The 115,076-nt window shown below is 58.4% G+C and carries 96 protein-coding genes and 7 pseudogenes (1 of these 103 running past the window's edge); 48 read left to right on the top strand and 55 right to left on the bottom strand.

Features of this window, described 5'->3' with window-relative positions; all coding sequences use genetic code 11:
* On the bottom strand, positions 1-1,113 hold a 1,113-nt coding region (locus tag ACNFBT_RS23430; RefSeq protein WP_416753133.1), incomplete at its 3' end, for an acyl-CoA dehydrogenase family protein.
* A 630-nt stretch (positions 1,114-1,743) separates the two neighbouring features.
* On the opposite strand from ACNFBT_RS23430, the gene ACNFBT_RS23435 reads away from it, so the two are divergent.
* Positions 1,744-2,052 (top strand): antibiotic biosynthesis monooxygenase family protein, encoded by a 309-nt coding sequence (locus ACNFBT_RS23435; protein ID WP_331320028.1) that lies wholly within the window; start codon positions 1,744-1,746, stop codon positions 2,050-2,052.
* Complete coding sequence (locus ACNFBT_RS23440; RefSeq protein WP_331320029.1) at positions 2,042-2,356, top strand: LysR family transcriptional regulator; 315 nt, start codon at positions 2,042-2,044, stop codon at positions 2,354-2,356. The genes ACNFBT_RS23435 and ACNFBT_RS23440 overlap by 11 nt, the downstream gene beginning before the upstream one ends.
* Before the next feature lie 71 nt (positions 2,357-2,427).
* On the opposite strand, the gene ACNFBT_RS23445 is transcribed toward ACNFBT_RS23440, so the two are convergent.
* Positions 2,428-3,474 carry an AraC family transcriptional regulator gene (locus ACNFBT_RS23445; RefSeq protein WP_331320030.1) on the bottom strand — a complete coding sequence of 349 codons (1,047 nt, stop codon included), beginning with the start codon at positions 3,472-3,474 and terminating at the stop codon, positions 2,428-2,430.
* Positions 3,471-4,541, bottom strand: coding sequence for an AraC family transcriptional regulator (locus ACNFBT_RS23450; RefSeq protein WP_370600885.1), 1,071 nt, complete (start codon positions 4,539-4,541; stop codon positions 3,471-3,473). The genes ACNFBT_RS23445 and ACNFBT_RS23450 overlap by 4 nt, the downstream gene beginning before the upstream one ends.
* Positions 4,542-4,724: 183 nt before the next feature.
* Between ACNFBT_RS23450 and ACNFBT_RS23455 the strand changes: the two genes are divergently transcribed.
* The 4 genes from ACNFBT_RS23455 to ACNFBT_RS23470 all read left to right on the top strand — a co-directional run bounded on the left by ACNFBT_RS23455 (position 4,725) and on the right by ACNFBT_RS23470 (position 9,165).
* Positions 4,725-4,871 (top strand): hypothetical protein, encoded by a 147-nt coding sequence (locus ACNFBT_RS23455; protein ID WP_331320032.1) that lies wholly within the window; start codon positions 4,725-4,727, stop codon positions 4,869-4,871.
* 130 nt (positions 4,872-5,001) lie between these two features.
* Positions 5,002-7,113, top strand: coding sequence for a 3-hydroxyacyl-CoA dehydrogenase NAD-binding domain-containing protein (locus ACNFBT_RS23460; RefSeq protein ID WP_416753134.1), 2,112 nt, complete (start codon positions 5,002-5,004; stop codon positions 7,111-7,113).
* A gap of 164 nt (positions 7,114-7,277) precedes the next feature.
* The gene (locus ACNFBT_RS23465; RefSeq protein ID WP_331320034.1) at positions 7,278-8,060 is read left to right on the top strand and encodes an SDR family NAD(P)-dependent oxidoreductase; all 783 of its coding nucleotides are present in this window, start codon (positions 7,278-7,280) and stop codon (positions 8,058-8,060) included.
* A 34-nt stretch (positions 8,061-8,094) separates the two neighbouring features.
* Positions 8,095-9,165, top strand: coding sequence for a phosphotransferase family protein (locus ACNFBT_RS23470; RefSeq protein ID WP_416753135.1), 1,071 nt, complete (start codon positions 8,095-8,097; stop codon positions 9,163-9,165).
* Between the two features lie 80 nt (positions 9,166-9,245).
* Here ACNFBT_RS23470 and ACNFBT_RS23475 read toward each other — a convergent pair whose 3' ends face one another.
* Positions 9,246-9,863, bottom strand: a complete 618-nt coding sequence (locus tag ACNFBT_RS23475; RefSeq protein WP_331320036.1) for a TetR/AcrR family transcriptional regulator — start codon at positions 9,861-9,863, stop codon at positions 9,246-9,248.
* Between the two features lie 451 nt (positions 9,864-10,314).
* On the opposite strand from ACNFBT_RS23475, the gene ACNFBT_RS23480 reads away from it, so the two are divergent.
* The 6 genes and pseudogenes from ACNFBT_RS23480 to ACNFBT_RS23505 all read left to right on the top strand — a co-directional run.
* The gene (locus ACNFBT_RS23480; RefSeq protein ID WP_331320037.1) at positions 10,315-11,739 is read left to right on the top strand and encodes a DUF1329 domain-containing protein; all 1,425 of its coding nucleotides are present in this window, start codon (positions 10,315-10,317) and stop codon (positions 11,737-11,739) included.
* Positions 11,740-11,768: 29 nt separating this feature from the next.
* On the top strand, positions 11,769-13,412 hold the full coding sequence (locus tag ACNFBT_RS23485) for a DUF1302 domain-containing protein (protein ID WP_416753136.1): 1,644 nt from the start codon (positions 11,769-11,771) through the stop codon (positions 13,410-13,412).
* Between the two features lie 50 nt (positions 13,413-13,462).
* Positions 13,463-15,829, top strand: a complete 2,367-nt coding sequence (locus ACNFBT_RS23490) for an efflux RND transporter permease subunit (RefSeq protein WP_331320039.1) — start codon at positions 13,463-13,465, stop codon at positions 15,827-15,829.
* A gap of 10 nt (positions 15,830-15,839) precedes the next feature.
* A complete protein-coding gene (locus ACNFBT_RS23495) occupies positions 15,840-16,799 on the top strand; it encodes a WD40/YVTN/BNR-like repeat-containing protein (RefSeq protein ID WP_331320040.1) in 960 nt (319 codons plus the stop codon).
* Between the two features lie 544 nt (positions 16,800-17,343).
* Positions 17,344-17,667: pseudogene (locus ACNFBT_RS23500) on the top strand (PAS domain-containing protein); the annotation flags it as partial.
* Positions 17,668-17,700: 33 nt separating this feature from the next.
* A pseudogene (locus ACNFBT_RS23505) lies at positions 17,701-17,913 on the top strand (methyl-accepting chemotaxis protein); the annotation flags it as partial.
* A 43-nt stretch (positions 17,914-17,956) separates the two neighbouring features.
* On the opposite strand, the gene ACNFBT_RS23510 reads toward ACNFBT_RS23505, so the two are convergent.
* Both ACNFBT_RS23510 and ACNFBT_RS23515 read right to left on the bottom strand, forming a co-directional pair.
* Entirely contained in the window at positions 17,957-18,547 is a 591-nt protein-coding gene (locus tag ACNFBT_RS23510; RefSeq protein WP_331320042.1) for a TetR/AcrR family transcriptional regulator, read from the bottom strand.
* An 81-nt stretch (positions 18,548-18,628) separates the two neighbouring features.
* On the bottom strand, positions 18,629-19,813 hold the full coding sequence (locus tag ACNFBT_RS23515) for an acetyl-CoA C-acyltransferase family protein (protein WP_015478669.1): 1,185 nt from the start codon (positions 19,811-19,813) through the stop codon (positions 18,629-18,631).
* A 101-nt stretch (positions 19,814-19,914) separates the two neighbouring features.
* Here ACNFBT_RS23515 and ACNFBT_RS23520 point away from each other — a divergent pair, with 101 nt between their 5' ends.
* The 10 genes from ACNFBT_RS23520 (at position 19,915) to ACNFBT_RS23565 (ending at position 32,313) form a co-directional block, all read left to right on the top strand.
* Positions 19,915-20,964, top strand: coding sequence for an AraC family transcriptional regulator (locus tag ACNFBT_RS23520; protein WP_015478668.1), 1,050 nt, complete (start codon positions 19,915-19,917; stop codon positions 20,962-20,964).
* A gap of 251 nt (positions 20,965-21,215) precedes the next feature.
* Entirely contained in the window at positions 21,216-22,076 is an 861-nt protein-coding gene (locus tag ACNFBT_RS23525; protein WP_015478667.1) for a phytanoyl-CoA dioxygenase family protein, read from the top strand.
* Between the two features lie 402 nt (positions 22,077-22,478).
* On the top strand, positions 22,479-23,762 hold the full coding sequence (locus tag ACNFBT_RS23530) for an acyl-CoA dehydrogenase family protein (protein ID WP_416753137.1): 1,284 nt from the start codon (positions 22,479-22,481) through the stop codon (positions 23,760-23,762).
* A gap of 60 nt (positions 23,763-23,822) precedes the next feature.
* Positions 23,823-24,953, top strand: a complete 1,131-nt coding sequence (locus ACNFBT_RS23535) for a saccharopine dehydrogenase family protein (protein ID WP_015478665.1) — start codon at positions 23,823-23,825, stop codon at positions 24,951-24,953.
* A gap of 10 nt (positions 24,954-24,963) precedes the next feature.
* The gene (locus tag ACNFBT_RS23540) at positions 24,964-26,523 is read left to right on the top strand and encodes an AMP-binding protein (RefSeq protein ID WP_015478664.1); all 1,560 of its coding nucleotides are present in this window, start codon (positions 24,964-24,966) and stop codon (positions 26,521-26,523) included.
* Between the two features lie 17 nt (positions 26,524-26,540).
* Positions 26,541-27,779, top strand: a complete 1,239-nt coding sequence (locus tag ACNFBT_RS23545; RefSeq protein ID WP_015478663.1) for a thiolase family protein — start codon at positions 26,541-26,543, stop codon at positions 27,777-27,779.
* A gap of 11 nt (positions 27,780-27,790) precedes the next feature.
* Positions 27,791-29,167, top strand: a complete 1,377-nt coding sequence (locus tag ACNFBT_RS23550; RefSeq protein WP_015478662.1) for an NAD(P)/FAD-dependent oxidoreductase — start codon at positions 27,791-27,793, stop codon at positions 29,165-29,167.
* A gap of 289 nt (positions 29,168-29,456) precedes the next feature.
* Positions 29,457-30,956, top strand: coding sequence for a flavin monoamine oxidase family protein (locus ACNFBT_RS23555; RefSeq protein ID WP_015478661.1), 1,500 nt, complete (start codon positions 29,457-29,459; stop codon positions 30,954-30,956).
* 9 nt (positions 30,957-30,965) lie between these two features.
* The gene (locus ACNFBT_RS23560) at positions 30,966-31,622 is read left to right on the top strand and encodes a c-type cytochrome (RefSeq protein WP_015478660.1); all 657 of its coding nucleotides are present in this window, start codon (positions 30,966-30,968) and stop codon (positions 31,620-31,622) included.
* 28 nt (positions 31,623-31,650) lie between these two features.
* Complete coding sequence (locus ACNFBT_RS23565; RefSeq protein ID WP_015478659.1) at positions 31,651-32,313, top strand: hypothetical protein; 663 nt, start codon at positions 31,651-31,653, stop codon at positions 32,311-32,313.
* A gap of 252 nt (positions 32,314-32,565) precedes the next feature.
* Here the strand turns inward: ACNFBT_RS23565 and ACNFBT_RS23570 are convergent, their stop codons facing one another.
* The 8 genes from ACNFBT_RS23570 to ACNFBT_RS23605 all read right to left on the bottom strand — a co-directional run bounded on the left by ACNFBT_RS23570 (position 32,566) and on the right by ACNFBT_RS23605 (position 39,481).
* A complete protein-coding gene (locus ACNFBT_RS23570) occupies positions 32,566-33,231 on the bottom strand; it encodes a c-type cytochrome (RefSeq protein ID WP_041712715.1) in 666 nt (221 codons plus the stop codon).
* Positions 33,231-34,724: a flavin monoamine oxidase family protein gene (locus ACNFBT_RS23575; RefSeq protein ID WP_370600894.1), complete on the bottom strand. Its 1,494-nt coding sequence runs from the start codon at positions 34,722-34,724 to the stop codon at positions 33,231-33,233. Before ACNFBT_RS23575 ends, ACNFBT_RS23570 begins: the two co-directional genes overlap by 1 nt.
* 228 nt (positions 34,725-34,952) lie before the next feature.
* Positions 34,953-35,657, bottom strand: coding sequence for a TetR/AcrR family transcriptional regulator (locus ACNFBT_RS23580; RefSeq protein WP_041712714.1), 705 nt, complete (start codon positions 35,655-35,657; stop codon positions 34,953-34,955).
* 151 nt (positions 35,658-35,808) lie between these two features.
* Positions 35,809-36,105, bottom strand: a complete 297-nt coding sequence (locus ACNFBT_RS23585; RefSeq protein WP_015478655.1) for an EthD family reductase — start codon at positions 36,103-36,105, stop codon at positions 35,809-35,811.
* Positions 36,106-36,173: 68 nt separating this feature from the next.
* Positions 36,174-36,590: a RidA family protein gene (locus ACNFBT_RS23590; RefSeq protein WP_015478654.1), complete on the bottom strand. Its 417-nt coding sequence runs from the start codon at positions 36,588-36,590 to the stop codon at positions 36,174-36,176.
* Between the two features lie 17 nt (positions 36,591-36,607).
* Positions 36,608-37,441 (bottom strand): phytanoyl-CoA dioxygenase family protein, encoded by an 834-nt coding sequence (locus tag ACNFBT_RS23595; RefSeq protein WP_416753138.1) that lies wholly within the window; start codon positions 37,439-37,441, stop codon positions 36,608-36,610.
* A gap of 410 nt (positions 37,442-37,851) precedes the next feature.
* On the bottom strand, positions 37,852-38,841 hold the full coding sequence (locus ACNFBT_RS23600; RefSeq protein WP_416753139.1) for an extracellular solute-binding protein: 990 nt from the start codon (positions 38,839-38,841) through the stop codon (positions 37,852-37,854).
* A 469-nt stretch (positions 38,842-39,310) separates the two neighbouring features.
* Entirely contained in the window at positions 39,311-39,481 is a 171-nt protein-coding gene (locus ACNFBT_RS23605; RefSeq protein ID WP_416753140.1) for a hypothetical protein, read from the bottom strand.
* 23 nt (positions 39,482-39,504) lie between these two features.
* On the opposite strand from ACNFBT_RS23605, the pseudogene ACNFBT_RS23610 reads away from it, so the two are divergent.
* The 3 genes and pseudogenes from ACNFBT_RS23610 to ACNFBT_RS23620 form a co-directional block, all read left to right on the top strand.
* A pseudogene (locus ACNFBT_RS23610) lies at positions 39,505-40,221 on the top strand (transposase); the annotation flags it as partial.
* Positions 40,222-40,442: 221 nt separating this feature from the next.
* Positions 40,443-41,246, top strand: a complete 804-nt coding sequence (locus ACNFBT_RS23615) for an inositol monophosphatase family protein (RefSeq protein WP_416753141.1) — start codon at positions 40,443-40,445, stop codon at positions 41,244-41,246.
* Between the two features lie 285 nt (positions 41,247-41,531).
* A complete protein-coding gene (locus tag ACNFBT_RS23620) occupies positions 41,532-41,903 on the top strand; it encodes a histone-like nucleoid-structuring protein, MvaT/MvaU family (protein WP_416753142.1) in 372 nt (123 codons plus the stop codon).
* Positions 41,904-41,953: 50 nt separating this feature from the next.
* Here the strand turns inward: ACNFBT_RS23620 and ACNFBT_RS23625 are convergent, their stop codons facing one another.
* From ACNFBT_RS23625 to ACNFBT_RS23635, 3 genes are all read right to left on the bottom strand, one after another.
* Positions 41,954-42,328 (bottom strand): molecular chaperone DnaJ, encoded by a 375-nt coding sequence (locus tag ACNFBT_RS23625; protein WP_416753143.1) that lies wholly within the window; start codon positions 42,326-42,328, stop codon positions 41,954-41,956.
* Between the two features lie 63 nt (positions 42,329-42,391).
* The gene (locus tag ACNFBT_RS23630) at positions 42,392-45,052 is read right to left on the bottom strand and encodes a DEAD/DEAH box helicase (RefSeq protein WP_416753144.1); all 2,661 of its coding nucleotides are present in this window, start codon (positions 45,050-45,052) and stop codon (positions 42,392-42,394) included.
* A gap of 1 nt (position 45,053) precedes the next feature.
* The gene (locus tag ACNFBT_RS23635; protein WP_416753145.1) at positions 45,054-46,082 is read right to left on the bottom strand and encodes a DUF1837 domain-containing protein; all 1,029 of its coding nucleotides are present in this window, start codon (positions 46,080-46,082) and stop codon (positions 45,054-45,056) included.
* A 678-nt stretch (positions 46,083-46,760) separates the two neighbouring features.
* Between ACNFBT_RS23635 and ACNFBT_RS23640 the strand changes: the two genes are divergently transcribed.
* From ACNFBT_RS23640 to ACNFBT_RS23655, 4 genes are all read left to right on the top strand, one after another.
* Complete coding sequence (locus tag ACNFBT_RS23640) at positions 46,761-48,683, top strand: ABC-F family ATP-binding cassette domain-containing protein (RefSeq protein WP_416753146.1); 1,923 nt, start codon at positions 46,761-46,763, stop codon at positions 48,681-48,683.
* Positions 48,684-49,063: 380 nt separating this feature from the next.
* Positions 49,064-50,530 (top strand): APC family permease, encoded by a 1,467-nt coding sequence (locus ACNFBT_RS23645; protein ID WP_416753148.1) that lies wholly within the window; start codon positions 49,064-49,066, stop codon positions 50,528-50,530.
* A 72-nt stretch (positions 50,531-50,602) separates the two neighbouring features.
* Entirely contained in the window at positions 50,603-51,457 is an 855-nt protein-coding gene (locus tag ACNFBT_RS23650; protein WP_416753149.1) for an NAD(P)-dependent oxidoreductase, read from the top strand.
* Between the two features lie 85 nt (positions 51,458-51,542).
* Positions 51,543-53,030 (top strand): MFS transporter, encoded by a 1,488-nt coding sequence (locus tag ACNFBT_RS23655; RefSeq protein ID WP_416753150.1) that lies wholly within the window; start codon positions 51,543-51,545, stop codon positions 53,028-53,030.
* Between the two features lie 59 nt (positions 53,031-53,089).
* On the opposite strand, the gene ACNFBT_RS23660 is transcribed toward ACNFBT_RS23655, so the two are convergent.
* Both ACNFBT_RS23660 and ACNFBT_RS23665 read right to left on the bottom strand, forming a co-directional pair.
* On the bottom strand, positions 53,090-54,520 hold the full coding sequence (locus ACNFBT_RS23660; protein WP_416753151.1) for an aldehyde dehydrogenase family protein: 1,431 nt from the start codon (positions 54,518-54,520) through the stop codon (positions 53,090-53,092).
* Positions 54,521-54,588: 68 nt separating this feature from the next.
* The gene (locus ACNFBT_RS23665; protein WP_416753152.1) at positions 54,589-56,271 is read right to left on the bottom strand and encodes a choline dehydrogenase; all 1,683 of its coding nucleotides are present in this window, start codon (positions 56,269-56,271) and stop codon (positions 54,589-54,591) included.
* An 831-nt stretch (positions 56,272-57,102) separates the two neighbouring features.
* On the opposite strand from ACNFBT_RS23665, the gene ACNFBT_RS23670 reads away from it, so the two are divergent.
* On the top strand, positions 57,103-57,930 hold the full coding sequence (locus tag ACNFBT_RS23670) for a substrate-binding periplasmic protein (protein WP_416753153.1): 828 nt from the start codon (positions 57,103-57,105) through the stop codon (positions 57,928-57,930).
* Between the two features lie 52 nt (positions 57,931-57,982).
* On the opposite strand, the gene ACNFBT_RS23675 is transcribed toward ACNFBT_RS23670, so the two are convergent.
* The 7 genes from ACNFBT_RS23675 to ACNFBT_RS23705 form a co-directional block, all read right to left on the bottom strand.
* Positions 57,983-58,771 (bottom strand): aspartate/glutamate racemase family protein, encoded by a 789-nt coding sequence (locus tag ACNFBT_RS23675; RefSeq protein WP_416753154.1) that lies wholly within the window; start codon positions 58,769-58,771, stop codon positions 57,983-57,985.
* Positions 58,772-58,807: 36 nt separating this feature from the next.
* Positions 58,808-59,737, bottom strand: coding sequence for an electron transfer flavoprotein subunit alpha/FixB family protein (locus ACNFBT_RS23680; protein WP_416753155.1), 930 nt, complete (start codon positions 59,735-59,737; stop codon positions 58,808-58,810).
* 19 nt (positions 59,738-59,756) lie between these two features.
* Positions 59,757-60,506, bottom strand: coding sequence for an electron transfer flavoprotein subunit beta/FixA family protein (locus tag ACNFBT_RS23685; protein WP_416753156.1), 750 nt, complete (start codon positions 60,504-60,506; stop codon positions 59,757-59,759).
* A gap of 208 nt (positions 60,507-60,714) precedes the next feature.
* Entirely contained in the window at positions 60,715-61,875 is a 1,161-nt protein-coding gene (locus ACNFBT_RS23690; RefSeq protein ID WP_416753157.1) for an NAD(P)/FAD-dependent oxidoreductase, read from the bottom strand.
* A 25-nt stretch (positions 61,876-61,900) separates the two neighbouring features.
* Positions 61,901-63,409, bottom strand: coding sequence for an FAD-dependent oxidoreductase (locus ACNFBT_RS23695; RefSeq protein WP_416753158.1), 1,509 nt, complete (start codon positions 63,407-63,409; stop codon positions 61,901-61,903).
* 9 nt (positions 63,410-63,418) lie between these two features.
* Positions 63,419-64,393, bottom strand: a complete 975-nt coding sequence (locus tag ACNFBT_RS23700; RefSeq protein WP_416753159.1) for an electron transfer flavoprotein subunit alpha/FixB family protein — start codon at positions 64,391-64,393, stop codon at positions 63,419-63,421.
* On the bottom strand, positions 64,393-65,187 hold the full coding sequence (locus ACNFBT_RS23705) for an electron transfer flavoprotein subunit beta/FixA family protein (RefSeq protein WP_416753160.1): 795 nt from the start codon (positions 65,185-65,187) through the stop codon (positions 64,393-64,395). The genes ACNFBT_RS23700 and ACNFBT_RS23705 overlap by 1 nt, the downstream gene beginning before the upstream one ends.
* A 317-nt stretch (positions 65,188-65,504) precedes the next feature.
* Between ACNFBT_RS23705 and ACNFBT_RS23710 the strand changes: the two genes are divergently transcribed.
* Positions 65,505-66,617 (top strand): NAD(P)H-dependent flavin oxidoreductase, encoded by a 1,113-nt coding sequence (locus ACNFBT_RS23710; protein ID WP_416753161.1) that lies wholly within the window; start codon positions 65,505-65,507, stop codon positions 66,615-66,617.
* A 257-nt stretch (positions 66,618-66,874) separates the two neighbouring features.
* On the opposite strand, the gene ACNFBT_RS23715 is transcribed toward ACNFBT_RS23710, so the two are convergent.
* The 3 genes from ACNFBT_RS23715 to ACNFBT_RS23725 all read right to left on the bottom strand — a co-directional run bounded on the left by ACNFBT_RS23715 (position 66,875) and on the right by ACNFBT_RS23725 (position 69,303).
* Positions 66,875-67,669: an SDR family NAD(P)-dependent oxidoreductase gene (locus tag ACNFBT_RS23715; protein WP_416753162.1), complete on the bottom strand. Its 795-nt coding sequence runs from the start codon at positions 67,667-67,669 to the stop codon at positions 66,875-66,877.
* 189 nt (positions 67,670-67,858) lie between these two features.
* Positions 67,859-68,509: a TetR/AcrR family transcriptional regulator gene (locus ACNFBT_RS23720; RefSeq protein ID WP_416753163.1), complete on the bottom strand. Its 651-nt coding sequence runs from the start codon at positions 68,507-68,509 to the stop codon at positions 67,859-67,861.
* A gap of 44 nt (positions 68,510-68,553) precedes the next feature.
* The gene (locus ACNFBT_RS23725) at positions 68,554-69,303 is read right to left on the bottom strand and encodes an NAD(P)/FAD-dependent oxidoreductase (RefSeq protein WP_416753164.1); all 750 of its coding nucleotides are present in this window, start codon (positions 69,301-69,303) and stop codon (positions 68,554-68,556) included.
* 841 nt (positions 69,304-70,144) lie between these two features.
* Between ACNFBT_RS23725 and ACNFBT_RS23730 the strand changes: the two are divergent.
* Both ACNFBT_RS23730 and ACNFBT_RS23735 read left to right on the top strand, forming a co-directional pair.
* Positions 70,145-70,906, top strand: a pseudogene (locus tag ACNFBT_RS23730) (HAMP domain-containing protein); the annotation flags it as partial.
* Between the two features lie 261 nt (positions 70,907-71,167).
* A pseudogene (locus ACNFBT_RS23735) lies at positions 71,168-71,764 on the top strand (methyl-accepting chemotaxis protein); the annotation flags it as partial.
* 560 nt (positions 71,765-72,324) lie between these two features.
* Here ACNFBT_RS23735 and ACNFBT_RS23740 read toward each other — a convergent pair.
* From ACNFBT_RS23740 to ACNFBT_RS23770, 7 genes are all read right to left on the bottom strand, one after another.
* On the bottom strand, positions 72,325-72,987 hold the full coding sequence (locus ACNFBT_RS23740) for an amino acid ABC transporter permease (protein ID WP_416753165.1): 663 nt from the start codon (positions 72,985-72,987) through the stop codon (positions 72,325-72,327).
* Entirely contained in the window at positions 72,984-73,631 is a 648-nt protein-coding gene (locus ACNFBT_RS23745) for an amino acid ABC transporter permease (protein ID WP_416753166.1), read from the bottom strand. The genes ACNFBT_RS23740 and ACNFBT_RS23745 overlap by 4 nt, the downstream gene beginning before the upstream one ends.
* Entirely contained in the window at positions 73,631-74,437 is an 807-nt protein-coding gene (locus tag ACNFBT_RS23750) for an amino acid ABC transporter ATP-binding protein (RefSeq protein ID WP_416753167.1), read from the bottom strand. Before ACNFBT_RS23750 ends, ACNFBT_RS23745 begins: the two co-directional genes overlap by 1 nt.
* Before the next feature lie 168 nt (positions 74,438-74,605).
* Positions 74,606-75,496 carry a nitrilase-related carbon-nitrogen hydrolase gene (locus tag ACNFBT_RS23755; RefSeq protein ID WP_416753168.1) on the bottom strand — a complete coding sequence of 297 codons (891 nt, stop codon included), beginning with the start codon at positions 75,494-75,496 and terminating at the stop codon, positions 74,606-74,608.
* Positions 75,493-76,983 (bottom strand): class I adenylate-forming enzyme family protein, encoded by a 1,491-nt coding sequence (locus ACNFBT_RS23760; protein WP_416753169.1) that lies wholly within the window; start codon positions 76,981-76,983, stop codon positions 75,493-75,495. Before ACNFBT_RS23760 ends, ACNFBT_RS23755 begins: the two co-directional genes overlap by 4 nt.
* A gap of 45 nt (positions 76,984-77,028) precedes the next feature.
* A complete protein-coding gene (locus ACNFBT_RS23765) occupies positions 77,029-77,520 on the bottom strand; it encodes a MaoC/PaaZ C-terminal domain-containing protein (RefSeq protein ID WP_416753170.1) in 492 nt (163 codons plus the stop codon).
* Positions 77,521-77,534: 14 nt separating this feature from the next.
* A complete protein-coding gene (locus ACNFBT_RS23770; protein WP_416753171.1) occupies positions 77,535-78,350 on the bottom strand; it encodes a polysaccharide deacetylase family protein in 816 nt (271 codons plus the stop codon).
* Positions 78,351-78,763: 413 nt separating this feature from the next.
* On the opposite strand from ACNFBT_RS23770, the gene ACNFBT_RS23775 reads away from it, so the two are divergent.
* The 3 genes from ACNFBT_RS23775 (at position 78,764) to ACNFBT_RS23785 (ending at position 80,412) form a co-directional block, all read left to right on the top strand.
* Entirely contained in the window at positions 78,764-79,156 is a 393-nt protein-coding gene (locus tag ACNFBT_RS23775) for a RidA family protein (RefSeq protein ID WP_416753172.1), read from the top strand.
* A gap of 205 nt (positions 79,157-79,361) precedes the next feature.
* Positions 79,362-79,781 carry an acyl-CoA thioesterase gene (locus ACNFBT_RS23780; protein ID WP_416753173.1) on the top strand — a complete coding sequence of 140 codons (420 nt, stop codon included), beginning with the start codon at positions 79,362-79,364 and terminating at the stop codon, positions 79,779-79,781.
* 22 nt (positions 79,782-79,803) lie between these two features.
* Positions 79,804-80,412 (top strand): TetR/AcrR family transcriptional regulator, encoded by a 609-nt coding sequence (locus tag ACNFBT_RS23785; protein WP_416753174.1) that lies wholly within the window; start codon positions 79,804-79,806, stop codon positions 80,410-80,412.
* 52 nt (positions 80,413-80,464) lie between these two features.
* On the opposite strand, the gene ACNFBT_RS23790 is transcribed toward ACNFBT_RS23785, so the two are convergent.
* The 4 genes and pseudogenes from ACNFBT_RS23790 to ACNFBT_RS23805 all read right to left on the bottom strand — a co-directional run bounded on the left by ACNFBT_RS23790 (position 80,465) and on the right by ACNFBT_RS23805 (position 84,789).
* Entirely contained in the window at positions 80,465-81,277 is an 813-nt protein-coding gene (locus tag ACNFBT_RS23790) for a citryl-CoA lyase (RefSeq protein WP_416753175.1), read from the bottom strand.
* 179 nt (positions 81,278-81,456) lie between these two features.
* Positions 81,457-81,846: pseudogene (locus ACNFBT_RS23795) on the bottom strand (IS21 family transposase); the annotation flags it as partial.
* A 913-nt stretch (positions 81,847-82,759) separates the two neighbouring features.
* Positions 82,760-83,635, bottom strand: coding sequence for a succinate--CoA ligase subunit alpha (locus tag ACNFBT_RS23800; RefSeq protein ID WP_416753176.1), 876 nt, complete (start codon positions 83,633-83,635; stop codon positions 82,760-82,762).
* Positions 83,632-84,789, bottom strand: coding sequence for an ATP-grasp domain-containing protein (locus tag ACNFBT_RS23805; protein ID WP_416753177.1), 1,158 nt, complete (start codon positions 84,787-84,789; stop codon positions 83,632-83,634). Before ACNFBT_RS23805 ends, ACNFBT_RS23800 begins: the two co-directional genes overlap by 4 nt.
* Before the next feature lie 246 nt (positions 84,790-85,035).
* Here ACNFBT_RS23805 and ACNFBT_RS23810 point away from each other — a divergent pair, with 246 nt between their 5' ends.
* The 3 genes from ACNFBT_RS23810 to ACNFBT_RS23820 all read left to right on the top strand — a co-directional run bounded on the left by ACNFBT_RS23810 (position 85,036) and on the right by ACNFBT_RS23820 (position 89,046).
* Positions 85,036-86,652, top strand: a complete 1,617-nt coding sequence (locus ACNFBT_RS23810) for a GMC family oxidoreductase (protein WP_416753178.1) — start codon at positions 85,036-85,038, stop codon at positions 86,650-86,652.
* 111 nt (positions 86,653-86,763) lie between these two features.
* Positions 86,764-87,594, top strand: a complete 831-nt coding sequence (locus ACNFBT_RS23815; protein WP_416753238.1) for a hypothetical protein — start codon at positions 86,764-86,766, stop codon at positions 87,592-87,594.
* Positions 87,595-87,747: 153 nt separating this feature from the next.
* Positions 87,748-89,046, top strand: coding sequence for an aldehyde dehydrogenase family protein (locus ACNFBT_RS23820; protein ID WP_416753179.1), 1,299 nt, complete (start codon positions 87,748-87,750; stop codon positions 89,044-89,046).
* 833 nt (positions 89,047-89,879) lie between these two features.
* On the opposite strand, the gene ACNFBT_RS23825 is transcribed toward ACNFBT_RS23820, so the two are convergent.
* The 5 genes from ACNFBT_RS23825 to ACNFBT_RS23845 form a co-directional block, all read right to left on the bottom strand.
* Complete coding sequence (locus tag ACNFBT_RS23825; protein ID WP_416753180.1) at positions 89,880-90,746, bottom strand: IS3 family transposase; 867 nt, start codon at positions 90,744-90,746, stop codon at positions 89,880-89,882.
* Positions 90,743-91,036 carry a transposase gene (locus ACNFBT_RS23830; RefSeq protein WP_416753181.1) on the bottom strand — a complete coding sequence of 98 codons (294 nt, stop codon included), beginning with the start codon at positions 91,034-91,036 and terminating at the stop codon, positions 90,743-90,745. Before ACNFBT_RS23830 ends, ACNFBT_RS23825 begins: the two co-directional genes overlap by 4 nt.
* Positions 91,037-91,169: 133 nt before the next feature.
* Entirely contained in the window at positions 91,170-91,952 is a 783-nt protein-coding gene (locus ACNFBT_RS23835) for an amino acid ABC transporter ATP-binding protein (RefSeq protein WP_416753183.1), read from the bottom strand.
* Positions 91,945-92,856: an amino acid ABC transporter permease gene (locus tag ACNFBT_RS23840; protein WP_416753184.1), complete on the bottom strand. Its 912-nt coding sequence runs from the start codon at positions 92,854-92,856 to the stop codon at positions 91,945-91,947. Before ACNFBT_RS23840 ends, ACNFBT_RS23835 begins: the two co-directional genes overlap by 8 nt.
* Positions 92,857-92,942: 86 nt before the next feature.
* Entirely contained in the window at positions 92,943-93,821 is an 879-nt protein-coding gene (locus ACNFBT_RS23845; RefSeq protein WP_416753185.1) for a transporter substrate-binding domain-containing protein, read from the bottom strand.
* 478 nt (positions 93,822-94,299) lie between these two features.
* Here ACNFBT_RS23845 and ACNFBT_RS23850 point away from each other — a divergent pair, with 478 nt between their 5' ends.
* Positions 94,300-94,689, top strand: coding sequence for a hypothetical protein (locus ACNFBT_RS23850; RefSeq protein ID WP_416753242.1), 390 nt, complete (start codon positions 94,300-94,302; stop codon positions 94,687-94,689).
* Here the strand turns inward: ACNFBT_RS23850 and ACNFBT_RS23855 are convergent.
* The 3 genes and pseudogenes from ACNFBT_RS23855 to ACNFBT_RS23865 all read right to left on the bottom strand — a co-directional run.
* Positions 94,621-94,983, bottom strand: a pseudogene (locus ACNFBT_RS23855) (transposase); the annotation flags it as partial. The gene ACNFBT_RS23850 and the pseudogene ACNFBT_RS23855 overlap by 69 nt on opposite strands.
* 811 nt (positions 94,984-95,794) lie before the next feature.
* Positions 95,795-97,042 carry a ribonucleotide-diphosphate reductase subunit beta gene (locus ACNFBT_RS23860; protein WP_416753186.1) on the bottom strand — a complete coding sequence of 416 codons (1,248 nt, stop codon included), beginning with the start codon at positions 97,040-97,042 and terminating at the stop codon, positions 95,795-95,797.
* 243 nt (positions 97,043-97,285) lie between these two features.
* Entirely contained in the window at positions 97,286-100,177 is a 2,892-nt protein-coding gene (locus ACNFBT_RS23865; protein WP_416753187.1) for a ribonucleoside-diphosphate reductase subunit alpha, read from the bottom strand.
* A gap of 763 nt (positions 100,178-100,940) precedes the next feature.
* Between ACNFBT_RS23865 and ACNFBT_RS23870 the strand changes: the two genes are divergently transcribed.
* From ACNFBT_RS23870 to modC, 6 genes are all read left to right on the top strand, one after another.
* Positions 100,941-101,645 (top strand): response regulator, encoded by a 705-nt coding sequence (locus ACNFBT_RS23870; protein WP_416753188.1) that lies wholly within the window; start codon positions 100,941-100,943, stop codon positions 101,643-101,645.
* A gap of 3 nt (positions 101,646-101,648) precedes the next feature.
* Positions 101,649-102,209, top strand: a complete 561-nt coding sequence (locus ACNFBT_RS23875; protein WP_416753189.1) for a GNAT family N-acetyltransferase — start codon at positions 101,649-101,651, stop codon at positions 102,207-102,209.
* Positions 102,206-103,822 (top strand): ATP-binding protein, encoded by a 1,617-nt coding sequence (locus ACNFBT_RS23880; RefSeq protein ID WP_416753190.1) that lies wholly within the window; start codon positions 102,206-102,208, stop codon positions 103,820-103,822. Before ACNFBT_RS23875 ends, ACNFBT_RS23880 begins: the two co-directional genes overlap by 4 nt.
* Positions 103,823-104,104: 282 nt before the next feature.
* Entirely contained in the window at positions 104,105-104,860 is a 756-nt protein-coding gene (gene modA / locus ACNFBT_RS23885) for a molybdate ABC transporter substrate-binding protein (protein ID WP_416753191.1), read from the top strand.
* Between the two features lie 24 nt (positions 104,861-104,884).
* Positions 104,885-105,565 (top strand): molybdate ABC transporter permease subunit, encoded by a 681-nt coding sequence (gene modB / locus ACNFBT_RS23890; protein WP_416753192.1) that lies wholly within the window; start codon positions 104,885-104,887, stop codon positions 105,563-105,565.
* A 7-nt stretch (positions 105,566-105,572) separates the two neighbouring features.
* Positions 105,573-106,676 (top strand): molybdenum ABC transporter ATP-binding protein, encoded by a 1,104-nt coding sequence (gene modC, locus ACNFBT_RS23895; protein WP_416753193.1) that lies wholly within the window; start codon positions 105,573-105,575, stop codon positions 106,674-106,676.
* 43 nt (positions 106,677-106,719) lie between these two features.
* Here modC and ACNFBT_RS23900 read toward each other — a convergent pair whose 3' ends face one another.
* Entirely contained in the window at positions 106,720-107,433 is a 714-nt protein-coding gene (locus ACNFBT_RS23900; protein WP_416753194.1) for a 4'-phosphopantetheinyl transferase family protein, read from the bottom strand.
* A gap of 257 nt (positions 107,434-107,690) precedes the next feature.
* Entirely contained in the window at positions 107,691-108,482 is a 792-nt protein-coding gene (locus ACNFBT_RS23905; protein ID WP_416753195.1) for a dienelactone hydrolase family protein, read from the bottom strand.
* A gap of 169 nt (positions 108,483-108,651) precedes the next feature.
* Between ACNFBT_RS23905 and ACNFBT_RS23910 the strand changes: the two genes are divergently transcribed.
* The gene (locus tag ACNFBT_RS23910; RefSeq protein ID WP_416753196.1) at positions 108,652-109,326 is read left to right on the top strand and encodes a polysaccharide lyase family 7 protein; all 675 of its coding nucleotides are present in this window, start codon (positions 108,652-108,654) and stop codon (positions 109,324-109,326) included.
* Between the two features lie 11 nt (positions 109,327-109,337).
* Positions 109,338-110,531, top strand: coding sequence for a lytic murein transglycosylase (locus ACNFBT_RS23915; protein WP_416753197.1), 1,194 nt, complete (start codon positions 109,338-109,340; stop codon positions 110,529-110,531).
* Between the two features lie 362 nt (positions 110,532-110,893).
* Here ACNFBT_RS23915 and ACNFBT_RS23920 read toward each other — a convergent pair whose 3' ends face one another.
* The 5 genes in view from ACNFBT_RS23920 to napF are tightly spaced (at most 10 nt apart) and all read right to left on the bottom strand, a layout consistent with a single transcriptional unit that may run on beyond the window.
* Positions 110,894-111,493, bottom strand: a complete 600-nt coding sequence (locus tag ACNFBT_RS23920; RefSeq protein ID WP_207887001.1) for a cytochrome c3 family protein — start codon at positions 111,491-111,493, stop codon at positions 110,894-110,896.
* A gap of 9 nt (positions 111,494-111,502) precedes the next feature.
* Positions 111,503-111,988: a nitrate reductase cytochrome c-type subunit gene (locus ACNFBT_RS23925; protein WP_416753198.1), complete on the bottom strand. Its 486-nt coding sequence runs from the start codon at positions 111,986-111,988 to the stop codon at positions 111,503-111,505.
* A 10-nt stretch (positions 111,989-111,998) separates the two neighbouring features.
* Positions 111,999-114,503, bottom strand: a complete 2,505-nt coding sequence (gene napA / locus ACNFBT_RS23930) for a nitrate reductase catalytic subunit NapA (protein ID WP_416753199.1) — start codon at positions 114,501-114,503, stop codon at positions 111,999-112,001.
* Positions 114,500-114,802 carry a chaperone NapD gene (locus tag ACNFBT_RS23935; RefSeq protein WP_416753239.1) on the bottom strand — a complete coding sequence of 101 codons (303 nt, stop codon included), beginning with the start codon at positions 114,800-114,802 and terminating at the stop codon, positions 114,500-114,502. The genes napA and ACNFBT_RS23935 overlap by 4 nt, the downstream gene beginning before the upstream one ends.
* A gap of 7 nt (positions 114,803-114,809) precedes the next feature.
* A protein-coding gene (gene napF / locus ACNFBT_RS23940; protein ID WP_416753200.1) for a ferredoxin-type protein NapF crosses the window boundary here: on the bottom strand, positions 114,810-115,076 show its 3' portion. Its footprint extends 210 nt past the window's final position; the window shows 267 of its 477 coding nt (coding positions 211-477); the start codon falls outside the window, past its right edge; the stop codon is at positions 114,810-114,812.

A 115,076-nucleotide genomic window follows, 5' to 3' on the forward strand; every position in this document is an offset into this window, starting at 1 on the left:
TTGCATGGCGACGTAGCTGGAGAAGGCGCGACCGCCTTCGTTCAGCGCCTTCATGGTCAGCAGCATGCGACGCACGTCCGGGTGCACGATGATCGGGTCGGCGGCCTTGTCTTGCGCCACCGGGCCGGTCGGCGCGCGGCTCTGGATACGCTCGCGGGCGTATTCCACGGCGCTCTGGTAGGAGCGCTCGCCGGTGGCCAGGCCCTGGATGCCCACGCCCAGGCGCTCGTAGTTCATCATGGTGAACATGGCGGCCAGGCCCTTGTTCGGCGCATCGACGATCCAGCCGGTGGCGCCGTCGAAGTTCATCACGCAGGTGGCCGACGCCTTGATGCCCATCTTGTGCTCGATGGAGCCACAGGACACGGCATTGCGCTCGCCCAGGGAGCCGTCCGCGTTGACCATCACCTTCGGCACCAGGAACAGCGAGATGCCCTTGGAGCCGGCTGGCGCGTCGGGCAGCTTGGCCAGCACCAGGTGGATGATGTTCTCGGTCAGGTCGTGCTCGCCGCCGGTGATGAAGATCTTGGTGCCGGAAATCTTGAAGATGCCGTCGGCCTGCGGTTCGGCCTTGGTGCGGATCATGCCCAGGTCGGTACCGGCGTGCGGCTCGGTCAGGCACATGGAGCCCGCCCAGGTGCCGGCGTACATGTTCGGCAGGAACTTGGCTTTCAGTTCTTCGCTGGCGTGGTTGAGCAGCGACAGGCAGGCGCCAGCGGTCAGCATCGGGTACAGGCCGAAGGACAGGTTGGCCGAGTTGACCATTTCCTCGACCTGGGCGCCGATCACCTTGGGCATGCCCATGCCGCCGAATTCCGGCGCGCCGCCCACGCCCACCCAGCCGCCTTCGGCGTAGGTGCGGTAGGCCTCGGGGAAGCCAGCCGGGGTCTTCACGCCTTCGGCGCTCCAGCTGCAGCCTTCCTCGTCGCCGCTGCGGTTCAGCGGGGCGATCACGCCGCCGGTGACCTTGCCCGCCTCTTCGAGGATCGCGCTGGCGGTCTCGGCATCGACGGTCTCGGCCAGCGCCGGCAGTTCTGCCCAGAGCTTGGCAACGTCGAAGACCTCATTGAGGACGAATTGCATGTCACGCAGGGGAGCTTTGTAGTCAGACATTGTTATCCACTCGTACAGAAGGGACGCGAAAAGCGCCCCGCGTTATTCACTGAATCTCGCGCCTACGGATCGCGTACACGCGCAGATCGCTGTGAAGCCTTGCGCGCTTGGGTGAAGTCAAGTCTAGGGAGGTGGCAGCTGGAGGCCTATGCCGAAAATGCCTCAATCGAATGTCATTTTTTGCAACTCAGGACCGGAAGCCCAGAGCGCGTGCCGCAACATCGGTGTGGGCAGCCGGGGCCGCTTAGGCATCACCCTTTCGCAACAGATAAATGTTCCGCCAGTCCATTCAGCACCAGCGATTTACAGCCTTGGCTTGAGCCAGCCCGTCGAGCTTGTCGCCTCAGTGAGACAGTTTCAGCGGGGTTGCCGCTGGTCGGTCCTTAATGGTCTTTTATGAGACACTATTGACTCATATGAATCTTAAATGGATCATTATCTCACCGGGTCCGGTAATCCGAAATGCCGGTGAGATCCTGATCGACACGCCTGCGTCGCAAACGATACGAGTGCCGTTCGGATAGCTCTGCCCTGGTTCCGCCAGCATGAGGCTGGCTCTAGGAATCCGCGTAAAGGATGCGTTTCAACAGTGTCGGGGCTCTTTGAAGTCGCACGTTCGAGGCTGAGATCATGTTGCAGAAGAAAGTGGTCGGTACCCTGGAAGTCCAAATTTCATCGATTAAGGATCTACCTCTGGAAAGCAGCATTCGTCCGCGCCTGAGTCGACTGCGCGCCGCAAGAGGGTGCCTTGAGTATCGCTTTACTCGAAGCCATGAGCGGCCCGACCTCTGGATACTGCAGAGCCAGTGGTCCAGTGAGGAAGACATGGAGAATCATTTGGGCTGTCGTGATTTGAACGATCTGATTCAGCTGCTCGCCAAATCCAGCAGAGCCCTGCAGTTTTCCACCCGCAATGGAGATGGGACTAATGCGCTTTGATGAGCAGGTCTTGCGTGAGGTCGATCTGAATTCGCTGGTGACCTTTATGGTCGTGTACCGGGAGAAGAGCGTTTCTCGCGCCGCACAAATGCTGAGCGTCACTCAGCCCGCGATCAGCAATTCGCTTCGAAAGCTGCGGTGCAAATTTTCTGACCCGCTATTTTTGCCACGCTGTCGGTACCTGGAGGCAACGCCGTTGGCGACGCGGATGGCAGAACTGCTGGAGCCTGCGATGCATAGGCTGCAGGGCGTACTGACGCCTGAGTATCTGCGCTCAAGCAGCCCCGATTCAGGCAGGGCATGAATCAGTTAGCTGTGCCAGCTCTCGCGGGCTCCAATCGGTTGGTTTGAAAGAGCCCTGCGCAGAAGATTCCGCTAACTCTTTCTGCGCTTTTGCAGCAGAAGCGGCTGACGTTTTGTGCAGTGCTGCCGCTGCCATTCAAGCGGTGTCGTCCCGAACCAGCGGTGGAAGGCCCGGGAAAAAGCGCTGGAATCTGCGTACCCGAGTAGCTCTGCGATCTGCGCCACGCTCAGGATAGGGTTCTCCAGATAGCTGCGTGCCATTGTCTGACGTGTATCGTCGAGTATCTGCTGGAACGTGATTCCTTCCTGGGCCAGGCGACGTTGTAGCGTTCGTGGAGTGAGGATCATGCAGTCGGCAACCTTCTCAACAGTGGCCTGCCCACCAGGTAGTAAATCTCGCAGTAGCTGCCGGATGTAATTGGGTAGTTCACCGGTAGCCAGACGTTCCATTCGGCGGATGTGTTCTGCGAGCAGGTGATGGAGGTGCTCGTTGGCTGCATTCAGTGCGACGGAAAGCACTGAAGTATCAAACTGAATGCCAGCGACGTTGCTATCGAAGGTTGGCGCAATATCAAGCTGCCGCAGATAGCTGGAAAGGTCGCCGAGAGGGCAGTGCCGGAGCAGCACCGCTCGTGGTTGCCAGTCCTTGCCCACCAACGCGCGCATGAGCTCAAGCGCGACCCCGCAGGCCAACTCTTCAGCCTGATCCAGGCCAGGCATGTGGCGTTCCTTGACGTGATGGTCGAGGGTTACGAGGTCGCCATCCACTCTCAGCACAATTTCCGCTGCTCCGTTGTACAGCGCGAAGTAATTGCCCAGTTCGTAAAGCGCATCGCCTACCGTCTCGCAGTTGCGGATCAGGAAGAGCAGTTCACCGAATACGTTTATGCCCTGATGCAGCCCAAATTCCAGGCCGAACAGAGGGTTCCCCGAACGTTGCCGGCATAGTTCGAGAAGGGCGCAGTAGCGGCGGTAGGACAGGATTCCTTCCGGGCGACTCAGGAGGCTTTCCGGGAGCGATACGTCGCGCAGCAATCCCTTCGCGCTGATGCCCTGGGCGTTAGCAAACTCTTCGAAGCCAGTAAGGCCGATAGCGCGAATGAATGGGTTGGGGTTCATGACTGGATGCCCGGCGATTTAGGCTGGCGAGCGGTGGCAGGGGAGTAGTCCGCGCCGAGATCCATTGGCTGCCGGCCCTGTCGATACAGTTGTCGCCATTGCTGTGGGCCGACGCCATACCAACGGTCAAATGCTCGGGAAAATGCACTCAGGTCTGCATAGCCAAGCAGCTCTGCAAGCCGAGTCAGGTTGACGGATGAGTCGCAGAGATAGCGCGTCGCCATGGATTTGCGGGTCTTATCGAGTAGCTCCTGGAAACCTGTACCTTCAGCCCGCAGATAGCGTTGTAGCGTACGCGGGCTGATCAGCATGTGCTCGGCGATCCGCTCCAGGGTCAGTTGGCCTGTAGGCAGCTGGTTTCGCAGAAGCTTCTGCACATAGGCCGGAACTTCCGCCAAGGTGATCCGCGACAGTTCATCGATGTGCTGTTGCATCAATTGATGGAAGCGCTCGTCCGTGGCATCCAGTTTGACCTCCAGCAGCGAAGCATCGAAGAGCCAGGCGTTCATCGGGCAATCAAATCGTGGAGTGACCCCGAGCAGGCTCCGATACGCGCCTGAATGTCCTCCTGCTGAATGACGCAACAGCAGCCCGGCCGGTTTCCAGCTGTTGCCCAGCAGGCTCTGCATGATCCGCGCGCCCATGCCAATGGCCAACTCGACGGTTTGCCTTGCCGAGGTGATGTCGTCGTCCGTTACGTCGTAGAGGAAGTGAGTGACGCCCTCGCGATTTTCGAGACGGATTTCGGCGCCATCGCTATGGGTATGCAGGCATCGCACCAAGGCGTTGAGAGCCTCCCCGACCGAGCCGGTGCTGCGTATCACGTAGGCCAGGTCCCCCAGTCCCTGGGCGCCCTGGCTAAGGCCGTATTGCAGCCCGAACAGCGGGTTGCCGGAGCGCTCGGCGCAGACCTCCAGCAAGGCATTGAAGCGGGTGCCCGGTATCAGGCCATCCCGGGCGTCGACGGGGAGGCCGGCCAGTTCCAGCATCAGGCGGGGATCGAGTCCCTGAGCGGTGAGGAATGGGTCGAGCCCGAGAAGGGCAATACCGCGCACGAAGGAGGTCATCGCCAGTACCTGAATTAGGCGGCAGCCGTATTTTCTGCCGGTGAAATCCGATGAGTGATGTTGTCATGGATTGACTTTTTTGTGGCGTCATCTGCAAAGCTTTTCCACTGCCCGCCCAGCAGAATCGACTTTGCCAATAACAAGAAACCTGCATCCGCACCTCGCGAATGCTGGAGGTTGTCAATGCGTCGAGTTCTTTTCGCCTGCCTGGCCGTTGCCTTGGCCGCTGGCGCTATTCACTCCATCCAATCGCCGATCCTGCTCGTCGTTGCCCACCAGCCGACAGCACATCCGATTGTGAGCATTGGCCAGATATTCGGCCGCTTCTGAAAGCGTCAAATCCGATCGTCATCAGCTGCATTCCGGGCCGGCTTCCATTCCTCTGAGCGAGAGCGTCCATGATCTGCATGGGCGCTACGAATGGTTGAGCCTGCCAGCGCAATAAGTAGGACCTCTATCCATGAGCGAATTGATCCAGTACCGCCTCGAAGACGGCGTGGCCTTCGTTGGCCTCTGCCGAGCCCCCGTCAACGCCCTCAGCCAACGTCTGCGCGCGGCCATTCTCTCGGCTTGTGAGCGTGCTTCTGCAGATGCCGAAGTGAAGGCGATCATCCTCCATGGCGCAGATGGCTTGTTCTGCGCAGGGGCGGATATCGCGGAGTTCGGTACCGATGCGGCCTTCGCCGAGCCGAGCCTGCCCGACACCCTGATGCACATCAGCGAGATCGACAAACCGGTGATCGCCGCCATCGGCAAGCTGGCCCTGGGCGGCGGGCTTGAGCTGGCGCTCGCCTGCGGCTATCGGGTCGGCGAGCCGGGGACGCGCGTCGGGCTGCCGGAAATCAATCTTGGATTGCTGCCGGGGGCCGGAGGCACCCAGCGCCTTCCGCGGCTGATTGGCGCCGAGTCAGCGTTGAATCTGATTCTTTCGGGCGAACAGATCGACGCGGAACGCGCACGTTTGCTTGGGATTCTGGATCGCCTGGCAAGCGATGCGGAAGATTTGCTCGACGAGGCGGAAACCTATGCCCGGGAATTGATCGCGATGTCTGCTCCAGCACTACCGCCAGAGCATTGTCCGAGGCCCGCCGAGGATTTGCCTGACGGCTTCTTTGCTTCCTTCCGAGAGCGTCAGGAATCGCTCTGGAAGAATCGCCTGGCTCCGCGCCTTGTGCTGGCGGCAGTGGAGGCAGCTTGCCTGCTTCCGCTCAGGGAAGGGCTTGCTCGCGAGCTGAGCCTGTTCAAGCAGGCCGAAGCATCTTCGCAGTCGCAGGCTCTGCGCCATGTGTTCTTTGCGGAACGCGAGGCCGGCCGCATTCCGAACATAGCTCCTGACCTTCCGCTACGCAGCATCCGTAGAGTTGCCGTCATTGGTGCTGGCACCATGGGCGGCGGTATCGCAATGAATTTCGTCAATGCCGGTATCCCGGTGATGCTGTTGGAGCAGCAGGGCGCCGCGCTTGATCGTGGCCTGACGATGATTCGCAAGAACTACGAGATCAGCGTCAAACGCGGGAAGCTGAGCGCCGACCAGGTCGAAGCACGGATGGAGCTGCTGCACGGTACGCTTGATTACGCCGAGCTGGCCGATGCCGATCTGGTGATCGAGGCGGTGTTCGAGAAGATGGAGATCAAGGAACAGGTGTTCCGCACCCTGGATCAGGTGTGCAAGCCGGGCGCCATCCTGGCTACGAACACCTCTTCGCTGGATGTCGATGCGATTGCCATGTCGGTTTCCCGCCCGCAGGACGTGATCGGTCTGCACTTCTTCAGCCCGGCGAACGTCATGCGCCTGCTGGAGGTGGTGCGTGGCAAGGCGACTGCGCCCGATGTGCTCGCCACGACCATGGCGATCGCCAAGCGTATCGGCAAGCTGGCGGTGGTTTCCGGGGTCTGCTTCGGCTTCATCGGCAACCGCATGCTTGAGCCTTATTCCCGTGAGGCACAACGTCTGCTTCTCGAGGGCGCCACGCCCGCGCAGGTGGACAAGGTGTTGACCGAGGTGGGGCTGAACATGGGGATTTTCAGCATGCAGGACCTCGCCGGCGTCGACGTGCTTTACCTGATCCGCCAGGCCAATCAGGCCGCCACTGCTCATGACGAGAGCTACTGCCGGATCGGCGACGAGCTCACGGTGTTGAAGCGCCATGGCCAGAAAAGCGGTCGCGGGTTCTATCGCTATGAGGGACGGGAGCGGCATGAGGATCCCGAAGTGGTCGCCTTGGCTGAGCGTCTGTCCCAGGAGCTGAATATTTCGCGTCGTGCTGTCAGCGATGAGGAGATTCATGATCGCTGTCTCTTCATGCTGATCAACGAAGGCATCCAGTTGCTGGACGAGGGTATCGCCCTGCGAGCCAGTGACATCGATCTGGTATGGATCAATGGCTACGGCTTCCCGGCGCATCTTGGCGGGCCGATGTATTACGCCGAGCAGCTTGGGTTGGAGCGGGTATTGGCGAGCATCCAGCGCTATCGCAGCGAGCTGGGCGCCTACGGCCAAATGTGGTTCCAACCCGCGCCACTGCTGGAACGCCTGGTTGCCGCCGGTAAAACCCGGATCGAGAGATTCTGAGCATTCCCTTGCGCTTCGGGGAGCCGGGCGGTGGGACCACGCATCCCTCGTTCCGGTCTTTTCCCGAAGCGACAGGGAATCCTTCTGCAGAGCCAGGACCAAAGCGTCACGGGAGTCTCCTATTGCCGGTGACAGCGGTCCTTTGAAGCCTTCGAGAGACGTCAATGGAAGAGAGTACGAACCAGAGTTTTTCCCTCGCCGGGCGCACTGTGCTGATCACAGGCGCCTCCAGCGGAATCGGTGCACACCTGGCAAAGGTTGCCGCGAGTGCCGGCGCTCGGGTCGTCCTGGCTGCGCGTCGTGTTGAGCGTCTTGAGCAACTGTCCATGGATATCGAATGGGACGGTGACCAGGCGCTGGCGGTGGCCATGGACGTCACCAGCCGCGACAGCGTTGAAGCAGTGTTCGATGCCGCGGAGGCGCATTTTGGCGTTATCGATGTGGTGCTCAACAACGCGGGGATCGGCAATGGCAAGCGGCCGTTGGAGATCAGCGAGGAAGACTGGCGTGCAATGCTGTCCACCAACCTCGATGGCGTCTGGCGTGTCGCCCAGGTTGCCGCGCAGCGCCTGGTGAAGGCAGGGAAGGGCGGCAGTATCGTCAACGTCGCGTCGATTCTCGGATTGCGCGTCGGGACGGGGTACAGCCACTACTGCGCCGCCAAGGCTGGCGTTGTGCAGCTGACCAAGTCGCTGGCGCTGGAGCTCGCACGCTTCCAGATCCGCGTGAATGCCATCGCTCCCGGCTATTTCAGAACCGAAATGAACGAAGCGTTCTTCGACAGCGAGAAGGGCGTGGACTACATCCGCCAATTGGTTCCCATGCGCCGACTGGGCGAGTTGAGCGAACTGGAGGGGCCGTTCCTGCTGCTGGCCAGCGAAGCCGGCTCCTTCATGACCGGCAGCGTTCTGGCGGTGGATGGCGGCCATTTGCTCAGCAGCCTGTGAATCGGCGAGAACCCATGAACACAAAGGGAAAAGCATGACTCTGACAGATCAAACCGTAGGGACCCGCCAGGGCGAGGAACTGGACATCGCCCGCATCGACCCCTACCTCAAGGCGAGCATTTCGGGGCTTTCCGGTACTCCACGTATCAGCCAGTTTCCCGGTGGCGCCTCGAACCTGACCTATCTGCTGGAGTATCCCAGTCACGAGCTGGTGCTGCGCCGTCCGCCGTTCGGTCGCAAGGTCAAGTCGGCACACGATATGGGGCGCGAATTCCGTATCCTCGACCGGCTCAATGCGGGTTTTCCCTACTGCCCCGAAGCCTACCTGCACTGTACCGATGAGTCGGTGATCGGCGCCGAGTTCTATGTGATGGAGCGGGTCAAGGGTCTCATCCTGCGCGCCGAACTGCCCCCTGAGCTCAGCCTCGACGAGCAGCAGACCAACAGGTTGTGCAGGAACTTCATTGACCGTCTGGTCGAGCTTCACAACGTCGATTACCAGGCCTGCGGTCTGGGCGATCTTGGTAAGCCTGAAGGCTATGTGCAACGTCAGATCAGCGGTTGGATCGATCGCTACGAAAAAGCCCTGACACCTGACGCGCCAGCCTGGGAGCAAGTCAAAGTCTGGCTTCGCGAGAAGATGCCGGCCGATCATCACAAGCCTGCCATCGTCCACAATGACTACCGCTTCGACAATGTCATCCTCGACCCGAGTGACCCGATGCGGATCGTCGGTGTGCTCGACTGGGAGCTGACCACCCTGGGCGATCCGCTGATGGACCTCGGCAACACGTTGGCCTACTGGATCGAGGCAGGTGATCCTGAATCCATGCAGCTGATCCGCCGCCAGCCCAGCCATCTGCCGGGCATGCTGAGCCGCCAGGCCTTCGCCGATTACTATGCCGAACGCGCTGGTCTGCCGCCGATCAGGAACTTGGACTTCTACTACACCTACGGCCTGTTCCGCCTCGCCGGCATTGTTCAGCAGATCTACTACCGCTTCTTCCACGGCCAGACGCAGGACCCGCGTTTCGCTCAATTCATCCAGATGAACCGGCTGCTGGAGCAGGTGAGCTTGGGTGTGATCGAGCAATCGTCGTTGTAGTTTTGCTGTTAGCAAAAACGCGAAGGGGACCGACAGGTCCCCTCATTTTCGTCAGGTTTGCCCCTGGCAAGAAAGCTGCGTTAGTTGGCCGCACGGCGGACGGTTTTTTTCCGTGTGAGCTTGCTGCTGACAAAGAGGGTCAGCGCTTCGCAAGCTGTCTCGGTTTCCTCGCGCAGACGGTCATCGCTTCGATGGGCAGTCCAGGCAATGACCAGGCCGTCGAGCAGTTGGACAAGCAATTTGCAGACAGCGTCCAGGTCCGCCTTATCGACCGCTCCGCCATCAGAACGTGTTATGGCTTTCTCCGTGGCTTCGAGGGCCTCTGAATATATCTTTGCTGCCATCTCAGGGGCATTGCGATTTGCCCAATTGAAGAGATCGTACTGCGCCGCTGCGGAGTCCGGATGGGCGATGAACCAGTGGACCAGATTGCGCAGCAACCCTGCCGCTGCTTCTACCTCCGTGGTGCCGATAGGGGCATGCTCCAAGGCTTGCTGAGGAAGGCTGAAGAGCACTTCGAAGACTGCATAGAACAGATCTTCCTTGGTGTGAAACAAGTAGTGCAGCGAGGCGAGGGGGCAGCCTGCGGCAGCAGCGATTCGACGGGTTGTAGCGTTCGCGACCCCGTGCTCCGCAATCACCTTCACAGTCGCTTCGACGAAATCCTGTCTGCGCAGATCCGCGCCCATTCTGGCCATAACTAAGCAATCTCCTTGATGTCGACCATGCCGTCCATTACGGCTCACGGTTCCGACGCGGCGGATGCTACATCATGCCTGTCGCAATCGTCATGGGCCAAAAGACGGCGCCCTGACACGCGTCTCCCATCGCAAGTGCGGGTACCGGGTTGGGAGCCAATCTGTTAGCAGTTATTTCGGTAACAAGTGTTCCGTTAATTCACATGTTGGTGCGCAGAGCTGTCGCATCGTGGTGCGAGCCTGGGTGTAACGGTAGCGGAAGTAAGATTTTGTTTTTATCTAAGACTTTGAAATAAAAGGAGATATATAGAATTCAAGGGGTTGGCACATGGCTTGCTTTGGTCATGTGACTTGGTCAAGTGATCAAGTCGTTTGATTAGGTGCGTGCCGCTGTCCGATGTGTCCCCTCGGGAAGTGCTCGCCACCGGTTGAGGCTCATGAGGACTTTCCAATGAAAAGCGTGTTTCAGCGTGCAACTGCGGGTAAATCGAGCGGTATTGAAGTCAGAAGTCTGATCGCGGCAGTGGTGGCCTCGGCTGCCATCTGTTCGGTTCATGCTGCGGACAAGGACGCCGCGTTGCTGGGCACCAAGCTGACCCCGTTGGGTGGCGAAGTTGCGGCCAACGCCGATGGCAGCATTCCCGCCTGGACGCCGCCGGGGCCGCAGGGTGGTGACTGGAGCTATGGCCAGGTGCGTGGCCAGCATTGGAAGTTCAAGAGCGACAAGCCGCTGTACAGCATCACGGCGAGCAATGTTTCCCAGTACGAGAGCAAGCTTTCCCCTGGGCAGTTGGAGTTGTTCAAGAAGATTCCCGGCTATCGCATGGATGTGTACCCGACTCGTCGAAGCTGCGGTGCCCCGGACTTCGTCGAGCAGAACACGCGCAAGAACGTCGGGTCCGCCACGCTGGATGGTTCCGGTCTGGTGCTCCAGGAAGCCAGCCTGCCGGGCGTGCCGTTCCCCATGCCGACAACTGGTGCCGAAGTCATGTGGAACATGAAGATGCGCTACCGGGGCGTGGGGTTGTCCATGCCTAAGGACACGGCCGGCATCTCGCCGCGCCGCGGCAGCGAGGACTGGCTGCACACCTCGATCGACATGTTCATGTTCATGCCTTGGGGTGGCAAGGGGAGTGCGTCCTTCGCATCGACCGGCCAAGTCGAAGTTGGCACCTTCTTCGCCTACAACGAACCCGCCTCCTTCGCCGGCCAAGCGGCGGTGTCCATCAGCAAGGCAGGCGAGGAAGCGACCACTTACTACTACTTCCCTGGTCAGCGCCGCGTGCGTCGTATGCCGGCGTACTCCTACGACGCCCCGCAGATCGGCCTGGACAACCAATACACCGTGGACGAAACGAACATCTTCTACGGTCCGCTCGATCGCTTCGACTGGAAGCTGCTGGGCAAGAAGGAAATGCTGGTTCCCTACAACGCCTTCGGCGCCTATGACACCTCGGCCAAGCTCGAGGATGTCGCCAAGCGCGACTACATCGCCCCCGAATACCGCCGTTACGAGCTGCATCGCGTGTGGGTGGTTGAGGCAACTGTCCGCGACGGCATGCGCCATCAGGAGCCCAAGCGCCTGTTCTACGTCGATGAGGACAGCTGGAACGGTCTGATGGCGGTTGACTACGACAAGCAGGGCCAGATTTGGAAAGTCCGCGAAGGCTTTACGATTCCGGTCTACGAGACCGGCAGCTGCGACATGGCGGCCTCTGTGCAGTTCAACATGATCGATGGCCGTTATGCCTACGACATGACCTCCATCGGGGCGGGCAAGGATGACCATCGCTGGCTGACCGAGAGCGCCGGCAATCCGCGCCTGAAGCCGGACTTCTACACCTCCGACAACCTGCGCTCGATCAGCGAGCGTTAACCCGTAGTCGATGTCGATCGAGAGCCAACATGAAAAGAATAATTACGAAATCCGCAGGGCTTGCCCTCGCGTGCAGCGCTCCGCTGGCCATGGCGTTCACCTTCGAGACGGAGAATGTTCGTGGGTCCTTCGACTCCACCATCGCGGCCGGCATGGCCGTCCGTACTGAATCACAGGACTGCGATCTGATCACCGCTGGCGCTACCGGGCACCATCCGCCCAGCGGCTGCCAGTCCCCGGCTGCCGGTTTCGGCGACCAGGGCGACCTCAACTACGACAAGGGCGATCTGTTCACCAACTACATCAAGGGCACCCACGAGCTCCTGCTGAAATTTCCCGACGACTACACCTTCATGGCGCGTGGCAGCTGGATCCGCGACTTTGCCGCGACCGACACGACGGGCGCCCTGAGCTACGGTTCGCCGCCGGACGTTCACAAGAACGGCCTCACCGATAATGCCCATGACGACCTTAGCTTCAAGGCGCGCCTGCTCGATCTGTGGGTGAGCAAGAGCTTCGATGTCGGCGAGCAGCGTGTGCGTGCCCGCCTGGGTAACCAGGTCATCAACTGGGGCGAAAGCATCTTCACTCTGGGCGGGATCAACAACACCAACGCCTACGACATCGCGGCACTGATGCGCCCCGGTACTCAACTCAAGGAAGCGGTGTTGCCCGCGCCCATGCTCAGCCTCGCCTCCGGCGTGGGGGGCGGTGTCAACGTCGAGACCTATTACCAGTTCGACTGGAACAAGAGCGAAGTCCCACCGGTGGGAAGCTACTGGTCGACCACCAACGGACTGGGCGACGGCATGCAGGCCTACGGGCTGCACAGCAAGAACGCACGCAACAGCGGCCAGTGGGGGATCGCCGTGCACTGGCAACCGCGTGACAGCGACCTGAACCTGGGCGCCTACGTGATGCGTTATCACGACAAGTTGCCAGCCCTCGATCTCCAGTTCGACCCGAACACCGGTGCTGCGCTGCAGGAGTGGCAATACCCTGAGGACCGCATGCTCTATGGTGTCAGCGCCAACCTGCCGGTTGGAGACTGGGCCGTGGGCACGGAGCTTTCCTATCGCCCGAAAGATGCCGTCACCCTCAACCCCTACATCGATTATTGCCAGGGCAGCAGCGGCAAGTGCTGGAAGGACGAGAAGAAGTTCCAGTGGCACCTGACCGGACTGTACAGCCAGACCCCGCAGAACTCTTCGCGCTGGCTCGAGCTTACCGGCGCCAGTACCGGGACCTTGGTGAGCGAGCTGGTGGTGGTTCACTACCCGGGCCTGAACGACGAGTACGACGGCGAGCCAACTGCGCCGGGTACCTACAGCTGGATCAAGGACCCGAATGTGGCGCCGACGTCCAAGGGTGACAAGACGTCCTCCGGCATCAGTCTGGATTACAGCCTGACCTACGAGAACACCCTGCTGCCGGGCTGGCAGGTCACCCCGGGCGTCTTCTATTCGCGCGGATTGGGCGGGCGCACGCCGAACCTCTCGCAGACCTGGACCGACGGTGCAAGCTCGATGAACCTGTACCTGAACTTCGTGCGCAATCCTGCGAGCTGGCAGGTGTCGTTCAACTACGCGAAGTTCATGGGCGGCGCGACGCCTTACGACCAACTGCTGGGCGATCGTGACTACGTCGGCTTCGTCGTATCGCGCACCCTGTGAGGTCTGATGTGAACGCATCCGTAAATCTGTCCGGTCAGCGGGAGCGCCGTATGCTCCCGCGCATCGAGAACGGGCTGTTCGGGCATCGCCGGCTGGTGCTGGCGTGCCTGGCAGTGTTCACCTTGATCATGGGCTGGTTCGCCGTGCAGTTGCGCATGGACGCCGGCTTCGAGAAGCAGCTGCCCATCGGCCACGAATACATCGAGACCTTCAAGACCTATCGCGGCGACCTGTTGGGCGCCAACCGCCTGACTGTGGTGGTCAAGGCCCGCAAGGGCGAGATATGGAACAAGGCTGGGCTGCAGCGGCTGTATGACGTGACCCAGGCGGTGAACTTCCTGCCGAACGTTTCGCGAAGCAGCGTACGTTCGCTGTGGACGCCCAATGCCTTTGTCAACGAGATCACCGAGGAAGGCTTCCGAGCCGATCCGTTGATTCCAGGGACGGTGACGCCCGAGCGACTCGACGATAAGACCATCGGCAAGATCGCCAACTCGACGACCCAGGGTGGCTTCATCGGCACCCTGGTCTCGCGTGACCAGAGCAGCGCGATGATCACCGCCGATCTCGAGGAGTACGACGCCAAGGGCCAGCGCCTGGATTACGTGGCCTACAACGACGTGCTGGAGAAGCAGCTGAGGGAGAAGTTCGAGGACGGGAACTTCGAAATCCAGATCATCGGCTTCGCCAAGCAGATCGGCGACATCGCCAAGGGTGCCTCCTCGGTACTGGAGTTCTGCCTGCTGGCGCTGTTGCTGACGGCCGCTGCCGTTTACTGGTACTGCCATTCCGTGCGCTTCACCCTGCTGGCCCTGGGCTGCTCGCTCACCTCGCTGATCTGGCAGTTCGGCAGTCTCCGTCTGCTGGGCTATGGCCTGGACCCACTGGCTGTGCTGGTGCCATTCCTGGTGTTCGCCATCGGGGTTTCCCACGGTGTGCAGCAGATCAACTTCATCGTGCGTGAGATCGCTTGCGGCAAGTCTGTCGACCAGGCCGCGCGCTCCAGCTTCAGCGGCCTGCTGATTCCGGGGACCCTGGCACTGGTGACGGCGTTCGTCTCCTTCGTCACCTTGTTGCTGATCCCCATCCCGATGGTGCGGGAGCTGGCGATCACCGCCTCGCTCGGCGTGGGTTTCAAGATCGTCACCAACCTGGTGATGCTGCCGCTGGTGGCGTCGATGCTGCGTGTCGAGGGTACCTACGCCGCTGCCGAGGAACTTTCGCGTGAGCGTCGTGCGCGCTGGCTGCATGGCCTGGCCCGGTTGGCCGAATGGCGCAATGCGAAGCTGGTGCTCTGCCTTGCCGTTGCGGTCTTCGCTGCCGCCGTCTGGCAGAGCCGCGACCGCGTGGTGGGAACCTTGCAGGCCGGTGCCCCTGAGCTTCGCGCGGATGCCCGCTTCAATCGCGATGCGGTCGCCATCGCGTCCAACTACGACATTGGCCTCGACTGGTTCTCGGTGGTGTTCGAGGACAAACCGAAGGAGGGTGCCGGCGGCACGGCTTGCGAAGATGTAGCGCTGGGTCAGTACCAGGATCGATTCGTCTGGGCGATGCAGGGCGTCCCCGGGGTCCTGTCGGTGGCTTCCTTCTCCAACAGCATGCGCCAGTTCAACGAGGGCTATAACGAGGGCAATCCGAAGATGAACGCGGTCCCCATCGATCCGGCCAACTACTCCTCGATGGCGACCGAGATCGCCAGGGTCGCCGGCCTGATGCGCTCCGACTGCAGCATGACAGCCGTACACCTGTTCCTGGCTGACCACAAGGCCACCACCATCAACCGTGTCGTCGAGGCGGCCAAGGCGTTCCGCACGCAAAATCCGATGCCGGGCATCACCATTCGCCTGGCATCCGGCAACGCCGGCCTGCTCGCAGCAATCAACGAAGAGGTGGAGAAGAGTGAAACGCCGATGCTGCTGTACGTCTACGCCGCCATCGCGCTGCTGGTCTTCACCGTTTACCGCGATTTGAGGGCCGTCCTGGTCTGCTGCCTGCCTCTGACCATTGGCACCTTCATTGGTTATTGGTTCATGGAGGAATTGCAGATCGGGCTCACCATCGCGACCTTGCCGGTGATGGTTCTCGCCGTAGGCATCGGGGTGGATTACGCCTTCTACATCTACAACCGTTTGCAGATGCACCAGGCCAATGGTCAGCCGATCGTCAAGGCGGTGGAACATGCACTGCTGGAAGTCGGGGTGGCGACCATCTTCACCGCGATCACTCTGGCCGTCGGCGTCGCCACCTGGTCGTTCTCGCAACTCAAGTTCCAGGCCGACATGGGCAAGCTCTTGGCCTTCATGTTCATCGTCAACATGGTCATGGCCATGACCGTCCTGCCGGCATTCGCCGTTTGGCTGGAGCGGGTGTTCCCGCGCAAGCGCTCCGTGCGCATGGTTGGCGCGTTGGCGCACTGAGGAGAGGTCAATGCGTTACGAAATTGCATTCATCGGCGTGCTGTTTGGGGCACTCCTACCGATATCCGCCACGCAGGCTGAAGACCTGCAGCCGGTGCCTGCGGTAGCCGCGAGCTATGCCACCGCTGCTGCCATGCTGGACGCGACCTGGGCGAAAAATCGCCTGGTGGCTGTGGGGGATCACGGCGAAGTGCTGTTGTCCGACGACCAGGGCAAGCACTTTCGCCAGGCGCGTTCTGTCCCCCTGTCCACGCCCCTGACTGGGGTGTCCTTCGTCGATGCCGATCATGGCTGGGCGGTTGGCCATTGGGGGGCGATTCTCGTCACTTCTGATGGCGGAGAGTCATGGCAGATCCAGCGCATGGCCAGCGACGTTGATCGGCCGCTGTTTGCCGTGCATTTCTTCAACGCCCAGCAGGGGGTGGCCGTGGGGCTGTGGTCGCTGGTGCTGACCACGGATGATGGCGGCAAGACCTGGAGCGAGCAGAAGCTCGCTCCGCCGCCCGGCTCCAAGCGTGCGGACCTGAACCTGATGGGGCTCTTCAGCGACGGCAAGGGCACCCTCTATGCGACCGCCGAGCACGGACAGCTGCTGGCTTCGGAGGATCGCGGCAGGACCTGGCGATACATCGATACCGGCTATAGCGGCACGCTCTGGTCGGGAGCGGTGCTGGCCGATGGCAGCCTGCTGGTTGGCGGACAGCGCGGAACCCTGATGCAGGGCTCCGCCCTTGGACAGGACTGGCAGCGCATTCCGGTGCAGAGCAAGGGCTCGGTCACCAGGGTTGTAGTGTCTGGCCAACAGGTGCTGGCCGTAGGGCTGGATGGTCTTCTGGTGCGTAGCAGCGATGGCGGACATAGCTTCCAGGAGCAGAAGGCCGCCGAAGGCGCGCCGCTGACCACGGCGGTGCTGGAGCCTGACGGCAGCGTTGCGCTGTTTTCCCAGCGTGGCGTAGTGCCTGTGCCCTGACGGCATCGCGAGGTCCTCAGTGGCCTCCAAGGATTGCTCCCTTTTAGGGGCTTCGGCCCCTTTTTTTATTTTCGATGAAGTCGAGACATTACCCGGCGGGCCCGGCAAGCACGCGTGCCAGCGGGCAAGACTCGTGGAGTGGAGGCGTAGATTGTTCGGACGAAAGCTGGATGCACTGGCCGATGACGTTGGCACCCTGATTCAGTCGCTGCTCGCCGGCCAGCCGGCAGAGAAAGATCGGACGCGCCTGGCTGACCGCCATCCCGCCCTTGGCGGAATATTGGGCGCCCTGGAAAACCGGCTCGCTCTGCCGTTGAAGGCAACCTTCGAGCAGGGCGAACTGGATGCTGAACGAGCGTCTCGCCGAGAGCTGGAGCAACGGTTGCAGCAGAGCCAATCCGAACTGCTGGCGCTACGCAGAGAGGCTGACAAGAGCGCCTCGCAGCTGGCTGACCTGCAAGGTGAGCTCGCCGATCACCATGCCAGGGAAAAGGTCTGGGACCTCACCCAGCAGGTTCTCACCGAGGGCTGCTGGGAACTCAGCGTGATTGACGGAGATCCGGAGAACCCTGCCAACCAGCTAAGTTGGTCAAGGCAATTTCGCGACCTTATCGGCTATGCGCAGCACGAGCTTCCCGATACCTGGGACAGCTACTTTTCCATCGTCAATCCGGAGGACCTGCAGCAGATCGTCAAGGTAGTCACGGACTACGTCCTGCGGGATGACTTCAGCACGCCCTATGTTGTCGAGTACCGGATGAAGCACAAGTCCAGGGGCGAGGTGTGGTTCCGCGAACGCGGGCAGGGCATGAAGGATGCGAGCGGAAAGCTCTGCTGCCTGCTGGGCGCCGTCCGCGACATTTCGGACGAGAAACTCGCCGCGGCCCTGCATGCAAGGGAACTCGCCAGTATTCAGTCGACGTACGAACAGATCGCTCAGGTGGTGGGCGTGATCAAAGCCATTGCCGATCAGACGAACATGTTGGCATTGAACGCGGCAATCGAAGCCGCGCGGGCGGGCGAGGTCGGAAGAGGATTTTCCGTGGTGGCGGATGAGGTCAAGAAGCTGGCCGGCAGAACACGCGACGCCACCCAGCGGATCCAGGAAATGCTGTCCTCCAGGACCGGCTGAGGGATGGTGGTTGAAGAAGCGGGGATCAGCGGCTGATCCCCGCCTTGCGCGCGAGGGGGGCGGTCAGTACTTGCATGAGTCGCGCGGCCTGTTGCTCACGATCCAGCGGATAACGGGACAGCCAGATGGGCAGGTGCTCGAAGAGCTCCAGCACCGGGATGCCGTTGGACGAAGTGTTCAGGTATCCCGCTGCGACCAGGGCGGCCGCCAGTTTTTGCTCCAACTGATGACGAAGCAGTTCGATGTACTGCCGTTGCTCGGACTCCAGGTAGCCGATATCGCGCGTTGCCAGTTGGAAGTATTGGGGGTAGGCGGCGTGCCGCGAGACCAGTCCCAGAACGATGACTTCCAGGGTGGCCTTGGGACACTCCCTGCGGTGGCGCCGGTCGAACAGAGACAGGAGGGCCAGGTAGTGCTCCTCGATGAACTCCAACAGCAGCTCTTCCTTGCTGGCGCAATGGGTGTAAAGCGAGCCGGCGGTCAGCTCAAGGTGTCGTGCCAGCTCACGCAGGCTGACCTGGGCGAAGCCGCGCTCAGCGAAGAGATCGAGCGCCTTGGGACGATTGCGTTCGAAGCGGGAGCTGGAGGAGGGCAGCAAGCACTTGGCTGTATTCATGGTTCGTACCTGTGCGTTTGGGACACCCTGCAGCGGCATTCGCCACTGCAGGGGAGAACGGCTTCAAGAGCGCCAGACCGGTCAGACGCGCTCGAAGATGACAGCAATACCTTGCCCGCCACCGATACACATGGTCGCCAACGCGTAGCGCCCCTTGATGCGGTGGAGTTCGTGGATCGCCTTGGTGGCGATGATGGCGCCGGAAGCACCGATCGGATGCCCCAGGGAAATGCCCGACCCGTTCGGATTGACCTTCTCCGGATCGAAGCCCAGCTCGCGCGACACGGCACAGGCCTGTGCTGCGAAGGCCTCGTTGGATTCGATGACGTCGAGATCACTCACGCTCAGGCCCGCGCGTTGCAACGCCAGGCGGGTGGCGGGGATCGGGCCGAGGCCCATGACGGTCGGTTCAACGCCCGCGTGAGCGTAAGCGACAATACGTGCCATGGGTTGCAGGTTGTCGCTCTTCACTGCATCGCCGCTGGCGAGGAGCAGGGCCGCTGCGCCGTCGTTCAGGCCGGAGGCGTTGCCCGCGGTGACGGAGCCACCTTCAGTGAAGGCGGGCTTCATCTTGGCCAGTTGCTCAAGGCTCGCATCGGCACGGACATGCTCATCGACTTCGAATGCCGAGACACCCTTGCGGGTCTTGATCTGCACGGGAACGATCTGGCCGGCGAAGCGCCCTTCGGCGATGGCGCGGGCTGCGCGCTGCTGGCTCAGCAGGGCGAGGGCGTCCTGGTCTTCGCGGCTGATGTCGTGCAGCTTGGCGATGTTCTCTGCTGTAATGCCCATGTGGATGCCATGCAGCGGGTCTTGCAGCGCACCGAGCATGTAGTCGAGCATCTTCACATCACCCATGCGTGCGCCCCAGCGAGCGCTGGGTACCAGATAGCCGGCCTGGCTCATGCATTCGGCACCGCCGGCGATGGCAACACGGGAGTCGTCCAGAAGCAGGCCTTGGGCTGCGCTGACAATGGCTTGCAGGCCGGAGCCGCACAGACGGTTGACGGTGAAGGCCGGGGCCTCCTTGGGAATGCCTGCCTGAAGCGCCGCCACCCGGCTGATGTAGGCATCCTTGGGAGTGGTGGGAATGACATGGCCGAATACCACATGGTTCACGCTTTGCGGATCGCAGTTGGCGCGCGACAGGGCCTCCTGTGTGACCAGCGTGGCCAGTTGGGCGGGGGGCGTGTCCTTCAGCGTGCCGCCGAAGGTTCCGATGGCGGTGCGGACCGCGCTGACGACGAAGACTTCAGGTTTGTTCATGGTTGTGGCTCCTGGCTGTATGGCCGGGAGTCTAGGACGCGGGTAAGCAACCTCCTATGCCTGAATCGCGCAGCCGCCGTTGACGAAAATGGATACTGCAGATGATCGAAAAGAGTGACACCGAGTCCGGAGTACTTCGCCAGAGCGACTCGGTCGCCGCGTATTTCGTGACGACTGCCCTGCATCGTCTGGCCTCTCGCCCACAGCGGGTAAGGGAACTGCTGGATGCAGCGGGGATCGATCCGTCCTGGCTGCTCGACCCTCTGCATGGTGTGCCCGCCGATGCGGTAACACGCTTGTGGCTGTCGCTCACCGAAGAGCTCGGCGACGAGTTTTTCGCCTTCGATTCACGCGGCATGCCGCGCGGCAGTTTCGCCATGATCTGCCGAAGCGCGCTGCATGAGCCCGACCTTGGGCGCGCGCTCAATCAGTGCCTGTCGGGCCTCGGCCTGTTCCTCGCGGATATCCGGGCGCGGCTGGAGATACGCGGTGATCGCGCGGTGATCGTGCTCGACAACCGGATCGATGAGAGCTCCATCCGGGGCGTCGCCGAGGAGGTATACCTCAGCATGGTCATGGGCGTTGCCTGCTGGCTTGTGGGAAGGCGGATCAACCTGGAGCGAACCCAGTTCGGGCATTCCCGCCCGCCCCACAGAACGGACCCGCTGCTGTGGGGGCACTGGATTCAGTTTGACGCCACGCACACCGAAGTGGAGTTCGACGCCTCGCAACTCGGCCTGCCGGTGGTGCGCAACTTTGCCGGGCTCAAGCAGTTCCTGCGTCATGCACCGGAAGGCGTGGTGGTTCGCTTCCGCAATCGCAGCGGTCTGTCCGCCAAGGTCTATCGACGCCTGAAGGCCGGAAGTGAGCAGGATTGGCTTTCGCTGACAGACATGGCGCGCAGCCTGTCGATGACGGATTCTGCTTTCCGTCGACAGCTTGAGCGTGAAGGTTTTTCTTACCAGTTGCTCAAGCACGAGGTGCGCAAGGCCCTTGCCTTCGAGCTTCTTGATGATACCGAGCTGAGTATCACGGAAATCGCCATTCGTTGCGGCTTTCAGGAGCCCAGTGCTTTCCATCGTGTCTTCCGCCAGTGGACTGGCATGAGTCCTGGGCGCTACCGGTCCGCCCGCACTGGCCACGGGGACTGAGTTTCCAATTTTCATCCGCTCCGTGAATCGGGGCCGGTCGGTGATGGCAACGTGAGTCGGCGGACCCCTGCGTCCTGAATACATTGAAATAACGGTCGTTGTTAAAAATATTCCGCATTGCTAGATTTCCTGCCGGGGCGCTGAAGCAGCAGCGTGCACGGGTATTGCGTATTCGTGCCAGGCGATGCTTTTCCTCCTGTCGATACCAGGCAGCCTCCGCATTCAGAGCACCCGCGAGCGAGGAGCAAGCAATGGATTACCCTGAGGGAAACACCGTCGTGCGGGGGCTGCAGACGGTGCCTGGCGACACGTCGGTCGACGATGTGATCGACATTGTCCAGAAGGACGGGGCAGTGATTCTCGAAGGAGTGCTCAGTGCCCGGCAGGTCGCCGCCATCAATGTGGAAATCGATGCAGCCATTGCGGCTGATCTTGCGCAAGGCCTGGGTGGTCACGAGTCCGGCCGATGCTCGGCTCACGTGGCGAACCTGGTGACGCTGAGCAAGACCTTCCGAGATGCCTTCCTGGATCAGGACAACATCAATGCACTGGTCCTGGCTCTTCTGGGCGGGAGCAGCGGTGCCATGTGGCTGAGCTGCTCCGAGGTATTGGAGAGCCGTCCCGGCGATGAGGCATTGCCGCTGGGACGCAGCCTGTATCACTACCCGATTTTCCTTCCATACGGCCCGGGCGCGGAGGAAGTGACGTGCAGTATGTACGTCGCGCTGGGCGACTCGACTCAAGCCTCCGGCGCTGTTCGGCTGATTCCGGGCAGTCACGAGTGGGATTTCTGCGAGCCCTATCAGCCGGAGTCGACGATACCCGTGCCGCTGAAGGCCGGGGCGGTTCTTTTCTGCAGCGGCAAGCTTGTGCATGGCATTGGCGCTAACGTCTCGCAGGCTGACAGGCAGAGGCTAGCCGTAGCGTTGTTCAACATTGCCTCGCTGGTGCCCCTGGATGCCCACCCGCTCCAGATACCCGCCGAAATTGTCCGTGACATGTCCCCTCGCCTGAGACAGATGACAGGGTTCCAACCCTTCCGCCATCGAGGCCTGCGGAGCGGCTCGCTGTGGCGACGCAGCAGTGCGCCAGGTGACACTCCGAACGGCTGAAAAGGGATTTTCAGTCGGGAGCTGGGCAGGCTCCGAGTGCGCCGCTGACAAGCCTCTAAAGGGGCTTGAACCTCTCTGATCTATCAACGTGCCGAGTGCTTCCGGTTGGCATTTGGCGCGCCTGACTGACGCCTTCGACTCTCGTTGCGACTGGCGGTCAAATATTTACATAACACTTGTTGCGTAAAAATAGACGGCTTGTTAGATTGACCTCAAACAACAACAGGCTGACCAGGAGGACGAGCGCCGAGAGCTCGCAGCTGGATCGATGTGCAGTGGGAATCTCACTGCCGCCCCAATGCCTTGCAGCAGCTCACCGACGTTCGCGTTCTCCGGTCGCCTCTACTGCCTGTCCGGTCTCCAACGGATGACCTGTCAGGTGCCTTCCCAGGAGGTGTCGCCATGATTTCTCTGAAGCCCAACCTGACCTTGCCTGCCGTCGGTCTGAGCGGATTCGAAACCCCACTGTCTGAAGAAGAGGCCGCGATCCAGGCCTCGGTGCATCGCTTCGCAAAAGACGTACTGCGGCCGATCGGGCGCGAGCTGGATCGCATGAGCGCGGAAGAAGTCATCGCTCCCGGCTCGCCCTTCTATTCGGTATTTGGCGAGTTCGCGAAGCTGGGGCTCGATCCCGCGCTGCTGGCCGAGCTGCCGCCGGAAATGGCGGTACGCATCGAGTCCATGATTGGCGAGGAGCTGGGTTGGGGCGATGCAGGCCTGGGCGTATCGCTCGGCTGCGCCGGCTTCCCGCTGCAGATGGCTGCCGCCGCCGGCAGCGCCGAGCTGGTCGAGCTGTGCCAGGGGCGTATCGGGTGCTGGATGGCCACCCAGCCGGATCGCGGCAGCGACAACCAACTGCTGGATATCAAGCGCGACTGGCCTGCCGGCACGCCTGCCAACATTGGCAACCTGACCGCCAAGGTCGTCGGCGACGAGATCATCATCAATGGCCAGAGCTCGGCCTGGGTGTCCAACGGCGCGGTGGCTCAGGTCGCCTTCGGCCTGATGTGCGCCGACTACGGTGACGGTTTCTACGCTGACGATGGCCTGCCCAATGGCATCGCTGTGATCGTGCCGCTTGATATCAAGGGCGTTTCCAAGGGCAAGCCGCTGGCGAAGATCGGCCAGCGCTCGCTGCCCCAGGGCGAAATCTACTTCGATGACGTGCGTATCCCGCGGCGCTTCGCCATTGCCGAGAAAGATGGCTACTACGGCGCTGTGAGCTCTTCCTGGTCCTACGCCGGCACCCACATGAGCCAGGTCTTCACCGGCGTTGCCCGGTCTGCATTCGAGCTGGCGCTGCAGTACTGCCATGAGCGTCGCCAGGGCGGCCGCATGCTGATCGACCACCAAATGACGCGACTGCGCCTGGGCGAAATGCTCCGTCGAGTGGAAACCGCCCGTGCGGTCGCTCGTCGCTCACTGAGCTTTGCTCGTCTCTCGCCGCTAACCCATCCCTATGCCACTGCCTCTGCCAAGGTCACCGTGACCGAAGAGACGCTGGCGGTGGTGGAGGAAGCGTTCCGCCTCTTCGGCGGCAACGGCACCACCCTCGAGTACCCGATCGAGAAGCTGCTGCGCGACACCCAGTCCGCGCTCATCGAAGACGGTGAGAACCGCATCCTGACCATGCGTCTGGGGCTGCTTGCGCAGCAGCTCTATGCCGAAGGCTGGTCCCAGGCCTGATCGGGTCCGGCCGTTTCACCACCAACAAAAACCATTCAATAAGAAAGCGAGGAACTCGCAATGGCTAAATATCCTGTCGTTGTCTATGGCGCCAGCGGTTACACCGGCATGCTGATCATGGATTGGCTGATCGACCAAGGCATTCCGTTCACCGCGGTTGCCCGCAATGCCGCCCGCGCCAAGGAAATGATGGCCGAGCGTGTGGTCGGCCTCGAGTCCGCCACCTATGAGCTGGTCGAGTGCCCCCACGAGGTCGAGGCGCTGGTCAAGGTGTTCAAGGGGGCCCGCGTGGTCTGCAGCACCGTCGGTCCGTTCGCAAACTTCGGTCAGGTTACCGTCGAGGCTGCCCTCAAGGCGGGCTGCCACTACCTGGACCCGGCCGGTGAGCAGCAGCACATCCGCGCCCTGCGCGATAACTACGGTGAGCTGTTCCGCCAGGCTGGCCTGCTGCTGTCGCCCTCGGTCGCCTACATGTACACCTACGCCGAGATCGCGGCCGAGCTGGCACTGGAAACCCAGGGCATCGATGCGCTGGAAACCGCGACCCTGACCCGTGGCCCGCGCGGTGCCGCCGGTGTGTCCGTGGGTTCGGCTGCCACCATCTTCGAAACCTATCGCCAGGAAGCCCACTATCTGTGGGAGAACAAACTGGTCCCGCACTCGCCGCGTTCCAGCTTCAATGTGGTTTCGCCGGACCTGATGGAGTCCGTGTTCTGCTTGCCGTGGGGCGGTACTTCGCTGCCGGTGTACTTCGAGAACGATCCGCGTGTGCGTAGCTGCATCTCTTGCGTCGGCTTCTACGACAACCCGGTCATGCAGAGCGTGCATGCGCTGGGCGAGAAGTGGGAGGCCGAATACAAGCACCTGCCCAAGGAACAGCAGGACGCGGTGATCAAGAGTCTCGTCGACTCCACGACCCCGGTCATGCCGCCGCGTGAGCGCGGCCCGCTGCAGCGCACCGTCGACTTCGCCATCGGTCGTGGCCACCTGTCGGCCGTACGCGCCACCGTTCATGGCGTGAAGCCCTACATCGCCACCGGCGCGCTTCATGCCGCAGCCGTGGTTCGCCTGCTGGATAACGACACCGCCAAGGTGGGCTTCGCATCGACCTCGAAAGCCTTCGGCCATCGCTACATGCTCGGCTTCCTCGAGCAGCGTGGTCTGGCTCGCGCATCCATTACCCAGCTGTGAAGTGACGAAGATGGCGATTATCGATTTCTTCGACCGCGGCTGGCGGAGCAATCCGAACGGCGCGGCCTACATCCAGGACGGTGAGGTCACGACCTTCACCGAAGCGGGTGAAATGTCCTGCCGCATTGCTAATGCCCTTCTGGCCAGGGGCTTCGCGTCCGGAACCAAGGGCGCCGTCTGGGCGGCCAACGATGTGACGGCCTGGCTCTGCGCGCTGGGACTGTGGCGTGCCAATCAATGCTGGATTCCGGTGGGCGCGCGCAACGCGCCCGAGGAAAACCGCTATGTGCTGGACGCGTTCGACTGCGAAATCCTGTTCTTCCAGCGTGAATTCGCCGAAGCCATTACCTCCTTGCGCCCGCAGCTGCCCAAGGTCCGCCTATGGATTTGCGTCGATGGGGATGTGGATGGTGCGGAGTCGCTCCAGAGCTTCGTCCAGGACCAACCGAGCACCGATCCGCGGGTCGCCGTTGACCCCGACGATGTGATTTGGGTCGGTCCCACCGGTGGCACTACAGGCTTGCCCAAGGGGGTCATGAACACGCATCGGAGCGTACAGACCAGCTTCGCGCATTTCATGATCAATACCCCTTATCCGGCGGACATCCGGCCGGTGAACCTGGCGGCGGCGCCGATGACCCATACCGCCGGCATGCTGTCCTTCCCCTGCACGGCAAGGGGCGGCACCGTGGTGGTGATCACCAAGCCCGATCCGCAGCTGCTGCTGGCTGCGATTCCGCAATACAAGGTCACGGAGTTCTTCCTGCCGCCGACCGTGATCTATCGACTGCTGGACATTCCCGACCTGAACAAGAAGGTCGACTTCTCGTCGCTGCGCTATTTCCTCTACGGCGCGGCACCGATGTCGGTGGAGAAGCTGCGCCAGGCCATCGAGGTCTTCGGGCCGGTCATGATGGAAGGCTATGGCCAGACCGAAGCACCAGGCGCCATCGCACACCTGACGCCAGGCGAGCACTTCGTCGATGGCGCTGTCGCAGGCAACGAGCGGCTGTCCTCGGTCGGCAGGCCCAACCCGCTGATCCGGGTCGAGATCATGAACGACGACAACCAGATCCTGCCGCAGGGCGAGACGGGTGAGATCTGCGTGCGTGGCGACCTGATCATGAAGGGCTACTACAAGGACCCGCAGAAGACCGCGGAAACCATCATCGACGGCTGGCTGCATACCGGCGATATCGGCCACCTTGATGCCGATGGCTACCTCCACATCACCGACCGCAAGAAGGACATGATCATTTCCGGTGGTTTCAACGTGTACCCGAGCGAGGTTGAGCAAGTGCTCTGGGGTCACCCGGCGGTGCAGGACTGCGCGGTGATCGGCGTGCCGGACGAGAAGTGGGGCGAGAGCGTCAAGGCGGTGGTGGAACTGGCCACCGGGCAGAGCGTCAGCGCCGAAGAGCTGATTGCGCTGTGCAAGGAGCGCCTGGGGTCGGTGAAGGCGCCCAAGACCGTCGACTTCGTTGATGCCCTGCCACGAAGCCCGGTTGGCAAGGTCCTGAAGAAGGACCTGCGCGCACGCTACTGGCAAGCCGCCAACCGGCAGATCTGAGGTCGAGGAGAGCTCTGATGGAACCAATCTATATCGCCGGCATTGCCATGACCGAATTCGGTCGCCATCCGGACCGCAAGCTTGAAGAGCTGGCCCTGGAAGCGCTCAACGGTGCGTTGGCTGATTCCGGCGCACAACGCTCCGATATCGGGGCCGTCTTCTACGCCGGCATCACCAACGGAGCCTTGCAGGGCCAGCTGTCCATTCCCGGGCAGGTGGTCATGAGCAAGATCGGCATCGAAGGTGTGCCGGCCTACAACGTGGAGAACGCCTGCGCATCTGGCAGCACTGCTGTCCACCTGGCGGTGCAGAGCCTGCGTGCTGGCGCGACCGATGTTGCGCTGGCCCTGGGCTGCGAGAAGATGGTGGTGGCCGACAAGGCGAAGTCCTTCGCCCTGTTCGAAGCGGGATGGGACGTAGCCCGTGCGGAGGAAAACTTCGCCATCCTGTCGAAGATGGGGGACGGAATAGTGCCGCCGCCCGGCTCGGAGTCCGACCGTCCGTACAGCCGCTTCATGTCCATCTACGCCGGCTTCTGCCGTTGGCACATGAAAACCTACGGCACCACCCAGCGGCAGATCGCGGCGGTGTGCGCGAAGAACCATAACCATTCGGTGCACAACCCGTACTCCCAGTTCCGCAAGCCCTTCACCATCGAGGAAGTGCTGGCGGCGCCGCCGATCACCTATCCGATCACCCTGCCGATGTGCGCACCCATGACCGACGGCGCCGCCGCCGCGATCATCTGCACCGAGGCCGGCCTGAAACGGATCGGTGCCGACCCGCGGCGCTGCGTGAAGATCGCCGCCAGCGTGATCCGCAGCTTCACGCTGCGGGGCATCGACGAGTCGGAGAAGCATGTCAGCCACCTGGCTGCGCTGCAGGCCTACGAGATCGCCGGTCTGGGCCCCCAGGACATGCATGTGGCCGAAGTCCACGACGCATCCGCCATGGGCGAGATCATCCAGGCGGAAAACCTTGGTTTGGCTCCCATGGGGCAGGGCGGGCCCTGTGCCGAACGCGGTGACTTCACCGTGGGCGGCCGGATTCCGATCAACCCGTCTGGTGGCCTGGAATCCAAGGGGCATCCTCTCGGCGCGACTGGCATCGGCCAGCTCTACGAGCTCACCACCCAGTTGCGTGGGGAGGCGGGAGCACGTCAGGTCGAGGGCGCGCGCCATGCGATTCAGGAGAACGGCGGCGGACTCGTGGGTGTGGAAGAGGGCGCTGTCGCAATTCATATCCTGAGCCGATAGGAGGCCTGGCCATGCGTGGGAATTATCCAGATGAAAGTGCCGGCCGTGGCGCCGGAGCCCAAACGTTTCGCAGTCTTGGCGGCTGGGTCGAGAAACCGGACGACTTGCAGCCGGAGCTCGAAGGTCACGTCACTGCCGATGTGATAGTGGTGGGGGCCGGTTTCGCCGGCCTCTCCACTGCCCTGGAGCTCACCGCACTGGGCGCGAAGGTGATAGTGCTGGAGAAGGATTTCGCCGGCTTTGGTGCCAGCGGCCGCAACGCGGGGTACCTTGCCGGCGGCCAGGGGCTTGAATACGAGTTGTTCCTCAAGCGCGTTGGCCGCAAGCAGGCGAAGGAAATCGTTCGCTTCTACGATCAGGGCGTTTCCTATGTCGAAAAGAGGCTCGGCGAACTCGGGATCGACTGCGACTACAACGCCTCGGGCATCATCCGCGCCGGGGTCCATCCCTCCCAGGAGAGGAAGCTTCGCGAGAGTATGCGTACAGGCCTGGAACTGGGCTCCCCCGGTGAGTTTCTCGATTACGCCGCCATGCGCGCTCGTGGAATACCGCCCGCGTTCCTGTTCGGTTGCTATGTCCCCGGCGGTGGCACGCTCAATCCGGGCAAATATGTGATGGGGTTGCGGCGTGCGGCCATTCAGGCAGGGGTGAAGCTGTATGAAAACACGGCTCTTCTGTCGTACCAGGAAGGCCCGACCATTCAGTGCCGGACAGCCCGAGGCACGGCGAGTGCTCCTTTCCTGGTGTTGGCAACCAACGCCTATACGCCTCAGCTGGGCTTGCTGCAGAACAAAGTGATGCCGCTGAAGGTTTCTGCAATCGAGACCGAACCGCTCTCCTCCGCACAGTTGGACTCGCTGGGTTGGCCCAATCGTGAAGGGATCGTGACCTCGCACTTCACCATGGAGAGCCATCGTCTTACCGCCCGCAATACGCTTGTACTGACGACCAAGCGGCTGCGTTACGTATATGGCGCCCAAACGCCGAACGAACCGGATCATGCCGCCTATCGCGAACTGGCGTTGGCGCTGAACGATCGTTTTCCAACCTTGCGTGGTCTTGGTATCCAGGCCTGCTGGAGTGGCTACATCAGCTTTGCCTACGACGCGTTGCCGGTGGTCGGTGAGACCGGTGCGCAGCAGAACATCCTATACACGGCCGGATGTTCCGGACACGGGGTGGGGACTCAATCGCTCATGGGGCATCTGCTCGCCGAGCGAATCGGTGGTATCGAACATCCACTTCTGGCCGCCTTGCGGCACAAGACCCCGGCGATGCTTCCTGACCCGTTGCAATGGTGTGTGATGAATCTGGCGCTGGGTGCGGCGAACCGGCTCGATGACTACACCAACCGCAAGGCTCGCAGCAGAGGTGATCACCACGTGTAAGCCGCTACAGGCGTGGGGCTTGTGCGCTGTGCTGGATGAGTAACGTTTCAGAGACGGGTTTGCATATCGGCATCGCTTGTCGAGTGCGCATTCAAGCGTCACTTCGGCATCCGAAGTCAAAAACAAGAACCGATTATTTGACTTGGGCTTTCCGGGCCGCACCCGGAGTTCCCTGGTTCGGCAACGCATTGGTTTTAAAAGATTTATTTAGATGTGATGCCGATTTTTCATTGCCGTAAAGACGCTGTTTTGTGGGTAATAAAAATCAAGAATTCGTGAGGTATAAAGCATGACTAAGAAGTCCTCCTCGAATAGTTCTTTCGACTTACGGCGAAGGCAATTACTCAAGTTTGCAGGGGCTACCGCTGCCGTCGGAGGGCTGGGGCTGAAGATGGGCCTGGCAGCTGCTGCGGAGCCTTCTGCCGGAACCTCCGCGACATCCGCAGGCGAGAAGGATGTTCTGGATGTCGCCATCATTGGTGCCGGCTTGGCCGGGCTGACGGCTGCAAGGGACCTGCATCTGTCAGGGTGTCGCTCCTTCGTTGTCCTGGAGGCTCGCGATCGCGTTGGTGGACGCACCCTTAACCATGATCTGGGGTCGGGGTTCATTTCCGAGGCCGGCGGCCAATGGATCGGGCCGGGACAGACCGCAGTCGCCGATCTCGCGCGCGAGCTGGAGATTGGAACCTTTCCGACCTACTACGATGGCCGGACCGTCATTCTCGGCGGAGAGGGGCACCTTGAGATCGATCTCAAGGGCACTTTCGGCACCGATCCTGCGCTCGCTGCCAAGCTCAGCGAAATGTCACGGGACGTGCCTTCGGGAGCACCGTGGAAATCTCCGAAGGTCGCCGAGCTGGACAAGATGTCGGCTGGCGACTGGCTGGCCGGACAGAACATCAAGCCCGAGGATAGAGGCGGGTGGAATGCCAGTTTCCTGCTCAGTGGTGGCGTGGCGCCGGCCAAGATGGGGCTGTTGCATTTCCTCTCGATGATCAACTCCGCCAGTTGTGAATACGACAAGCTCGACTCGATCAAGGACAGTGCCCAGGGCACACGTCTGGTCGGTGGCTCGCAGATACTTTGTCTGAAGATGGCCGAGCAGTTGGGCGACCTTGTGCGCCTGTCGTGTCCGGTCCGCGAGATATCCGGTTGGGATAGCCCAGTCGTCACGCTGCACACCGGCCAGGGGGAAATCCGCGCGCGCCGGGTCATCGTGGCCATCCATCCCGCGCTGTGCCATCAGGTCACGTTTGACCCGCCCTTGCCCGAAGGTCGCGCCGCGTTGCAGCAGGCCTGGCCGTCGCATTCCCCCGCACGCAAGAGTGCCATGGTCTATTCCCGGCCGTTCTGGCGGGAGAAGGGTTTGAACGGTCATGTGTTGACCGTCGATGGCCCGGTCATCTGGGCCTGGGACAACTCACCACCCGGCGGTGAGATCGGTGTCATCAACGCCTTCATCTCCAATGCGCGGGTTCCTTCCGATCGGCAGGCAGCGCAGCGCATGCAGGCGGAAATCTACGCTCAGGCGCTGGGCGAGCAGGCGCTGCATCCGGTGTCGTATCACGAGCATGACTGGGGGCAGGCCGATCCCTGGACTATCACCTGTGTCTCGGCAATTCCACCGGGTTTCTGGAGCACCCATGGCGAGGCACTGCGGCCTTCCTGCGGCAACCTGATCTGGTCGGGCACGGAAACGGCGGACATCTGGGCCGGGTATATGGACGGCGCGGTCCGTTCCGGCCATCAGAGCGCTCTGCATGCCCTCAATGCATTGCGTCAGGCGTAGGAGCGGACGATGAAGAAATTCATATTGCTTGGCGTTGCTGCAGTGCTGGCCATTCTGATGGCCTTCTATGGTCGCGATGTTCTCGGTCTCTACCGTCTGCAGAGCTACATCAGCGATTCGTCCAATGCCTACGAGGCCGATGGCGGTCCATGGCCGCATCTGACGGACACCTGCGTCAACTGCCATGGTGTCAAGGGTAGTTCGCTTAACCAGCGTTACCCCAGTCTTGCGGGACAGCCAGTGACCTATTTGGCGACTCAGCTTCAGCATTTTGCGAACGGACAGAGGGCCTATCCGAACATGGGGCCACTGGCGATGACGCTGAGTGCGCAGGAGATTGACCTGCTGGCGAATTACTACGCCAGGCAGCAAGCCCGGGAGAACAGCAGCTTCCAGGCGGATCCGGCATTGCGCAATAAGGGAAAGCAGCTGGTAGCGGCCGGAGGATGCATTGCTTGCCACGGCGAGCACCTGATGGGGCATGAGCAGTTCCCACGGCTTGCCGGTCAGGGCGTGGACTATCTGATCGCCCAGTTCGATGCGTTCGCCAGCGGCAAACGAAGCGAACCCAGCGGAGTGATGAAAGCAATCACCTCCACACTTTCCCCAGACGATCGGCGGGCAGTTGCCCACTACCTTGCGGCACTAGCACCGCAAGCCAATTGATCAGCCATTCAATTTCGAGGTTGCCGTTATGGACGCCAGAACTTTGGTGTTGTGTTTTGCTTGTTTCCTGTTGGTTCTCTCCGGATTCGTATTCGGATATAAATTTCTGAAGAAGCGAAACTATCTTCTGGGCGTCGAATGCCTGGTGATCGCCTTTTCAGCATCCAATGCCTTGATCTTCTTCCTGACCAACTCTGGCATCGCTTACGAGATTTCGCACTTTCTCGATGCCTTTTCCAGAGGGTTCGGCGTTCCCATCATCAGCATCATTGGCCTGATGGCCGTCACACATGGGTACAAGCCATCGAAGTCCAAGGACTTCCTGATGTTCCTGGTTACCTTCGCCGCCACCTTTGTGCTCATCCTGGCGGACTTCATGGTCAAGCCTCTTCCTTACTTCTATGTCGCGATGTGGTCGCTCTTCTCGATCTACCTGGTCTATTTCGCGTCTCGTCTGGTTGGCGTCGGAGCCTATCTCCAGGCACTTGGCGTAATCATCGCGATGCTCGCTGGCCAGGCGATTGCGAGCATCTATGACTTCTACAAGATTCCAGGCGACGAGACGAACGTGGTTCTCAATTTCTATGTTCTCGCCTTAAGCACCTGGGCCTTCATGCTGAGTCAGTTCTACTACGGCTATGGGGCGCTGGAGCGATTGAAAGGCTCGTCGGAAATGCTACCGGCCCGCTGACTGCAATCTGTGGCGCAGGCAAACACTACCTGCACCCCAATTGCCTCCTGAGCAAAAGCCGCCTGACCAGGCGGCTTTTGCTTTTCGGATGACTGATTGTTCGCTTGTGCAGGGTGATGCGCAGTATCGTTCTGACGGGGGAAGAATGGGTTGTTCAGGCCGCTGGCTTGGCAGCGATAGCAGAAGGGATGAGGCCTGATCACAGGGCCGGAAAAAGTGGTGGGCGTCCATGCCCACCGAGAAGGGCAATGGTTACTGTTTGGCGGGAGTAAGCGTGGACAGATAATGCGCTGCCGCGAGGATTTCTCCCTCGGAAAGAGAGCTGGCCAATGCATTCATGGCCTGCGTCGGATCCTTGCGATCACCACGTTTGAAGGCTGAGAGCTGATCAATCAGGTAGAGCTTTCCCTGGCCTGCGATACGCGGAGCAATAGGGCCGCCGGCAAGCCCTTCGCCATGGCAGGCAGTGCAGCCCTTGGCGGTGACCGTGGCCTGGCCTCGCTGCTCGAGCTCTTTGTCGCTTGCGGGACTTTCCGTCCGACCAGCCTTCTGCCGCGAGAAGTAATGGGCCAACTGCTTGATCTGCTCGTCGTTCAGGTTCGCCGCCAATGGGCTCATTTGAGGGCTGTGGCGGCGCCCTTCGGCGAAGGCCCTTAGCTGCTCCTCGATGTAGGCTTCGCTCTGGCCGGCCAACGATGCGAATTGGGCGTTCTGCGGTTGGCCATGGTCCCCGTGGCAAAGCGCGCAGCTGTCCTGCAATTGCGGCCAGGCGCCGCCATTTGCCTGATACTCGGCATCATGCTCGTCGAGGGCATTCATGAAGCGGTATCCCGCATAAATCTCAGGGCCGTAGACGGCGCCAGCGCCTACCAGCGCAACGGCTGCCGTGAGGGCGCCAATGACGAATACTCGTTTCATCATGCGGTCCTCCGGCTCTGAGTCAGCGCTTGCAGCGCTTCCAGCGCAGCGCGGTGTCCGGAGCGGACGGCGCCATCCATTGAGCCGGCCCAGATGTCGGCGGTTTCGGTACCTGACCAGATCAACCTGCCTACTGACGGGGTCAGATATTCGCCCAGTTTGGTCCAGAAGCCGGGTGGCATCGGCGAGATGCAGGTCAGGGACCAGGGGTCGATCTTGCCCCAGTCGTGATCGTGATACTGGATGGGGTGAAGCGCCTCGTCACCCATGGCCTGCGCGAAAATAGCGGACAAGGTTTCCTGTGCGGCCTTGGGATCGACAGGCAATTGCCCCGGTTTAACGAAGGCGCTCAGGACCCCGAGGCTGCCGTCAGGCGGCGAGTTGTCGTAGGAAAGGATCAGCGGACCCTCGACCTGTACAATCTGGCCGTTGAGGCCTTTGTCCCGCCAGAACGGGCGCTTGTAGACATGCACCGTCTTACGCATGGGTGCATGCGCTGGCCAGCGTCGTTGCAACTCGGCGCGGCCGCCCGGTAGCGGCGGATCGAAAGTGATCTGCTCGCACAGGGCCGGGTTAAGGGCCAGGATAACCGTCCGCGCGCGGACGATGCCCTTGTCGGTATGCAGTTCGACGATGTCGCGATCCCAGCCAACTATCCTGCGCACCGGGCTGGAAAGACTGACCTTGTTGCCGAGCGTCTGGGCCATTCGGATGCTGAGGATCTGCGAGCCGCCCACGAAGCGAGTTTCCTGGGCGCCGCCCTTGAAGCCCTCGAGCTTCTCCAGGCTGCAGTCGGAGGAGTTGATCATCGACAGGTAGTGCAGAAGTCCCATGCCGGCGGGCGGGCTACCGAAGGTCAGGCTCACGGACATGTTGAAGCCGAACTTGTCGACATTGCTGACGCCCTGCTGCTTCAGCCATTCACCGACCGAAAGCTTGTCCAGCGCCGCCGCATCGGCGGCTTTCCAGGGCGCCTTACTGGGCACCTTGCGGGCCAGCGCGTTGAGCTTCTCGACGATTACTGGATTGGTCTTGGCGCCATCGGTCGTGTCTTCCTCGTACTTGGCGTCACCCATGAGGTAGGCCGACTTGCCCTGGTAATAAGTGGGGAAGGTGTCGACCTCGAGCTCACGCGCCAGGTCCACAATGGCGGTCTGACCGGGGCCGATCCATTGACCGCCTGCTTCGGATATCACGCCGTTACCCAGGTTGTGGTTATAGGTGCGTCCACCGACCCGATCGCGTGCTTCAAGCACGATGAAGGACTGGTTGCCGGCCCGGAGCAAGTCGCGCCCTGCCGTTAGCCCCGCGAGGCCGCCGCCGATGATGGCGACGTCGAGCACATCGCCCTGGGTATCCTGCGCCGCTTGTGCATTGGCACGCGTGCTGAGCGCGAGCCCGCTGAGCAGTGCTGCGCTTCCCAGTGCTTGCATCAATTGCCGCCGCTGCCGAGCTTGTAGCGACAGCTCGTTGTTATCGTTTTCTGTGACCATCGTTCACACCTGTGGGTACGTTTTATTTGTTATCACAACTGTTATGTAAAAGTACCGCACAATGCTGCCCTAGCAAAGGGGGAGAAGGGACGAACTATTCGATGATGGTCGGCGGGGATGAAGCGGGGAGGCGATCGAGCGGCAAACGGCGTGCGGCCACTCGCCGGAGAGGAGCTACAAGGCCGGTGTGTCCGGCCTTGCAGGGAAACTCAGGAAATTTCGATGAGGTCAGCGCGAGGTGGCGCGCTTACCCTTGGACGCAGGCTTGGCGCTTTTAGGTTGGGGAGGGGAGATCAGGGTAATGACCGCGTCCAGGAGTGCCTGCTTGCGCTTGGGATTGAAGCGCTCGGGCTCGATGGGCTGCGACATCATCCAGCCGTCGCCCATTGCGCTGATCTGGTCGGCGAGCAGGTCGGCGTCGATGTCGTCGCGGATGGTGCCTTCGGCCTGGCCCTTGGCCAGGATCGACGCAAAGACTTCGCGGAACCTGAAATAGCGCTGCTCCAGGACGTCAGCAAAGGCCCGTTCGTGCCTGGCATGAGCCAGTAGCTGGAACAGGGCGAGCCACGAATCCGGCTCGTCAGCCTTGGTCCAGTTGAGCCACTGGTCGATGATGGTCCTGACGTCGATCCCTACCTTGCTGAAGTCCAGCAGTGTGTCGAACTCATCGAACAGAGACTGGGCCGCGGCCGTGACCATCTCCTCCTTGTTTGCGAAGTAGTAGGTCACTGCTCCTGTCGTGCAACCGGCATGCTGAGCAACCCTGCGCATCGAGGTGCCTGCGTAACCTTCCTTGGCGATCACCTCGATCACCGCTTTCACGAGTTCGGTACGCTTTTCTTCGTGATTCCCCACAGGGCGCCCGCGACGTGCAGGTCGCTCGGACTTGCCGTGGGCTTCGGTGGTGGCGGGAGAGCGTTGGGTGTCAGGCATGGGAATGGCGCTTTTATGGCTGGCTGGGCGAAGTTCGTTCACTGGGAAGAGCCGGAGCCTTCCGAGTTGCTCAGCATAGGGAATTTGCTGGATGAAAGCATCAAAGGCCGCCAAGGGCGGCCGCGCCTCGATGGAAACTCTACCCCCAAGCTCAGTCGTCTGCGCGAAAGATCTGAGGCGTGAGGTTGGTGAAGTTCGGGACGTCACCCACCACCTCAGCGGTTTTCGGGGAGGCGAGTGCGGCATCGATGTCCGACTGATTCGCGAAGCGCATGATCACCATGCCGGCGAGGGGTTGCGGTCCTGCCGCCGGGAAAAGGATCTCCGCGGATTGCAGGCCGAACTCGCCCCAGGCCGATTGGGCCAGAGGGATATGCCGGGATACGTAGTAGTCACGATCGAAGGTTGCGCCTTCGCTGACCGGGTAGCTCACGATGAGAGTTGCCATCTGTCTAATTCGCTCCTGCAGGTGATTGGCGCCTCGATGAGGCGCCGGTTGATTTCAATGCCGGCGAATCAGGCCTTGCCGCTGCCGATGACTGCCACCGCGCGGACTTCCACTCGCAACTGAGGCAGCGACAGCTGAGTGATGCCGACAGCGCTCCAGGCCGGATAGCGGTCAGGGAAGTACTCGTCCTTGACCTGGCCGAAGGCATGGACTTCGCCTTGCAGATCGGTGTGGAAGGTAATCAGCTCGACCACATCGGCCAGGCTGCCGCCCGCTTCCTCGAGAATCCCGCGCAGGGCCTGGAAGGCCAGGTGCGCTTGCTCAGTGATATCGGCGCCGGGAACGAAGTTGGCGTCGATTCCCACCTGGCCGGAGACCCAGACGATATTGCCAACACGGTTGGCCTGGGAGAAATGATAGGTGTCGTACAGCACTTGGGTATGCGGCGGGTTGATCAGTTGCCGCTTCAGATCCTGGTTACTCATGACAGGCGTCCTCTTTTTTATACGAGTTGGCGGAAGGTCGGATGGCGGAAGGCATCGCCTGGTTTCAGGGACTTCAGTTCCTCTGTGAAGAGGACGCCCTGCTCGGGATAGCCCGAAGAACTCTGGCTCGGCAGCGGACGGAAGGTCGCGTCGTCGCCGAAGAAGCGGAATACGAAGGTATGACGATTCGGGAATGTTTCGTCGACCGGAGCACCGCCATGTAGCGATCCGGGATGAAGCACGACTATGTCGCCGGGCTCGGTGGCAAAGGACAGAACGTCATAGGCGTCCGGATCCTGTCGGCGCTGCGCCTCGATATCGGGGAGTCGTGGCAGGGTGTCGCCGCCATGCAGGGGCTGGGTCGGATCACTGGGGTCGAGGAATGTGGTGCCGTCGTAGCGTGGGCCGCGGTGTGAGCCGCGAATGATCTCCAGGGCATTCGTCTTGGGTACCGACTCGAAGCTGATCCAGGCATTACCCCAGTGATTTCCCGCCCATGGCAGGTAAGAGGTGTCCTGGTGCCAGAGCGTACGTGAGCCACGACCGCCCGCCTTGAGGAATACCTCCTCGGCGAAGTACCAGACGTTTTTGGAGCCCCAGAGCTCGGCAAACAATTGACCGAAGGGCAGGGAGGAAACCAATTCCTCCAGCTTTGACTTGGCCACCGGATTGGCATTGTCGACGTGCGACTGTTGCTCGGTGCCGTCGAACATGCGGAACGCGTTGGGACCATGATTCTCCACGGACCAGTCGTACGCCTCGCGGCATCGGGCCAACTGTTCCTTGTTTAGGAAGCCTTTGATCAGAACGGCCCCGTCTTCCAAAAACGCCTTACTCAGGGAAGCGTGCATGGTGCTTGTCTCCTGCAGAACGCTAGTTGTTGTGTCTTGGAGACTAACAAGCACTTCGTATTTACGCAACGAGCGTTATGTTAATGTTACAAAGATCATTTTGTTCGGAAGAAGCAGGGTGAACTGCCTGTTTCGAAGCAGCTCGTGAGGTTTGGAAATGCCCAATAGGAGCTGCGCATCGGCTGGCCGGCTCAAGGTTGCCCACGGGCTCTTCTCGGAGGTGAAGGAAGCTTGTGGTTACCGGGTAACGGCAATCGGAGGAGGCGTAGAGTCTTGGGTCGGAGCTATGGCAGAGCTTTCGTTTTCCGACCGGTTAATGACAGCTGATGCGGCATCTGCCGCTGTCATTCCGTCTCGGAAGGCCTGGAACGCAAAGTGCGCTCCAGGCGTGTAGCGCCAGGTCCCTCGGTCTATTCGTGAGCGGCGCTGCTGAGCGGGGGCCAGACCTTGCCGATGGCTTGTCTTTGCTCGGTGGAAAAGCGCTCCGGGAGGAACAAGCGTCTCTTCTCGTCGGAGCTCAGCGGTGTCCGTTCAGAGAGCAGCTTCTGGTTGGATGGCTGCTCAAGGTCAAGGCTGGGTGTGAAGTGCGTGGCCTTGGCATTTCGCGCCGCATTGGCTGGCCTGAGCATGTAGTCGATGAAGCGGTAGGCGGCGGCCTGGTTCGGGGCGTTTCGAGGAATGGCGAAGCTGTCGATGAAAACCAGCCCTCCTTCCTGCGGGATGCTGTAACGCAGATTGCCCTTGGTGTTGGCTGTGGCAGCGATACCGTTCCAGGTGATCGCCGCGCAGATTCTCCCTTCAGCGAGATCTGCAATGAACGACGAAAATGAGCCCGTCCAGAGTGGTAGATCCAGGGCATCGAGCTCATGAGCGGCTTTCTGGACGACCCGGGCATTCTGGTTCTGCAGGCTTCTTCCCTTGTAATTCAGGAAGAGGGAGAGCGCTTGTTCGGGCACGCTGCCAAGCGTTGCACCACATGACTTCAGCTTGTTCGCACTGGCCGGGTCGAAGAGAACGCTCCAGCTATTGGCGACTGGTTTTTGCAGAAGCCTTGATGCCAGTTCTTCATTGACGACCAGGCCAACCGTTCCCCACATGTAGGGCGCCACGAATCGATCTGCACGACTGCGGGCCGTGATCCTCGCAAGCAGTTCACTGCTCACCTGTGACCGGTTTGGAAGCCTGTTCAGATCGAGCTCGACGAGCCGTTGCTGGTCTATCAATTGGTCGAGCTGAAAATCCGATGGGACGATAACGTCGAATCGCTGGCCAGCCGCCAACGCCGTATCCAGTTCCGCTGCGGAATGAAACTCGCTGTAGTCGACCTTGATCCCGGTGTCTCGTTCGAAATCCTGCAGAACGCCTGGGTCAACGTAGTTTGCCCAGTTGAGCACCCGCACGACCTCTCCTGCCGTCGCGTGGGCCATCGTCAAGATCAGGTATACCCCAGCTAGCCACGATCCTTTGCGGTACCGCCCAAGCCGTTTGGGAGACACGCGTCGATGCTCGTTTAGAAGCTCTGATCTCCTGGTTCCTGGGAGCATATTGGTCCTCGCTTTGCCGTGGTTTTTATTTTTGTATCGGTTGTTTTGTAAAATACACGGGCAATGCGAGACGTGCAAAAAGTGCGTGGGGACTACCTCCTCTTGGGAGAGGTCAGAAGAGATGCTGCTATCGCTCGGGCCAAGTCGTTGGTCCGAAGTCAGGTCGGGTTCTGGGAGGCAATGTCTGCTTCTGGCCGATCTCTGCCACTCACGAATGGCTGTAATGGGTCCAGGCTGTGTGAAAACAGCAAAAGGCTTACACCAGAGCCGCATATGGGATTGGGCCACGAAGGAGCGTGCGACTGGACCTGCGAAGGAGCCTAGGTCATTTTGCACATTTCCCTGCTAGGCGAAACCGCTCTGCAACAAGGCTTTCATCGATAACTTTGCCGGCACCGCTCGCATTTTTTTTCGCATTTTTCGGCTTATCGCGGTGGATGCGCAATTGCACTGACTTGACCACCCGATTGCATTCCTCCTGACCAAGGATTTGCATTCGTGCTGACCACCGCTTGCATGCGGCTTAAAGGCACCGGCGTAGTCGGCTACAACGTGCGGACTGCGGTCGATACCCGGCACCACCTGATCGTTGCGCACGAAGTCACCAACGTCGGCCATGACCGCGCGGCGCTCGCCACGATGGCCGAGCAGGCTCGTGAAGCCACCGGGTCTGAACACCTTAACGTCGTTGCCGACCGAGGCTACTTCAGCGGGGTGGAAATCCTGGCATGCGCGCAGGCGGGCATTACTCCCTTCGTGCCCAAGCCGATGACCTCCAGCAGCAAGGCTGAAGGGCGTTTTGGTAAACAGGACTTCGTCTACATGGCCGCTGATGATGAGTACCAATGTCCTGCTGGGCAGCGTGCAATCAAGCGCTTCTCGACGGTGGAAGATGGCCTCGAGCTGGATGCTTACTGGAGCTCTGCCTGCCCGAGCTGCCCGATACGCAGCAGCACCACCAGCAGCTATCGCCGACTCAAACGCTGGCGGCACGAGGCGGTACTGGAGGCCATGCAGCAGCGGCTGGATCGCGAACCAGAGATGATGAGCGTGCGCCGCCAGACCGTGGAGCACCCGTTTGGCACGCTCAAATATTGGATGGGCGCGACGCACTTCCTGACCCGAACACAGCCCCGAGTCAGCACGGAAATGAGCCTGCATGTGCTGGCCTACAACCTCAAACGGTTGATGAGCATCTTGGGCGTCAGCGGTGCAATGGAGGCACTGCGGGCCTGAGGCCGGCCATTTTCCGGCGTCTCTCCACCACAAACCGCTGCAGATCGCCTCAGCAGGTACTGGCAGCGGTTAACAGCCTGTGGTCGATCGCGCCTACGTCACTTCAGCTTCGTCTAGCTCATTTCAGGATGACGGCGGTTGCACCGAGAGGTTGGGCCTCACAATCTCCACAGCTATCCTAAGCATGACATCTACCCCATTTCCCAAGCACAGGGGGAGTCATGGACTGCGTGCAACTGCTTCAGCAAGTCACTAGGACTGTACTGTCTGCGGGCGAGCTGTTAGCAGCGGAATGGTCGCGCCCTGATGGCCCCAGGGGCTACGGTGACAAGGCAGACGTCGATGTGGAGATTGAAGCGTTACTGCGCCTGCACCTGCTCGTTACGTTGCCCTGTGATTTCTGGGGGGAGGAGACCGGAAGTCATCTCTCCGGGCACGAGTATTGCTGGGTAGTCGATCCCAACGATGGAACGAGCGATTTTCTTAGAGGGTGTCGTGGATCTGCGATCTCGGTCGGTCTACTACGAAACGCAGTCCCTGTTTTGGGGGTTGTCTATGCGCCAGTGACCGATGATCGAGGGCCGGACTGTATTTCCTGGGGCAAAGGGGCCGGAGGCATTTGGCGAAATGGCAAGACTCTCCGAGAGCGATTGGGCAACTTGGATTTGGTTCCCGGAAGCCAGGTATTGGTCAGCACTGCTGCCGCTCTCAAGCCGGAGCTGAATACCGAGCTCTGTGCTCCGGCTGACTTCGTTCCAATGCCTAGCATTGCCTATCGTTTGGCCCGGGTGGCTGCAGGTGATGCTGTCGCAGGGGGCTCCTTGGTACCTGTTTCTGCGCATGATGTCGCGGCAGGCCACGCGCTTCTCATCGGTGCCAGAGGGGTTCTTCTTGACCAGAACGCGACCCCGATTATCTATGACTCTAAAGAGCGAATGGAAAGAGTTTCTAATCGCTGCTTTGGCGGAGCACCACGTGCCTGCGAGAGGCTTGTCCACCGCGACTGGGACAAGCTGTTCGCTTAGATGGCATGAGCCGCAGTAAATTGAGCTTGTATTTTCAAGTAATTCCCTCGTTCTGACTTTTCAAGCTCTTATCCGCGACTTCGATTCCAGAAGGTTGTCGCTGAGTTATGTGAGCTATAGGCATAAGGTCGGATTCGATGCGTCCTCGTTGAGTTGTAGGTGGGGACGGTAGTCTAATTAGACAGGCTGATGGGTGTAAGGTGGGGAATTCTAGATAGAAATAATTCTGCGCAAGCGGTAAGCTCAGAACTGTCCAGTTATCTGCTCCTAATGAGGAATAAGAAATTGTCTAAACTTGCCGAATTCCGTGCTGCCGAAAGAGCTTTGGCCGAACAACTGGCTTATCTCGAGTCGCTCAAAAATGATGGCGCGCTCAAGAAGGAAATCGAATTTGAAGAGAAACTAAAGGGCCTGATGAACCAGTATGGCAAGTCACTGCGCGATGTGATCGCTATCCTGGATCCGGACTCTGCGCGTGATGCGGTGCGTCGTGGTCCGCGTGGCGCGCAGTCGACTCGCCGTGAACGTCAGATCAAGATCTACAAGAATCCGCACACTGGCGAGGTTGTTGAGACCAAGGGCGGTAATCACAAGGTGCTCAAGGCGTGGAAGGCCGAATACGGCAATGCGACCGTGGAGTCCTGGCTCAGCGCTTGAGGTGATTAAGCGCTTGACGCACTGCGTCGCCTCGCTTGGGCGACGCGGCGCTAGCCCCTTGTATGCCGTTGGGACGAGTAATAGTACGTCAACACGCTGCCAATCACGGGGCCGGAAAAGGCCAGGACCTCGCTGAAGTAGCGACTCTGTAGTATTCCGCAGAGCAGCACACTCAGCAGCAAGGTGAAAATCACCAAGAGGCCGACCAGTGCCGGAATGCGTTTGTTGATGCGTTCCGTCTTGGGCTCCGCCTGACCAATTCCACCGCACACTGCACAGGGCAACCCTGCGAAACTCTTGCCCTTCAGCTCGTTTTCTTTGATACACACCGCGCAGGACTGCTGCTGCTCTCCACTACGACAAGTCCCGCCACCCTCGCAATGGGCGCAAGGATACAGGTTGGATTTGATGTCATGCATCGTCATGGTCGAAGTTGTTCCTCCTCCATTTACTGAATTTGAATGTCTAACCAACCTGAAAGACGCTAATCAAAGGATGAGAGGTGCCTCTTGCCCACCGCTTACGTCCAGTCCTGGCTCTAGGTGCACACCTAAGGCGCGTAGCTCTTCCACGATGAATGGGTTCAGGTTCAGCTCCTGCAGAGGGAGATTCTCAAGTGCGCCACGCACTTGAGTTATGGACAAGTTTTGGTCATCCAGAATGCGTTGCATCTCGCTCGCGGCAATTCGCGATAGGCCAAGCTCCATCAGTGCACGTCCTGTGGCCGAGCTTATGCCGAGCTCCAAGGCCATGGCGAAGTCAAAAATGTGGCTGACTTTCTCGCTCTCTCCGGCATTGCGAAGCGCATGGGCCAGGAGGTCCACGTACGCTTTCCCCATCTGGACGAGCTGGAATCGCACGATGTTTTCAATCGTTTCGAACGTCTTATTAATGACCGCGTTCTTGTCGACCTTATCCTTTCTTGATCGCCTGATTTTCGCCCCGGTCTTTCGTAAAGCCTCTTCATCGCTCAAGCGTTTAGCTAGCCGCTGCTGCTCGAAGACAATGGCCTGCTTCAGGATTACTGGATAAGGGGTTCCCTCCATCCAGCGCACTGCAATCGGGCTCACGTATCCACCGAAGTTGCCGTCGAATCCCTTCAACAGCTTGAACATGAGGTTGAAGATGTCTCGATAGCTTGAGAACGCCTTGTCGCCGAGCTCGGTCGGATTGGCGGGGATATATTTGCTGATCGAGCCCTTGGCGATTTGCTGTTGAAAGTATTCGAGTAGTTCGTTGAGCGCGAACAGGTCCAGCGACCAGTTTGCAGTCATGATGGGCGTTGGAATGGCCAGACTCTCCGCGGCCTGCTGGGCAGCGTTACGTAGGCTGTAGCTATCCATGCCTTCTAGGCCAGGTGCAACTCTAGAAACCCAATCACTCAGGTGCCCCTGTCGTGCTTTGGTGATCAGCAAGCCAGCAGCAGACTGGACCTGCTGATGCAGCTCTTCCCGGGGAGGACCGGGGGGCGGATTCTTATGGAGCACCTCTAATACAGACGACGCATGCTCAGTGATGGTTTTGCCTAGCGAAGGCTCGATTTTGAAAGGGACGGGCTCATCCATTAACCGTTCGTCCCACTGTTCATAATCAATCAGGAAGACGTTGCCGACGATATCTTCCGTCATACGGCCTGCACGGCCCGCGAAATTCCAAAGCAGTGCGGGCTTAAGCGTTGTTTTCTCATGCCTTCCCCGCTTGGGCGTGCTGATGAAAACGTTGCGGGCAGGCAGATTGATCCCTTGGAATAGAGTGGTAGTGCAGACCAAGAACTTCAGGCGTTGTTGCTTGAAGGCGACCTCAATGGCGTCACGAAGTAATGCCGGCATTTGACCGTAGTGAAATGCGACCCCTTGTTCCACCAGGGTTATGAGGCTGTACTCGGGATGAATGTGGTCTCGGATGAATTCAGCGAGTTCTGAGTTTAGTTGGCGAGCACCGTGCTTAGCCTTCAACCCGCGTTGCAATGTGTTCGCAAGTGAGGCAGCTTCGCTAGGGGACTTAGCATAGAGTAACGAACCGCCCTCTGCGCCAAAATTCAGCGCCACTGACGCCAACCTGGCGGCGTTGTTAGTGAGAACTTTGGCGGGCGAAATTGAGCCGATCAATTGGCCGTCGTCTGGACCAAGTAAGCGGAAATCCAGACGGCGCTCATCCGGTACGCTGCTCACAGATATCCGATTTTGCAGAACTGGGGAAAGAGCTGTGGTTATCTCGTCAACGCCGGATAGTCCAAAGCTCTCTACGGCTTCTTTGAAACCGTCGGCCCCGGGGGCGAGCATCACTACGTGAGTCTGTGCTCTACGTTGAATAGCCTGCTCGATGGCCTCTTGCAGGATGATTCCCCTAGCCCCGTCGGAAAGGTTCTGTGCTTCGTCGACGATGATCATGTCGAAACCTTCAGCTGTTGCGGCCAGAAGCATCTGGAAGCGCTCCTGGGTAAGCACAAAGACTTGCTTCTCTGCCGCCTCAACGGTGGGGATTTCTGAGATGCGGATGTCTGGAAGGAGCTCCAGGCGTTTTTTTATCTTTGCCAGCACCTCAGCAAGCAATGCGCGAGTAGGGGCTATGTAGACGCACACACATCGAGTTGCTTGCTCCATCCTACGCGCAAGGTTTTCGATAACCAGGAACGACTTCCCAGCCGAGGTAGGAGCGGAAATTGCTAGATCGTCGCCTTGCTCTAGGCGATCCCAAACTCTCTTTTGGTAGTCGGTAAGGGCAATCATTTGCCCGCCGACATCCACCGTGTTGAGCTCTTGGCCGACCTTGTCGTGAACAAAACCCATCAATGAAGATTTCAGTGGTCCAAACCGCTCTCTGAGATATTGGGTACCCGGGAAATTGCCAATCTCAGCTAGGATGTACGCGCTGCGCTCCAGGATGCCAGGCTCCTTCGAGACGAGAAGTGCGTTGAATGCGATGTTCTGAGCCAGGGCAAGATATGGCTCATTGTCCGCTTGAGCAAACACCGATGCGCAATAAAGCAGCCGAGTAAGTTCCTCAAAATCTGGAGCTCTCTCGAGCCTCTCAAGGCTTGCGGCTAAGGTGCTTACTGCGCCGGCTGACTGCAGGTTAGCCAAGGCTGCAGTGAAGTCGGGGTTCTGTAGGAATCGTTCTGACAACTGGTGGGCAAACGTCGTGGTCATTTTATGCCTCCTTGGCGTTCGTATCGTCCTGTTCATCCTCGATCGGTGGGATACCAAGCTCTGAGTAGAATGACTTCCTCAGAGTCGCCACACTCGGCACGGCCACTAAGTAGACGGAGCATTTTCCCGGCAGGAGCTCGTGTTTTTTTAGCTGTCCAAGCAAGTACTTCTGGTGGACTTCGTGGTCTGCAGCGAACAGTCCTGCAAAATGGTTTTCATGCTTCTGCACATCGCCATCGTCAATCGGAAGAACATTTGAGTAGTGCTTCTCTTCGGAGTAACACACCACACCAACCGAGCGCTCCCGTTTAAGCACGCTCGCTTTTGAATAAACGTCCAAGTAGCCAAGCAAATGTTCCCGCTCGTTCTCCGGCAGCGTATCTAGATTTCCAAGGTTGCAGACAAGCTCGTACTCGCGTGCGTATTGCTTGGGTTTTCCATCGAAGCCCTTGATCGACTCGGCGAAGTCCTTGAGGCCTTTCGCGGCGGTCGACGTAAGCTTTGATTCTAAAAAATAGACGGTCAGCGTATCGCCTTTGACCGCAGCATGAACCCCATCGAGCCCGTGTACTGGCATGTTGGGTGAAGTCTTGAGAGACATCTTCGCGATCAGCTGGGAGGCCTGCAGGTAGTGGGTTGCAATGCAGAATGCAAGAACTTCGCCCACTTCGCTTGCGCGATTAGGGAATGCCTCGCGAAACTCGATGAACGCGTCTCGAACCGCCTTGTTGATGCGCTGGATTACGGAGAGATTGCCGTTCTTGGCATTTTGCAACTCAGCTATGAATCCATCTCGCCGCTTGCGGTTTAGCGCGTAATTCATCGCCTGCGAACAGAGATAGCTCACGAGGTTATCGAGGTTCGGCGTGTCCTCATTGAATCGCAGATGCAGTAGAGACAGGCGCGGGGGATTACCGTCTTTAGAGTGGCCATCTACTGCGCAACCCAAGACGCTATCGAGCTCGGATTCATCGAGGAGCTTGGCTAGGATTTCTTCCAGCGAGGGTAGCGGCTCGGTTAGCTGCGACAAAATGCGGTCCCTACATCAATGTGTTGAAAAAGCGCGAATCAGCGATGGTCAGCAGATGGCCAAACGAAGTGGTCCGCTCCATGGCTCTGGGAAGATATCAAATCGCCACCTTTAGCGCACTGTGACCTCAGGTTGAGAGACTAAACACTCTCCCGCGTAGATTCCTCCGCCGCTGATCCCTCCATCTGGACGGGCGCTGGGGAATAGGGCGTTCATTTGCGCAATTCGAACGCCCAGTGCAATCAGTATCGGTGTATCCCGCCCATTGATTTTCAAGCCAGTGTCCAACTGGCATGACATCAGTGCACCGTGGGTGGTATTGCTCAGAATTCCGTCGATTACCACTTTGTAGTATTTGCGCACCATTAGCGCAGCCGGTATCCGCGGGTCGTCACAGGCCCATTCCGGAAGTTCACAGCTGTTAGAAAGCAGCCGCAAGGGAATCAATGCGGACTAGTGGTAGCAGCTTCCAATCCAATGCAGATGTCAAGCGAGTCGATGGCGGGTGTCTGGTAATCGTTCAACAGGTGTCGTTGCTCAGCGGTGATCGGTTGGGGTTTGGCTAGATCAATGCTAGTAATTTGACCTGGTGGTATTTTTTTCTGAATTGCTGGTATTCTGCTGGGACTTGTCCTATCACGCTCTGATAGGTGGTTGCAGTGACACAACGGCAGGCCCATGATTTCGCTCAAGAACATCGAACTTCGTTTAGGCACCAAGATGCTTCTCCAAGGTGCCAGTGTCACCGTCAATGCTGGCGAAAAAGTTGCCGTTGTAGGGCGCAACGGTGCCGGTAAATCCACGCTGTTTGCACTCCTGACCGGCCTGTTGCGTGAGGAAGCGGGCGACTTCGCGATGCCCCGCCAATGGCGAATTTCTCAGGTCGAGCAGCACATGCTAGAGACCAGCGAAAGCGCCACCGAATTTGTCCTGCAGGGGGATGTCCCGCTCATGCAGGCACGTGCTGCACTTGAGCAAGCTAACTCAGCAAATGACGGTATGGCCGTAGCTCAGGCCTACAGTGATCTGGCTGACGCAGGTGATCACGATGCAGCATCTCGAGCACAAGCCCTCATCCTGGGGCTCGGGTTCAGACCCGCAGAATTGAACAGCCCTGTTAACAGTTTCTCGGGCGGCTGGAGGATGAGACTTCAGTTGGCTCGGGCATTGATGTGTCCTTCCGATTTGCTCCTGCTGGATGAGCCAACAAACCATTTGGACCTCGACGCACTGGTTTGGCTTGAGGCATGGCTCAACCGCTACCAAGGCACGGTGCTGGTGATCAGCCATGATCGAGAGTTCCTTGACGCGGTCACTGGTGTGACGGTCCACCTGGAACACAGGCAGTTGCATCGTTACAACGGCAATTACAGCGCTTTCGAGAGCTTAAGGGCCGAGAAGCTTGAGCAACAGCAGGCAGCCCATTCCAAGCAGCAGGAGAGTATGGCGCACCTGCAGAAGTACATTGACCGCTTCCGTTACAAGGCCACTAAAGCACGCCAGGCTCAAAGTCGAATTAAGGCGTTGGATCGTATGGAGAAGATCTCCGCAGTGGTGGCTGATGCCGAATTCACCTTCGCCTTCAAGGAACCACTCAGCCTGCCCAGCCCGATGCTGGTTGTCGACGACGTTGACTTTGGCTACGCAGCTGAGGACAACAGCTCCCCACGCGTGATCCTGGAGGGCATACGTAAGTCGGTATTGGCCGGGCAGCGTATCGGTATTCTCGGGGCAAATGGGCAAGGTAAATCAACGTTCGTAAAGACCGTGGCTCGGGATCTGGAGCCTCTAGGCGGCTCCGTTACGGAAGGTAAAGGACTTGCCATTGGCTACTTCGCTCAGCAGGAACTGGATGTCCTGGATGAGAGTGGAACGCCGATTGAGCACATGCTTGATCTGGCAGCCGAAATCGATGGCACCAGCGCTCGGGAGCAAGAGCTTCGAACCTTCCTAGGCACCTTCAATATCAGTGGTGACATGGTGACCCAGAAGGTAGGGACTATGAGCGGCGGCGAGAAGGCTCGCTTGGTCCTTTGCATGATTGTTTGGCAGCGACCGAACCTGCTTTTGCTCGATGAACCCACCAACCACCTCGATCTGGCTACCCGGGAAGCCCTCGCCATAGCCCTCAATCAGTTTGATGGAAGCGTTATGCTCGTCAGCCATGACCGTGCCTTGTTGCGCTCGGTCTGTGACGAATTCTGGATGGTTGGTCGAGGCAAGGTCGAGCCATTCGCCGGTGACCTGGAGGATTACCAGCGGTACTTGCTGGCCGAATCGAAGCGTCTAAATGACGCTGCCAGAGGTGATATTGCGGCTAGGACATGCACCTCAACCGGCACGAATGGCCGCAAGAAAATACAACCTGGTAAACGATTGAAAGCTATCCGGCGAGAGCTTCGGCAAACCGAGGATTTAGCTGCTGTGAAGCGAGTGGAGCAATCGCATTGCGAGTCAAGGATGGCTGGGAGCGTCGATTACTCTGAGCTCCTCGACCTTGCCCAACGCCTCGAAACGGTCAAAGTTGAGATTGATGAGTTGGATGAGAAATGGCTCCTGCTTCAGAGCGAAGCAGAAGAGCTTGAGGCAGAGGCCATCTAACTCCGCTCAATCAGCCGCAGGCGGGAAGCCTTGGTATCCCGCCTTTGCATATCGTTCGTTTGCTTACGAAGCAAACAAGATCGCAGGTGCTTCGCTGCGTAGCTCGCCCTTTTTCCTTCGATTTTTGCAGCTGATTCAGCCGCCACAAGCCACGATTTTCCCCTCTGCGGCTTCTGCTGCCTAGGCTGTAAATCCTCGCTAGTCTCATTAACATACCCTCTGGACTATTTTTCAGGATACCGAGTTGACAGTTTGCTTGGCAGGTGTCATTTTCACTCTACGTATGGCCGTCTAGGAGATCTGAGCTCCTCGGGGTTCCCCCACTGCCAAGCGGAACGAGCGTCTAATTCCAAAAAAATCTCGTGAAGGTGATAGAGATCATGACCGAAGCAAGCGTTGAGCAGCTGCAAGCTGCTCCTTTGCGCAGCACTTCCGAAGGAGTAGGTCTTAAAGGGCATTTAGGTACCCTGGATATCGCGTTGGCCACGCTGGCCTACGCTGGGCCACTTGCAGGCACGGTGGGGTACATCACGTTTGTTGTCGGGTTTGGCAACGGCCTGGGAGCTCCCAGTGCGTTCTTGGCTGTGACTGTCGCGTTCTTGCTCTTTGCTGTTGGCTATGGCGCGCTTTCTAGGTTTGTCCCTAACCCAGGCGCTTTTTACGCATACATCACCGCAGGGTTGGGTCGCTGCGCGGGATTGGGATCGGCGTTTCTGGTGCTTGGATCTTACTTTTGCATCGGTGTCGGCTTCTATGGGTTCGCCGGACTGGCTGCACAAGACCTGGTCGTAGGATGGGGTGGTCCAAAGCTAGACTGGTGGATCTATTCCCTTATCTTCTGGGCAACTGTAGGTACCCTGGCCTACTTCCACATCGCGGTTTCTGCAAAGGTTCTCGGTGTGGTGCTGGTTGTTGAGGTTCTCCTCGCTCTTGCCTTTGATGCTGTAGTGATGGCGCACGGCGGCAAAGAAGGAGTTTCGCTGGAGCCATTCACCTGGCATGCCTTCACTTCAGGCCAGCTAGGGCTTGCATTGTTGTTTGGTGGTGCTCTGTTCTGTGGTTTTGAAGCAACGGCGATTTATCGGGAAGAAACTCGAGACCCCAACGTAACCATCCCTCGTGCAACCTATTTGGTGGTTATATTCATCGGCTTGTTCTACGCATTGACCTCCTGGGCTTTGATCACTGGCCTTGGGAACAGTCAGGCAGTTGCTCTCTCCACCGCAAATCCTGCAGGGGCTTTCTTCGATGTCGCGAAGGAGTTCATGGGGCATACCTTTTATCAAGTCACCAGCCTGCTGTTGATCTCAAGTATTTTTGCATCTCATCTATCAATTCAAAATGCAACCACTCGCTATGTGTACTCGCTAGCCATTGACGGTGTATTTCCCTCCGCTCTGGGGAAAGCTCACACCAAGCACTTCTCTCCGGCACGAGCATCGGTAACCTGCAGCCTAATTTACTTGGTTCTCACCGCTATCTGCATTTTTGTCAATCTGACTGCTGAACAAATTTATTCGTGGTTTGCGGGGCTTGCATCATTTTCTATTTTGGCCGCGATGGCCACCACGAGTCTTGCTGCTCTCGTGTATTTCAGAGTTAACCCTAATCCTGAAGTAAATCTCTGGAAAGGCACCATCGCTCCGGCACTGTCACTAGCCAGCCTCGTTGGGATGGTATGGTTGGCTATCACCAACTTCACCACACTTATTAATGGGTCGCAGGTCGTCGCCGATACCATGATGATTGGTACCCTTGTGGTGTTCGTAATTGGGTTCCTTTATGCGCTTTGGTTGAAGAGTAAAGCGCCTCATATATTCCGTCGGATAGGTCGTCAGCATCGGTAAGTAACTCCAGAATATGACTTGGGCTGCCTGAATGGTGGCCCTTTTTTTTTGGCTATATAAGGTAAAAGAGTGATGGGAAATATTGTCGGGGTATTGGGCTGCGGAGTTATGGGGCGAGCTATCGCAATTACATTGGCAAGTGCCGGATTTAAGGTGGGGGCATGGAATCGAAGCTTCGATGCTGCCCAACGCCTCGAAAGATTCGGCGTGCATGCCTATGAGTCTCTTGAGGATTTAGTATGTGAGAGTGACATTGTTCTATCAGTTCTTTCTAATTACGATGTAGTAAGCTCCGTAGTGCATAGGGTGGCCCATAAGTTTAAGGGGCGAGTGCTTGTAAATCTTACAAGCGGATTTTCCGAGAGTGCCTTGGAAATGGATTCTTGGGCCAGGGAAAATAAGATCAACTACCTGGATGGGACGATCTGGACCCTTCCAGATGAAATTGGAAAACGAACAACTGCATTGAGTTTTTCGGGAAGCAGGGAGGTCTGGGAAAGCATCGAGTCCGTAGCTAAGGTCTTGGGCGGGAGGGCATTCTATGTTGGCGAAAATGTCGCACTGGCGAATGTAATGGAGGCAGCATTTCCTGGCGCCTTCTACATGTCCTCGATTTTGAGCTTCCTCGAGGGGGTTCGTTTGGCAAAAAGCTACGGTGTGGAAAAAAAGCATATCGAGGCAGCTATCGATCCGGTGTTGGAGCTTCTTAGAACCAGTGCGGTCGACTGCTTGGAACGAGCGTTCAGTGGAAACTTTAGTGAGTCTCAGGCGTGCATTGGCGTCCTAGCAAATGCGGTCAATGGGTACTCTAAGAATAAACTCGCCTTGCCTAGGCCGCCGATGTTCTCAGCTCTGCAGGATGCTCTGAATAAAGCTGTAGCGGATGGGCTGGGGGCGGTTGATGTTTCAGTGCTGTCACTGCACTAGTCACAGGTCGTTGGCGCTTACTTCTATCTGGATTTTCCAGATAGAGCACCCATCCTGATGCAGAGTTATTTTTACGGAGAGTTAAGTGATTTATGTAAAACGAGATTGGCGGGTGCTAACGTCCGTGTGTCTTGCAATTCTGGCTATGCCATTATGCTTCTCTGCTGGAATACTCGCAGTTCCGGCAATTCGCGCGGACATCGGTGGTGGGGCATTGGAGCTTGCCTGGATAACTAATGGATACATTCTTTTAGTTAGCTGCACGATGCTCGCAGCAGGTACGCTTGCCGATCACATTGGGAGGAAGAGAGTCTTTACCTTTGGCGTGATCGGATTCAGTTCTATATCCCTTCTGCTAGGGTTGGCGCCCAACGTTACGTATCTTGCCATGTTGAGAACCTTGCAAGGAACAGCCGGTGCTGCGCTACTAGCAGGTGGAACCGCGGTGCTGGCGAATTATTTTCATGGCGCAGCGCAGCGAAAAGCCTTGAGTTGGATCGGTGTGAGCTTCGGCGTAGGCTTGGCCTTGGGGCCGCCAGTGTCCGGACTGCTGATTGATATTTTGGGTTGGCGTTCGATCTTCTTTGTTTCCTTCGTTTTGGGTGTGGTCGCATTCCTCATCGGCAGTGGGCAGCTTCAAGAGTCAAAAGACCCGGATGCCGAAAGCATTGATTGGCTTGGAATACTTACCATCGGCGCGTCTTTAAGTCTTCTGACTTGGTGCTTTTTGCAAGCGCCAGAGACGGGGTGGACTAGTCTGCAGACATTTATGTGTTTTTTTGCGGCAGTTTTTTTCTTGGCGGTCTTTATTGGTCTCCAACTAAAAAGAACTAGGCCAATGCTAGACGTATCATTATTCAAATATTCACGATTTCTGGCGGTTCAATCCTTACCCATCGCCACCACTTTTTGTTATGTAGTGCTCCTTTTAGTGCTTCCGATTCGATTGGTAAGCGTTGAAGGGATGTCGCCACTGCCTGCCGGCGCTGCGATGTTCTCTTTAAGCTTACCTTTGATGGTTGTTCCCAGGTGCACACCATGGCTTAGCAGGTTTATTTCACCTGGATTGCTATCGGCAATCGGCCTGCTGGTGGCGAGCATTGGACTTATTATGTTATCGGATCGAGGTTTGGACGGCTCAATTCTCGAATTGATAGGCTCCTTGCTCGTTATCGGGATTGGTACCGGCCTACCGTGGGGGTTAATGGATGGCCTATCAGTGACGGTGGTGCCTGCGGAAAGATCTGGCATGGCAGCCGGGATTTTTAACACTATCCGCCTGGCTAGTGAGTCCATTGGATTAGCGCTCGCTACAGCTATGTTGGCGTTGTTGATCAGCAATCACCTGCCGGGTCAGGATGTATCCAGTGCGGCGTTTAGGATGGTGCTCGGAGATCTGGACGACACGGCCAAAATATTTGAGGGTGTTTCGCGAGCAGAGTTACTTGGGATTTATGCCGAGTCTTTCTCTACGTTGCTTAGATTCTTGGCTTTGATTACGCTGGGCTTCGCTGGGTTTGTTGTGGTTTTTTTCGCCCACGGCAGCAGTGAGGAATCATGTGGGGTCAGTTAATTAGTGGAAAATAAAAAAGGCGAATCATTTATTGATTCGCCTTTTTATTTGTTCGTCACTTAAGCCGGGTAGTATCCCACATTTGCTTTTATCTCAAGAAACTCTGCGAGGCCATGCTTTCCGGCCTCCCTTCCATTGCCGGACATTTTGTAGCCGCCGAATGGTGCCTTGGAGTCCCACTCTGGATAGTTGATGTAGATAGAACCCGCACGCAGTTGGCGAGCTACAGCCCGTGCATTGTGCATGTCAGTCGATTGAACGTAAGCGGCGAGGCCGTACTCACTGCTGTTCGCGGACTCAATCGCTTCATCAAGGCTGGCATACGGGGCGATAACCAGCACTGGGCCAAAAATCTCTTCCTTCATCACCCGCATTTCAGGGGTTACGTCACCAAAGATAGTTGGCTTTACATAGTAGCCAACGTCCAATCCCTCAGGACGATCGGCACCTCCGGCCACAAGCCGAGCTCCCTCTTCAATTCCGGAGCGAATGAGATCCTGGATCTTGGTGAACTGCACTGCGCTGGCGACGGGCCCCAAAATGGACGCAGGGTCAGCCGGGTCGCCAACTGCGATGCCTTGGGCCGTGTGCGCTGCAATCTGAAGGGCTTCCTCATACAGGGCCTGGGGAACCAGCATCCGGGTGGGGGCATCGCAGGATTGGCCACTATTGCTAAAGCAGCTTTCAACCCCAGTTGCTACAGCCTCCTGCAGGTTTACGTCATCCAGCAGAATATTGGCTGATTTTCCGCCCAGCTCTTGAGTGACCCGTTTCACTGTGGGAGCGGCCGAAATTGCTACCTGGATCCCCGCGCGGGTAGAGCCTGTGAACGAGACCATCTGGATGTCCGGGTGCTTGGCGAGAGCATCACCGACCGTCGGCCCGTCACCGTTGACCAAGTTGAACACGCCTGCAGGTAGGCCGGCTTCGTGAAGGATCTCAGCAAACACAGTGGCGTCTAGTGGGGCAATCTCACTCGGCTTGAGAACGACAGTACAACCAGCTGCCAGCGCAGGCGCGACCTTGCAGATGACCTGGTTGAGCGGCCAGTTCCAAGGGGTGATGAGGCCCACCACCCCAATTGCTTCTTTCGTCACCAGTGTAGAGCCATCGCGCTCTTCGAAGTTAAAAGACTGCAGGACATCAATGATGGCTTCAACGTGAGCGATGCAGGTGAAGGTCTGAGCTTCTCGCGCAAAGGTAATGGGAGCACCCATCTCCTTGCTAATGAGTTGACTGATCTCTTCCCGTCGTGCAATCAAACCTTCTCGTACACGCTTCAAGAGTTCAATCCTGTACTCTACGGAACTCTGGGAGTACTCGACGAACGCATCTTTTGCTGCTTGAACCGCTTTGTCGACGTCAGAAGAGTCGCCTTTTGCAATTTTTTCGAATACTTGCTCAGTTGCTGGGTTCGAAACGTCAATATATTCACGCGACGCTGGTTCAATCCACTGCCCATTGATGTAGTGCTTGTTAAAGTTTTTCATTACATCCTCATCGTTTAATTTTGCTTCAGGGTTAGATTTCCTGCTGGTTAATCCGGTTTCTAGTGGTGTTATCTCTGATTCACCATCCAGTCTTTTGCCTTGTAGAAGGAGTGCTGCTCTTGAGGGAGCGCTCGCCCTCGAATCATATCTGCGGCTTTCTCCGCGATCATTATGGTTGGCGCATTGGTGTTAGAGGAGACGACTTCAGGCATTACGGAAGCGTCAGCAACTCTAAGGTTTTTGATGCCGATAACTTTAAGATCCGGTGTTACTACACTCATTGGGTCATCAGAGGAGCCCATCCGGCAAGTGCAGGATGGGTGGAATGCGGTAGCAACATTTTCACGAATCCAGTTGTCGAGTTCGTCATCGCTCAGGACTTTGATTCCGGGCTCGAGTTCCTCTCCTCTAAAATCATTGAAGGCCTCCTGTGATACAATCTCACGAGTCAATCGCAGTGCATCGCGTAGCGCCACAATGTCGGAAGGAGAGCTGAGATAGTTAAATTTGATCGAGGGTTTTTCCTCAGGATTCGCACTCTTGATCTTAAGGCTCCCTCTGCTATCCGCCCGCATAAGGGTCATATGAATCTGGAAGCTGTAACCATCATATGGTTCAAATGTGTGGTGCTTGAACGCCAGCGGAAGCATTTCCAATTTGAAATTTGGATATTCCAGTCCGACCCTGGAACGTAGATAGGCGGCTGCTTCAAACTGATTTCGAGCGGCTTCACCTGTGCGATTCATAAACCAAGATATGCCTGTCAGGTGCTTTCGCGGGAATTTAAGGATTTTCCCCAGGCCAATAGCTTTGGTGCAGCGGAATTTGATTACTAGATCAGGGTGGTCCTGGAGATTAGCGCCAACCCCCGGTAGTTCGTGCACGACCCCTACTCCGGCAGCTTCCAGGACGTCTCGCGGGCCTACTCCCGAGAGTTGGAGCAACTGAGGTGAGTTGAAAGCTCCGCCGCAAAGGATTATTTCTTTGTCTGCGTATACTTCTCGTGATACCCCATTTGTTTGCAGAGAAACGCCTTTTGCAGTTTTCTCAACGATGAGGATTTTCTTGACGAGAGTTTCGGTGAGAATGTCGAGATTCTCGCGGCTTCGTACATCTTCAGTTAGGTAGGCTCTCGCAGTACTCCAGCGCTCACCTTTATAAATGGTGCATTCATTAGGGCCGAAGCCCTCTTGTTGGAAGGCATTGGAGTCACTGGTGATCGGATACCCAGCTTGAGTTCCAGCTTGCATAAATGCTTTGTTAACTGGGTCGGCCATGAGGTTTGGCCTAGTTACGAATAGAGGGCCGTCATGTCCGCGGTAGTCATTTCCGCCTTCTAGGCTGGTTTCCGATTTCTTGAAATACGGAAGCACGTCAGAATAGCCCCAGCCGGTACAGTTATATTTGGCCTTCCAGTTTTCATAATCAAGTGCGTTGCCACGCGTGTAGACCATTCCATTGATGGAGGACGACCCACCAAGCACTCGCCCACGCGGATGAGAAATCTGCCGCCCTTTGATGGATTCATCCGGGTCGGATTCATAGGCCCAGTTATAGGTTTCGGTTATCAGAAGATTTTCAACCGCTAGTGGCATGTCAATCTTCCAGCTTTTGTTAACTGGGCCCGCTTCAATGAGAAGCACTTTGTTGCGGGACTCCTCACTCAGGCGCGACGCGATCACGCAACCTGCAGATCCGGCTCCAATGACAATGTAGTCATAGCTTTTATGTTTGTTCTTCGTGAGTGCCATTGTTAATGCTCGTTTAATTGTTTTGAAGAATATATTTTGAGTTAAAGTGCTTTGCTAGATCGAGAACTTATAATTTTCGGATGTGCTCTGCTCTTGAATACTTCAGGGGTTCAGGCTGAGCGCGGCCGAATTTTTTTGTGAGCTCCACTTCGCGAGACTCAAGCCGCGATTGAGCTTCAAACCTTATCCAGACGCCCGGCACATGCACTGACTGATCTGCGAGCTCGCTAGCCGATGGTCCTGTGTGACCTAGGTCTAGGTGCGTTGATAACGAATACGAAAAGAGCGAGAGCTTTGCCATCTCGATCGGCATCGTCATACCGGCGACATTTCGTAGGAGGCTAGGGGGCCCATACGCAATGGATTGCATGTAGGAAACGGGGAGAAGGCGCGGGGCAGCAGAAGGGTGTGATGCATGGATACGTACATCTAGAGAAGCACTTATAGCGGTGCACATGATCTCGCTAACCCTCGAACTAGACGCCAGCCTGGCTGTGAATCCCCTGCCTGCAGCGGCTTGGCAGCTGCCTCCATGAAAGCAGTTTAGACCTACAGGTCTGTTTTGTATACTCGATGGTCAGAATAAATGTTTCTATGGTCTAAAGCCTCTCAAGACATCTTGGGACCCCGTCAGCCCTGTCTCCATCACAAAAGCATTGACAACCGGCAGATGGTAGGGCGTACTGACTGGTCGGTCAAATAGTCCGAACAATCAGGATGGTGACGTTGATTCTACGCTGCTATCACCTCGTCCTGCGTTTCCAGATCTGCCAGCAAGCGCCTCGTTAGGCGAGTCGCATTACAACTACATGCAATTTTAGGAAGGTACCTATGCGCCGTTCCCTCACCCCGATTGCCCTGGCTTGTCTTCTCGCTTCCGGCTCCGTGCTAGCAGCGGAGGCCTGTAAACCGGCTCATAAGTTCGAGACTGTTTCCCCAGGAACATTGACCGTCGTGACAATGGTCATTCCGCCGTTCTCGCTCCCGGAGGGGGGCAAGATTAATGGGGTTGATGGTGAAATCATCACTCGCATCGCTGAAATGGAATGCCTGACTCTCAATCCGATCGTCGCTGATACTCGTGCGGTAATGCAGTATGTGGTTACCGGCCAGGCAGATGTCGCCGTAGGCAATTGGTTCCGCACCGCTACACGCGCTAAGGCCATGGGCATGACCAACCCGGTTTACCTGGATAGCTTGGCGATCTACACCAAGGACGGCACCAGATCTTTGGGAGAGCTTCTGGATAAAGGCGTTAGAGTCGGCACTGTTCAGGGCTATAACTGGGTGTCTGACGCTCAGAAAATGTTTGGTGCGAGCGCAAAGTTGTATCCGAGCCCTGTAGCGCTAGCGCAAGACCTGGAAGCGGGCCGTATTGACGCAGGTCTCGACAGCTACTCAGGGGGCGTCTATGCCCAACAGCAAGGCAGCTTGAAGGGCCTCAAGATCGTCCATGCAACTCCAGATGAGCGTGTGAAGGCATCGATCGAACCGGCTCAGATCGCCTTCACCTTCGCTAAGGGCAATGATGTCCTTGGTAACGCGCTGAACGACGACATTAAGGCCCTTCAAGAGAAGGGGGAAATCGTCAAGGCGCTGACCAACTTTGGCCTTAGCGCGAAGGACGCAGAAGTTGGCGCACCTCGACTAATTGAGTAAGCGCCCCAAACGAAAAAAGGCAGCCCATGGCTGCCTTTTTTCATTTCTGTGCTTACATGTCGTTCGGGCGACGATTGCCAAAGCGTTTGCGAACTCTCTCGAACTCATCTGCGTTACGATCCTTCAGGCTCTGGTAGTAGGCCTTACGGCTGATACCGTAGGAGCCTTGCGCCTGCAGTTCGGCCAACGCCTGAGCTACCTTGAGTGCTGCAGTGTTGGGGTTAAGAATGCCCATGTCACGTGGGTAAACGCCCTCACGGACCGCCTTCTCGTACGAGGCCGAGATAATGGTGCAGCCCAGGATTGCAACTTCAGCTCCCACTTGTTGGCGGATCTCAGCTGCTGCACTGACCGCGTCACGAGCAACGCCGGCGGTGTCCTGAATCATTTCGGTCACCCACCAGTCGATGCAGTTCACGCTTAGGCAGTGAGCTTCTTCACCGTACAGACGAACCATGTCGCGCAGATACGGAATCGCCTTATGGTGGTCGGTCACAAGCACATAGTCGTGGCCGTAGTAAGGAGCGAGCTGCATGGTTGCTTCGAGCGGGCCGATCACAGGGATGTCGACGAGCTCCCGGGCAACACGAACACCCGGGTCGTAGCAGCAGCCGACGATGACGGCATCAAAGCCATTCTTCTCGGCCTCGATGCAGCTCTCGAACACCGCTTCCTCGATCAGATGCTTGCTGTAGTAGTAGTCGATGTTCTCGGGGCAGTTCTTTGTGTTGGTCACCACCAGCTCAGCGCCGTTGGTGAGATACGGACTCATGGTCTCGTGAATTAGGCTGTTGTAGGCATCGGTGCCGAACGGATTCAGGAAGTTAATCTTGATGCTCATGTCGCCTCCAGTGGTCGAGCTGTCGATACAACGGGGTTACAGCGCTTTCTGTAGCTCTGGCACTAGTTCGAAGATGTCGCCCACTAAGCCGTAGTCGGCGACCTGGAAGATTGGTGCTTCCTCGTCCTTGTTGATGGCCACAATGATTTTCGAGCCAGTCATACCTGCTAGGTGCTGGATGGCACCGGAGATACCCAGGGCGAAGTACAACTCAGGTGCAACGATCTTGCCAGTTTGGCCAATCTGCCAATCGTTAGGCGCATAGCCGGCATCAACAGCAGCTCGCGACGCACCAATAGCTGCGCCAAGCTTGTCTGCAAAAGGAGCCAACAGATCGTTGAACTTGTCTGCAGATCCGAGAGCACGGCCGCCGGCGACTACTACTCGAGCAGAAGCCAGGCCCGGGCGCTCGCTGGTGGAAAGTGCATTGCTGATTAGTTTGGTCGACTGTTCGCCCAGGCTGACCTGGATCGGCTCGATGACGGCCGAGCCAGTAGCAGCAGCCGCGGAGAAGGCTGTTGGCCTGACAGTTAGTACTTTCTTGGAGTCATTGGAGCGCACGGTCTGAATGGCATTGCCGGCATAGATCGGGCGAGCGAACGTGTCGCTGGAGATGACTGCGATGACTTCAGAAATCTGCATCACGTCCAGAAGTGCGGCTACACGGGGAAGGATCGATTTTCCATTGCTGGAGGCGGACGCAACGATGCTCTGGTAACTGGACGAGAGGCTCACGATTAGCTCAGCTGTCGCTTCGGCCAGCAGAGAGTCGAGCAGCTCATTTTCTGCCAGCAGAACCTTGCTCACGCCTTCGAGCTTCGAGGCTTGCTCTGCTGCCGGTGCGGAGCCTTTACCTGCGATCAGTACGTGTACGTCCGAGTCAATTTTGCGAGCTGCGGATACGACCTTCGCAACGTCATCGGCGATGGCCACGTTGTTGTGATCGGCAACAACAAGAACTGTCATGGTGATTCTCCGAGAAAATTTAGAGCACGCCGGATTCGGTTTTGAGCTTCTGCACCAGCTCGGCAACCGAGCTCACGCGAATGCCAGACTTACGAACCGGCGGCTCGTTGGTTTTCAGCACTGCCAGGCGCGGAGTGATATCGACGCCAAGGTCGCCAGGCGTCTTTTTCTCCAGGGGCTTCTTCTTGGCTTTCATGATGTTGGGGAGCGAGGCGTAACGAGGCTCATTGAGTCGCAGGTCAGTGGTGATCACTGCTGGGAGGGTGACCTCTACCACCTGGATGCCACCGTCCACTTCGCGAGTGATCTGGGCCTTGCCGCCTTCGAGATCGACCTTCGATGCAAAAGTTGCCTGCGAGGCGCCCATCAGGGCGGCAAGCATTTGACCGGTCTGGTTGCAGTCGTCATCAATGGCCTGTTTCCCCACGAAGACCAGATCAGGCTGTTCTGCTGCCGCGACTTTCTTGAGCAGTTTGGCCACGGCGAGGGGCTCGACCGCTTCTTCGGCCTCAATCAGTACGGCACGATCAGCTCCCATGGCCAGAGCCGTACGCAGAGTTTCCTCAGCCTTCGCAGGGCCGATGGAGACAACCACAATCTCGCTCACGGTGCCTGCTTCTTTGAGGCGTACCGCTTCTTCTACGGAGATCTCGTCGAAAGGGTTCATGGACATTTTGACGTTGCTCAGGTCAACGCCGGTGCCATCGGGTTTGACCCGAATCTTGACGTTGTAATCCACGACGCGTTTGACAGGGACTAAAACCTTCATTGATCTCTTCCTCTTGGATGTATCCTGCTCAAGAGCTGCTGGCAGGACGCACGTTTGAAGCTGACGCGCCCAGCGGCGCCGACAAAAAACCGTTTTCTGGGCGCGCAGCTACCCTTGGCGCGGCTGGCGGTCAGCTGCGCACGAACTGGCTTAAGGAGTAGCGGGCGATGTCAGCGGTAGGATCTGACTCACCCTCCATCTCAGGTAATCAGGTGTTGTAGCAGCCCGGTTGCCATTGGCGTCGCTCCTTCCAATCAGCTGGAAGGTCATCGAAGCGTGACAAGCTGAGGTCCTTAATCGGCATGTCGGTTTTACCTTCGAGAGCCAGATCGCGAACTGCCACACCAACGCTAACGGCCATGCCAAATCCATGACCCGACGTACAGGCGATGATCATGCCCTCGGGGTCGCTGAGACGATCTACGATGCAAACCTGATCGGGCGTAACGTCGACGATCCCGGCCCAGGTACGAAGCAGCGGGACGGATGCAATAGATGGCATCATTTCGGCGAGACGCCCGGCAATGTTGCGAATGATCGGAGTGTTCGGCTTGGCGGATTCGGTGGTCAGGTCAACGTCAATCCACTCATGGGGACCGCCGTTGAAATGGATGTTTCCACGGCGGGTCTGTCGCAGGGAAAGACCATTGCCGACCATTGCCACGTCGAACAGAGGCGGAAGCGGGGCCGTTACCATCGACTCGAGTCGTACCGTCGCGATGGGAATGTTCACACCGACCAATTGCCCGACTTTGGCAAGCTGAGGGCCTGCGCAGTTGACCACGACATCCGAGTAGATGATGCCTGTGGGCGTTTTGACGCCTTTTACCTTCCCGCCCTCGACAAGGATGTCGATCGCTGGAGTGTTCTCCAGAATTACGCCGCCGCGGTCCTGGAATGCCCAGGCAAAAGCCTGCGAGGTTCGCTGCGGGTTTCCGTGGCCAGAGCGGGTGGTGTAAATACCCCCAACTACTGTGTCGCTGAGAGACGGCGTGATTTGTTTGCAGCGCTTGCCGTCAATCAACTCGAATGGAATTGAGGTCTTCGAGAACAGGGCGTAGGTGTCCTGCATCTCGGCCCACTCCTGGTCATTCATAGCGACCCAAAGCCGACCCTCTTGCTTCCATTCGGTCGGGTAGCCCAGCTCTTCATCGAGCGTGTTCCAGAGCTTTTCTGCCTCTGCGGCCAGGGGGGACTCCATCGGCTGCTCGCCACGAAGGCTGAGGAATCCAGTGGCGCGAGAAGACGCTTCACCGGCGGTCCGGCCCTTGTCCAGAACTACTACCTTTGCCCCTGCTTTAGCCAGCCAATAAGCGGAGGAGAGGCCGGTGATGCCGGCCCCAATTATCACTACGTCTGCGTTTTGCATAATCAGGTCCAACCACTCTGCGTGATCAATGAGCGCTATTCACTGAGCCATCTACCGGGTGCAGCCAGGTAGGCCAGTGCTCGCGAAGCGAAGCAGGCTCTTCGTGATCGCGGATGATGTTCAGCGGCAGGGGGCGTACCGGGACACGGTAACTGCCAGGCTGGACATTGGACAGCGAGACGCCTGCGGCATCAGCCAGAAGCATTGCCGAATGCTCTCGGCAACGACGGCCCTGGCAATGCCCCATGCCAACACGGGTCATGCGTTTGAGCATGTCCTGGCTCGCCTGACCTTGTGCGACAAAGGTCGACACTGCCCCTTCGGGACTGGAGCGACCGCATCCCACATACTTAGGCGCGCGTACTTCGACGAGGTCCTTGCGGCTCATTTCCTCACACTGGCAAGCCATCACGTCCATACCGCCGGCAGCAACCAGGCTGGTCAGCCAGCGAGAGGGCGGATAGGTGGCTTGTGACGTCGAAACGGCCTCGGGAGTTGGGAGTTCAGAAGCCTCCAAGCCCTCGAGCAGAGCGATGGCGTTCGCGGCTACTGCGCCTTGGTGGATCGCCACTTCTGGTGCAATGAGGGCAGCCTCGTTAACACCAGCTGCATCACCAACGACGTAGATCCCCTTTACGCTGGTTTGCATGTCAGTGCCGACGGTAGGTGCCCAGCCAGCTTGTGCATCGTCGTAATTCATTGCGCAACCAGCCACTGCAGCGAGTTCTATATTAGGAATCACGCCGTAGGCCATGCAGATGGTGTCGCACTCGATATCCAAGGTGACATTAGTAGCTTTGTCGCCGGTCATTTCTACCAGACGAGCACCGCTTACCTCATTCACACCAAGTGCTTGCTGGATAGTCTTGCCCAGATGGAACTGCACGCCTCGAGCCTTCAGCTGAGCAACCAGATCTGAATCACCCAATGCCTCTGTTGCAGGCTCCACAATACCGGTAACGCTGATCCCGCTGTCCAGCGCTTGCAGTGCCAACTGTAGCGCGGTATTACCCGAGCCAAGGACCAGCATGCGGTTACCGCCGAGCGCTTGGTACTTCCCAAGCAGAGTGGTAGCTGCTTTGGCTCCTAGCACCCCTGGCAGATGCCAGCCCGGGAAGGACAGCACCAGATCGCGAGCTCCGGCAGCGATGATCAGGTAGTCAAAGCTAGCCATCCAGGATTTCTCCTGGTCGGCCAAGCCAATCTGCTTGGACTCCATATGCTCGTTGTTGGGGCCAGGTACGAAGATGCCCCACGCGCAGGTGTTTGTGAGTACCTCCACACCAGCCTCAAGGCACTCCATCAAGAGATTATTTGAGCCCAGAACGCGATCAGCGATGGTGCCTTCGTCCGACAGAACCGGTGCCAAACGTGCACCGTAGAAGTACGGTGCATCAAGGCTCATTGCTGCCGTGTTCTGCGGGTGCTCATCAATGAGGGTGACTCGCAATCCTTTCTGTGCAGCCTCCAGGGCCGCGGTGCAGCCAGCAATACCAGCACCAACCACTACAACCTGCTCAGCAACGATAGTCATGGTGCTCACCTACTTGTTACGCAGTTCGTTGACACGAGCGACAAATGCAGGGAGCACAACCTTTGCGTCGCCCACAACGCCGAAACGTGCAACAGAAAAGATGTTTGCTTCAGCATCACTATTGATCGCGACGACGTTCTTCACACGAGCAATACCGGCCAGGTGATGAATGGCACCCGAGATGCCAGCCGCAATATACAAATCGGCACCTACCTTTAGACCGCTGAAGCCAACCTGCTTGGAGGTCTGGGCCCAACCCATTTCCACCGCTGCGCGAGTGGCGCCAACAGCAGCACCAAGATCCTTGGCAGCTTTCTCGATGATGGACCAGTTCTCAGCGCTGCCAATGCCAATACCACCAGAAACTACGACCTTGGCGGTGCGCAGCGAGGGACCATCGCCATTGTCATCGGCAATAGTCTCGAGGACCTCGACAGGATTGTTGATCGGCCCGATGGCAGCCTTCTCGACAGAAACCGGTGCTCCGGCATTCGCCGGCTCGTAGACGCCGACCGCGAGGGTGATGATTTTCAAGTCGTGCTTGAAGCCGTAAACGGCCTGAACCGCGCCACCGCAAATCGCGCGGCTGGCGACCACCTCGCCCTCAACCAGGTCGACTGCACTGCAGTTAGTCACCAGACCGGCACCAATGCGAGCGGCCAGTCGAGATGCAGACTCGTGAGTGTTTGCGGTGTGCGGAAGAATCACCAACTGCGGCTTCAGTTCCTGGATGATCGTCGCTGCGGAGCAAACAAATGCCTCGCTGGTGTAGGAAGCCAGTTGCGCGTCATCGACAACCAAGAGACGTGAGATACCGCTGCCAGAGAAAGCCTCGGCGGCATTGGTCAACTCTGCGCCTACTAAAGCACCGATGACTTCAGCGCCCAGAAGATTGCCCATCATCAGGCCGGCGCTTACTGCCTCAAACGAGGCTGCTTGCAGATCGCCATTTTGGACATCGCCAAATACCAGTACGCCAGCCATTACAGTACTCCCTCATCAAAAAGACGCTCTGCTAGAGCACGACCATTTGCCTCATCCGAACCCTGCGAAATCATGGTGGTAGCCACGTTTGCAGCAGGAGTGATGAACAACTTTTTGAGAGTTGCACTGGGGGCAGCACCGATAACACCCAGCTCCTCGATGCTCCAAGTCGGAACCTGGACTTTCTTTGCCATCATCACGCCCTTGAGTGCTGGGGCTCGCGGCTTGTTGATCTCGTTCGAAATGCCCAGGAGCAGCGGGAGGCGCGCTTTAACGCGTTGGGTCTGACCCTCCCCCATGCGTTGAGCAATCAGCGACTCTGCGCTGACTTGCTCAAGAGCTTTGATCGGAGAGACCGAGGCGATACCAAGCTTCTCCGCGAGGATCAGATGGGTCTGGCCTGCATCAGTGTCCGACGCTGCCTTGCCACAGAGGACCAAGTCCACCAGCCCAAGCTTGCGGATGGCCGCGGCGAGAACCTCCGCAATAACGAAGCTGTCGCAATCCAGGCCGGTGGGGCCCTTGATGTGAACGCCGGCATCGGCGCCCATGGCGAGAGCTCGGCGAATGTGGGTAATGGCCTGATCGTCACCCACACTGATCGCAGTGATGGTGGTGCCAGGAATGGCCTCTTTGATCTTGATTGCCTCTTCAATGGCGTTGGCGTCATAGCCATTGAGGACAGGGCTCATCCCAGAGCGAACCTCAAGAGAGATCTCATCTGCTCCCACTTGGAGCAAAGCCGGAGACGTGTTGGGGTCATAGACCTGCTTGAGAGTTACCACGATGTGCATGCGATGCTCCTACGGTGCCAGCAGTTCACGCGATTGTTTTTGGATTTTGGTGCTTTAGCTTTGCTGGGCCTGACCAGCGTCTCTTGGTCGGCGGACCTCCCGCGAGACTCGGTAAGCCCCGCCTGGTGGGGCTTTCAAGGCTTTTTGGCCAGCCGCTAAGCAGTAGATTTGAATTGAATGTACCTGTTTTAGACTTAAGAGTATACAAAAAAGACTCATGGGTCTAAGATATTTTCACGAGGGTCAACTAGGCCAGTTGCTCCGCCGTGAAGGTCAACCAAGCCGGGCTACCGGAGTTAGGAGAGGTTCGATAGATCATGCGTACTGCTGTCACTGAAATGTTCGGGATCGACGTCCCGCTCTTCGCGTTCTCTCACTGCCGAGACGTAGTTCTTGAAGCCTCAAAGGCAGGTGGGATGGGTATCTTGGGCGCCGCCTGGATGTCTCCAGAGGAGCTGGAGGTGTCGCTGAAATGGATCGACGAGCGTATTGATGGGAAGCCCTACGGTGTTGACCTGGTCTTCCCTGGTACCTATGCCCCCTTGACTGATGACCGCGATCCTCAAGCGATCCTGCCGGAGACCCACCGCAAGTTTGTAGACAACATGCTTGCGGCCGCGGATATCCCGGATCTACCGGACGACGATGCGAAAATCTTCGCCCAAGAGCACGCGGACAAGATGAAGATGACCCCGCAGGATAGCGAGCGTTCTCTGGATATCGCGCTGCGCCACTCCTCGGTTAAGTTCATTGTCAGTGCCATGGGCGCAGCCCCGAAGCACGTTGTGGACAAGGTCCACGCCCACGGTCTGAAGGTTGGCGCCCTGGTCGGCAACCTCGATCATGCGATGAAGCAGAAAGAAGTCGGCGTCGACGTTCTGATTGCTCAAGGCACTGAAGCTGGCGGTCACACTGGTCGTGTCAGCTCCATGATCCTCTGGCCGCAACTGGTGGACGCTATGGCGCCGATCCCAGTGTTGGCTGCAGGTGGTATTGGTCGTGGGCGTCAGTTTGCTGCTGCTATGGCACTTGGTGCGGCAGGCGCTTGGTGTGGCTCCATTTGGCTGGGTACTCGCGAGAGCGACCTGAGCCCAGTGATGAAGGAAGCCATGTTTGCGGCCAAATCCGAGGATGCCGTTATCAGCAAGGCGCTGACCGGCAAGAATTGCCGCATCCTTCGCAGTAGCTACACCGATGCGTGGGATAGCCAGCAGGAGATCAAGCCGCTGACTTTCCCGCTGCAATCGATCCTGGGTGGCGTGCCACTGCGTCGTGCTGAGCGTGTCCGTCGTATGGATTATTGGACCTACGCAGTTGGCCAAGTGGTCGGCGACATGAAGCAGGAGACCACTGTTCGGCAGATCTTTGCAGAGATGCTTGGCGAGTACGTCGAGGTTATGGAAAACATGAACCATATGCTTGAGGAGTAATCCTCGGGCTGGTTCGGTAGATCCATAAGAAACGGGCGGCCATTCGGCCGCCCGTTTTTGTTTGGGCGCGATTGGATGGCTGTAGGTTGTTCAGGTTTCGTTACCGCGTGAATGACGATGGGCACGCAGGTGCTTCGGACCAGGGGGGGCTAGCCACAGTGGTAGCGATGGTCGTTATCAGCGTGGTAAAGAAATTTTGGGCGAAAAAAAAGGGGCGCCCCAATTGTGATGAGGTGCCCCTTAAAGGGTGATACGGATTACGCTACGAAGCCGCCATCGACCACGAGGGAATGGCCGGTGATGTAGCTGGCTTCGTCCGAGGCAAGGAACAGCACAGCGGCTGCGACCTCATCCGAAGTGCCTTTTCGGCGGGCAGGAATTTTCTGCTTGTAGGCGTCCGGGTCGCTCGCACCAACGCCACGATTCATCAGGTGTGCAGCGTCGGGCAGAATCGAGGCGGAGTTGCCGCGGATATCAGTAGCGATTACGCCAGGGCAGACCGTGTTGAAGGTGATACCGCTGGCGGAGTGAGTGCTTGCCATCTGGCGGGTCAGGCCAACGACCGCGAACTTGGAAGCGGTATAGGAGGCGCCATCTGCCTTGCCGATCAGGCCGCCAATGGAAGAGGTATTGATGATTCGGCCGGTACCATTAGGCAGCATTTGTTTTACTGCAGCTTGGCAGCCGAAGAACGTGCCCTTGAGGTTGATCCCGGTGATCTGATCCCAGAGCGCTTCGGTGGTTTCAAGAACGTCGGCAAAGCCATCGAATACGCCAGCGTTGTTCACCATGATGTCCAGCTTGCCGTATTTATCTACAGCGGCCTGAACCAAGCTCTCGACCTGAGCAAGAGAGCGCACATCAGTCTTGATGAAGATCGCGTCCCCACCTTCGCTGCAGATCTGAGCAGCAGCCTTCTGGCCTACCTCTTCTTGAATCCCGCCGATGACAGTTTTCACGCCAGCCAGTGCGAGGTTGCGCGAGATGGCGTAGCCAATGCCTGTTTCGCCGCCGGTTACTACCGCCACTTTTCCGCTCAAGTCGAACATCATTTGTCCTCTTCGTTTAGATGGTCAAGGCCACGTGAAAAAGGCGTGGCATGCGATGGAAAGCTCACATCGGAAGGGTGGGAGCTCGCTTGTACCTGAGGGTATCATAAAAATACCCGTGGGTATGAAATTAATTCTTTCAGGTATCTCTAGGTGGATCGGATGCCCGAGTAAGGTGGGCTCAATGAAGATCTACCGGGCTCGACGGCTTAGGATGGGGCCATGGCAGGAGCGCAGAATCAGCTCCTGGAGCTCTGCAAGATAGCAATCTAGATCGCTCCTTCTCGCTCGTGCTTGTCCAACCATGCCGTCGAGCAAGGCCCGAATTGCGCCGACAATGAACTTCACGTTTGGGATGTCAAAAGAGCCGCGACGATTGCCTTCTTCGAGGATGGATGTAAGGAACTCAGCATGTGCTCGGCGTAGGTCGTCGATCATCCGCAGCTGCTGTTCGTCCAGACAGCAGCTTTCTCTAACGGAGAGGGTATGTAGGTCTGCATTGAGAACTGCATACCGGATGTACGTACGGATATAGGTTGTCAGTGCTGGGACTGGGTCGCGCATCCGGCTGACGGACTTTACTACTGCGGCATGCAGGTTCTTTTCCAGGTCGAAGACCAGCTCAAACAAGAGTTCTTGCTTACCTGAAACGTGGTTGTAGATGGAGCCGACTTGCACGCCGGTGTGCTCCGCGATCTGGCGCATGCTGACGGCCTGGTAACCCTCTCGTGCAAATAGTCGAAGAGCCACCAGCCGGATAGTGTCAGCGGTACTTTTGGCAGAGCCGCCACGCAGTATCGAAGGTTTATCGGAGGTTCGCGCTTTCCGCGTTGCAGTTTCCATTCAACGTACCGCTGAGTTTTTAGTGAGGAGGCTTGGTGAGCCGATCAGGCGGGACTGCCAACCAAGGAGGCGGCCCTTTCACCGGCAGCCAACGCGGCCACGGGATTGTTCCCATGACCAACGGCGATTACCGTTCGCTGTAGGGTCGTAGGGCGACTGATGAAAGGTTCTTTTTGGGAAGTCAGGGGGACGTACCGGCGAGAGCGGACTGCGTCAGATTTCGCAAAGTCCTTGCAGGTCCCAATCTTCAGCCCCAGCTTCAGGCCGGCCGGGTTCAGTAGCCATTGGCTGCCAAGGCCCGCAGCAATCACTACTTCATCGGCTACGAAATGCCCAATCGAGGTAACTACACCGGTGACCCTTGAGGCGCTGAAAGTGAGATTGGTGGCGTCCGTGAGCTCAAAGATCTTCCCGCCTCGCTCCCTCACCAAGTCGGCAAGCTCCCAAAGCATGACGCGCAGCTCGATAGGATGATGCTGAGAGGTATTGTCCAAAGGTGCGCTCGCTCGATCGACCTCCCCAATCGTTTGATTGATCACTGACGAGGCGTAGCCAATGTCCTCGAGCAAGCTGTGCAACAAGGTTGCTCCGCGTTTTGAGAGATCTGTAAGAGGCGCCTTCTTGCTTGAGAACCAGACTGCCTCCTTGAGGCTAATCGCGGGAACGTTTGCTGCAATAGCACGCTGTTCCAGAACGGTGACTCGTGCTCCGGAGCGCTGCAAATAGTAGGCAGCACTGAGCCCTACCAAGCCGCCACCGACAACCACTACCTCCAAGCCTGCTTTGGATAACACTTGAGCTCACCCCACACCTGAATTCCACGTAACGCAGCGCAGTGAAGCTGCCATTTAGTCCAATGGGTATTCTTTTTAGACCGTTTGGTCAGTATCAAAAAACCGAGCTGCATTTGTCAACGTCATGTCGACGGAAAGCCGCTAGGTGAGCGGCTCTAGCTTGCGCGGCCTGACGTTGAGTCCGCATACTGAATACTCGGTGGTCTTTTTTGTGGTCCGGCCGGTTTTGCTGCCGCGATAATGCGGGTCCCCAGCTCAAGTCGGCATTGGGACGCAGGAGGGGCGGCTACCTAATAACAATTCATATGCACGCTGGGGCGATACGATGCTGGCCAATGTCTCGATCCGTACCAAGATCACTCTGCTTTCTCTCTTAAGCATGACGCTGCTGATTGCAGCGATCAGTGCTATCAACATTTACCAGGGCGCAGAGGCCGGAAAGCTGACTGAGCAGGCGAGCCGGGAGGCTCTCTCCGAGGCTGTAAATCGGGGATTGGAAAGCTTGGCTGCCGATCGCGCAGCCCGAATTGAAAAGATATTCGCGACAGAGTTTTCAGCTATCAACCAATTGGCTATCTCACTCTCTGGGCTCGATGCATTGAATCGCCAGGGGGGGACGGATGCAGGCAAAGTCCGCCAGGCTGCCAGTGGCGTGGTGCAGCAGACCTTCCTCTCGCATTCTGACCTGATAGGGGTATGGGGAATTCTGGAGCCGAACCGCATAGGAGAGGATGCGGGGTATGTGGGGAGCGTCGACTTCAGCTCTAACGACAAAGGGCGCTTTGCCAGCTATTGGAACAACGCCTCGGGACGCACTGCGAATGTTCCGACGGCAGAAGAGATGCTCCATGACCTATCCGTAGGGGCGAGTGGCCTTCCCTTCAATTACTTCTACTCATGCCCCATTTCTGGTGGAAAGGAGTGCATTGCCCCGCCCTACACTGCGGAACTCTCGGGCAATAATGTCTTGATGACGACGCTATCTGCACCAGTGCTTTCCGACCACAAAGCGGTCGGAGTCGTGGGGGTCGATATCGCCCTGACTCAGCTTCAGGAGCTTGCAGATTCAGCGAAGAAGCAAATGTATGGTGGTCAGGGGGAGGTCGCCATAATTTCTAGCTCAGGCATCGTTGCGGCATACACCGCAAAGCCTGAAAAAGTGGGGGGCTCTTCGAAAGAGCTTGGACTTCCAGATATCAAGAATTCCTCGGTTATCGACTCCACTGGCAAGGCGCGGTTGGTAGATGACGGCGCCGTCCTTCGGGTCCTTTTTCCCATTGAGATCCGCCCAGGTTTGGATCGTTGGTGGGTGATGCTTGAGCTAACCAAGTCGGTGGTGCAAGCCGAGATCGACAAACTCTCGTTGCTGCAAAAGGATCTACAAGATAAGGCGTTCTGGCGGAGCGTATTGGTGGCTAGCATCGCGGCGCTTATCGGCGCTTTGCTGATCTGGATGACGGCTACCAAACTGACTGCTCCCATTCGCGTAGTAGCCCAGATGCTCCAAGACATCGCAGCCGGCGAAGGCGATCTCACAAAGCGACTGCAGTATTCCCAGCGGGACGAATTGGGTGACGTCGCTAAGTGGTTCAACAGATTCCTAGACAAGCTGCAGCCGATCATTGGCGACATTCGCGATGGCATTGGTAACACCCGGGCCACGGCCTCGCAATCACATGCGATCGCGAGGGAAACAAGCGATGGCATGCAGGAGCAGTTCCGAGACATCGACCAAGTTGCGGCCGCGTCAAACGAGATGACGGCAAGCGCTCACGAAGTTGCTCGTAACGCAACGCAAGTAGCCAATGCAGCGAGGAGCGCAGAGGGGGCGGCAGGGGCTGGCCAAAGCCTGATTGAAAGCAGTAGTCGAGGAATTGAGGACTTAACGCAGCAGCTCACTGCCTCTGCGACAGATGCTCGTTTGCTTTCGGAAAGCAGTGATCAGATCGGCAGCGTATTGGACGTCATTCGTGGCATCGCACAGCAGACCAATTTGCTCGCACTGAACGCTGCGATCGAGGCAGCGCGCGCCGGCGAAAGTGGACGAGGATTTGCCGTTGTCGCTGATGAAGTCAGAAGCTTGGCGATGCGAACCCAAGAGTCCGTTGAGCAGATCCGAGTGGTAATTGAGCGTCTTCAGGAAGGTACTCGGTCTGTGGTCAATGCAATGCAGGAGAGTCAGGTTCAGGCGACAGCTAGCTCGGAGAGAATGAGTGAGACCGTCGCATCGTTTGCAGATATCTCACAGGCTGTCTCGCAGATCCTCGATATGACGACCCAGATCGCCACTGCTGCTGAGGAACAAAGCGCTGTGGCTGAGGACATCAATCGCAATATCAACAGCATCCGCGCTGTCACAGAAAAGCTGAGCGAGAAGTCGGCATCCTCGGCCGCTATGAGCGAGCAACTGACCAGCCTGGCCGATCAGCAGCACATTCTTGCAGCGCAGTTTCGCGTCTAACAAGGTGGGGTGAGAGCTCCCAGTTGAGCTTTCATCCCGCCTCTCACTTCATGGGTTCTGACTTCTGGCCCCCGTATGGGCGGGGCAGGCAGGAGTGCGCCAGGATGGTTAGGAGGCTATCCGGGTCTGCCACCCATTCTCTCATTCAGCAGATGCTTCTGTACTGCCATTACAACGTTTAGGACGCGCGAATGTCGTCGCGCTGGAAAGGCGTATTGAATCGTGATGCATGTTCCACTGCTGTTAAAGCTAGAGCAGTGCTAACTGTCTGGAAGGATTGCTGTGGTTTAGTTGAGTAGTCAGCGCGACTAGCCACGCCAGGAGCGCCATTCCTTAGTTCAGAAAGTGGAGGGAGATGGGCGCACGCTAGTGAGCCGCGGTACCAGTGAGGGGAGGGGCGATGTGGCAGGTCTTGGAGGTGAGATGCCTACCAGGAGGACCGTGTCGCGGTGGGCTGCAAGCAATGCTTTCGAGCATCTGAAAAAAAGATCCCCAAGTGGCTGTAGCGAGGGTGCGCCACCTGGGGGTGAAGACGAAACATCTTCAAGAGTGGGACTTGGTTAGTGCGCCTCGTGACGGCTCAGGTGCCGCTCAAAGCGCCCCGTGAAGATCGTGGCTGGGATGCAAACGGCCGCATAGAGAAGGCCTGTCAGGGTCAGCACCGACATGTACTGGAATGTCTCCGAGCCAATGTCATTTGCCGCACTCACCAGCTCTGGCAGCGCGATTGTGAAGCACAGAGATGTGCACTGCAGGATGATCAGTGAAAAACCCAGCAGCGGCGGCAGGGCGATCCGCAGGCCTTGGGGGATGATGATGATCCGGAAGGTATCAATCGTGTTCAGCCCCAGCGTTTTGGCGGCTTCTCGCTGACCGTTAGGCACGGCATTGAGCCCCGCTTTGATGATCTCGCTCGTGTAAGCCCCTGTACTCCATGCCAAGGCAAACACTGATGCAGTCAGAGTGGAGAGCGTCAGGTGAATGTTGGGTAGGCCGAAGTACAGGAACTGCAGCAAAATCAGGATCGGCCCGCCGCGCCCCATTTCTACCAGGACCATCGCGGGGATACGGATCTTCTTGTCTTTGACGCCGACAGCAACGGCGAATGCCAACCCGAGGGGGATGCCAATGACCAAGCTTATGGCTGCAACCTGCAGACTAACCAAGTAGCCCGACCAAAGCTGGGGAAGCCAGTCGCTCCAGTCAGAGAACAGCTGAATCATCGTTCAATCCTCGCCCGCAATTTTTCGTCAGCAATCCGAGCTACGTAGGCCATCGCGAAGCTCAAGGCGAAGTAGCAAACGGCAGCAACTGCATAGATTTCTAAGCCCTTGAAAGTCTTCTGGGTCAGCTGGTTTGCGACCAATGCGACCTCCGGCACACCGATTGCCGATGCGATGGCTGTGTCCTTCAGAAGACCAATGGCAAAGGTGCTGGCCGATGGCAGGGCGTAGCGGAAAATTTGAGGTCCGATGACATGGCGATACTTCTGCCAGGTGCTGAGACCGATGACCTGTGCCGCTTCGAACTGTCCTCTCGGGATTGCCTTCATTGCGCCACGGTAAATTTCCGCCATGTTGGCTGCAGTGATGATTGCCAAGCCCATGACTGCTGCCGAGAACGGATCAAGTCGAACGACATGTTGGCCAAAGGCAAAGAAGACTGCAAAAAGCCAGACAATGGGGGGGATCGACCGAACGATCAGGATGATGCCCGCGGCAATGTTCTGAAGGGCAGAGTTCTTGGCCACTCGTAGCATGCAGAGCGGAATCGCCACCAGTGCACCGGCAATGAAGGCTGCAATCGTTAGGGCAATTGTCCAGGGAAGCCCACTAAGGACAGCCGCTATTACGCTAAGGATGTTCATTATCGATCTCGCACCGCGGTCAGGAATTTCTGAACGCGAGGGTGGCTCGGATTACGCATCACCTCTTCGCTTCTGCCTTCCTCGACAATAACCCCGTCGGCCATTACGACTACTCGGTCCGAAACGCTTTCAGCGAAGTGCATTTCGTGGGTCACTACGATCATGGTCATGCCTTCGTCGGCCAGTTCACGCATGACGGCCAGGACTTCGAGGCCTACCTCTGGGTCAAGAGCTGAGGTGGGTTCATCGAACAACATGATTTCCGGGTCCAATGCTAGGGCTCGTGAAATGGCGATCCGCTGTTGTTGTCCACCAGAGCAGCGAGACGGATACATGTGTGCCTTGCTGGCCAAACCAACTCGCTCAAGCAGCATCATCGATCGCTCATCAGCTTCAACCTTGCTTCGCTTCAGCACGCGACATTGAGCAAGGGACACGTTCTCGAGAACGGTCAGATGAGGGAACAGGTTGAACGACTGAAACACCATTCCTAGCTTTCGATTGAGCTGAGCCAGTTGGTCTTTTGTCGCTGAAACTCTCGCGTCGAGACTAAGATTTCCGACAGTTAGGATGCCTTCCGTTGGTGGCTCCAGCTGGTTAATGCAGCGCAGAAGCGTACTTTTTCCCGAGCCGCTGGGACCGATTATCGCCACCACCTCGCCACTGGCCATTTGAAAGTCAATAGACTTCAGGATCTGGATGTCCCCGAATCGTTTGCCCAGTCCCTCGAGCTTAAGAATTGGGCGAGCGGTTTGGGGATCCGGTGTGACCAAGCGTGGAAACTCCGATCGCGAGATGCTTGTCATTGTGGTTTTGCCTCTTAATACGGTCGATACAAACTCTGCTTTAGGGCACAAGGGCAGGTTGGGTATCGCGGCTCATCGTATTTTTGGAATTCCACATCGCATCGTCAGCTATCGCGGACGAGCGCGTGTTAGCCTCTGCCGGCAGCAAATGCTTACCACCGGCTTGAATCAGCTTCCTTGAAGCTGCTGGTACAGATCTGGGCGGCGGTCCTTGAGGTGGCGTACCTCGCCTCGCTCACGTGAAAGCCGCAGGCGCTCGAGATTCAGGGAGACATTGAGCAGTCCTTCATCCTCTATGTCCGAGAGGGCATAGGTTCCGTCAGTCACATCCATGCGATTGTCGATAGGGCACGCGACGAATGCTTGTCCCGAACATTTGACCGGGTAGTCGACCGGGATGCCCAGATTTCCAACCAGAGGAGACACGCAAACATAGATCTGATTTTCCAGTGCCCGGGCGTGAGCGCTGTACCACTCGCGCCAGCTGCCTCGTTCTTCGGTTAGTGCGGGCACGAAAAGCACTTCAACCCCTCTGTCAACCAGGTGACGGGTGAGTTCTGGGAATTGAACGTCGTAGCAGACAAACAAGCCGCACTTGATTCCATCGATCTCGAAGGGCTCCAAGGTCTCGCCGGCAGACGTCTGGATGGCCTTTTCACCGCGGGTAAGATGGATCTTGTCTTGTCGCTGGGATTTCCCGTCTGGGCTGAACACAAAGGCGCTGTTGAGCCCCTTGCCATCCTCTTCATGCCAGTAGGTAGCGCCCACGATGTAGATATCGTGCTTCTGCGCGATAGCAGTCATGAAGCTAACGAACTCAGGCAACAGAGGCGTGAGCACCTTTCGGTAGAAACCGGCCACCTTAGCGTTGTCGATGTTGCCCGCGTCGCGAGCCGTCCACAGGAGCCCCATGGGCAGGAATTCCGGGAGAAGAAGCACGCGGCTCCCCGCCGATTTGGCTAGGGAAACGAAGGATTCGACGTGCGCCCCAAACTCTGCAAAGGATTTGTAGCGCTGAATCCGAAAGACGGAGATTGAGACCTTCAGCTCGCTGCTCACTGTTTTTCGCCCTTCCAAAGAGAAAGCAAGGCTTTCTTGTCGACCTTCCCGGTAATGCCTAGCGGCATTTCATCTAGCCACCTGAAGGCCACCGGCACCTTGAAATCTGCGAGGGATTTTCGGCAAAAAGCCGTTAGCTCCTCGTCATCGGGCTTTGTCTTGCCAGCCAGAGATAGATACGCGACGGGCAGTTCCCCGAACTTGGCATCAGGGACACCAATGACGGCCGCCAGTTGGACGGAATCGTGGCTAGCGAGGACGTCTTCGACTTCTGCAGGGGCGATGTTTGCACCACCGCGGATGATGATGTCTTTGATTCGCCCTGTGAGGTAGTAGAAGCCCGACTCATCGAAATACCCGAGATCGCCGGTCCGGAAGAATCCGTCGACAAAGGCTGCTCGTGTGAGTTCTGGTGCCTTGTAATAGCCAGAGGTTGTAGCGGGTGCCTTAACCCAGACTTCACCGATTTGGAGAGGCCCAACAGTTTGGCCCGAGTCGTCCACGATGCGGACCTCTACACCAGGTGCTGCTTTGCCGATCGCTTCAGAAGGTACCGCTTCATCGCTACGCGCATACTTTCCAAACACCGGACGGACTTCCGTCAGTGCGTAGTAGTCTTCGATCGTCTTGTTGAAGCGCTTGAAGAAGCGTTGGCGCAAATCACGCGACAGGGGGGCGCCGGCAGAAATGAAGAGGCGGACGCTCGACAAGTCGAAGTAAAGGTCATTCTGCTCGGCGTATTCGAGCATCATGGAAAACATGGTTGGGACGCCTTGGAAGACCGTCACCCCATGCTTCATGATCGCATCAAGAGCATCCGAGGGACGGAAGCGACGGAGGACAATCACTTCGCTTCCGGCTTGCATAGCCATCGAGGCTGCCGTCGACAGTCCGTACAGAAAGCCCAGTGGAAGCCCCACGAGGACTTTGTCTTTTGAACCAACGTCCCACAGCTCAATCAGAGCCTGATTTCCGGCGTGCTCTGCCGCCTGGCTATACGAAACCGCCTTGGGTACGCCGGTGGACCCGGAGGTGTAAACGATCAGGAAATCGTCATTCACTTGCGACGGAGATTGGAGGGCACTAGAGCTAGGCCCTGCAATGAAGTCATCAGCATCTAGTACTTTGCAGCTCAGTCCTTCCGCGGCGTTGAGCGCACTTTCGTGCAGCTTTTGGTCGCAGAAAAGGAAGCTGATGCCCGCATGCTCCAGGATGTACCGAGCTTCAGTTGTACTGAGAACCGAGTTGAGAGGCACAAAGGTGCCTCCAATCTTGGCCATGGCGTAGTAGATCACCAGAATGGCGCTACTGTTCTCACAGAACACACCGACCGGTGTCGAGCGAGTTACACCGGCGTCGACTAACAGCTGTGCAACACGCTCGACCTCATGCACTAACGCGCTATAGCTGAAACTCTTGTTTTCAAAACGCAATGCCGAATTATCACCGGCTGCTTTAGCGTGCGTTTCGATACTGCTCAAAATCATGATTGAAAGACCTCAGTTAAATCGTTAGCGCATGAGGTTACCGAATTAGGCCGGCTTGCAGTGCATCATTACCTTCCACTCGCCTTCCTGCACGGACTCACCACGCTGGTTGACCAGGGAGACGAAGAAGTTAACGATGCCGATGCCGGGCTTTTTGGTTTCCCGCTTCGAGCTCACTTTCTGATAGACATGGATGGTGTCGCCGATCTTGATCGGACCACGCAGATCCCAGGTCATGCCGAGGAATGCAATTGCGGTGCCTTCCTTGATGCCCAGGCGGCTTTCGAGGCCAGTCGCGATAGCGAAGCCTGCCGGGCCGTGGAGGATTCGGCCGCCGAAGACAGTGTTCTTTGCGAACTCTTCATCGGTGTGGACCGGGTTATGGTCGCCAGTCAGAGCCGCAAACATGACGATGTCAGCTTCGGTGATGGTGCGACGGGGAGAATTCCACTCCTGGTCGACTTCCAGTTCGTCAAAGTACAGCGCGTTCTGGCCAATGCCCGGCTTTTGCCCTACAGCAGGTTCAAAGCTACTCATAATATTTACTCCGCTTATTGATGCTTCTTGTTCAATTTCTTCGCCGCAGACGCCATGGTGCTGAACTCTGCTCCGGCCTGCTGCATGTGACGTATGAGCTTCTCAAGCATGACAATCCTCGGTCCACGACCGATGATTTCCGGATGGCAGGTCAGCGTGAAAAGGCCATTAACTGAGTTCGCATAGTTGAATTCTGCAGACCATGCCTTGTAGACGTCCTCCGCCAGCCGAAGTCCGGTATTGAGAGGGCGGGGCGAGAACTGGAAGTACGGATAGTCATCAAGCTCCCAGGCAACCGGGAACTCCAGAACAGAGCTCTCCTCGCCTGGATAGAAGCACTCTTCGGTCAGGCGATCATTCTTCCGGGCATAGAAGGTTTGGAAGTCATCCGCCATCAAACTGCTGTCATAAATCAGACCGTGGGCTTCCAGCAGGTCAATTGTGTTGTCACTCAGATCCCAAGCAGGGGAGCGGTAGCCAATGGGTCGAACGCCGGTGATGGACTCCAGGGTGTCGAGGCTTTTTCGAAGTAGCGAGCGTTCTTCTTCAATGGGGAGCCCGACAGGTGACTCGTGGATGTAGCCATGACACGCGACTTCATGACCGTCCTGAATCACTTGGCGAACGATGTCCGGGAAGCTCGAGGCACTGTGGGCTGGCACGAAGAATGTGGCCTTGACGTCACAACGCTTTAGAACGTCCAGCAGACGAGGCATGCCCACCTTGGCGCCAAACTCTCCGCGTGACAGCGGGGTTGGGGAAGTTTGCTTGAACGTGCTCAACCAGATGGCCACGCCATCGAAGTCGAAAGTCAGGCACACGGTTGTCATCAGGATTCCTCGGTGCTCGCGAAAGACAGATTCTTGTTGGCCTTGAGGGCTCTCAACAGGGCTATCGAATTGCGCGCCGTTGGACGCCAACCCGTTGAATTAAGCCGGTGAAGCCTCATTCTCAGGACCTTCCTAGATTTTGTACCGGCCGTATTAAAAATTAGACCGTGCGGTCAGTATGATCGAATGGCGAGACATGTCAATAGTCTTTTCGGTACGAAAAGACCCGCTCAATCAGGCTCGTTCCCACATGATGAGGCAATGCTTTAGGGCAAAGAGGCTCCAGTGCTCGGCCAGCTAGCCTGGTGGGTCTTCCTTGCGAGGAGTGGTGGGGGGAGGTAGACTGAATACTCGGTAGTCTATTTTGCGGTCTTTAGGGTTTGCGCGGCGTTGCTGTTAGAGGAGAGAGCTAGGTGATCAAAGCTATCAATGCAGGGCCCGGTTACCCGGGAGTCTCGATGTGCACCCACGTGACTGACGGTGACCTGATGTTCATCACTGGTCATACCCCGGTGGACGCTAACGGGGACGTGATCGAGGGCGATTTTGAGGCCCAGGCCCAGGCCGTTTTTGAGAACCTGAAGGTGACGCTTCAGGCGGCGGGGGTTGGGTTTGAAGCACTTGCACGAATGACGACCTACCTGACAGATACCAGCCCGGAGGTACTGGCAGCCTTCAAGAAGGTGCGCAACTCCTACGTGAACATGGAGTGTCCGCCCGCCAACACGCTCCTACGAGTCGTCGGCCTATACGATCCCAAAATTCAGATTGAGATCGATGGCGTCGCGGCGTTGCCGAAACGATAGGGCTGCACCGTTGCAGTCGTGGGGCTCAGGGCTAGACCTGGGTCCCTGTCTGCAGAGGCGGCTCGTATCAGTCACGGGTCGCCGAGACATAAAATTTGACTTGTCGGTACAAAAAAAAGACAATGGCTGTCAATTTTACCGGTTATGAAGTCATCGCCTTCTGATAGCCTGTTGTTCTGAGCGACATGGCCAAGGATGATTTTTGATGGAAATGACTTACAGAGGTGTGGTGTACCCCGCGCAGACAGATGCGATGGGACATATGACTGTTCAGTACTATGTCGCTGCGTTTGATCAGGCGTTCTGGCATTTCGTCAACTCTCTGGGATACAACCTCGATTGGCGTCATGAGCGTAACGAAGGCTGGGCGGACGTCAATTACGAAATAAATTTCCGCAATGAGCTCAAAGTCGGTGACATATACACTGTCTCCAGCAAAATTAAGAAAATTGGTAGAAGCTCGTTGGTAACCCAGCACTTCCTGTCGGACAAAGACGCGCAGCTGTGCTGCGAGATCGTAATGACGTCGGTCTACTTCAACCTGGCGGAGCGCAAGGCTATTGAGATACCAGAGACAGTACGGTCTCTTGCTCAAGAGCAGCTGCAATTCGATGCCAATCAATAGTTAACTGCCGTATGGTGTGCCCATGAATATAGATCTGCGTGATCAGTTGAGGCAAAAGAAGCAAGCCTACGTCCAAGACGAAATTCTTGCTTCGGCTGCAACGCTTTTCGCTGAGAAGGGCTTCCGAGCCATCACTATCAATGATGTGGCCGCCAGTCTCGGTTACACAAAATCCGTCGTCTATTACTATTTCAAGAATAAAAACGAGATCCTCTGGCAGATCTTCCTCCGGATGCACGAGAGCTACCGTGCATCAATCGGTGAGGTTCTTGAAAAGCAACTGCCACCGGCTCAAACCCTGCGTGAGATTCTTTACAATCACGCGCTTCATGTGATGAAGCGCAAGGATTGGACGGCCATTTACTTCCGTGATGAAAGTGAGCTGGAGTCAGATCAGCGGGCACTGATGAGCAAGCGCAAGCGCGAATATGATGCTCTGATCGAGGATGTGTACAGAAACGGTGTGGAGGTTGGTTGCTTCAAGAATGTACCGTGCCACATCGCCGTGAGTGGATTCATGGGCATGTGCAACTGGCTTCATACTTGGTTCAATGATCAGGGCACCCTGACTGCTGAAGAGGTGGCGGAGTATTACTGTGACCTGCTTTCGGGCGGTTACCTTAAGGGCTAACTGACGGCGAGATCAAAAAAGGGCGGCCACTCAAGTGACCGCCCTTTTTTATTCACTCCAAGCCGCTTTCAGAAAAGTCGGATGCAAAATCGCGGCGATCGCGAGCATAGTCAACGTTGTCGTCAGGAATTACACGGATTCGGACGCGGCTTTGCATTTCCTCCGAGACGTGTGCGACGACCCCGGGCATAGTGGAAATTACGGCCAGGCCGGTCATCTCTGCCGGCGTGAAGCCCATTTGCGCCAGGATCGCTCCCATCATCCCTACCTCGTTGATCACAATCTCCGGCTTGTTGGCCTGAGTAGTGAATGCCTTGTGGACCGCCTCATACCAATTGCAGACATCGCCCCAAACGCCAGTCTCGATTGCGAGCTGCTTGAGTTGCTGAGCTCGAGGATCAGTGAAGCGGAATGCTGGATGGCCCAGACCGGGTACGCGTTCTTTCTTCGCACGCATGCCATCAACCAGAGCGTTAGCAGCGTCATCAAAAGAGGTGGCGCTGCGGGCGGCGTCAATGGTGGCGTTGAGGAACTGGCCGGTCTGATCGGGGGCGAGAGAGTACTCGCCTGCTGCGAGGACCGCGGTGGCTAGACCCGCAACCATGGAGGGGTTGCTCGAAACGCAGAATCGAGCCGCTGCGGTCCCCGGCTTTTTGAGTGCGTAATCGAGCACGGAGCACAGCACGCCGTCGATCATTTTCGACTCGCCGGGTGTCGGCAGCCGGCCACGAATGAGAAGGAAAGTCGAAGCCGGGAAGCTCAGCTTGCCGATCAGATCGCCCAAGTCATAGCCGCGGATGTAAACAGTGTTGTCCTGGACGTCGCTGATCGACGTTGCCCAATAGCGCTTTTGCTCGGTAGTCATCTGTGTGCCCTGTAAAAAACGAAAGTACCCATTGGTCAAAAAACAATACCATGAAGAATGTAAATAGTCTAATTGGTCATCTTGAGCTTTTGGGGCAGCGCGACGAACTGGTTTAGGAGCGACACACTTTGGCTCCCTATCCATGGTGGGGTGGCCATCGGTAGTGTTGGGCCGGCTTAGTCGATGAACAGCTTCTCTCCCGCACGATGCAGATGGTGCATCGAACGCTTGGGTTTCTGAGCGTAACAACGGTAGTGATAGGCGAACTGGGTGTAGCGATAGGTCGGCAGTTGCGGATACGTGGCGAGATATTCCTCCCATCGCAGCCGCAAGGTAACGCCCTTGCGCCGCAGTTGGAGCAGCACCCGCGCGACGACATCGGTGGAAACAAGGCGGCCGCCAGCGCAGCCTCGTCCATGATCTGCAGCCCGTGCCGTCGTGGCGTACTTGCTGAGCACATCCTTGGACAGCGGCAAGGCGCGGGTAATCTTCTTCTGGAACAAGCCGGCTTAAAGCTAGAGATGCAAACATTCTTTGGTGTTTCGCATGGCTACTCGCAGCGCCGCCATCCCACTACTCCCCCGAAATCGTGCGCGGGTGGCGGTCGCGTCAGATCATGCGCAATTGAGGGGGAAGGTTTTCGCCGCGCCATGACCGCCAGTTTCGGATCAGGCGGAAACCCGTCCGAATCTACCGAAACGGCCGCTCTCGACGATCCGGAATCCACAGTATGGGCACCGGCTGTGGAAACGGTCCCAATCTCAGAGAGTCGAAATGCAACAGGGGCTGCTTTAGCCGCATGAGCGTGCTGTACACCGCAATGACCATCAGTGCAGCGCCGACCAGGCGCCGCATCAATCGTGCACCGAGCTCCAACCAACTGATCCACTCCACGCGCCGACCGCAGCGGGAGCGGGACTGCCGCAGCAAACGGACCTGCAGAAAAACCGGTTGCCCCAGTATCGGCAGGTCGCAGATTTGTCGCGAGTACTTGTGGACCGGCGAACAAGTTATTGGGAACTGCCGCGGCGGGGCAGGTGCCACGGGACGGGCTCCAACTCAATCTGCAGGGCATTGGCGTCAGAGTCGATAGAGGCAAGAGAAAGGAGGGAATGCAGTTGCGTTCTGCATCAGAGCGGCGGTGCTGGTTTAGAGGTTTGGTCGCACAAACATCTTCAACCAGACCGCCGTTCTTTTATGGGGGGGGACTCCGTGAAGAATATAATTTTTTGCTGATCCAGTGTCAGCACCCGGCACTGCGTAGTCACGTTGATGCCTTCATACTGAAACCAATTGATCTGGGGGCGCAACGCCGATCCGATGACTCCGAGCGAGTGGCAGACTTAGATATGGCTATAACCCTGATTAAGCATGTGAGCTTCAGCCTCGCAGCTAGTGCTCTAATTTTTTACGCTGCCTGCGAGTATCCAAGTTTCCTCTGGTGTGCCTCGTACAGGTTTATTGAACAGTTGGTGCTGCGCGTCACTGCCCGTACGAAAGTAATAGAAGTTTCTCTGTAATTTGAGAGAAATTCTCAGCTACAATGACGCCTGCATCTCTAAAAGCTTTCACTTTTCCTTCATAGCCTCCACGCGATTTCGTGACAATAGCACCAGCGTGCCCAACGGATTGCCCCGGTTTTACAGATTTTCCAGAAATAAACGCCACTACGGGCTTGCGGACTTGAGCGCTTATAAACTCTGCCGCTAGCTCCTCGTCCGCCCCCCCGATCTCGCCAAGAAGAAGAATTGCGTCAGTGTCGTCGTCGGCCTCGAATAAGGCGAGCGCTTCTCGAAAGTCACTCCCCTTCACCATATCTCCTCCGATTGAAATTACCGTCGAAATGCCTAATCCCACGCCTTTCATTTCCGACATTGCGGCATATGCGACAGATCCGCTTTTGGCAATTACACCGATATTTCCGGAATTGCAGATGTCGTTACAGATGTAACCGGCCTGAGCAATACCTGCGCTCAATACTCCAGAGGAGTTCGGGCCAATCAGCAAAGCACCTTTCTCGCGAGCAAGGTCTTTCATTAAAAGTGCATCATGAACAGGCACATACTCTGTTATAGTAATTATCGTTGAAGCATCAGCCGATAGTGCATCTTCTACAGCGGCGAGCGCATCGGCGGGATTGGTAAAGATAAGCGCGACATCCGGTTTCCCAGTGTAAATGGCGGCGTCTTTAGCCGTTGGAAATGGTTTTGAAGGAGCTATTGCTAGAGAGGGGTCGTTAGTAATAACAGCGCTTACAAATGTTCCTGCCTCAATCATTGCGCTAAGCATTCGGACACTGGAGAGGGAATTAGTTCCATAAAAAATTACTTTGGACGTTGCGCTGAGTACGACGCTCATGGAAGCACCTCTCCGTTTGCTGCGGCGATAACCTTTTCGATGGCATCGGCGATGTTTTGGGAATTGCGTACTCTGTACTTCAAGAAAGTCGATTCAGATTGGGCTTCTCCCCTACCATGAAGGTTGAAGACTACAGGCTTTGCATTTGCTTGTGATCTTGCAGTGGCGGCCGATAAGAGTGCCTCTGCCAGATCGGGAATATAGTAGCTGCAGGTCATAAGGCTTATGAAAATGACCTTCACTGTGGGGGCTTCGTCAAACGATTGAAATAGGGAAGGGGCGGCTTCCTCTAGCCTCCCCGAGGCAATCAAGTCATCAAGATCGATCATCAGCGAAACAGTCTGCCCGCGATCCGCGATCCAGTCCGCGACAGTTATTCCAATACCGCCGCCAATTCCTGCATAGGCTACTGCGCCGCCGTTGCTCAGTTGTTTTATCTTGGCAAGCGGCCTAGGAAGGCCTTGGTCGGCCTCACTGTGGGTATCGTGGCATTGATGCTGAATTAACCTGGGCTGCCTGAAAATGGCTGATTCATCAATCAAAATACGAGCGTCGAGCGCAACGAGCGATCCGTCGCCAATTTCGGCCAATGGATTAATCTCAACCATTGTCGCGTCATTTTTTTTGAGGACTTTAAATAAATTCCTTGCGAGCTCAAAATAGGCTTGGCGATTATTTAGACCGATTTTTTCACATGCTTTCGACATCTCGTCCCAACTCGGACCGACGATTGGGTTGATTAAAAGTCGGATGACTGTTTCTGGCTCGCTCTGACTGATATCCTCAATGTCGACACCACCTTTTGACCCCAGAATCAGCCAAATTTCGCTGCTTTCAATTATGAAGCCGATGTATCGCTCCGCTGTGACCTGGAAGAAGTCTTCTACGAGAACTGCGTCAACGCGAAGGCCATTCACCTCAGCGCCGAGGAGGGAGTCAAATTCGCTGTAAGCCGTTGCTCTGTCATAAGCAAATCTGATCCCGCCGCCTTTTCCGCGCCCTCCGGACGCTATTTGGGCCTTTAGTACGCTGGCCCCTTTCAGCGAGCCCAGCGCACGCTCCAGTTCGTCGCGCGACCTAATCGTGGTGCCAAACGGCACCGTGATATCGCACTCGCGAAGTAATTCTTTCCCCAGATGCTCAGGAAGCAACATGCGTCTGCCCTCCGACAGGTGACCGCATCGATCTGACGGTCCTGTCTCAGTTTGAAATGGACCGAATTTGGCTCGAGTACCCGTGAGTATATAAACATACTGACGGGTACAATCAAGTCTTTTGAAAGGCTGATGCAGTGACCGCACCTCGATCAGAATCGGATCAAATTTGATGAAGCGACCTTGTTGACTCGAGCGTCTGAATTTCGTACTCTCGGGTATTTTCTTCGCTCGAGGAAGTGAAAAATGCCGGAAACATTCGACTACGTGATCGTTGGTGCGGGTTCGGCAGGGTGCGCGTTGGCGGCACGTCTTAGTGAGCAACGGGATATCACCGTGTTGCTGATTGAGGCTGGTCCGAATGATGCTTCATGGCGAATTGATATGCCCTTGGCAGTGGACAGCTTGCTGACCAATGATCGGTTCAGCTGGCCTTTCAAGAGTGAGCCCCTACAGAACGCAAAACAGCGAGTAATATGCCAACCTCGCGGACGTGTATTGGGAGGCTCTTCAAGCATAAACGGTATGGTGTACACCCGCGGACATCCTTTGGACTATGATCATTGGGCTAACGAGCATGGTTGCAAAGGCTGGAGCTATGCCGATGTGCTTCCGTACTTTAAGAGGATGGAGCATGCGCCATGGGGAGATCCAACTTATCGTGGGATCAACGGCCCTATCAAGATTTCTCGGGAGACTTCGAATCTTAGCCCCCTTTCGGCAGCATTGATAACCGGCGGCGTGAGGGTAGGCTTACCGTACACATCCGACTACAACGGCCAATTTCAGGAAGGTATAACGGTCGAAGAGCAGAACATCGCTGGCGGCAAGCGATGCAGTGCAGCACGTGGCTACCTGACAAAGGAAGTGAGATCTCGTCCAAACTTGAGAATTTGGACGGGCACCTGGGCTTTGCAAATACTGATCGAAAGCAAGTGCGCAAGAGGGGTACTCGTTGCTAGAAACGGGAAGGATGAAATCGTATATGCGCGACGCGAAACGATTTTGTGCTCAGGTTCAATCGGCAGTCCTCATCTGTTGATGCTTTCAGGGATTGGACCCGCCAAGCAACTGATAGAAAACGGAATCAAAGTCGTTCATGACAACGACGCCATTGGAGGCAATCTCCAAGACCATCCGCTGATTAAGATGCGGTTCCGCTGCAAGAAGGGTATTGGGCTTTCTCGTTTCGCAAGCGGGCCCGCGAAAATCGTCGCCGGGCTTAACTGGTTTTTGTTCAAGACTGGTGTCACTGCTAAAAATCACTTTGAGGCAGGCGGCTATGTCCGAACTAACTCAACCCACACAAAACCCAATGTGAAGTTTGAGTTGTTCCCGCTTGCACTAACTGGAGACCTCCATAAGCCATACGCGTTTGAATCCTTTCAGATAGTACTGACATCACAGAACTCCCAGTCACGTGGCAAGCTAATCCTCACGTCTAACTCCGTGTATGATCCGCCGAAAATAGAGCTTAACTATCTCGATAAGCCTGAGGATTTTCAGACGTTTACAGAGTCAGTCGCGCTGACTCGAAAGATTATTGCGACCCCCGAGTTTCAAGCGCTTGACGCGTTAGAGATTGATCCCGGGCCAGGCGTTGTCGATGGCCCCGCTATGATCGATTGGGTTAAAGATACGATCTCAACTGCGTATCACACGAGCGGAACTTGCCGAATGGGGCCGGCTGAAATTTCGGGAAACGTCGTCGATCCCCAACTTCGTGTTATTGGTATCGAGAACCTTCGAGTTGCAGACGCGTCGATACAGCCTGTTGTTGTTTCTGCCAACACGAACGCCACTTCAATGATGATCGGGGAACGAGCAGCGGACTTAATTCGAATGTCAAACTACAGGGTGTAGATTATTACAATGAACCAATCTTTTGGACGTCTAGGTAGTCTCGCGACGCAGGCTGGATTCCTAATAATGGCTGCGGTAAGTCATAGACCGGCAATCGAGTCCTTCTTGGAAGTGCTGAGCTTCGGAAAGCCTGTTCCTCACGATGAAGTTGTAAAGTTCAAACGGTTAATCGCCGAAATATTAGCCCCGCATGTCTCGGCTCTCATGATGGATCTGCAATACGCAGACCAAGATACCTTTTCGAGTATCCGCCAACACTGTGGTCTAATTGTTGCGGTTGAAAATGGTACTCATGAGAGGCATGGGCCTTGGGTCGTCGATGCGTTGCAACATGAAAGTGCGATCGAGGAGGCTATTGATCTGGGGGCAGATGCTATAAATTTATCACTATACCTTCATTCGCAAGCGCCGGAAGAAGTTCAGGCTCACCAGATGGCTTTAATGCAAAAGGTTAGTGCGCGTTGCGATGAGGTGGGGGTGCCATTCATTCTCAGTCCGCTACTCTATCAGACTGCGACTAATGTTAATTCTGATCCTCCGAACGATCTAAAGCGGCTCATCAGATTGATACGTGATCAAAGAATTCCGATTGACTTGATGCAGATTGAAAATCCGTTTACGGATGAGATTTCTTCTGGCTTTGCAGCGCGAACAGAGTATTTCCGAGAACTATCCTCCGGTATTCAGTGCCCTTGGGTGATGCTAACTGCCGGTTCCAACATCGATCGGTTCAAGGATGCGTTAAAGGCTGCATTCCTTGCGGGTGCGAGTGGTTTCCTGGGGGGGCGAGCCTTCTGGCGCCAGGCGAGCAACAATTACCCTAACGACGCAATGGTAAGGAAGGGAATTGAAGAAACGATATTTCCAGTCATCCGCGGCCTTTGCGAAAGCGTTCGAGATTACGGGAAGTCTTTAAATTCACCAGTGGCAAGAATTTCTTAGTGAGCGAGAGTGGCAATGCACGCCTTCAACGATAATTATTTAAAATTTTACATCGATGGGAAATGGGTTGCTCCGGCTGATCTAGTTCTGCGAGGCTAACGAACCCAGCAACTGAAGAAACGTTCGCATCTGTAGCACTGGGGGGCTATTGATGTGGATCGAGCTGTAAGTGCTGCACGAAGGGCCTTTACAGTGTTCTCTGGAACTTCTCGCTCCGAAAGAATTGAACTTATTGAGAACTTTTATAGGATTTTTAAGCGTCGGTCATATGAGATTGCGGAGATTGTTACCATCCAGACTGGCATGCCCATAAGCGTTAGCTCCGGAAGCTTAATAGGATTCTGCGAGGCTCATATCGCCAAGACGCTTGAAATCCTTAAGGAATTCAATTTTGAAGTCTCGAGCGGTATAACGACTGTTCGTAAAGAGCCGATCGGGGTCATCGGGTTGATCACCCCCTGGAACTGGCCGATCGGTCAGATTCTCACGAAACTTCTACCCGCGTTGGCTACTGGATGTACGACTGTCCTTAAGCCCAGCGAATATACCCCACTCGATGCTGTCATCGTTGCGGAAATGTTGGATGAAGCTCGCTTTCCTCCCGGAGTTTTTAATCTTGTTCAAGGGGATGGTGCAACTGTTGGTGATGCAATCACTCGTCATCCCGACGTTGATATGATCTCGTTCACTGGGTCGACCCGAGCCGGGGTACAAATCAGCAAATCAGCCGCTGATACCGTCAAGCGGGTCGTGCACGAACTGGGAGGAAAATCGGCTAATATTCTCCTTAAGGATGCCGATTTTCAGAATGCAGTTCCCGCTGCAGTCGAAAATTGTTTTCATCTCAGTGGGCAAGCATGCGATGCCGGAACCCGTTTGCTTGTTCCACATGACCGTCTAGCACAGGTAGTTACTCTCGCCTGCGACGCTGCGGATAAGATGGTTGTCGGTTCGCCAAATGACACTCGCACAAACATGGGCCCACTGGTGAATGAGCAGCAGTTTGACCTTGTTCAAGCGAAGATTGCCCAAGGAATTGATGAAGGGGCGAATATAGTCTGTGGAGGGCTTGGCCGGCCAGAAGGAAATCCGAACGGATTCTTTGTTCGTCCGACAATTTTCTCTGACGTAACAGAGAGTATGTCGATTTTTCGTGAGGAGATCTTTGGCCCTGTACTGAGTATTGTTCCCTATCATACATATGAGCAAGCAATTGACATCGCGAACAATAGCCATTATGGACTCGCGGCCTATGTGGCCGGATCAGATATTAGCGCTGCGCAAAAAGTCGCAAACTCACTTCGGGTTGGTTCAGTATATGTGAACTCCCCGCCCCTAGACGCAGGGGCACCTTATGGTGGATACCGTCAGTCGGGTAACGGTCGAGAATGCGGTGAATATGGTTTCCATGAATGCCTCGAGTTGAAGTCTATCATTGGGATTAGAGTCTGAGTATTCAGTTTCGACTGTGAGCTCGCAATCTGCCTCCGCTGGTTTGGCCGACGATAATTACTGCTCGACCGCATGGTGATTGTAATCAGAGTAACTTCGATCAAGTCGGCATGTATCCTGTGCTGAACAGGACTCCAGTCAGCAGCGTTAGTCAGTCTTATGATCCAAATGAGCTGTTTCTGACTTCGAGCACGCAGGCAAACGTCAGATGACCTGTCAGGAGCGTTTTCTGGCCAAGATGGATTATGCGGTGCCCTGGGACGTGTTGGAGGTACTGATCGAACAGCATTGCTCGAAGGCCGGTGGTGGCCGCTAACCAGTTGCCAACTGGAAATCATGCTGCACCCTTATCTGTTGCAGAGCTGGTTTTCGCTGATCGATCCGACGGTGCTGTACGAGATCACCTCGATGTGTCAGTCTGTCTGGTTAGAGCTTAAACTTCATACCGACTTCCGCATCTTGGCTGTATCTAGTTGAGTGCTTCTTTTCGACACTGCATCTAAGTGTTCAAGTGCATCGGGGATTGTGCTTGCTATCATCGCAACGATGGGGGAGTGAATGACTGCTATATCCAAGGCGAGATGCAGATCATCACGGACCGCCTGACGCCGTCACTATCCTTGGAATATGTGGTGCGGTGAGAGCGCAAGTCCAGAAGTCCTGCTCTGGAAGTCTTGATGCGTAAAATTGAAAGAGACATTGGTCGCTCTGGCGACCTGGTACAAGCTGGCTCATGATCGAGCGCCTGCCAATTGCTCTGGGTGTCGGCAATGCACATTGCCAATTACCGGGGATTATTTCCTTGGTCTGTCCCGGAACTGATGGACAAGTAGTTAAGAGCTACTGCTCGCATTTCGCCGCTCAAACTCCATCGGACTGAGATAGCCCAACGTCGAGTGGCGACGGCGGTGATTGTAAAAGCGGATGTAGTCGAACAGGTCGGTTTTCGCTTCCTGGTAGCTGGCGTAGCGAGTCAGGTACACCCGCTCGGCCTTCAGCGAACGGAAGACGCTCTCCATCGCGGCGTTGTCCCAGCAGTTCCCCGGACGTGAATGGCTGGGCACGATTCGATGTCGCCGAAGCAAAGCCTGGTAGTCGTACGCGCAGTATTGGCTGTCACGATCCGAGTGCAGCAGCACTTCTTCTTTCGGCTGTCGGCGTGCAACGGCCATCTCCAGAGCAGCATGCACCAGGGCCTGCTGCATGCGGTGGTGCATCGCCCAACCGACGACAGCGCGTGAATAGAGATCGAGCACGACGGCCAGATACAGCCAGCCTTGGGCCGTCCGCACGTAGGTCATGTCCGAGACCCAGTGCCGATTGGCGCGATCCGAGGCGAACTGGCGATCCAGGTGGTTCGGGGCAATCGGCAGAGCATGACGACTGCTGGAAACCAGCCGCCAGCGCTTGCGCGAGCGAACGCGCAGACCGGCTTCGCGCATCAGTCGAGCAACCCGGTGTCGACCACACGCATGCCCCATGGCCGCCAACTCGGCCTTGATTCGGCGGTGGCCATAGATCCCATTCACCTCATGGTGGATGGTGCGGATCTCCTGGCTCAGACGCCGATTCGCCATCTCTCTCGCCGAGGGAGGCCGCTGCTGCCAGGCATAGAAACCGCTGCGGGATACCTGCAGCAGCCGGCACATCGGTGCTACGGGATAGCGACCGGCCAACGCCTCGATGGCGCGGAACTTCACTTCGTGGGCTGCGAGAAGATGGCGAGCGCCTTTTTTAAAACATCGCGCTCCATGGTGACCTGAGCCAGTTGCTGGCGTAGGCGACGCAGCTCCGCGCTCTTGCCCCGCTGCTTGCCATTGCCCGGAAAGGCATTGTCACCTTGCTGCTCGTACTGGCGCTTCCATTTGCCCAACAGGCTTTCGGCGATGCCCAGCGTCTCGGCGACATGACGAAGCGGCGTACCGGCAAGCACCTGGTCTACCGCCTCGCGTTTGAAGGATTCGGGAAAACGTCGTCTGGTCTGGGTCATGAACACTCCTTGCGGTGGGCATTATCCACCTTAAGTCAGTGTCCACTCAGCCCGGGACAGACCAATCATAAGTTGCGCAGGTTCGAGGAGGGTTCCGAACCTGCAGAGCAACTCAATAAAGTATCATCTTGGACTAAAGAACTTTGCTGAAAAACGATCTGGCGCGATCTGACTTGGGGCTTTCGAAGACGCTGGAGGGTGGGCCTTGTTCGACAATCACTCCTTCGTCCATGAAAACCACTGTGTCGGCCACCTCTCGTGCAAATCCCATTTCATGAGTAACGACCACCATCGTCATTCCTTCAGAAGCGAGATCTTTCATGACCGACAGGACCTCTCCAACCAACTCTGGGTCAAGTGCACTTGTCGGTTCGTCGAACAACATAACGCGAGGTTTCATTGCCAAGGCGCGGGCTATGGCAACGCGTTGCTGTTGCCCTCCCGAAAGAGTTGGCGGGAACGCATTGGCCTTGTGGTGTAGCCCAACTTTCTTCAAAAGCTGCTGGGCTATCTCTACGGCCTGCGCTCTTGGCATGCGACGAATGTGGATAGGCGCTTCAATAATATTTTGCAGTACGGTCATATGCGGGAATAGATTGAAACTTTGAAACACCATGCCTATCTCGGCACGCTGTTTCGCAATTTCATTGGGCCGCATCTCATACAGGACGCCATCTTTTTGGCGGTATCCAACGAACTCTCCTGCAACGATCAGTCGGCCGCCATCAATCCGTTCCAAGTGGTTCATACACCGCAGTAGTGTACTTTTTCCGGAGCCTGAGGGGCCGAGGATACAGGTTACTTCACCGTATCGGATATCAAGATCAATTCCCTTGAGCACGCTATAATATCCAAATGATTTTGTGACGTTGCGTGCTGTAACTGCGAATTCGGTGGTGGAAGTAGCATTAGTCATGACCGTTGCTCTCCTCGGAAGGCGATGTAGTGCGGCTTTTCAATGAGCGAGATTTGTTGAAATGGCGCTCAATAAAATGTTGTCCGATTGAGAGAATGGTGGTCAAAGCCAAATACCAGATCGATGCAACGATCAACAGTGGAATGGTCCGGAAATTGACCGTGTAGATTAGCTGTGCCGAATACAAGAGTTCCTGCATTGCGACGACGCTCACAAGAGATGACGTCTTAAGCATGCCAATTAGCTCGTTGCCGGCGGGCGGAACAATAACCGGCATAGCTTGTGGCAGGGTGATCTTGAAAAATATCCGATAACTGCTCATTCCAAGGGCTTGAGCTGCCTCTCGCTGGCCTTTTGGCACGGCGTTTAAACCAGACCGCACAATCTCCGACATGTATGCGCCTTCATTTAAGCTCAGGCCAAGAAGAGCGGCGACATATATCGTGATGTAACTGTTCGCGTCAAAGCTGAATAGGGTAGGCCCGAACGGCAGATTCAGTGAGATCTTCGGATACAGCGCCGCGAGGTTGTACCAGAAAATCAACTGAACCAGCAGGGGCGAGCCACGGAATAGCCATGTGTAGGTTGCCGCGAACCCTGAAAGCAGACGGTTTTCTGATAGCCGCATTGTGGCCAGCAAAGTACCGAGCAAAATGCCTATGGCCATTGACGCGACGGTCAGCCAGATCGTTGTGATCAAACCGGCTAGGATTGAGCTATCGAAGAGATATTTCCAGACTACGTCCCACCCAAACCGAGGGTTCGTAAATAGGGACTCCCCGAAAGACAAAAGAAGACAAAGAAGAACGGCAGCAGCAACCCAGCGACCATAATGCCTGAGAGGAACAATCGGAGGATTTTTATCGTGTAACGGCTTGGCGCATTTGAGTGCAATTTGATTCATGATCTCACCAATCAACAAGTCCCGAACGATTTAAGTTGGTCGCACCTAGCGGCACGACCAAAGCATCAGTCCTTCATAGAGAGAAATTATTGATAGACGGGAGGCACCGAGTCTTGCTTGTAGATATCGAATTTATCGATCGCTCCGTAACCCGTGCCGTAAGCGTCAAGAATCTTCTTGTATGCGCCGCTTTGATCCAACTTTACCATAGCCGACCTTACGGCTTCGGCCAAACCGGTAAGTTGTTCGTTTCGGGCTACGGCGATAGCAGTTAGTCCCTCATTCAGTTTGCCACTCTCAACGAAATCACTGTTATCTTTGCGTGCTGCCCTAGACACGTCTGGGTCAACGAACACCGCGTCGATCCGCCCGCTAGAAAGTGCTAGGACAGCGTTTGCCATTGATGGAAATGCATTGATATTGATCGTCCCACTGGTGCATTTACCGTTGTTTTTCTGTAAGGCATCGAGTTGAACGGTTCCCGACATAGCCCCGACGCTATGGCCACATAGGTCGAGTATCTGCGTCGGCCTGATTCCTTTTTCTTTCAAGACCATGAATACATTGTAGGTCTTCCAGTCGCTGATAAAGTCAACAACTTGTAGTCGATCTTTCCTGATATAAAATTGACCAAAAGAAAGATCGAACTTGCTTGCTTGAAGCCCTGGGATAGCCGAAGTGAACGGCGTCAGCGTGATTTCAGGCTTCAAACCCAAGGTGGCGGCGATTGCGCGAGCCAAATCTGGCTCCATCCCCTTGAGTTCTTCGCCCTGCTTAAAGTTAAAAGGCGCGCCTTGATCAGGCATGGCGATACGAAGTACGCCAGCGGCTTTCACTTTCGCAGGCAAAAGGGCGACGGATGCGGTGTCTACTGGATAATCCTCGGAGGCCGCGAAAGTAGCGCTGGTAAGGACAAAACCCACCGCCATCAGGGCGCCGGCAAAGATTTGCTTGCAGTATCCCATTTCCATACTCCACTTCAAGAATTGTTGTTGTTGTGTCGCCAAAAATCCGCCGCATTTAAAAAAAACGACGCATTGGGATGTTATGCGTACTCATGGGTACGTGCAAGCCTCTCGCTAAAAATCGACGGCCGCGCGAGCGTGAAGGGTTTCGCAGCTGCTTCGATGCGCGCAGGTTGAATCGCACCGGGCTTCCTGAAGGGCCCGGCTTGTATTTGGCAAACGGTTGGCGAGCACGCTCCACGTACCATAGTCGAGCCTCCATTGGGCCTGGCCCGCCCCAATCCAGGTTGGCTTGGGGGCCTCAACCTCGTCATCAAAGTTATCCAGGCAGCCAAGCAGCAAACTGACCTCCACCCTTATGCGATGTAGCCAGTGGCATGGTTAACAAGGGCATTGGGGGGCAGGCGAGTAAGTCGGACCATGCGCGGTGTTGCCCGGAGCACCGGGCGACGTGGCCAGCTCCTGGGAGCCGTCCACGATGGCTCCAACCCTAGGATTATTGATTGGAAGCCAGAATCTCCGCCCTAGACCTGGCTACGGAGATCATCAAGGAGGTGATTTTTCGATAACGAATCGCATCCGTGATGCTGCCTCAGGTGCACTGGCCCATCTCTATGAGCGTGCTCCCAACGTAGAAATTTTCGAGCCTGCCGACCCGCATATCATGACGGTAATCGGGCCCACGATCGGTTACGAGATCTGCAGCCGGTTGGATTTGCAGCTTGGCCAGTCTTACGAAAAGCTGAAGTACTCGCCGATGCAGATACAAGGGCTTCGTAACGACATTTGGGAATGGGCTAACGGAGTGCTGGCAGACGCTGCGGATAGCCTTGCCGTTGTCCTTACAAAATTTGGCGATGGTCTTTAAGTCCAGCGTCAGATGTCCGGTCAACTGCATAAGCTCGACATTGTGTTGCGCCTCCCGTTCCAGCCGGCGGCTGGATTGGATGCGATTGAGATAACCGTAGATGTAGGTCTTCAGCAGAACGCAGGAATGGTAAGCGGGACGACACCGTCGCAGCCTAACCTGCCGAGGTAGAGTTCATCGACGAACACATTGGCCACCCGTGCCGAATTGGCCTCTGGAACGTAATCAGCCAGGCTCTCAGAGCGGCGGCGGCGTGCTTTGGCCTCGATGTTCTCCCTGGATGAAGCGCTTCATGCGCAGTCGCCACTGACGTTGATTTCACAATTCTAGGGGAAATACCGGCCAGGCCTGAGATGCCGTGCCAGCAGGAAATCGGGAGGTCAAGCTACCGCCGTCATTGAAAAAGTCATCGAGAGGAACTCGTCCGAAATCGATGAGATCCTGGTCCTAATCACTGAACATGAAGTTCACCATGCACTCTTGTCTGAGGCCGGAAAGCGTCCTGAAAAAAACAGGGTTCGCACAAATGGACCTCATAGTGTTCGCGAGCGTGGGCCGAGCCATAACCCCAACTGGCGCAAAGAGTGGAAAATTGCATTCCATGCCCGTCAATGCGCGTGTTATTGCCTCAAATTTCGCACGGAACACCACTGACCGATTCAGTCTGCTTCATGGCTGTGATCTTCATTGGCAACCTCCCACCTGGGTACATGTACGCCTTCGTTTATCAGGCATACGATATCCCTTCAGGAGCTTTGCAAGGCGGGGAGGTGCTACCGCGAATGCGGCCCTTCTGTGCATCGGACCAGTAGCAGAATGCGGCAGCGGTTTTCACGCAGTCTCGGCCGATTACTGGCGGTCGCGACTGACAGAAGTCGATCTAATATGGTTGCCAACGAGCGTTCATCCCTGATGGGGCGCTGCATCCCAGACAAAGAAAAGGGCCGGTAAGCAATGCTTACCGGCCCTTTGACTGCGCCTCTTCGCCACCATCCCTGGCGGTTCCAAGGTTCTTGCTTGTTACACTCCGCACTCAATTGGTGCGTTCGTTTCACTTTGAAGTGAAAAAATTCCAATTCATCGTGAAAAATTACGACTACTTCCGTCAGTCCCAGCTCAGCGCGCCGCCGGTCTGGTACTCGATCACGCGGGTCTCGAAGAAGTTCTTTTCCTTCTTGAGGTCCATGATTTCGCTCATCCACGGGAACGGGTTGCTGGTGCCCGGGTATTCCTCTTTGAGGCCGATCTGGGTCAGGCGGCGGTTGGCGATGAACTTGAGGTAGTCCTCCATCATCGCGGCGTTCATGCCCAGTACGCCGCGCGGCATGGTGTCGCGAGCGTATTCGATCTCCAGCTGGGTGCCCTGGAGGATCATCTGGGTGGCCTCGTCCTTCATCTGGGCATCCCACAGGTGCGGGTTTTCGATCTTGATCTGGTTGATCACGTCGATGCCGAAGTTCAGGTGCATGGATTCGTCGCGCAGGATGTACTGGAACTGCTCGGCGGTGCCGGTCATCTTGTTGCGGCGGCCCATGGAGAGGATCTGGGTGAAGCCGCAATAGAAGAAGATGCCTTCCAGGACGCAGTAGTAGGCGATCAGGTTGCGCAGGAACTGGCGGTCGGTCTCCGGGGTGCCGGTTTCGAACTTGGGATCGGAGATCGAGCGGGTGTACTTGAGGCCCCAGGACGCTTTCTTCGCGACGCTCGGGATCTCGTGGTACATGTTGAAGATTTCGCCCTCGTCCATGCCCAGCGATTCGATGCAGTACTGGTAGGCGTGGGTGTGGATCGCTTCTTCGAAGGCCTGGCGCAGGATGTACTGGCGGCACTCGGGGTTGGTGATCAGGCGGTAGACGGCCAGCACCAGGTTGTTGGCGACCAGGGAGTCGGCGGTGGAGAAGAAGCCGAGGTTGCGCATGACGATGCGGCGCTCGTCTTCGCTGAGGCCGTCCTTGCTCTTCCACAGGGCAATGTCGGCGTTCATGTTCACTTCCTGGGGCATCCAGTGGTTGGCGCAACCATCCAGATACTTCTGCCAGGCCCAGTCGTACTTGAAGGGTACGAGCTGGTTGAGGTCGGCGCGGGCGTTGATCATCTGCTTGTCGCCGACTTGTACGCGGGCGGCGGAGCCTTCCAGATCGTCCAGGCCTTCCTGGATGTCCAGGGCGTCGAGGGCCTGCTTGGCACGGGCGACGGCGTCGGAGTCGGCGGCGGAAACGGCGCGTGCTTCTTCGACGGAGCCGGCGGCTTCGGAGTCGAGTCGGTCAGCGCTTTGCGCGGCGGCCTGGGCGACTGCCGGGGCGGCCTTGGTTTCGGTGGCGTCTTCTTTGTCGAATTCGTCCCAGCTCAGCATGGGTCCTCTCCTGTTCTGGATGGCCGTTCTGTGGCGGCCTGATGTCTGGTGGCGTGTGTGAGTGCACGCTAAGAGCTTGTGCTTCTTCCGTTCGCGACGGAGGAGGCTGTTGTTCTGAGGGAGCAGGGGCCCTGAAGAGCCCCTCACCCTAGCCCTGGCTGCGCGCCCCGCTCCTGAGGGAGAGGGGACAGTCCGTGCGGTCTGCTGTTTCGGTGTTAGCGCCGCTTTCGCGGCGCGCTCACCTTACTGGCAGGCTTCGCAGTCCGGGTTGTCGATGGAGCAAGCTTTCGGCACCGGAGCCGGCTGCGGCGCGGCGGCCGGAGCGGCTTGCAGGCCTTCGTCGCCACCCGCGGATACGGCGTTGAGCTTGCCGGTGTTGATGGTGGACTTCTCGGTGCTGGTGGCGGCCAGGGCACGGAGGTAGTAGGTGGTCTTCAGACCACGGTACCAGGCCATGCGGTAGGTCACGTCCAGCTTCTTGCCCGAGGCGCCGGCGATGTAGAGGTTCAGGGACTGGGCCTGATCGATCCACTTCTGGCGGCGGCTGGCGGCGTCGACGATCCACTTGGTCTCGACTTCGAAGGCGGTGGCGTACAGGTCCTTCAGGTCTTGCGGGATGCGCTCGATCTGCTGCACGGAGCCGTCGTAGTACTTCAGGTCGTTGACCATGACCGGGTCCCACAGGCCACGAGCCTTGAGGTCGTGTACCAGGTAGGGGTTGATCACGGTGAATTCGCCGGAGAGGTTCGATTTCACGTACAGGTTCTGGTAGGTCGGCTCGATGGACTGCGATACGCCGGTGATGTTGGCGATGGTCGCGGTCGGCGCGATGGCCATGATGTTCGAGTTACGGATGCCTTTCTGTACGCGGGCACGTACCGGAGCCCAGTCGAGGGATTCGGTCAGGTCGACGTCGATGTATTTCTGGCCACGGGCTTCGATCAGGATCTGCTGGGAGTCCAGCGGCAGGATGCCCTTGGACCACAGGGAGCCGTTGAAGGTCTCGTAGGCGCCACGCTCGTCGGCCAGGTCACAGGAGGCCTGGATGGCGAAGTAGCTCACCGCTTCCATGGACTTGTCGGCGAACTCGATGGCCGCGTCGGAGCCGTACGGGATGTGCTGCAGGTACAGCGCGTCCTGGAAGCCCATGATGCCGAGGCCCACCGGACGGTGCTTGAGGTTCGAGTTGCGAGCCTGCGGGACCGAGTAGTAGTTGATGTCGATAACGTTATCGAGCATGCGAACGGCGGTCTTCACGGTCTTCTCGAGCTTGGCGGTGTCCAGCTTGCCGTCGATGATGTGGTTGACCAGGTTGATCGAGCCCAGGTTGCAGACGGCGATCTCGTCGGCGTTGGTGTTCAGGGTGATCTCGGTGCACAGGTTCGAGCTGTGAACCACGCCCACGTGCTGCTGCGGGCTGCGCAGGTTGCACGGGTCCTTGAAGGTCAGCCACGGGTGGCCGGTCTCGAAGAGCATCGAGAGCATCTTGCGCCACAGGTCTTTGGCCTGGATGGTCTTGAACAGCTTGATCTTGCCGTACTGGGTCAGGGCTTCGTAGTACTCGTAGCGCTCTTCGAAGGCCTTGCCGGTCAGGTCGTGCAGGTCCGGTACTTCGGACGGGGAGAACAGGGTCCACTGGCCGTCGTCGAAGACGCGCTTCATGAACAGGTCGGGAATCCAGTTCGCGGTGTTCATGTCGTGGGTACGGCGACGGTCGTCACCGGTGTTCTTGCGCAGCTCGATGAACTCTTCGATGTCCATGTGCCAGGTTTCGAGGTACGCGCAGACGGCGCCCTTGCGCTTGCCACCCTGGTTCACGGCTACAGCGGTGTCGTTCACGACTTTCAGGAACGGAACCACGCCCTGGGACTTGCCGTTGGTGCCCTTGATGTAGGAACCCAGCGCACGGACCGGAGTCCAGTCGTTGCCCAGGCCGCCTGCGAATTTGGACAGCATGGCGTTGTCGTGGATGGCGTTGTAGATGCCCGACAGGTCGTCCGGAACGGTGGTCAGGTAGCAGCTGGAGAGCTGCGGACGCAGGGTGCCGGCGTTGAACAGGGTCGGGGTCGACGACATGTAGTCGAACGAGGAGAGCAGGTTGTAGAACTCGATGGCGCGAGCTTCACGGTCCTTCTCTTCGATGGCCAGGCCCATGGCCACGCGCATGAAGAAGACCTGCGGCAGTTCGAAACGGATGCCGTCCTTGTGGATGAAGTAGCGGTCGTACAGGGTCTGCAGGCCGAGGTAGGTGAACTGCTGGTCGCGCTCGTGGTTGATCGCGGCGCCCAGCTTGGCCAGGTCGAACTCTTTCAGCTTGCTGTCGATCAGCTCGAACTCGGCGCCTTTCTCGACGTAGGCGGCCAGGGCCTTGGTGTAGAGGTCGGCCATCTCGTGGTGAGTGGCGCTCTCGGCGACGCCCAGGAAGCCCAGGGCTTCGGCGCGCAGGGTGTCCATCAGCAGGCGGGCAGTGACGTAGGAGTAGTTCGGCTCGCGCTCGACCAGGGTACGGGCAGTCATCACCAGGGCGGTGTTGACGTCCTTCTCGGCGACGCCGTCGTACAGGTTCTTCAGGGTTTCGCGTTCGATCAGGTCGCCGTCGACTTCGGCCAGGCCTTCGCAGGCTTCGCGGATGATGGTCTGCAGGCGGCCCATGTCCAGCGGCTGGGTGCTGCCGTCGGCCTTGGTGATGCGGATGCTCGGGTGCGGCTGGGCGATGTCGCTGGCGGCGCCGGCGTTCTTGCGCTCGTTGGCACGGGCTTCGCGGTAGATCACGTAGTCGCGGGCGACTTTCTGCTCGCCGGCGCGCATCAGGGACAGTTCGACCTGGTCCTGGATTTCTTCGATGTGGATGGTGCCACCGGAGGGCATGCGGCGCTTGAAGGTCGCGGTGACCTGTTCGGTCAGGCGGCGCACGGTCTCATGGATGCGCGACGAGGCGGCAGCGGTGCCGCCTTCCACGGCGAGGAACGCCTTGGTGATGGCTACGGTGATCTTGTCATCGGTGTAGGGAACTACGGTGCCGTTGCGCTTGATCACGCGCAGCTGGCCCGGCGCGGTGGCGGCCAGATCCTGGGCGGATTCGGCGGCCTGCGGCGCGTTGGCCTGCGGGTTCTCGCGAGTGGTGTCGATTTGCATGGGTGGTTGTCTCCACGTTCTCGTAATTGGTTTGTCACTGGCACCGGAGGTGCCGTCCCGAAAATAAAGAGCGAAAAGAGCGGTGACCCGCGGCAGGACCGCGAGCTGAAAATTCTCTGAGCAGGGGGATTGAGACCCGAAGCGCCTCCCTGGCCCAAGTCGGGTGCCGGCTTTACGGGCCGGGACCACAATACCTAGTGGTGTTGAACGTATCGTTGCAACACTCGTACCGCGTTTCCATCGACATGAATCGCTCCTTGCGGGTCGGCCCGCCTGGTCCATCAGTACGGCTGGAATACGTTGTGGGTGAACCGGAGGAGCCATGGAAAAGGCTCGCGACTTCGACTTTCTTCTTGTGTCCGGTTCACGGTGGCAAACCCAAGATGTAGGGGTATGCCGCAACGGGGATACAAGATAATGCGCTAATGGGGGGTTTGCAAGGAGAGGGGCTTGGGAAAAGCTGTGGATAAAATGTGGGTGAAATGTGGGTGAAGCGGGGTAACTCGCGCCAGACCGCGTGCTGAGCGCCTTTCACCGTTCGTCGTGCTTGATGACAGATTTTTCACTCAGCGGGGTGGCGTCGCGAGGGGGTGAACACTACCACAATATGTAGTGTTTTTGCCGCAGCAGCTCTTGACCTTTTCGGGCAATGTCTGTCCATGCCATCGGCGTGCGGGCGGGCTGGCAATCTGGCTACAATGCCGGCCGCTTGCGCGGGCTTTCTTCTTTAGTAGTGCCCGCCTTTGGCGCATCAGGAGGCAAGGTGGAACAAGAAGCGCGCATTCTCATCGTCGAGGACGACCAGCGTCTGGCCGAGCTGACCCAGGATTACCTGGAGAGCAACGGCCTGGCGGTCGCCATCGAGTCCAACGGCGCGGCGGCGGTGGCGCGGGTGCTGGCCGAGCGGCCGGACCTGGTGGTACTGGACCTGATGCTGCCCGGCGAGGATGGCCTGTCGATCTGCAAGCGCCTGCGCCCGGACTACGACGGCCCGATCCTGATGCTCACCGCGCGCACCGATGACATGGACCAGGTGCAGGGCCTGGAGATGGGCGCCGACGACTATGTGTGCAAGCCGGTGCGTCCGCGCCTGCTGCTGGCGCGCATCCGTGCCTTGCTGCGGCGCAGCGAGCCGGCCGAGGCCGCTCCGGCGGTTGGCGGCAAGCGCCTGACCTTCGGCAAGCTGGTGATCGACAATGCCATGCGCGAGGCCTGGCTGGACGAGCAGACCATCGAGCTGACCAGCGCCGAGTTCGACCTGCTGTGGCTGCTGGCGTCGAACGCCGGGCGCATTCTCTCCCGCGAGGAAATCTTCAACCTGCTGCGCGGCATCGAGTACGACGGCCAGGACCGTTCCATCGATGTACGCATTTCCCGCATTCGCCCGAAGATTGGCGACGACCCGATGCATCCGCGCCTGATCAAGACGGTGCGCAGCAAGGGTTATCTGTTCGTCGGGGAACTCTGAGTCGTGAGCGCCGTGGCTCCGTTCCCCGAGCTGCATGGCGAACGCTTCCGCCTGCGTGCTTTCACCGATGCCGACCAGCCGGCGGTCTTCCGCGCGCTGTCGCATCCTGAGGTGATCCGCTACTACGGCGTCTCCTACGCGACGCTGGAGGCCACCCGTGAGCAGATGGAGTGGTTCGAGCGCATCTATAAGGAGGGCAGCGGTATCTGGTGGGCAATCTGTCGACCGGGCGCACCTGGGGAGATCGTCGGCGGATGCGGCTTCAACAAATGGCTGCCGGCCCATCGACGCCTGTCGCTGGGCTACTGGCTATTGCCCGAGTATTGGGGGCAGGGCGTGATGGGCGAATGCCTGCCGCTGATCTTCCGCCACGCCTTCCGTGAAATGAACGTGCACCGCATCGAGGCCGAGGTGGAGCCGGAAAACCTCGCCAGCGGCCGCCTGCTGCTGCGCCAGGGGTTCACGCTGGAAGGCCGGCGCCGCGAGTGCGAGGTGAAGGACGGCGCGTTCCTCAGCCTGGACTACTACGGGTTGCTCGCTCCGGCGGCAGAGTCCCACCCATGAAATCCATCTTCCTGCGCATCTATGGCGGCATGTTGCTGACCCTGGTGCTGGTGGCCGCCCTCGGCGTGCTGACCCTACACCTGGTCAACGAGGTGCGTGGCGAGCGCTACCGCGAGGACCTGGCGCGCGGCACCTTCCGCCTGATGGCCGATGAGCTGCTGCCGATGACGGAGGTGGACCGCAAGCGCTCGCTGATCCAGTGGAGCCGCCTGCTGGGCATTCCGCTGAAGCTGACCAGCCTGGACGGGCTGGGCATGGAAGGGCGCAGCCGGGCGCGGCTGATGAACGATCAGGTGCTGGTGCAGGCCGACGAGCCGCACAGGGTGCGCGTGCTCACCCAGGTCAGTGCGGCGGAGGGGCTGATCCTCACCGGCGAGGTGGAGCAGGTCAGCGAGCAGCTGGCGCGGGCCACCATCTACCTGCTGATGGATGAGCTCAAACGCTACCCGGCCAGCGAGCAGCCTTACCATCTGGCGCGCATCGTCCGCGACAAGCGTTTCGGCTACGAGGTGCACCTGCTGAGCATCAAGGAGGTGGATCTCGACGACGACCAGAGCCGCCGCGTGGAAGAGGGCGATACGGTGATGGCGCTGGGCAAGGAGGGTGACTCCATCCGCGTGCTGGCGGGCATCATCGATACGCCCTGGGTGCTGGAGTTGGGGCCGATCTACCAGATGAACTCCTATCCGCCGCAGTTGCTGTCGATCATCGTGATCGTCGCCCTGAGCCTGATCGGCCTGACCCTGTACCTGCTGATCAGCGGCCTGGAGCAGCGCCTGCGCAGCCTGGAGTCCGCCGCCACGCGCATCGCCCGGGGCAGCCTGGATACCCGCGTGGAGGCGCGCGGCGCCGACTCGGTGGGGCGCCTGGCGGGGGCATTCAACCACATGGCGGAGCAGCTGCAGTTATTGCTGACGATGCAGCGCGAGCTGGTGCGCGCGGTGTCCCACGAGTTGCGCACGCCGGTGGCGCGCCTGCGCTTCGGCCTGGAGATGATCGAGTCGGCGGAGACCGATGCGTCGCGGCGCAAGTACATGGATGGCATGGATGGCGACATCCAGGACCTCGACCAGTTGGTGGACGAGATGCTCACTTACGCGCGCCTGGAGCAGGGCTCGCCGACGCTGAGCTACCAGCACCTGGAGCTGGCCGCGCTGGTGGAGCAGGTGGTGTCGGAAATCGCGCCGTTGCGGCGGGAGATTAGCGTCAGCATCGAGCCGGGGCCGCTGGTGCCGTTTGACCAGGGCAGCTGGGTGGAGGCCGAGCCGCGCTACCTGCACCGCGCGTTGCAGAACCTGCTGACCAATGCCCTGCGCTATGCCGAGAGCCGCGTGCGGGTCAGCTTCCGGGTCAGCGTGGACCGCTGCCAGGTGGATGTCGAGGACGATGGTCCGGGGGTGCCGGAGTCGCAATGGCCGCGCCTGTTCCAGCCATTCTTCCGTGCCGATGACAGCCGCGCGCGGGTCACGGGTGGGCATGGGTTGGGGTTGTCGATCGTGCGGCGGATCGTCCATTGGCATGGTGGGCGGGCGTCGATCGCCCGTAGCGAGAGCCTGGGCGGCGCCTGCTTCACGCTGGTCTGGCCGCGCCGGCAGGCGCCCAAGGTCGAATGAGGCAGGCGCCCAAGGTCGAGTGAGATTCCGGCGGCGCATTCGCAATATTTGACCTTGAAGTCAAAAAGTGCAGAATGCTGCCGGTACCGCCGGCCCTGGTCGGGGGCCATTCCGTTCTGAGCCGCTTTCTCCCTTTCGCTTGAGTTATCCCATGAGGGGTATTGCAGCTTCACGGCTATCGTTATGTAATTTTAGTTATACCGATGGACTGCCGAGGTAACCGGCAGCTCCGCCAGTCCCCATCTCGAAGCCTTGATAACAACAACCCACTGGAGCATCACGATGAAACACTGCTTCGCTCGTCTTTCCCTGCTGGTCGCTTCCTGCTTCGCCCTGCATTCGGCCCTGGCCGATGAGGTTCAGGTCGCCGTCGCCACCAACTTCACCGCGCCGCTCCAGGCGATCGCCAAGGACTTCGAGAAGGACACCGGCCACAAGCTGGTCGCCGCCTACGGCGCCACCGGCCAGTTCTACACCCAGATCAAGAATGGCGCGCCGTTCGAGGTGTTCCTCTCCGCCGACGACAGCACGCCGAAGAAACTCGAAGCGGAGAAGGAGACCGTACCGGGGTCGCGCTTCACCTACGCCATCGGCACCCTGGCGCTGTGGTCGCCGAAGGACGGCTACGTCGACGCCAAGGGCGAGGTGCTGAAGAAGGATGAGTTCAAGCACCTGTCCATCGCCAACCCGAAAGCCGCGCCCTACGGCCTGGCCGCCACCCAGGTGCTGGACAAGATGAATCTTACGGACAAGGTCGCCGGCAAGATCGTCGAAGGCCAGAACATCGCCCAGGTATTCCAGTTCGTTTCCACCGGCAATGCCGAACTGGGCTTCGTGGCGTTGTCGCAGATCTACAAGGATGGCAAGGTGACGGGTGGTTCCGCGTGGATCGTGCCGGCCGACCTGCATGACCCGATCCGCCAGGACGCGGTGATCCTCAACAAGGGCAAGGACAGTGCCGCCGCCAAGGCGCTGGTCGAGTACCTGAAGGGCCCGAAAGCCGCCGCGGTGATCAAGTCCTACGGCTACGAAATCTGATTCTCGAACAGGCAAGGAAGAGCGATGCCCCTTACGCAGGAGGATTTCCAGGCCATCCGGCTCACCCTCGAGCTGGCGGCCCTGAGTACGGCAATTCTCCTGCTGATCGGCACGCCCATCGCCTGGTGGCTGGCGCGCACCCGTTCCTGGCTGAAAGGTCCGCTGGGGGCGGTGGTGGCGCTGCCGCTGGTGCTGCCGCCGACGGTGATCGGCTTCTACCTGCTGATCACTCTGGGCCCCAACGGCTTCATTGGGCAGTTCACCGAGAGCCTGGGGCTGGGGCGGCTACCCTTTACCTTCGCCGGCCTCGTGGTGGGCTCGGTGTTCTATTCGCTGCCCTTCGTGGTGCAGCCGTTGCAGAACGCCTTCGAGGCGATCGGCGACAGACCGCTGGAGGCCGCCGCGACGCTGCGGGCGAGCCCTCTTGATACCTTCTTCTCCGTGGTCCTGCCGCTGGCGCGGCCGGGCTTTATCACTGCCAGCATCCTCGGCTTCGCCCACACCGTCGGCGAGTTCGGCGTGGTGCTGATGATCGGCGGCAACATTCCGGGCAAGACCCGCGTGGTGTCGGTGCAGATCTTCGATCACGTCGAGGCCATGGAGTATGCCCAGGCACACTGGCTGGCCGGTGGCATGGTGGTGTTCTCCTTCCTCGTCCTGCTGGCGCTCTATGCGAGCCGCCGCAGCCGTTCGGCCTGGGCGTGAGGTGGGCATGAACGACGCTGCCGGGGTGCGCGCCATCGAAGCGCGATTCCAGATCGCCTACTCGGGCTTCAGCCTGGAGGTGGACCTGAGATTGCCGGGGCGCGGCGTCACCGCGCTGTTCGGCCATTCCGGCTCCGGCAAGACCACCTGCCTGCGCTGCGTGGCGGGACTGGAGCGGGCGCCGCTCGGGCGGCTGGTGGTGAACGGGGAGGTCTGGCAGGACAGCGCCACGGGCGTGTTCCTGCCGCCGCACAAGCGCGCGCTGGGCTATGTGTTCCAGGACGCCAACCTGTTCGAGCACCTCTCGGTGCGGCGCAATCTCACCTACGGCATGCAGCGCGTGCCGCGTGACCAGCACCGGGTGGCGCTGGAGCAGGCCACCGAGCTGCTGGGCATCGGCCACCTGCTGGAACGCATGCCAGCGAACCTCTCCGGTGGCGAGCGGCAGCGCGTCGGCATGGCCCGCGCCCTGCTGACCAGCCCGCGCCTGTTGCTGATGGACGAGCCGCTGGCGGCGCTGGACCTCAAGCGCAAGGCGGAAATCCTTCCGTACCTGGAGCGCCTGCACGACGAGCTGGATATCCCGATCCTCTACGTCAGCCACTCGCCGGACGAAGTGGCGCGGCTGGCCGATCACCTGGTGCTGCTGGACCAGGGCAGGGCGATTGCCAGCGGGCCGGTGGCCCAGACCCTGGCGCGCACCGACCTGCCGATTTCGCACCTGGAGGACGCCGGGGTGGTGATCGATGGGCAGGTTCTGGGGCATAACGCTGATTACGGCCTGCTGACCCTGGCGCTGCCCCACTGCGAGCAGCGCATCCGCCTGGCCCATGCGCCGATGGAAAAGGGCAGGGCGCTGCGGATCAAGGTGCAGGCGCGGGATGTCAGCCTGAGCCTGGAGCCGGCGGCGCACAGCAGCATCCTCAACGTGCTGCCGGCGACGGTGGTGGAAATGGTGCCCACGGACAATCCGGCGCACCTGCTGGTGAAGCTGGACGTGGCCGGCACGCCGCTGCTGGCGAGGATCACCCGCTACTCCTTCGACCAGCTCGGCCTGCACGCCGGGCAGGCTGTATGGGCGCAGATCAAGTCGGTGGCCCTGCTGGCCTGATCCCCGCGCCGGGGCTGTTCTTTGTAGGAGAACTCCGTGTACGTCAGACGTCTGCGGGAATCGCCACCAGACTGAGCAGACGATCGCCGAGCAGGCTGAATTGCCCGTCGATTTCCTTGCCGTGATGCCATTCTGCCGAGAGGTCGGTGAGCAAGCGCAGGCGGGCTTGGCCGCCGGCTGACCACTGGATCAGTTCGGCGTGCTGGAAGTAGAAGCGCTGGCGCACCAGGGGGAAGAGCGCCTTGAACAGGCTTTCCTTGAGCGAGAAGGTGAGGGTGACCTGCAGTGCGGCCTGCCCCGGATCGAGTCGCGACAGTTCGTCCGGGGTGAGGATTTCACCGGCCAGGCGTTGGGCGCGGGCGCTGTCGAGTCGGCTTTCCACGTCCAGCCCCAGGCCGCGCCAGGCATGGGTGCGGGCGACCACCGCCGCCGCCCAGCCATCGCCGTGGGTGATCGAGCCGCAGAAGCCTTGTGGCCAGACCGGCGCGCGCTCTTCATCGGTGTCGGGCGCCACGGCCCCGCCACCGCTGGCCTGTAGCGCCGCGCGGGCGCAGAGGCGGCCGGCGAGGTATTCGGCCTGGCGTTTGGCGACGGCGCGCTGGATGTTCGCAGGGGCCGGCACCTGGCTGGCCAGGAAATCATCGGGGAGCAGTTGGGTGCGATCGAAGTGGGTGCTGCGCATCTGGCAGCCGGCCAGCGGGGTGGGCAGCGGCCAGTCGGCGGAGAGCGGGGTGCAGAAGGCGGGCAGGGTGGTCATGGGGAGCATTCTGCCGCGCCGGAACGTGGCTCACCAGTCACGCGGCGATTACATTCCTTTGCAAACCTTCACCAAAGGCGTACGGATTCATTGGCCCGGCTTTGCCAAACTGCCCGCCGCGTTTCCCAATGGGGACGCAGGTGAGGTTGTTGTCGGGGCGCCGCCAAGGCGGGCTCCGACCTTTACACTTGATTGAGTGCGGGAGCCCCCAGGGGCTCCCGTTTTTTTTGTGCCGCGCTTTTGTTGGCAGAGAGTCCTCAGGACTTCTCGTCGAAGATTTCCTTGAAGAACGCCTGCAGGTCCGCCCAGGATTTCTGGTCGGCGGTCTTGTCGTAGCCCACGTCGAGGCCGTGGCCCTTGTGCTTGTCGGCATCCGGGTTGGTGAAGCTGTGCTTGGCGCCCGGCTGCACCACCAGTTTGTAGTCGACCTTGGCGTTGTCCATTTCGGTCTTGAAGGCGGCCACGCTTTCGGACGTCACCAGGGTGTCGGCGTCGCCGTGTTCGACCAGTATCTTCGCCTTCACCGCGCCCGGTTGCGCCGGCGTGTCGGTCGCCAGCACGCCGTGGAAGCTCGCCACGCCGGCCAGCGGCAGGCCGGCTCGGGCCATGTTCAGCACCACGCCGCCGCCGAAGCAGTAGCCGATCGCGGCAATCTTGCTCGGGTCGGTCTGCGGCTGCTTCTTCAGCAGGTCGAGGCCGGCCTGGAAGCGCGCCTTGGCGGCGTCGGCGTTCTTCGTCGCTTCGGCCATGAAGGCCTTGGCGTCGTTGGGGTGCTCGGTGTGCTTGCCGCCGCCGTACATGTCGATGGCCAGGGCGCTGTAGCCCAGCGCGGCGAGGTCGCGTGCGCGGCGCTTGGCGTAGTCGTTGAGCCCCCACCATTCGTGCACCACCACTACCCCGGGGCGAATGCCGGACTTGGCGTCGTCGTAGGCGAAGTAGCCGATCATTTTGGTGCCGTCGGCGGACTGGTAGGGGATTTCCTGGGTCTTGATCGCGGCGCCAGCGCTGGCGGCGAAGGCGAACAGCAGCAGGGCGGTGAGCAGGCGCATGGGACTCTCCGTGACGGTGGCCGAAGGCAACCTTGAGAAGATAGCCGCTTCTGCGACAAGTGCCCGCCGGCGCGGCTACGACCGCTCAAGCTCGCGGCGATGGGTGAAATGTAGGGCAGCCTCGACTACCCTTGGCGCCATTCCCCCGAGCCCGGAAAGCGATTGGCTGATGCTGGATCTCAGTACCTGGAACCTGACCATTCCCCAGCGCGGCCCGGCCGCGACCATTTCCACCGCTACGCTGAACCGCGATTACCAGAGTCCCTACTTCCAGCGCAGCGTCAATGGCGTGGAGTTCTGGGTGCCAGTCAATGGCGCGCACACCAATGGCACCGAGTATCCACGGACCGAGCTGCGCGAGACGTCGCCCAATGGTGCGCTGTCGTTCTGGCGCTATCCGAAGGCCGACAACAACCTGCTGGTGGCTACCCTGAGGGTCGACGCGGTGCCGTCGTCCCGGCGCATGGTGATCGGGCAGATCCACAGCAATGGCAGCGGCAGTGCCGAAGCGCTGCCGCTGGTGAAGCTGGTCTACCAGCAGCGCCTGAACCTGGGGCGCGTGCAGGCGCTGGTGCGTGAACATCCCGATGATGTCTCCACCCGCACCTACACCGTGTACGAAGGCATCCCCCTGGGCGAAGCGTTCAGCTACCGGCTGGGCGTATCGCGCAGCGGCCTGCTGACCGTTCAGGTCAAGGACGGCCAGGTGACCCAGCAACTGGACCCGCAGTGGGCCTTCCAGGGGTTGTACTTCAAGGCCGGGCTCTATCTGCAGGACAATCGCGGCCCCGCGAGCGAAGGTGGCCGGGCCACCTTCAGCAATCTGACCATTTACCACCAATGAGGATGTTTTCCATGGCGTTGCGCAATTCCCTGGCCCTTTCCCTGCTGCTGCCGGCCGTGCTGGCGCAGGCGGCGCCGGGCGACGACTTCGGCGCCTGCCTGGATCGCCTGCAGGGCAAGGCCCAGGCCAGTGGCGTCAGCGCGGCCAGCTACGCGCGCTTCACCCAGGGCCTGCAGGCGGACATGAGTGTGCTGCCGCTGCTCGACGCCCAGCCGGAGTTCACCACGCCGATCTGGGATTACCTGGCGGGACTGGTGGACGAGCAGCGCGTGGCTGACGGCAAGGCGATGATGAGCGAGCACGCCGAGCTGCTGCGCAAGGTCGCCGCGCGCTATCAGGTCGACCCGGCCGCCGTGGTCGCCGTGTGGGGCGTGGAAAGCGATTACGGGCGCATCACCGGCAAGCGGCCGCTGCTGGTCTCGCTATCCACCCTGTCGTGCTACGGGCGTCGGCAGCCGTTCTTCCAGGGCGAGTTCTTTGCCACGCTCAAGCTGCTGCAGCAGGGCGACATCCGCGACAGCGGCATCACCGGTTCCTGGGCTGGCGCCTTCGGCCAGACGCAGTTCATGCCGTCGACCTACGCGCGCATCGCCGAGGACTTCGACGGCGATGGCCATCGCGACCTGGTGGGCAGCACCGCCGATGCCCTGGCGTCCACCGCCAACTACCTGCGCAAGGCGGGCTGGCGCGAAGGCCAGCCCTGGGGCTACGAGGTGAAACTGCCGGCCGGTTTCGATCCCGCGCTGGCCGGGCGTACCAAGCGCCGGGCGATCTCCGACTGGACCGCGCGCGGTGTGCAGCGCATCGATGGCAAACCGATACCGAGCCTGGATTCCAAGGCCGCCATCCTGCTGCCGGCGGGCGCCAACGGGCCGGCCTTCCTGGTGCTGCGCAACTACGACGCGATCTACTCCTACAACGCGGCGGAGAGCTATGCGCTGGCCATTTCCCTGTTGTCCGACCGCCTGCGCGGCGAGCCGGGGCTGCGTACCGCCTGGCCGACCGATGACCCGGGCCTGAGCCGGGTGCAGCGCAAGGAGCTGCAGGAGTTGTTGCAGCAGCGCGGCTACGACATCGGCAAGGCCGACGGCATGATCGGCGACGTGACGCGCCGGGCGATCCAGGAGGAGCAGCGCAAGCGTGGCATCAGCCCGGCGGACGGGCGCGCGGGGCAGAAGATTCTCAAGGCGTTGCAGGGCGGGTAATAGGCGCAGTCTCTACGTCCGTGACAGCAGAGGCCCCGGCATATGCCGGGGCTTCTGTTTTTGTAGGAGCAGTTGTCTTCATCCGGGCAGCCCTGTGCTGTGCTTTCCCCCCTCACCCCCGCCCTCTCCCTCAGGGAGAGGGAGCCGTCCGTGCCGGCTGAGACCGAGATTTCCTCCTGCGCCGAACGGTCCCCTCTCCCCCTGGGAGAGGGTTAGGGTGAGGGCTGCCCCAAGCGCAGATGTATCTCGTAGGAGCGGACTTTGTCCGCGATTCAGCCTCGCGTGAGATTCATCGCGGACGGAGTCCGCTCCTACGAAAGCCGTCCCGTGCCTGGCAGGAATCACACCCACGCCTGCCCACCTCACTCCCACCCCTTCACCCCGCTCATGTCCGGCAGGTGGTGGGCGATGCCCTTGTGGCAGTCGATGCAGGTGGCCCCGCCGGAGGCCAGCGCGGTGGAGTGCATCTGCCGGGCGCGCTGGCTCTGGCGGGTGAAGTCCATGGACTCGAAGTTGTGGCAGTTGCGGCACTCCAGCGAGTCGTTGGCCTTGAGCCGCGCCCATTCGTGCTCCGCCAGCTCCCGACGGTGGTCGAGGAATTTTTCCCGTGTGTTGATGGTGCCGAAGATCTTGCCCCAGACCTCCTTGGAGGCCTGCATCTTGCGCGCGATCTTGTCGGTCCACTTGTGCGGCACGTGGCAGTCGGGACAGGTGGCGCGCACGCCGGAGCGGTTGCTGTAGTGGATGGTGTCCTTGAGCTCGACGAAGACGTTGTCGCGCATCTCGTGGCAGGAGGTGCAGAAGGCCTCGGTGTTGGTCGCCTCCAGCGCGGTGTTGAAGCCGCCCCAGAAGATGATCCCGGCGATGAACCCGGCCAGGGTCAGGAAGCCCAGGCTGTAGTGCACGCTGGGTCGGCGCAGGACGGTCCAGTACCCCGTGAGCCAGGCGAACAGAGCTTTCATGGCGCCTCCTCAGGGTTTGCCGTTCGCAGCGGCGTCGCGCTGGAGGATCTTGTCGATGTCTTCGAAGGTGTTGCCCACCAGCGGCTTCGCATCCGTCTGCGGGACGTGGCACTGCACGCAGAAGTAGCGCCGTGGGGCGACGGCGGCCAGCGGCTGGCCGTCGCGGTCCATGTAATGGGTGATGCTGATCATCGGCGCCTGGACCCGCGCGCTGTTGGAACGGCTGTGGCAGGACAGGCACTTGTTGCTGTTGGTGTCGATGCGGTAGCCGGTGATGGTGTGCGGGATGGTGGGCGGCTGCTCGGGGTAGTTGCGCTCTCGGCGGATGTCCTTGTTCTCGTCGTTGGCCAGCGGCGGTGCGGGGCGGTCCTGGGAGATGGTGCCGCCGGGGCGGCGGCCGTCCGGGGCCGGGGCGTCCAGCGGGTAGTTCAGGTCGGCGGCCAGTGCGGGCAGGCCGGTCAGCAACAGGAGCAGGGCGGGCAGTATCGATTTCATCGCGCGTTCCTCAGGCCAGGCTGACCAGTTCGATGCGCACCGCGCATTTCTTGTAGTCGGTCTGCTTGGAGATCGGGTCGGTGGCGTCCAGCGTGACCTTGTTGATCAGCTTGTTGGCATCGAAGAAGGGCACGAATACCAATCCCTGCGGCGGCTTGTTGCGTCCGCGCGTCTCGATGCGCGCGCGGATTTCGCCGCGCCGGCTGATCACCTTCACTTCGCTGCCGCGGCGCATCTTCAGCTCGCGGGCATCGTCGGGGTGCATGTACACCACGGCGTCGGGCACCGCTTTGTACAGCTCCGGCACGCGCTGGGTCATGGAGCCGGTGTGCCAGTGTTCGAGCACGCGGCCGGTGGCGAGCCAGAACGGGTACTCCTTGTCCGGCGCCTCCGCCGGCGGCTCGTAGGGCAGGGCGAAGATGATCGCCTTCTTGTCCGGGTAGCCGTAGAACTGCAGGCCACTGCCCTTGGCCACGTAGGGGTCGTAGCCCTCGCGGTAGCGCCAGCGGGTTTCCTTGCCGTCCACCACCGGCCAGCGCAGGCCGCGCGCCTCGTGGTAGGCATCGAAGGGCGCGAGGTCGTGGCCGTGGCCGCGGCCGAAGGCGGCGTATTCCTCGAACAGGCCCTTCTGGATGTAGAAGCCGAAGGCCTTGGCTTCGTCGTTCTCGAAGCCCTTGGCGATCTGCTCGGTGCCGAAGGCATCCACCTGGCCGTTCTTGTACAGCACCTCGTAGAGCGTCTTGCCCTTGAGCGCCGGCGCCTTGGCCAGCAGCTTGGCGGGCCAGACCTCGTCGGTGGTGAAGCGCTTGGAGAATTCCACCAGTTGCCAGAGGTCGGACTTCGCTTCGCCCGGCGCCTTCACCAGTTGATGCCAGAACTGCGTGCGGCGCTCGGCGTTGCCGTAGGCGCCTTCCTTTTCCACCCACATGGCGCTGGGCAGGATCAGGTCGGCGGCCTGGGCCGAGACGGTGGGGTAGACGTCGGAGACGATCACGAAGTTTTCCGGGTTGCGCCACCCCGGCAGGATCTCCTGCATGATGTTCGGCCCGGCCTGCATGTTGTTGCTGACCTGGGTCCAGTACACGTTGAGCACGCCGTCCTTGAGCATCCGGCTCTGCTGCACGGCGTGGAAGCCGATCTTTTCCTGGATGGTGCCGGCGGGTAGTTTCCAGATCTTCTCGGCGGTCTCGCGGTGCTTGGGATTGGTCACCACCATGTCGGCCGGCAGGCGATGGGCGAAGGTGCCTACCTCGCGCGCGGTGCCGCAGGCCGAGGGCTGGCCGGTGAGGGAGAAGGGGCTGTTGCCCGGCTCGCTGATCTTCCCGGTGAGCAGGTGGATGTTGTAGATCAGGTTGTTCGCCCAGACCCCGCGGGTGTGCTGGTTGAAGCCCATGGTCCAGAACGACATCACCTTGCGCTTCGGGTCGGCGTACATCTCGGCCAGGGCCTTGAGGCGTTCGGCCGGCACCCCGGTTTCCTTGGCGGTGCGCTCCAGGGTGTAGGGTTTGACGAAGGCGGCGAATTCCTCGAAGCCGATGTCGCTCCAGGTGTTGGCCTTGTCTGCGTTCTTCGCCTTCTGCTCCAGCGGATTGTCCGGTCGCAGGCCGTAGCCGATGTCTTCGGCGCCGTGGGCGAAGCGGGTGTACTTGTCGACGAAGTCGCGGTTCACCGCGCCGCTTTCGATGATGTGGTTGGCGATGTAGTTGAGGATGTAGAGGTCGGTCTGCGGCTTGAACACCATGGGGATGTCGGCCAGGTCGAAGCTGCGGTGCTCGAAGGTGGACAGCACCGCGACCTTCACCTGCGGCGCGCTCAGGCGCCGGTCGGTGACCCGCGACCAGAGCACCGGGTGCATCTCGGCCATGTTCGAGCCCCAGAGCACGAAGGTGTCGGTGGCCTCGATGTCGTCGTAGCAGCCCATCGGCTCGTCCATGCCGAAGCTGCGCATGAAGCCCATCACCGCCGAGGCCATGCAGTGCCGCGCATTGGGGTCGATGTTGTTGCTGCGCAGACCGGCCTTGAACAGTTTGTTGGCGGCGTAGCCTTCCCACACCGTCCATTGCCCGGAGCCGAACATGCCCACCGAGCCCGGGCCCTTGGCCTTGAGCGCCGCTTTGAATTTCTCGGCCATGATGTCGAAGGCGGCATCCCAGCTGATCGGCTGGAACTCGCCCTGCTTGTCGAACTTGCCGTCCTTCATGCGCAGCAGCGGGCGGGTCAGGCGGTCGCTGCCGTACATGATTTTCGACAGGAAGTAGCCCTTCACGCAGTTGATCCCGCGGTTGACCTCGGCCTTGATGTCGCCGTGGGTGGCGACCACCTTGCCGTCGCGGGTGGCGACCATCACGCTGCAGCCGGTGCCGCAGAAGCGGCAGGGCGCCTTGTTCCAGTCCAGGCGGGTCATGTCCGCCTCGGTGACCAGGTTGCTGGCGGAGCTCAGGATCGGCAGGCCGGCGGCGGCCGCGGCGATGGCGGCGGCGTTGGCCTTGGCGAACTGGCGGCGGGTCAGGTTCATCGGGCACCTCCGGCCTGGGCGAGAGCGGGTTCGGGGTCGATCTGCGGGTGTTCGGGCGACTCGACGATCTCGTGGTAGATCAGCACCGCGTTGAGCACACCGGGCAGGTTCTGGATGGCATTGAGGTTGTCGAGGATGTTCTGCTCATGTTCGGCTTCGAGCACCACCACCAGCTTGCCCTGGGGGCTTTGCTGGTGGACTTCCAGGTGCGGCAGGCACAGCAGGTTGGCCTTCACCGCTTCCAGCAGTTCAGGGCGCGTGTGCACGATCAGGCTGGCGATCTGGATGCTCTCGGGCATCGTGTTCTCAGGCATGGATGGCCTCACGGTAGAGGTGAATGGCGTTGCCGGGGCAGGGCGCGAGGCATGCGCCGCAGCCAGTGCAGAGTTCGGTGTCGAGGGTGGGCAGGGAGGGGCCGCCGAGCTGCGGGCGGAAGCGGATGGCGCGCGGTTCGCAGGCGTCGTCGCAGCTGCGGCAATGGATGCCTGCCTGGGCCAGGCAGTGCTCGTTGATCCGCGCGCGCCAGGGCAGGGCTTCGCGGCTCAGGTCGAATACAGGGGCCTCGCAGGCACG

It is taken from the genome of Pseudomonas sp. NY15181 (genome assembly GCF_048068055.1).
In the GTDB taxonomy this organism is placed as follows: domain Bacteria; phylum Pseudomonadota; class Gammaproteobacteria; order Pseudomonadales; family Pseudomonadaceae; genus Pseudomonas.

Bases quoted from the DNA above. Each gene is read 5' to 3' on its own strand.
- ACNFBT_RS23435 (WP_331320028.1), top strand. From the start codon at position 1,744: ATGTTGCAGAAGAAAGTGGTCGGTACCCTGGAAGTCCAAATTTCATCG.
- ACNFBT_RS23440 (WP_331320029.1), top strand. From the start codon at position 2,042: ATGCGCTTTGATGAGCAGGTCTTGCGTGAGGTCGATCTGAATTCGCTG.
- ACNFBT_RS23445 (WP_331320030.1), bottom strand. From the start codon at position 3,474: ATGAACCCCAACCCATTCATTCGCGCTATCGGCCTTACTGGCTTCGAA.
- ACNFBT_RS23450 (WP_370600885.1), bottom strand. From the start codon at position 4,541: ATGACCTCCTTCGTGCGCGGTATTGCCCTTCTCGGGCTCGACCCATTC.
- ACNFBT_RS23455 (WP_331320032.1), top strand. From the start codon at position 4,725: ATGCGTCGAGTTCTTTTCGCCTGCCTGGCCGTTGCCTTGGCCGCTGGC.
- ACNFBT_RS23460 (WP_416753134.1), top strand. From the start codon at position 5,002: ATGAGCGAATTGATCCAGTACCGCCTCGAAGACGGCGTGGCCTTCGTT.
- ACNFBT_RS23465 (WP_331320034.1), top strand. From the start codon at position 7,278: ATGGAAGAGAGTACGAACCAGAGTTTTTCCCTCGCCGGGCGCACTGTG.
- ACNFBT_RS23470 (WP_416753135.1), top strand. From the start codon at position 8,095: ATGACTCTGACAGATCAAACCGTAGGGACCCGCCAGGGCGAGGAACTG.
- ACNFBT_RS23475 (WP_331320036.1), bottom strand. From the start codon at position 9,863: ATGGCCAGAATGGGCGCGGATCTGCGCAGACAGGATTTCGTCGAAGCG.
- ACNFBT_RS23480 (WP_331320037.1), top strand. From the start codon at position 10,315: ATGAAAAGCGTGTTTCAGCGTGCAACTGCGGGTAAATCGAGCGGTATT.
- ACNFBT_RS23485 (WP_416753136.1), top strand. From the start codon at position 11,769: ATGAAAAGAATAATTACGAAATCCGCAGGGCTTGCCCTCGCGTGCAGC.
- ACNFBT_RS23490 (WP_331320039.1), top strand. From the start codon at position 13,463: ATGCTCCCGCGCATCGAGAACGGGCTGTTCGGGCATCGCCGGCTGGTG.
- ACNFBT_RS23495 (WP_331320040.1), top strand. From the start codon at position 15,840: ATGCGTTACGAAATTGCATTCATCGGCGTGCTGTTTGGGGCACTCCTA.
- ACNFBT_RS23510 (WP_331320042.1), bottom strand. From the start codon at position 18,547: ATGAATACAGCCAAGTGCTTGCTGCCCTCCTCCAGCTCCCGCTTCGAA.
- ACNFBT_RS23515 (WP_015478669.1), bottom strand. From the start codon at position 19,813: ATGAACAAACCTGAAGTCTTCGTCGTCAGCGCGGTCCGCACCGCCATC.
- ACNFBT_RS23520 (WP_015478668.1), top strand. From the start codon at position 19,915: ATGATCGAAAAGAGTGACACCGAGTCCGGAGTACTTCGCCAGAGCGAC.
- ACNFBT_RS23525 (WP_015478667.1), top strand. From the start codon at position 21,216: ATGGATTACCCTGAGGGAAACACCGTCGTGCGGGGGCTGCAGACGGTG.
- ACNFBT_RS23530 (WP_416753137.1), top strand. From the start codon at position 22,479: ATGATTTCTCTGAAGCCCAACCTGACCTTGCCTGCCGTCGGTCTGAGC.
- ACNFBT_RS23535 (WP_015478665.1), top strand. From the start codon at position 23,823: ATGGCTAAATATCCTGTCGTTGTCTATGGCGCCAGCGGTTACACCGGC.
- ACNFBT_RS23540 (WP_015478664.1), top strand. From the start codon at position 24,964: ATGGCGATTATCGATTTCTTCGACCGCGGCTGGCGGAGCAATCCGAAC.
- ACNFBT_RS23545 (WP_015478663.1), top strand. From the start codon at position 26,541: ATGGAACCAATCTATATCGCCGGCATTGCCATGACCGAATTCGGTCGC.
- ACNFBT_RS23550 (WP_015478662.1), top strand. From the start codon at position 27,791: ATGCGTGGGAATTATCCAGATGAAAGTGCCGGCCGTGGCGCCGGAGCC.
- ACNFBT_RS23555 (WP_015478661.1), top strand. From the start codon at position 29,457: ATGACTAAGAAGTCCTCCTCGAATAGTTCTTTCGACTTACGGCGAAGG.
- ACNFBT_RS23560 (WP_015478660.1), top strand. From the start codon at position 30,966: ATGAAGAAATTCATATTGCTTGGCGTTGCTGCAGTGCTGGCCATTCTG.
- ACNFBT_RS23565 (WP_015478659.1), top strand. From the start codon at position 31,651: ATGGACGCCAGAACTTTGGTGTTGTGTTTTGCTTGTTTCCTGTTGGTT.
- ACNFBT_RS23570 (WP_041712715.1), bottom strand. From the start codon at position 33,231: ATGAAACGAGTATTCGTCATTGGCGCCCTCACGGCAGCCGTTGCGCTG.
- ACNFBT_RS23575 (WP_370600894.1), bottom strand. From the start codon at position 34,724: ATGGTCACAGAAAACGATAACAACGAGCTGTCGCTACAAGCTCGGCAG.
- ACNFBT_RS23580 (WP_041712714.1), bottom strand. From the start codon at position 35,657: ATGCCTGACACCCAACGCTCTCCCGCCACCACCGAAGCCCACGGCAAG.
- ACNFBT_RS23585 (WP_015478655.1), bottom strand. From the start codon at position 36,105: ATGGCAACTCTCATCGTGAGCTACCCGGTCAGCGAAGGCGCAACCTTC.
- ACNFBT_RS23590 (WP_015478654.1), bottom strand. From the start codon at position 36,590: ATGAGTAACCAGGATCTGAAGCGGCAACTGATCAACCCGCCGCATACC.
- ACNFBT_RS23595 (WP_416753138.1), bottom strand. From the start codon at position 37,441: ATGCACGCTTCCCTGAGTAAGGCGTTTTTGGAAGACGGGGCCGTTCTG.
- ACNFBT_RS23605 (WP_416753140.1), bottom strand. From the start codon at position 39,481: ATGCAAATCCTTGGTCAGGAGGAATGCAATCGGGTGGTCAAGTCAGTG.
- ACNFBT_RS23615 (WP_416753141.1), top strand. From the start codon at position 40,443: ATGGACTGCGTGCAACTGCTTCAGCAAGTCACTAGGACTGTACTGTCT.
- ACNFBT_RS23625 (WP_416753143.1), bottom strand. From the start codon at position 42,328: ATGACGATGCATGACATCAAATCCAACCTGTATCCTTGCGCCCATTGC.
- ACNFBT_RS23630 (WP_416753144.1), bottom strand. From the start codon at position 45,052: ATGACCACGACGTTTGCCCACCAGTTGTCAGAACGATTCCTACAGAAC.
- ACNFBT_RS23640 (WP_416753146.1), top strand. From the start codon at position 46,761: ATGATTTCGCTCAAGAACATCGAACTTCGTTTAGGCACCAAGATGCTT.
- ACNFBT_RS23645 (WP_416753148.1), top strand. From the start codon at position 49,064: ATGACCGAAGCAAGCGTTGAGCAGCTGCAAGCTGCTCCTTTGCGCAGC.
- ACNFBT_RS23650 (WP_416753149.1), top strand. From the start codon at position 50,603: ATGGGAAATATTGTCGGGGTATTGGGCTGCGGAGTTATGGGGCGAGCT.
- ACNFBT_RS23660 (WP_416753151.1), bottom strand. From the start codon at position 54,520: ATGAAAAACTTTAACAAGCACTACATCAATGGGCAGTGGATTGAACCA.
- ACNFBT_RS23665 (WP_416753152.1), bottom strand. From the start codon at position 56,271: ATGGCACTCACGAAGAACAAACATAAAAGCTATGACTACATTGTCATT.
- ACNFBT_RS23670 (WP_416753153.1), top strand. From the start codon at position 57,103: ATGCGCCGTTCCCTCACCCCGATTGCCCTGGCTTGTCTTCTCGCTTCC.
- ACNFBT_RS23675 (WP_416753154.1), bottom strand. From the start codon at position 58,771: ATGAGCATCAAGATTAACTTCCTGAATCCGTTCGGCACCGATGCCTAC.
- ACNFBT_RS23680 (WP_416753155.1), bottom strand. From the start codon at position 59,737: ATGACAGTTCTTGTTGTTGCCGATCACAACAACGTGGCCATCGCCGAT.
- ACNFBT_RS23685 (WP_416753156.1), bottom strand. From the start codon at position 60,506: ATGAAGGTTTTAGTCCCTGTCAAACGCGTCGTGGATTACAACGTCAAG.
- ACNFBT_RS23690 (WP_416753157.1), bottom strand. From the start codon at position 61,875: ATGCAAAACGCAGACGTAGTGATAATTGGGGCCGGCATCACCGGCCTC.
- ACNFBT_RS23695 (WP_416753158.1), bottom strand. From the start codon at position 63,409: ATGACTATCGTTGCTGAGCAGGTTGTAGTGGTTGGTGCTGGTATTGCT.
- ACNFBT_RS23700 (WP_416753159.1), bottom strand. From the start codon at position 64,393: ATGGCTGGCGTACTGGTATTTGGCGATGTCCAAAATGGCGATCTGCAA.
- ACNFBT_RS23705 (WP_416753160.1), bottom strand. From the start codon at position 65,187: ATGCACATCGTGGTAACTCTCAAGCAGGTCTATGACCCCAACACGTCT.
- ACNFBT_RS23710 (WP_416753161.1), top strand. From the start codon at position 65,505: ATGCGTACTGCTGTCACTGAAATGTTCGGGATCGACGTCCCGCTCTTC.
- ACNFBT_RS23715 (WP_416753162.1), bottom strand. From the start codon at position 67,669: ATGATGTTCGACTTGAGCGGAAAAGTGGCGGTAGTAACCGGCGGCGAA.
- ACNFBT_RS23720 (WP_416753163.1), bottom strand. From the start codon at position 68,509: ATGGAAACTGCAACGCGGAAAGCGCGAACCTCCGATAAACCTTCGATA.
- ACNFBT_RS23740 (WP_416753165.1), bottom strand. From the start codon at position 72,987: ATGATTCAGCTGTTCTCTGACTGGAGCGACTGGCTTCCCCAGCTTTGG.
- ACNFBT_RS23745 (WP_416753166.1), bottom strand. From the start codon at position 73,631: ATGAACATCCTTAGCGTAATAGCGGCTGTCCTTAGTGGGCTTCCCTGG.
- ACNFBT_RS23750 (WP_416753167.1), bottom strand. From the start codon at position 74,437: ATGACAAGCATCTCGCGATCGGAGTTTCCACGCTTGGTCACACCGGAT.
- ACNFBT_RS23760 (WP_416753169.1), bottom strand. From the start codon at position 76,983: ATGATTTTGAGCAGTATCGAAACGCACGCTAAAGCAGCCGGTGATAAT.
- ACNFBT_RS23765 (WP_416753170.1), bottom strand. From the start codon at position 77,520: ATGAGTAGCTTTGAACCTGCTGTAGGGCAAAAGCCGGGCATTGGCCAG.
- ACNFBT_RS23770 (WP_416753171.1), bottom strand. From the start codon at position 78,350: ATGACAACCGTGTGCCTGACTTTCGACTTCGATGGCGTGGCCATCTGG.
- ACNFBT_RS23780 (WP_416753173.1), top strand. From the start codon at position 79,362: ATGGAAATGACTTACAGAGGTGTGGTGTACCCCGCGCAGACAGATGCG.
- ACNFBT_RS23785 (WP_416753174.1), top strand. From the start codon at position 79,804: ATGAATATAGATCTGCGTGATCAGTTGAGGCAAAAGAAGCAAGCCTAC.
- ACNFBT_RS23790 (WP_416753175.1), bottom strand. From the start codon at position 81,277: ATGACTACCGAGCAAAAGCGCTATTGGGCAACGTCGATCAGCGACGTC.
- ACNFBT_RS23800 (WP_416753176.1), bottom strand. From the start codon at position 83,635: ATGAGCGTCGTACTCAGCGCAACGTCCAAAGTAATTTTTTATGGAACT.
- ACNFBT_RS23805 (WP_416753177.1), bottom strand. From the start codon at position 84,789: ATGTTGCTTCCTGAGCATCTGGGGAAAGAATTACTTCGCGAGTGCGAT.
- ACNFBT_RS23810 (WP_416753178.1), top strand. From the start codon at position 85,036: ATGCCGGAAACATTCGACTACGTGATCGTTGGTGCGGGTTCGGCAGGG.
- ACNFBT_RS23830 (WP_416753181.1), bottom strand. From the start codon at position 91,036: ATGACCCAGACCAGACGACGTTTTCCCGAATCCTTCAAACGCGAGGCG.
- ACNFBT_RS23835 (WP_416753183.1), bottom strand. From the start codon at position 91,952: ATGACTAATGCTACTTCCACCACCGAATTCGCAGTTACAGCACGCAAC.
- ACNFBT_RS23840 (WP_416753184.1), bottom strand. From the start codon at position 92,856: ATGAATCAAATTGCACTCAAATGCGCCAAGCCGTTACACGATAAAAAT.
- ACNFBT_RS23845 (WP_416753185.1), bottom strand. From the start codon at position 93,821: ATGGGATACTGCAAGCAAATCTTTGCCGGCGCCCTGATGGCGGTGGGT.
- ACNFBT_RS23850 (WP_416753242.1), top strand. From the start codon at position 94,300: ATGGCTCCAACCCTAGGATTATTGATTGGAAGCCAGAATCTCCGCCCT.
- ACNFBT_RS23860 (WP_416753186.1), bottom strand. From the start codon at position 97,042: ATGCTGAGCTGGGACGAATTCGACAAAGAAGACGCCACCGAAACCAAG.
- ACNFBT_RS23865 (WP_416753187.1), bottom strand. From the start codon at position 100,177: ATGCAAATCGACACCACTCGCGAGAACCCGCAGGCCAACGCGCCGCAG.
- ACNFBT_RS23880 (WP_416753190.1), top strand. From the start codon at position 102,206: ATGAAATCCATCTTCCTGCGCATCTATGGCGGCATGTTGCTGACCCTG.
- modA (WP_416753191.1), top strand. From the start codon at position 104,105: ATGAAACACTGCTTCGCTCGTCTTTCCCTGCTGGTCGCTTCCTGCTTC.
- modB (WP_416753192.1), top strand. From the start codon at position 104,885: ATGCCCCTTACGCAGGAGGATTTCCAGGCCATCCGGCTCACCCTCGAG.
- modC (WP_416753193.1), top strand. From the start codon at position 105,573: ATGAACGACGCTGCCGGGGTGCGCGCCATCGAAGCGCGATTCCAGATC.
- ACNFBT_RS23900 (WP_416753194.1), bottom strand. From the start codon at position 107,433: ATGACCACCCTGCCCGCCTTCTGCACCCCGCTCTCCGCCGACTGGCCG.
- ACNFBT_RS23905 (WP_416753195.1), bottom strand. From the start codon at position 108,482: ATGCGCCTGCTCACCGCCCTGCTGCTGTTCGCCTTCGCCGCCAGCGCT.
- ACNFBT_RS23910 (WP_416753196.1), top strand. From the start codon at position 108,652: ATGCTGGATCTCAGTACCTGGAACCTGACCATTCCCCAGCGCGGCCCG.
- ACNFBT_RS23915 (WP_416753197.1), top strand. From the start codon at position 109,338: ATGGCGTTGCGCAATTCCCTGGCCCTTTCCCTGCTGCTGCCGGCCGTG.
- ACNFBT_RS23920 (WP_207887001.1), bottom strand. From the start codon at position 111,493: ATGAAAGCTCTGTTCGCCTGGCTCACGGGGTACTGGACCGTCCTGCGC.
- ACNFBT_RS23925 (WP_416753198.1), bottom strand. From the start codon at position 111,988: ATGAAATCGATACTGCCCGCCCTGCTCCTGTTGCTGACCGGCCTGCCC.
- napA (WP_416753199.1), bottom strand. From the start codon at position 114,503: ATGAACCTGACCCGCCGCCAGTTCGCCAAGGCCAACGCCGCCGCCATC.
- ACNFBT_RS23935 (WP_416753239.1), bottom strand. From the start codon at position 114,802: ATGCCCGAGAGCATCCAGATCGCCAGCCTGATCGTGCACACGCGCCCT.